Origin of the sequence: Sphingobium sp. B11D3D (assembly GCF_025961755.1) — a bacterium.
In the GTDB taxonomy this organism is placed as follows: Bacteria; Pseudomonadota; Alphaproteobacteria; order Sphingomonadales; family Sphingomonadaceae; genus Sphingobium.
On record NZ_JAOQOG010000001.1, the window covers coordinates 2,667,195 to 2,782,537 of the forward strand.

Here is a 115,343-nt window from a genome sequence, read left to right on the forward strand (position 1 = left end):
TCGACTTCGCTCGATGCGAACGGAGGGGGTGGCATTGACCGAGAGACCATGCACCGTCACCGCCCGCAGTTTCATCTCCACCTCTTCGCCCGCCCGCACGCGATCATAAGCGCGCTGGCCATCCACCTTGATCGCGCTATAGGCGGGCGGGGCCTGCTCGATCGGGCCGGTGAACTGCGCCAGCACCCCCTCAACCTGCGCCAGAGTCGGCCGCACGTCGGAGGTCGCGATTACCGCACCCTCCAGATCGAGCGTGTCGGTCTGCGCGCCGAAGCAAATCGTGAAGTCATAGATCTTGTCGCTGTCCAGCATCCGGCCGGCCAGCTTGGTCGCCTCCCCCACCGCCACGGGCAGCACGCCCGTTGCCAGCGGATCGAGCGTACCGCCATGGCCGACCTTAGCCTTGGGCAGGCCAGCCTCGCGCAGCGCGCGCTTGACGGCGCTCACCGCCTGGGTGGAGCCAAGGCCCAGCGGCTTGTCGAGGATCAGCCAGCCATGCAGCGGCTTGGGCCCGGTGTCAGGCATAGTGTCGGGATCGTTCATCGGCTGCCCATAGCGAGGCATATAGCGCCTGTCAGGCCCCGCTGGCCGCAAGGGCCGGCGCGCGTGCCTTGATCTGTTCATATTGTAGCCATAGGCATGCTTATAGGCGCAAGGGTGGGTTGCGCCCCCGCCCGCCACGCCCAGTCCGGTGCCAATGCAGTTGAGGTCCGTTGATTTACAGCATCCGCTCCGGCTTCCAGCGTCTGACCGGACGGGCCCGGACCCGATTTGGCGAGCGCGCGACGGCGTTTCTCCTCGCATTAGCGGTGGAGGGGCTGATCGTGCTGGCGCTTATCGCCTTTGCTCCCTCCCCTTTCGAAGCCCGCGAAGCGCCCGACAAAAATGTCCTGACATTCGACGTCGCGATCCCGCCCGACCCTGCGCCCGAACCTGAACAGACCGAGCCGGAGCAGGCTGAACCCGAGCCCGTTCCCGAGGAGGCCCAGCCCGAACCAGAACAACAACCCGAACCGGTCCCCGACCCACCGCAGCCGCCCAAGCAGCCCGAGCCAAAGCCGATCGTCACACCGCCGGCGCCGCGCAAGCCCGCCTTCATCGAGATGAAGCCGGACCAGATGGCGGCTGTCGATCTTCGCGCGATCCGCCCGGCCCCCCCCGCCCCGCCGGCCCCCGCCCGCCCAGCAACGCCCATGGGACCACCGAACACCGGACAACCAGCCGATACACCGCTGGTCGACGGCACTGGCCCCAATGGCGAACCGCTCTACGCCGCCAGCTGGTATCGCGAGCCCTATCCCGAGGAATTGCGTGGCTATCTCTCGACCGCGCGCAGCCAGGGCTGGGGCATGATTGCCTGCCGCACGGTTGCCGATTATCGGGTGGCCGATTGCGTGCCGGTGGCAGAATATCCCAACGGATCGGACATCAACCGCGCGATTCTGGCCGCCGCATGGCAGTTCCGCGTGCGCCCGCCCCGTGTCGGTGGCAAGGTACTGGTCGGCCAATGGGTGCGCATCCGAATCTCATACGAGCAGCGTCCTGCCGGTGCCGCGGGCAGGCCGTGATCGACCGGAAATGACTCTGTCAAAAAATCTTGCGGACGCCACCAGCGCCTTGTCTTGCAGCGCGTGAAGCCTCTACAAGGCGCCATTCCTTCCACAATCCAATATAGGCGAGTGATCCATGACCGGCACCCAGCAGACTGCTTCCCAGATCTCCGATGACATTGCCCGCGTTTTTGCCCTGCAAAAGGCGAACCAGTGGAATGTCAAAGCCACCACCGCTGCCGAGCGTCGCCTGAAGCTGACCAAGCTTAAGGACGCGGTCGCGTCCCACGCCGACGAGATCGTCGCGGCGGTGCTGGAAGATACCCGCAAGCCCGAGCCGGAAATCCGCGTGACGGAAGTGCTGAACATCCTCGGCAACATCCAGCTCATTCTCGACAATCTCGATGACTGGATGAAGCCGACCGAAGTCACGCCCTCCAAGGTGGAGACCGACCGCGCCCAGATCATCTATGAAGCGCGCGGCGTCTGCCTGATCCTCGGGCCATGGAACTTTCCGCTCGGCCTCGTCTTCGGCCCGCTTGCCGCTGCCGTCGCGGCCGGCAATTGCTGCATCCTCAAGCTCACCGACCTGTGCCCCGCCACCGAGAAGGTCGCCGCCAAGATCGTGAAGTCGGTCTTCGAGGAGAATGAGGTTGCCGTGTTCGAGGGCGATGTCAGCGTCGCCACCGCACTGCTCGACCTGCCGTTCAATCACATCTTCTTCACCGGCAGCACGCGGGTCGGCAAGATCGTGATGGCCGCCGCCGCCAAGCATCTCGCCAGCGTCACGCTGGAGCTCGGCGGCAAGTCGCCGGTCATCATCGATGAAGGCGCGGACGTCGAGAAGATCGCGGCCGATCTCGCCGGCGCCAAGCAGTTCAACGGCGGCCAGGCCTGCATCTGCCCGGACTATGTGTTCGTGAAAGAAGACCAGAAGGCAAAGCTGGTCGAGGGCTTCAAGGCGAACGTCGAGAAGAACCTCTACGAGAACGGCCAGATCAAGAAGCAGGGCATCGCCCAGGTCGTCAATCAGGCGAATTTCAACCGCGTGAAGGGCCTGTTCGATGATGCCGTGGCGCAGGGCGCCACCGTTGCCGCGGGCGGCGTGCTGGAGGCGGAAGACCGCACCATCCACCCGACCATGCTGACCGACGTCAATCCGCAGATGAAAATTCTCCAAGAAGAGATTTTCGCGCCCATTCTGCCCGTGATGACCTACGACAATCTCGATCAGGCGATCAGTTACATCGAGGAGCGCGACAAACCGCTCGCGCTGTATATCTACAGCAATGACGAAGCCAATGTGCAGAAGATCCTCAACCGCACCTCGTCAGGCGGCGTGACCGTGAACGGCGTCTTCTCGCATTATCTGGAGAACCGCCTGCCCTTCGGCGGCGTCAATGGCAGCGGCATGGGCAGCTATCACGGTTATTTCGGCTTCAAGGCCTTTAGCCACGAGCGCGCGGTGTACATCCACCAGACGGCCGCCTGAAAACGCGACCTGAACATTGGCGCGGAGCGGAGGGGCAGCCCCTCTCCGCTCCCGCATCCCGCGCCGACGGAGGAGCGGGCTTACTTCTTCTTCGGGGGCGGCCCGCTCTCGACAAGCGATTTGAGCGGGTAGCGCGTGCCGGCCACGACAATCGCGCCGAACCGGTCGAGCCGATCGAGGCCCTTGGTCTCGAAGCCGATGGATTGGGCAAAGGGCAGGTCCGGTGCGCCGGTCATCAGCGTCGCCAGATACCATTGCCCGCCACTGGCCTGCACATAAATCTGATCGTCACTGACCGCCTGCCAATCGCGAATGCCGCGCTGGTCGACAAAGGGGATCGACGCTTCCTTGCCGGCGCCCGCTTGCGCGGTCGGCTGGGCAATGACGGGCGCGCCAGCCAGCAGCAGCGCGCTTGCCAGCATCGCTTTTCTGAAATGGGTCATGGCGTGCATCCTTCCGATAATGATGTGAGTCCGGATCATGGCGTTACAATAGCATGACGCGCGTGAAGCGGCGATGAACCGTTCGGCGCTGCATGATATCGCTTCATCGCAACTCTAGAATCGCCGCATCGCATCGCTGAAATGCCGTCGGCACAGCGCGACATAACGATCATTGCCGCCGATCTCCGTCTGCGCGCCTTCCCGCACCGCCTCGCCGCGCTCGTCCACCCGCAGGTTCATCGTCGCCTTGCGCCCGCAGTGGCAGACGGCCTTGAGCTCGACCAACGTATCGGCAATGCCGAGCAGCACCGCCGAGCCAGGGAAGAGCTTGCCCTGAAAATCGGTGCGCAGCCCGTAGCACAGTACGGGAATGCCCAACTCATCAGCCACGCGCGCAAGTTGCCAGACCTGTTCTGGCGAGAGGAACTGCGCCTCATCGACCAGCACGCAGGCAACCGGCCCTTCAAGATGCGCCGCCTGGATGCGCCCGTGCAGATCGGTCACGGCATCGAAGCTGTTGGCGGCAGCGCGCAGGCCAATCCGGCTGCCGATGCTGTCCACTGCTTCATCATCACCCTCCCGCGCTGTCCCCTGCGCCGTCCAGAGCATCGTCGCCATGCCCCGCTCGCGATAATTGAAGTCCGCCTGCAGCAGATTGGTGGACTTCCCCGCATTCATCGAGGCGTAGTAGAAATAGAGCTTGGCCATGCCACAGCTTTGCCTGCGCGGCGCCTTTTCGACAAGCGGGGAGACGCCGCGCAGGCCACGCCCGGCCATGACCGGCCCTTTCGCTTTCTATTCCAACGCCATCGTGCTACACCATGCGGGCTTAACGTCGCCTTTGACGGATATCGGACCGCTTCAGCGTCCCCCTTTGTCCCCATCTAGCCTCACGAAGCCGGGACGCGCGAATGCATCGCGCGTGCCCGATTACCATTTGGGAACAAGGATACCCAATATGACCATCGGAACAGTCAAGTTTTTCAATGCCGACAAGGGCTATGGTTTCATCGCGCCGGAAGACGGCGGCAATGACGCCTTCGTGCACATCTCGGCCGTCGAGCGCGCCGGCATGCACACCCTGCAGAAGGATCAGCGCATTTCCTACGAGCTGGAAAATGACAAGCGCGGCAAGGCTTCGGCCGTGAACCTTCAGGCTGTCTGAAGATAAGGGCTGCCCGACGACCGGGCAGTTTGAAGATACAGGGCCGGGCGGCATCGTCGCCCGGCCTCCTCGCCCAAAGTGGCGAAACGGAGCTGAATTCTACGCATGAAAAAATACAAAGAGCCGGACTTTCAATCACGCATTGCTGCCGCAGCCGATGCCCGCAACGAAGTGATGGCAAAATTGCGCACGCGCGCCCCGGTCGATCCGGAAGTCGCTGCTGCCCGCGCCGCTGCCGCACAGGCACAGGAAGCCGCCCAGCAAGAAAAGCATCGCCTCGCCCGGCTGGCCGCGCAAGAGCGCAAGGCCGCCAAGCAGGCCAAGGCTGAGGAAGCCGCCGCTGCAAAGGCAGCCAAAGAGGCAAAGAAAAAGCCCGAACTTACCGAAGCCGAACGCAAGGCCGCCCGCGACGCGCGCTACCTCGCGCGCAAGAACCGATAAGATGTGGGCCTGCGCGGTTCCGCGCCGCGCAGACTTCACTCACCCCCCTTTCCGCCGGGAGCCGATAATGAGCCGCGAGACGATCAAACCCTTCCTCATCACCAAGGACGATGGCGGCAATTTCCGCCTGACGGTGCGCGAGACGCGCTATAATTCGCAGGGCTATCCGCTGGTCACCTCCACGCTGCAGGACGAGACCTTCACGACGGCCACGCAAGCCCGCGCCTTCGCGCGTGACACGTTCAAGGCAGAGCCGGGGCAATACGCCACCAAGTGACGGCGTCGCCCGGCTCAGCGAGCCGTGGATTGCCTCTCGAACACCGCCCGCTGCGACGCGAAGGCACGCTGGAAGGCGGGCCGCGCCTCGCCGCGTGCGACATAGGCTGAGAGAGCCGGATAGCCCTTCAGCAGATCCGAGCTGCCGAGCCGCCGCAGCACCGTTATCATCATCAGATCGCCCGCGCTGAATGCACCGTCCAGCCACGCGGCCTCGCCGAGCCGCGCGGAGAGGTCATCCAGCCGCGCCCGGATACAGCCTTCCAGCATCGGCAGGCGCGCGTCATACCAATCCTTGTCGCGATCGACATGCCCGGCCGTCTCGCGCTCGAGGATCGGCGGCTCCACCGTGCTGAGCGCGGCAAACATCCACGCAATCGCGCGCGCCCGTCCGTCCATATCGGTCGGCAACAGACCGACATGCCGCTCGGCAATGTGGAAGACGATGGCGCCGGATTCGAACAGAACCAGCCCATCCTCCTCATAAGTCGGGATTTGCCCGAACGGCTGGCGCATGCGGTGCGGCGGCTGCTTCATCGCCGCGAAGGAGACGAGGCTCACAGCGTAGGGCTGCCCCACTTCCTCCAGCGCCCAGCGGACCGGCATGTCGCGCGCTAGGCCACGGCCGCGATCCGGCGAACTCTCAAACGCAGTAATCGTAATGGTCATGGCAATGCCCCCGGACGGACGCATGATGCCCGTGCAAGCGGCGCTCGACAATATCAACCGGATCAGCCCGGCGCGCGAACGATCAACGGATCATCACGCCGGGCTCTCACTCCTCTTCGTCGACGATGTCCTGCGCGACCTTGGGTGAGCGCAGGATCGCATCGATGTGGCTGCCTTCCTCGAAGCTCTCATCGCTGAGGAATTTGAGCTTGGCGGCGAACTTCATCTTCACGCGCTTGGCGACCTCGCGCTGCAGATAGGCGGTGTTGGTGCGCAGTGCCTTGAGCACCACCTCTTCATCCCGCCCCAGCAACGGCTTCACGAAAACTGTCGCATGGCGCAGATCGGGCGACATGCGCACTTCCGTCACCGTCACGACGTGACTGGCGAGCACATCGTCATGCACGTCGCCACGCTGGAGCACGTCCGCCAGCACATGGCGCACCTGCTCCCCCACCCGCAGCAACCGGACGGAAGGTTCCCCCGAACCGCTCATGACTTACCTCCTTCGCGGCGCGCCGGACGTCAGAGCGTCCGTGCGCGTTCCTCGACTTCGAAGAGCTCGAGCGTATCGCCGACCTTGATGTCGTTGGTGTTCTCGAGCACCGCACCGCACTCCATGCCGGCCCGCACTTCGGACACGTCGTCCTTGAAGCGCCGCAGCGAGGCGATGGTGGTTGCCGAGACGATGACATTGTCGCGCGTGAGGCGTGCGTTGACGCCCTTGCGGATGACACCATCCTGCACCAGCAGGCCGGCCGCCTTGTCCTTCTTGCCGGCCGGGAAGACCTGCAGGACCTGTGCGGCACCGATGACCGTCTCGATGCGCTCCGGCGCAAGCTGGCCGGCCATTTCGCGCTTCACTTCCTCGATGAGGTCGTAAATCACGTCATAATAACGCAGCGAGACCTTGTCGCGCTCGGCAAGCTGACGCGCCTTGGCATTGGGACGCACGTTGAAGCCGATCAGCGGCGCACGGCTGGCGGCGGCCAGCGTCACGTCGCTCTCGGTGATCGCGCCCACACCGGAGTGGAGCACGCGCACCTTGATCTCATCCGTGGAGGCGCGGGTGAGCGATCCGATGATCGCTTCCACCGTGCCCTGCACGTCGCCCTTGATGACGACCGGATATTCAATGACCTGCGTGTTGAGCGCCGAGAACATATGCTCGAAGCTCGTCGGGGCCGCTGTGGTGCGCTTGCGCGTCGCCAACTCCTGACGATAGGCCGCGACCTCGCGGGCACGCGCCTCGCTCTCGACCACGCTGAGCTGGTCTCCCGCCATGGGCACGCCGGCAAGGCCAAGCACCTCGACCGGAACCGAAGGCCCTGCTTCCTTCACCTGCTGGCCCTTGTCGTTGACCATGGCGCGGACCTTGCCCGAATGCTCGCCGACGACGAAGATATCGCCGACCTTGAGCGTGCCACGACCCACGAGGATCGTCGCGACCGGACCACGGCCCTTGTCGAGCTGCGCTTCCACGACCGTGCCTTCAGCGGCGCGTTCGGGATTGGCCTTCAACTCCAGCAGTTCGGCCTGCAGCAGGATCTTGTCGATCAGGTCATCAAGGCCGGTGCGCTTGAGCGCGGAGACTTCCACGTCCTGCGTGTCGCCGCCCATATCCTCGACGATGACTTCATGCTCGAGCAGACGCTCGCGCACGCGCTGCGGATTGGCGTCCGGCTTGTCGACCTTGTTGATCGCCACGATCATCGGCACGCCGGCGGCCTTGGTGTGGTTGATCGCCTCGATGGTCTGGGGCATCAGCCCGTCGTCCGCCGCGACCACCAGGATGACGATGTCGGTGACGTTGGCGCCGCGTGCGCGCATCTCGGTGAACGCTTCGTGACCCGGCGTATCGAGGAAGGTGATGATCTCACCACCCTTGGTCTTCACTTGATAGGCGCCGATATGCTGGGTGATGCCGCCCGCTTCGCCCGCCACCACATCGGTGCCGCGCAGGGCATCGAGCAGCGAGGTCTTGCCGTGATCGACATGGCCCATGATCGTGACGACCGGAGGACGCGTGACCAGCGATTCCGCAGCATCGACGTCGCTCGCGGTATCGATCTCGATATCGGAATCAGAGACGCGCTGGATGCGGTGGCCGAATTCCTCGACCAGCAGCTCGGCCGTATCCTGGTCGATCGTCTGGTTGACGGTGACCGCCATGCCCAGCTTAAAGAGCGACTTGACGAGGTCCGCGCCCTTTTCGGCCATACGGTTGGCGAGTTCCTGAACGGTGATCGCCTCCGGCACGATGACATCGCGGGACTGCTTCTCGCGCGGCTGTGACGAGCCGGAGAAGTGCGAACGACGCTCCTTCTCGCGGGCACGGCGCAGCGCGGCGAGGCTGCGCGCGCGGGCGCTGTCATCATCGGCGAGCGCACGGTTGACGGTGAGCTTGCCAGCCTGACGACGATCGTCGCCACCCTTCTTGCGCTCGACCTTGGCCGGTTCCGGACGCTTGATGACCGGCGCGGCCACAGGCGTGAAACGACGGGGCGCGGGACGCTCGGGCGTCGCGCCGGTCGCGGCCTTGGGAGCCTCTTCGGCAGGTGCCGCGGTCTCTGCAGCCGCAGGTGCCGCCGGAGCAGCCTCTTGCGCGGGCGCCTGGGCAGCTTTCGCTTCGGCTTCCTGGCGCTGGCGCTCGGCTTCTTCCTCCGCGCGGCGATTGTCCTCAGCGCGGCGCTTCTCTTCCTCGGTCGCGGCCAGGCGGGCGGCCTCTTCACGGCGGCGCGCATCTTCCAGCGCGGCCATGCGGGCTTCCTCGGCCTCGCGCAGCAGCTTGGCCTGCAGCTCCTGCCGGCTCATCAGGCTATCCGTCGAGGAGGCGCGCGGTGCCGGCGCCGGGGTCGGCGCAGGACGGGCAGCGGGCGGCGGCGGCGGTGCCGGCGGCGCGACGGGCGCGGCCTGCTCGGGCACGGCGCGCGCCGTCTCTGCCTCACCGGGTTTGCCGATGACGCGACGGCGCTTCACCTCAACGACGACCGTATTCTTCCGGCCGTGGCTGAAGCTCTGCTGCACCTGGCCGGCCTCGACCGTCCGCTTGAGACCAAGCGGTTTACGGCCCAGAGTCGGCTTGTCTTCCCTATTGTCACTCATCGACGCAATCTAACCCTTCATCTTCCATCCGGCGCACCCCCGCAGAGGTGACCCGAGTCGTTCGTCCTCACGCCAGAGGCGCGGGATCATCGTCCATATGCCTGACGACTGCCGAACCGGAGCTCGGCGCCGCGTTAGCGCATTCCAGATAGTTTTGCCAGCGACCGAGCAGACCGGACAGGCGGCCTGCCGCAGCAGCGTTTGTCACCGCGATATGGACGACATTGTTTCTGCCCAATGCCATAGATAGGGCGTCGCGGTCCACCGGCAAGCGTGTGCCGGCAAATTCCTCGCCTTCCCGCTCCTCGCCAACCCGCCACGCCTGATCCAGCTTGCGCACCCCGTCATCGCCGGCATCCGCCGCGTGGAGCAGCATGCGGACCTGTCCGCGCCGGGCCGCGACATCGATCTTGTCGAAACCGGTGGCGAGATTGGAAGCCTTGGCCTCCAGCCCCAGCCGCGCCATGAAATCATCGCGCAACGCAACCGCGATCCGCTCGGCCAGATCGTCCGGCACGGTAAGCGGCTCACCCTTAAACGCCCGCGCCAATGCGCCGCGCAGCCGGCCCTTGACCATGGCCTCCTCCAGCGTCGCGCGATCGACACCCAGCCAGGCGCCGCGCCCCGGCGCCCGCGCGCGGACATCCGGCAATACGTCGCCATCGGGCGAAATAGCCAGGCGGATCAGCGCCGCGGGATCGGCGTGGGTGCTGGAGAGAATGCAGCGACGCTCAGACATGGGCACCTCCTGTGAGTTGCCCGTTCAAAATCACTGCACCCGCCTCCCGTTCGTGTCGAGTTCTTCGACTGCCCGCAGGCGGGCGCTCAGGATAAACTTCAGCCGAAAGGCTGAAGTCGAGACACGCGAGCGCAAATCCATTGTGTCTCGACTTCGCTCGACACGAACGGTGAGGTGGCAAGAATGCGCTAGACAACACAGTCCAGCCCCCCGCTTCCGCAGGAGCAGCCGGGCGCGCAGCGATGATTGGAAGCCTCAGCCTCTCATTGGGAGGAATTCGCAGCATCGGCGACCTCCCTTTGCGCGGCTTCCCGCTCGGAAACGAGGATGCCCGCAGCGCCCCAGTTGTCCGCCGACACCTCATCGATGACGACGAACACCTGCTCGGGCCGCTTGCCGAGGCGATCGACCAGCGAGCGCGTGACATCAGCGACCAGAGCCGCCTTCTGTTCGCGCGTCACGCCTTCGATCACCTCGATCTTCACATAGGGCATCAGGCGTTGCCTTCCACTTCATCCTCAGCGGCGCCCTCTGCAGCGGGCTCGTCTTCGAACCAGTGCGCGCGGGCCGCCATGATGATCTCGTTGCCCTGCTCTTCGCTCAGGCCATATTCGGCGAGAATGCCGCCCTTGTCCTCGGAGACTTCGCGGCGGCGACGCGGGTCGTTGCGCTTCTTGGCCACCAGCTCGTCGGTGGCGAGATCGGCGAGATCGTCCAGCGTCTTGATGCCGGCCTTGCCCAGCGTGACCAGCATGGCCTCGGTGAGGTGGGGCATCTCGGCCAGCGCATCGTCAACGCCAAGCCCACGGCGCTCTTCGCGCGCGGCCGCCTCGCGACGGTCCAGCGCTTCCTGCGCGCGGCTTTGCAGCTCCTGCGCCAGCTCGTCGTCAAAGCCCTCAATAGAGGCCAGCTCGTCGATGCTGACATAAGCAACTTCCTCCAGCTCGGTGAAGCCTTCGGCCACCAGCAGCTGCGAGAGCGTCTCGTCCACGTCCAGCTCGTTCTGGAACATCTCGGAGCGCTGCACGAACTCGCGCTGACGCTTCTCGCTCGCGTCCGCCTCGGTCATGATGTCGATGGCCTTGCCGGTGAGCTGGCTGGCAAGACGGACGTTCTGGCCGCGACGACCGATGGCGAGGCTGAGCTGGTCGTCAGGCACCACGACCTCGATGCGCTCTTCTTCCTCGTCGATCACCACGCGGGCGACCTGAGCGGGCTGGAGCGCGTTGACGACGAAGGTCGCCGTGTCCTCGCTCCAGGGAATGATGTCGATCTTCTCGCCCTGCATTTCCTGCACGACAGCCTGCACGCGGCTGCCCTTCATGCCAACGCAGGCGCCGACCGGATCGATGCTGCTATCGCGGCTGATGACGCCGATCTTGGCGCGCGAGCCCGGATCGCGGGCGGCGGCCATGATGGTGATGATGCCGTCGTAAATTTCGGGCACTTCCTGCGCGAACAACTTCTTCATGAAGTCGGGGTGCGCACGGCTGAGGAAGATCTGCGGGCCACGGTTCTCGCGACGTACATTGAGGATCAGCGCACGGACGCGATCGCCGACGCGCACGACTTCGCGCGGGATCTGCTGGTCGCGGCGGATCACACCCTCGGCACGGCCAAGGTTCACGACCACATGGCCGAACTCGACCGACTTGACGACGCCGGTGATGATCTCACCCACGCGATCCTTGAATTCCTCAAACTGGCGCTCGCGCTCGGCATCGCGCACCTTCTGGAAGATCACCTGCTTGGCGCTCTGTGCGTCGATGCGACCGAGGTCGACGGGCGGCAGCGGATCGACGATGAAGTCGCCGATCACGGCATCCTTCTGAAGCTTCTGCGCGGCCTTGAGGTCGACCTGCTTGAAATAGTCCTCGACCACCTCGACCACTTCGACGACGCGCCACAGGCGCAGGTCGCCGGTCTCGGGATCGAGCTTGGCGCGAATGTCGTTCTCGGCGCCGTAGCGCGCCCGCGCGGACCGCTGGATCGCGTCTTCCATCGCCTCGATGACGATGGCCTTGTCGATCATCTTCTCGCTTGCCACCGAATTGGCAATGGCAATCAGCTCGGCCTTGTTGGCGGAAATGGCGTTGGCCATGAGAGTCAGTCTTCCTGTTCCTGGGTGACGATTTCGTCCGCGCCCTCGGTGGAGAGCGGGACAGTAGCAGAAATCAGCGCATCGGTCAGCATCAGCTTGGCGCTGTCGATATTGGCAAAGTCCACGACGATGCGGCCGGCCTTGGGATCATCGACCAGCACCTGCTCGCCCTCGATGCCCGCAAGAATGCCGCGCACCTGCTTGCGGCCATCCTCCATGGGCGTCACGAAATGAACGCGTGCCTCATGCCCGGCCCAGTCGCTGTAGTCCTTGAGGCGGGTGAGCGGCCGGTCGATACCCGGCGAGCTGACCTCCAGACGATAGGCGTCCTCGATGAGCACATCGCCCGCTTCTTCCAGCGCATCGAACTTGTCCGAGATGCGGCGCGAGAGGCTGGCGCAATCATCGATGTTGAGCTGGCGCGTATCGGGCCGTTCAGCCATGATCTGCAGCGTCCGGTCATCGCCCTGGCCGAAGAGCAGCACGCGCACGAGATCGAGCCCCAGAGCCTTCGCCTCCGACGCCACAACCGTCTCGATCCGCGCAATATCGCTCATTCGCACTCCCTATGCCTGCGCCTCGTCCGGACATGGACACGCGACAGGGTTTCGCCGCCGGCCCCTCTCGGCGCCGACCCCAACTTCGCAACGATGTCAGGAAAGCAAGGGCCATATAGGCGGAGTCGCAGTTGAAGGCAAGCTGCATGGATCTGCTCAGCACTCAGATGAGACGCTTTCCCTCGTCAGTCTCTACGCTATCGAAAACCGTGCCTGTTCTGGCCTTCGGCAGAAAAAATCCGCGCCCGACGTCTTTAGAAGAAAGAGGGTCTTCGCGACTGTAAACAACAGAATCCAGCAAATCGAACGATTTAGGTTGGCCGCACGGCCCCACCAGCCCGCTCCACTCAGGTGGAACTGTTCAATTTCGGGTCACAATTGATGGTTAACCGATCATCAACATCTTTGACAGGACTGAAACGGAAAAGATATCTCCAAGACCTCAGGTGGGGTGACCTTTGACAGATGCAAAGCGCCAGATGGGCCCGGATTACCGGACTCCCGTCATGGGCGCACGCATTTCCGGGGCAAAACCTGAAAGTTAATATCTGTGGGAGTTATAGATCATGTTTCACAAGTCTTTCAGGAAAGCCGTACTGCTGTCGGCTGCGACCATTGCCGCGACGGCGATGCTGCCGGCGTCCGCCTCGGCAGCCACCTTCTTGCTGACCAGCGGCGGCAATAGCGATGGCTCCATCGGCAACGTGCGCACCTACACCGGGTCGGACGGCACCAAGCTGGAAGTCACGGCTTACAGCCTCAACGACACGACCCTGTCGAAGGCTGCCGTCGGCGCCTACACGCCTGGCCTCGGTGTCCTCAATGGCCCCAACGACGACTCGCACACGGTCGACAATAACGGCTATACGGACATCCTGGTGTTCCAGTTCGACAAGATGGTCACCGTCGATAAGATCGGCCTCGTGAGCTTCGGCGACACCGACATCAATTATGCTATCGGCAGCACCAACGTGGCCTTCAACAGCACGTTCACGATCGCGAACTATTCCACGTTCACGTCGCTGTTCGGCACCTCGATTTACTCGAGCGGCAACGGTCAGGACCAGAACCGTGATATCAATCCGAACAATCTGTCCGGCAACCTGTTCTACGTGGCTGCCGCCTTCAATGACAGGCAGAGCAACGACAGCTTCAAGGTCAACGGTATCACTTACGCCGTCACGCAGACGTCGGCTCCGGTTCCTGAGCCGGCCACCTGGGGCATGATGATCTGCGGTCTGGCCGTGACCGGCTACGCCATGCGTCGCCGCAAGACCAACGCGACCATCAGCTTCGCCTGATCGTTCAGGAAAAGTCGATATGAGAAAGGGGAGCTTCGGCTCCCCTTTTTTGTCAGCATCTCGGGCGTGGGTGAGGCCCGCCACTCAAGCTGCGTTCTGGCGGGCGGCGCGCGCCAAGCTCTTGTTATAGAACGGTCTACCGCCAAGCCGCTCTTGTCGCTATGGTCGGATATCCCACCCTTCGCCGGAGATCCGCCCCATGAATGTCCGTAAGCTCGGCCTGACCTGTGCCGTCAGCCTCGCCATTGTCGCCTGCGGCAGCGCGTCCGCGCCCGATGAGGTCAAGGCGGCAAGCGGCGCACCGTTCCAGACCACGGAAGTCGCGCAGTTCGCCTCGCCATGGGCCATGGAGTTCCTGCCGGACGGGCACATGCTGGTCACGCAGAAGGAAGGCACGCTGATCCTGCTCGACCCGCAAAGCGGCCGCAAGCAGACGGTGAGCGGCACGCCCAGCGTGAAGAGCGACGATCAGGGGGCGCTCATGGATGTGCGGCTCGCCCCGGATTATGCGACCAGCAAGACGATCTATTTCAGCTTCTCGGAAGCCGCCGAGGGTAAGAAAAGCCGCGTTGCGCTGGCGACTGCGAAGCTGGACCCGACAGCGGCTGCGCTGAGCGATGTGCGGGTGATCTTCCGGGGCGATGATCGCTCGGAGAAGGGCGGCCATTATTCCGGCCGAATCGCCTTCTCGCTGGACAAGACCCATCTCTTCTTCACTGCTGGTGACCGCCAGTTGATGACGCCAGCGCAGGAGCCGGGCACGACGCTCGGCAAGGTCCTGCGCCTCAACCTCGATGGCAGCCCGGCAGCCGGCAATCCGCTCGCGGCCAAGGGCTTCCACCCGGCTGTTTGGTCCTACGGCCACCGCAATCTGCTCGGCATCGCCTTCGATGCCGATGGACGCCTATGGGAAATGGAAATGGGGCCGCGCCATGGCGATGAGATCAACCTGATCAAAGCCGGCCTCAACTATGGCTGGCCCAACGCCTCCATGGGCAACCATTATGACGGCAAGGCGATCCCCGATCATCAGCCGGGCGACGGCTATGAAGCGCCCAAGGTCTTTTGGGTGCCGGCCATCTCGCCCGGCGGGCTGGATTATTACAATGCCGACCTCTTCCCGCAGTGGAAGAACTCGCTGTTCATCACCGGCCTCTCCGGCAAGTCGCTCGACCGCATCGCGCTCGATGGCGAAACCGCGACCAAGGTCGATCACTGGGACATGGGCGCGCGCATCCGCGCGGTACGCGCCGGACCGGACGGCGCGATCTGGCTGCTTGAGGACGGAGAAAATGGCCGCCTCCTCAAGCTGACGCCCGCAGCCTGATCCAGCCGCGCGCCGCTTCGCGCTCGGTCAAGGCGCGCGCGGCCTCGGTCATTGCTCCCGGCCGGCCCACCGCTTATGGGCCGGCGGAACAAAAGACCGACTGGAGAAGAGCGCCTATGTCATTCCGTCCGCACCGCATCGCCCTGGGGGCGGTTTTGGCCCTGGGCGTCGCATCGCCCACGCTCGCCCAGACCGCCCCCGCGACGCCGCCTGCGGCCCCGGCCCCGGCCAAAGTCGATCTCTCCCAATTGCCTTTCACGATCACCGAGGTCGCAACCTTCGATTATCCCTGGTCGATGGCCTTCCTGCCGGACGGCAAGCAGCTGGTGACCCAGAAGCGCGGGGCGATGGTCCTTTTCGATCCCCGCACGGGCGACAAGACGGTGCTGCTGGGCACGCCGACCGTCGTCAGCGAGGGCCAGGCCGCGTTGATGGACGTGGTGCTCGCACCGGACTTCACCGCCAGTCGCCAGATTTATTTCAGCTTTTCCGAACCCGGCGAAGGCAAGGAAACCGGCACCGCGCTGGCTACCGCCACGCTTGATGAAGCAAGCGGCGCGCTCAAGGATGTCAAGATCATCTTCCGCGCGACGCCCAATATGGTGAGCGGCGCCCATTATTCCGGCCGCATCGCCATCGCGCCGGACAAGCGCAGCCTGTTCTTCACCAATGGCGAGCGCGCCAAGTTCGACCCGGCGCAGGACCCCAAGTCGACGCTCGGCAAGGTGCTGCATCTCAATCTGGACGGGACACCCGCCGCGGGAAACCCGCTGGCGGCCAAGGGCTTCCATCCCGCCATCTGGACCTATGGCCAGCGCAATCTGACCGGCCTCGCCTTCGATGCGAATGAGCGTTTGTGGCAGGTGGAAATGGGCCCGCTTGGCGGCGACGAGCTGAACGTCGTCAAGGCCGGCGGGAATTATGGCTGGCCAACCCGCTCCTATGGCGACCATTATGACAAGCGCCCCATCCCGGACCACAGCGCCGATGACGGGTTCGAGAAGCCCAAGCTCTACTGGAACCCTTCGCTCGCGCCGTCCTCGCTGGCTTATTACAATGCCGACCTGTTCGCGGGTTGGAAGAACTCGCTGTTCATCACCGGCCTGTCCGGTCAGGCGCTTGTTCGCATCTCACTTGACGGCGAGACGGCGACCAAGGCCGACCATTGGCGCATGGGCATGCGGTTGCGCAACGTGCGGGTCGGGCCGGATGGCGCGCTCTGGCTGCTCGAAGACAGCCCCAAGGGCCGGATGCTCAAGCTGACGCCGAAAGGCTGAGCGAGTCTGAGGGCGGTCGCTGGCCTAAGCGTCCACCCAGCGGCGCAGCAGATTATGATAGACCCCGGTCATGCGGATCACTTCGGCATGACCCTGCCCCAGCGTGGCGGCCAGTTGCTGGATGCTGCTGTCGAGATCGAACAGGATCTGCCGCTCACCGTCGTCGCGGATCATCGATTGCAGCCAGAAGAAGCTCGCCACCCGGCGGCCGCGCGTCACCGGCTCCACCCGATGCAGGGAGGATGACGGGTAGAGCACGGCATGGCCGGCCGGCAGCTTGACCTGCTGCACGCCGAATTGCGTCTCGACTGTCAGTTCACCGCCATCATAAGCCTCGGGCGGCTCGAGGAAGATCGTCATGGACAGGTCCGAACGGACGCGAAAGCCGGTGCCGGCCTGGATCCGCACGGCATTGTCGACATGCACGCCAAAGGACTGCCCACCCGCATAGCTGTTGAACAGGGGCGGAAAGATCTTGAGCGGCAGCGCTGCGGCAATGAACAAAGGATTGCGGCCCAGCGCGTCGCGGATGATCTCGCCGGCCTGTTGGGCCTGCGGCGCCTCCTCTGGCAACTGAAGGTTGTTCTTGGCCAGCGCCGACTGATGGCCGGAGGTGACGTTGCCATCTACCCACGCGGCGGAATCGATGAGATCACGCACCTTGGCGAGCGTCGGCCCGTCGAGCACCTCTGGAATGGGGATCAGCATGAAGCGCCTTATGCGTTGTCTTGGGATTGAATGACGAAGGGGATTTCCACCACGCCTTTCACGAAAACCGGCTGGCCATCACGCAAGGTGGGCCGCCAGCGCCAGCGCTTGACGGCATCGAGCGCGGCCTTGTCGAGCCGAGTGAAACCGCTGCTGCGTGCGATCCTGATATCGTCCACGCAACCATCGAGGCCCACGGTCAAGGCCAGCAGGACCACGCCCTGCTCCCGCTTGCGGCGGCTCTCAATGGGGTAACGCGGCGCCTTGCCGGCCACCATTTGCGTGCCCAGGTCGCCGCCGTCGGTGACCGAGGGCACTGAGATCGGCGCGGCGGCCGGGCGGAGCTGTGCCGGCGGCCCCGGTGCCAAGACCGGGACGACCGGAATATCCGGCATTGCGGCCACCATCGGCGGATCAATCCGGGGAATGTCGATCTGTGGCCGCGGCACCACCACCTCGGGCGCACGGGGCGGCGGTGGCGGCGCGTCGACGGGCGGCGGAGGCGGCGGCGAAGAGATCAGATTGACCGTGAAGACCTTGGGCGCCTCACCCACCTTGAAACTGGGCCCGAGGCGGGTGACAAGCGCGAACAACCCGGCATGGATCAGGATGACGAGCAGCACGACCAGCGGATTGAACCGCCTGCCCTGCCCATAGCGCCCCTGACTTGCCGAGTGTGAAATGTTCACTGCGGACACCCCTTTTCGCCTGCCGCTATCGACGAACAGGCCCATTCCGTCAATAATGCGAATCAATATTACCAGACGTGCGCCGGATCATTGATGTGGATCAGGGGCGAACCGCTTTGGGTCGGTTCGCCCCTGCCCCCCACACTCAGTAGCTGTAGGTCAGGCTGAACACGGCGGACCGCCCCACCCCCGGCTGCGCCCAGCTGTTGTTCACATTGGTCCGCACGGTGGTGACATAGTCCTCATCCGTCACGTTCTGCACGTTCACCTGCGCCAGCAATCGCTCGGTCACCGGATAGGCCAGCATGATCCGATGCAGCGTATAGGCTGGCACATAATAGACCGGCGTCGCGGTCGGGTTCATCGAGTGGCGACCCTGATAGGTCAGGCCATAGCCCACTTCGAGACCGAACGGGAACTTGTAGGTGGTGAACAGGCTGCCCGAATGCTTAGGCGTTGCCGAGAGCGCCGTGCCGGCCGTCGGATCGGGATTGGCCACCGTGTTGCCGCAGCTCACCGGATTGGCCAGACAGAAGTCGGACACGCCCTGGATCAGCTTGCTATCCAGATACATGTAGTTGGCGAAGATCGACCAGGCTTCGGTGATGTTGCCCGTGGCGCTCAGCGACACGCCGTTCACCCGCGAGCGGCCATCGAGCACCTGATCGGGAATCGTGGGATCGCCCGAGGCCACGCGATACTTGTCGCGCTCATTGCGGAAAACCGCCGCTGCGAGTTGCAGCTTGGCGTCGAACAGATCGGCCTTCACGCCAATTTCGTAATTCTTCGCCGATTCCGGTTCGACGTTGCAGGTGTTGACAGCGCAGCTGCCATCAACCGAACCCTTGGACGGTGTGCGCGAATTGCCGACCGCCACATAGGCGCTGACGTTTGGCATCGGCTTGAACACCGCGCCAACACGCCAGGAGAAGAGATTGTCCTTCGCCTCGAACGGGCCGGTCACCACGCCGGTGGTCACGTTGCGCGTCCGGGTCGAACCCTCGAAGCGCTCATAGCGCACGCCGCCGTTGATCTCGAACATGTCCGAAAGCTTCATGGTGTCAAACAGATAGGCCGCATAGCTGGTCTGCTCGCCGACATTGTAGCCGGTCTGAATGTAGTTTTGGGGACCGGTATAGATGTTGCTGCCATAGACGCGCGCCAGCGTTCCTGCCGGGGCGGCCGGTCCCGTGAGGACGGCGCCGGGGTTGGCGATGTTGGTGAGCGGATAGTAGCTCGGGGCGGCAAAGGGATTGCTGCCGTCGGCGGCACGCAGGATGCTACCATTGTTCAGCGTATAACGCTCCCACAGCAGCGATCCGCCGAGAACGAGCGTGTGCTCGATGCCGCCCGTGGCGAATTCGGCGCTCAGGTCGAGCTGGTTATAGGCGGTTTCGTTGCGGATGTGGCGGGCCGTGCCACGACCACCGGTCGGCAGATAATAGCCTGCCGGGACGACCAGCGTGCTGCTGCCGATCGCGACGGTGCAGGCGCTGCCATCCGGCTGCAGACCGTTCGCCAGGCAGAAGGTGCCCGTGGGCTGGCTGGTAACGGTGTACTGGCTGACATTCTCATAGCGAGTGAGATTGCGCACCTTCACCGTGTCGCTCAGCTCGTGCGAGAAAATCGCCTGCACCGAGTCTGTCACAGACTGCTGCGTGTCCACATTGGCGAAGCCGTAATAAGCGCTCTGGTTGAAGTCGGGCAGATAGCCGCCCTGAGCCGCATAATAACGCAGGCCGTATTGCGGCATGCCCTTGTCGTCGAGATGCTCATATTGCAGCGTCAGGCTGGTCGGGCCATCGATACCGATGGTGACAGCCGGCGCCACACCCCAGCGCTCGTAGAACTCCACGTCCCGGCCGGGCACGTCGTTCTTGTGGTAGACCGCGTTCAGTCGCACGGCGATCATGTCGCTCACGCGCCTGTTGAGATCGACGGTGCCGCGATAATAATTGTCCGTGCCGACGCCGCCCTGAACCGACATCTTGTCGTCCGCCAGCGGCTTCTTGGTCACCAGATTGATCGACCCGCCGACCGAGCCCGCGCCGCTGAACACCGAGTTCGCGCCATTGGCGACCTCGACCTGCTCGATATTATAGGTCTCGTTGCGGTTCATGATTGCACCGCTGCGCACGCCATCGACCGAGATATCGTTGTTGGCCGAATAGCCGCGCAGGTTGATGCGGTCGCCATAGCCGAAACCGCCCTCGCCGGCGCCAAAGGTGATGCCGGGCACGGTGCTCAGCACTTCGCGCAGCGTGAGCAGGTTCTGCTGCTGCAGCGTCTTGGCGCCGATCACCGTCACCGTCTGCGGCGTATCCAGCAGCGGGCGCGTATATTTGGGCGATTCTGCCCGCTCGACCTTGACCTCGGACTCATCGATGGCCGTGTCGGTCACGGTCATCCCGCCCAGACGGCGCCCCTGCTCGCTATCCTGCGCGACAGCCGGCGCGGCAAACGCGACGGCGCTGACGCAGCCAAGCGCGAGAAAGGAAGTGAGATTGGCGGATTTACTCATGCGGCGTTCCCCAGTTGGTGTCATCGATCGCTATTGCGAGTCGGTCGCACCAATTAGGATATTGCGAGTGATTTGCAACACATGATTTGTGGTCAGCGTTGCGATTTACAACTTTTGGGTTCCCGCGACTTCCCTTGCGTGTGCTGAATCGGCAGTCCTTACGCGCGCTTGGTGCCGCAGTTGGGCCGAGCGGCGACTGGTCTGTGATCAGAAACGACGCCGGAGTTGGCAGCCTTGGGTCTGACCCGGCCACCAACTCCGTCCGTGATCTGCAGTCTAATCTAGCGAGGAGCGAGCGCCTGCCCTTCTCGCCTCTTAGGCGTCCGCCAAGGCCCGCTTCGCGTCCGCCTCCAGCGACCGCCCAGCGAGCAGGAACATCACCCCCGCCAACAGCGCCGTCACGACGATGACCAGCATCGAATAGCGCACGGCCACATCACCCAGCGTGGGGTGCAGCACGTCATTCAGATAGCCCACGACCAGCGGGCCGAGCGCCTGCCCAATCAGTGCCGCGCTGAACAGCAGGATGGAGGTTGCGACAGCGCGCATCCTCAGCTTCGCCACGCTCATGACCGCCGCGAACACCGGGCCCTGATGGATCAGCAGAAGGAAAGCCGAGGCCGCATAAGCCGCGAGCCAAACCGCCGTATCCTCGGCGAGCAGGAAGATCAGCTCAGCAGGCGCGGCAAGCAGACAGGTGATCGCCGGCAAGGTCATGCGCCAGTGGCTGGCCTTGCGGCTCAACCGGTCGATCAGCAGACCGCCCAGAACCACGCCGGCCACCCCGAACACACCCCGGATCGGACCGATGGTCGCAGCCACCTCCACCAGCGTGAGGCCGTGGACGCGCGTCAGGAAGGTCGGAGTCCAGACGCTGGCGGCAAAGACATTCAGCCCCATCAGGGTGGCGCCGATGACCAAAAAGACATAGGCACGCTGCTTGGCGAGAAAGGCCATGCTCGCCTTGAAGCTTTCCCTCGCCGCACGCTCGATGCGCTTGGCTTCGGACGCCCCGCGCTCCGGTTCCTTGACCGTCAGGAAGAACAGCACCGCCAGGAACACGCCCGGCATACCGGCCACGACGAACATCGACCGCCAGCCATATTCATGGCCGACCCAGCCCACGATGGGGAAGAAGAGAATCGATGAGATCGAGACCGCCGTGCCGAAGATCGAGAAAGCGAGCGGGCGCCGCTCCGCGCGGAACAGGTCGGAGATGATCGAATTGGACGGGGCAATACCGCACGCCTCGCCCGCACCCATGAGGAAGCGCGCGATGGCCAGTTGCCAGATGTTCGCCACCCAGCCGGTCACCATCGTCATCAGGCTCCAGAAGGCGAAGCCGACGGCAATGATATTGCGCCGGTTGTAGCGATCCGCCGCCCAGGCGATGGGCACGCCGAGGATGGAATAGAACAGCAGAAAGGCGAGCCCGGACACCAGCCCGAGAGCGGTGTCCGAGACATGCATCTCCGACTTAATGGAGGGCAACGCCAGCCCCAGGAGGGAGCGATCGAGATAATTGAAGGCCGAAACCAGTGTGAGGAACCCGAGGCCGTAGACGGCGCTGAAGTTCCAATCCTTCACGCCCCCCTCAGGGCCAGAGCCAGTCGGGGGCGCCGTCGTTTCGGCCATCGCATCTCTCCCAGTTTATAGTCACCCGGTTATGGTCGCCCGCTTTTATAGTCGCGAAGCGCGCGTTTCCTTCGCGGTTATGAATTCGATCAGCGCGGGCTGCCCCGCCTCGATCGCGGCCAGCGCGCGGTGAATGGCCGGCACGATCTCTTCCGGACGCGTGACGCGCTCGCCATGGCCGCCAAGCGCCTTGGCGAAATCAGCATAATGGCCGGAAATATCGGTCGCGCGGAAGCGCTCGGTCGCCACCGGCATCACCGGCAGTTCGATGGCCATCGCCTCATTGTTGAGCAGGATCGACAGGATGGGCAGGCGCTCGCGCACCGCCGTCTCGAAGTCCATGCCGGTAAAGCCGATGGCCGCATCACCCCACACGTTGATGCACAGCTTGTCCGGACAAGCGAGCTTGGCGCCCATGGCGAGGCCAAGGCCATAGCCAAGCTGCGTGGACTTGCCCCAGCCGATATAACTGAGCGGCGTGATCGACTTCCAGTAAGGCGTGAGCTGATCGCGCGGGCTGCCGGCATCATGGGTGATGATGGTGTTGGCAACGTCCACGGTCTTCTGGAGATCCCAGAGCACGCGATAGGGGCTGATCGGCGCATCGTCGCTCTCCAGCAGCGGCAGCCAGTTCGCCAGCCACTCCTTCTCGACCTTGGCGATTTCCGCGGCCACCGGCCCGGCATCGCGCGGCGCTGACACCAGCGCGCGACAGGCTTCCAGCAGCATCCCGAGCGTCAGCTTGGCATCACCGGCCAGCGCCATCTCGCAGGGCACATTCTTGTTGAAGTCAGCCGGATCGAGCGTCGAATGGATGACCCGCTTGCCCTGCGGCATCTTCACGCCGAACGCCGTCTCGCTGAAGCTGCAGCCGATGCCGAAGATGAGGTCCGCCTCATCGAGGAAATGCCGCAATTGGCCCGAAATAGCCGCGCCGCCCGAACCGAGCGCCAGCGGGTGCGTCTCGTCGAACGCGCTCTTGCCCTCAAGGCTTGTGGAAACGGGGATGGCCAACAACTCGGCCAGCGCCTTCAGTTCCTCATAGGCCTCGGCCCAGTGCACGCCCTGCCCGGCGTAGATCACCGGGCGCTTGGCGGCGACCAGCGCCTCGGCTGCTCGCTTCACCGCGTCTGGCTCGGGCGCATAGCGGGTGGTGACAACCGGCTGATAGCTCTCGGGCGCGTCGATTTCTTCGCCCAGCACGTCCCAGGGCATCTCGACCAGCACAGGGCGCAGACGGCCATTGCGCAGCTGCGTGAAGGCGCGGCGCATGATGTTCTGCGTTTCTGCCGCAACCGTGATCGGCTCGGCATGCTTGGTCACATCCCGCATCGAGACGCTGGCATTGAAATTGTCCGGCACGAAGGCGATGCGGCGGGCATAGCCCTGCGGCAGCACCAACACGGGCACGGATTCGGAGTAAGCCTGTGCCACCCCGCCATAGGCATTTTCCGTCCCCGGCCCATGTTGCATGGCGAACACGCCCATGCGCTTGCCCCGCGTCAGGCGGGACAGCGCATCGGCCATGTGAACGCCCGTCCGCTCCTGGCGGACTATGACCGGGCGGATGCCGATTGCGGCGGCATCCTCCAGCACGGCGTTGCGCGGATAACCGAAAATGACGTCTACACCCTCACGCTTGAGGATGTTGGCGATGGCAGCACTGACTTTCATGGGGTAATTTCAATCCTTCCTGGGGCCTTTCGGGCCGATCGGCCTCTCGCCCATGACCGTCGTGCGGATGAGATGCCGACGTTCGTACTTGAAATCATGGACGCCACGATGAAGCAAGAAACGATTGTCCCAGACAATCAATGTGTCCTTCTTCCATTTCACGCGGCAATGATAATGGAGGTGCTGGGCAAGGCTCTGGAGATAGCCGAGCAGCGCTTGGCTCTCGGCCTCCGTCCAGCCGACGAAGCGCTTGAAATAGGCCGTCGTCGCGAACAAGGCCTTGCGGCCAGTCACCGGGTGAACGCGCACCGCCGGGTGGATATTCTCCAGCTCGTCTTCGCTGAACCCGTGCGATTCACGCAGGCGCAGGCGCTTCTCGGGCGGCAGCTTCTCATTGCGCGCCCAGATTTCCTTGCCTGAGTAAACGACCTCAAGGCCGTCGAGCAGTTCCTTCATAGCATCGGAAAGATGCTCATAGACGAGGTAGCCGTTCGAGAAGGCGGTATCGCCACCGAATTTGGGCACTTCCAGCGCGCGCATCACCACGCAGAGCGGCGGCTGCAGCAGGAACGGGCTGTCCGTGTGGAAGTGCTCGAAGGAGGGAACGACGTTCTCCGGCTCATGCGCTTCGCGGCGCACTTCCTGCATATCCTGATGCTCGCCGTAGGTCGGCGCCTGCGGCAGCTCGGTAATCGGGCCGAAGTAGCGCGTGAACGCCTTGTGCTGCTCCGGCGTCAGATCCTGGTCGCGGAACACGATGACCAGAAAATGCTCGAACGCCTTCATCACTTCGGCGAGCGTCTCGTCATCCAGCGGCTCCCGCAGGTCCACACCGCTGATCTCGCAGCCGCACGCGCCGGAGATCGGCTCGACGGTGATCCGCTTGAATTCGGGCATGGGCAAACCCGCCACGATCGTGCCGGTCGCCTGATCGGCGGCCTGCCCCTTGTGAGACACTTGGATGTTCATCTCGAAGCTCCTCTTCCAAGACCCCGGCGCAAGACCGGCCGGGGTCATCATCTATCAGAAATTGCGCTTGATGGTGACAGCCCATTCCCGCGGACGCGCCGGGCGCCCTTGGATGGACTGGGTCGATCCGCGATTGTCGAACAGGCCGTCATAATAGAGCCGGTCGGTGAGGTTGGTGACCTCAAGCGAGAGCTGCCAATCCTCGGCCACATCGCGATACGTGAGGCGCGCATTCACGATCGTGCGCCCTTCCACCTGGTTGAACGGCGCGCGGTTGATCGCCGTCGAGAAATAGGGGCTCTGCGAATTGACGTCGATGCGCGGGGTCAGCGAGCCGGCATCACCCAGTTCGATCTTGTACTGCCCGCCGACGCTCCAGCGCCATTCCTGCACGAAGGGCGCGTCCATATCGAGGGTGATGCCAGCGCTCTGGCCGATGGCGGAAATCGACTTGTAGTCGAAGTCCAGATAGCCGAGCGAGGCATCGATCAGCAGGCCGCGAACCGGGCGCAGCGTCGCCTCGACCTCGAAGCCCTTCACATCCGCCTTGCCGGCGTTGAGCGGCAATGCGCAGGGCGCGGCCGGCACCGTCGGACAGGTCGAGACGCTGACCAGAATGTCGTTATACTTGTTGAGGAAGCCGGAGACGTTCAGGCGCAGCAGCCGGTCGAACAGGTCGCTCTTGAAACCGACTTCATAGGCGGTCAGCGTCTCGGGATCATGCGTCAGCGCCTGCGCCGGGAAGAACGGCCGCGGGTTGGCGCCGCCACTCTTGAAGCCCGTCGCGATCTGCGCATAGGTCATGAAGTCGGGCGTCCAGCGATACTGGATGACACCGCGATAATCGAGACGATCGCCCTTGAACGTCCGCACCAGCCCATCGAGCGGGGCGAGCGACGGCGGCGCATTACCGCCGTAGATGTTCCCCGGATTGCCCTTGCGCGCATATTGGAAGCTCTTGGTAATGTCCGTGTAGCGCAGGCCGCCGATCAGCGTCAGCTTCTCCGTCAGATGCAGTTCGGCATTGGCGAAGGCAGCGATGGTCTGGGATTCGACATGGTCGTTCTGGCGAAATTCCAGCGTGGGAAGCTGGACACGCGAGCCGCCGTCGCTGGTGCCCTCGAAATAATAGCCGCCCACCGTATAGTTCAGCAGCGTACCGATCGCACCGCTGGCGCGCAGTTCCTGGCTGAACTGATTGTGGTTCACGTCATTGGCCGTCAGCGCGATGTTGATCGGCGAGGACTCGGCCGATGTGAACACCGAATTATAGCTACGATAAGCCGTGATCGAGGTGATGCTCAGATCGCCGACATCGATGGTGATGTTGCCTGAGAGGCCCCAGGCATCAAGGGAGTTACGCGCCGGCGCTGCATAAGGCGCCGTGCCATCACGCGGGGCATAGTTGAGGTAATTCTCATAGCTCACGAACGGGCTGGTCGTGAACGTATCCTGCGCGAAATTGCCGTAAGGGGAATAGCTGATGAAGGGCGAGCCGGTGGCCGTACCATAGCGGACGCCGTCGATCACATAAGGGGCGGTCGCGCTCGACCCCGGCCCCGTCAGCGTGCCGACATAGAGCAGTGTGGAGGGCGCGGACTCGCTGTCATCACGGGTGATGTCGCCGATGATCGAAATGTCGACCGCGTCATTAGGCGTCCAGCGCAACGTGCCGCGGCCGGCGACATAGGACTTGCCGCCCTCCGTACCGAGCTTGCAATTGTCGGAAATCGCAAAGGTCCGCACCGGCGAGGCCGGGTGAGTGCAGCGGTAATCGTAGCGCGTGACGTAGCCGTCCTTCTTCACGCCAGCGCCGGAGACGCGCAGGAAAAGCTGATCGGGCACGACCGTCAGGTTCAGGCCGCCGCGCACCTCGGTGCGGTTGAAGCTACCGTAGGTTGCCTGGACATAGCCGCCGCCCGAGCCGTCCGGCTTCTTGGAATAGAGCTTGATCGCGCCGCCGATCGAGTTCTGCCCGGCAAGCGTGCCCTGCGGCCCGCGCAGGATTTCCACCCGGTCGAGGTCCAGCAGATCGAGCATCGAGCCCTGCAGCGTCGAGTAATAGACGTCATCGACATAGAGGCCGACGCCCGGCTCCAGCGCGAACGTCGAATCCGACTGGCCGACGCCGCGAATGAACGCCTGGATCGATGGGCCGTAGGTGGCCGGCGCTTCGGCGAGATTGACGTTGGGTGCCTGTGCGGCAACCTGAGCGATGCTCGTCTGGCTGCGCGCTTCCAGCATGTCGCCAGAGACGGCGGTGATGGCCAGCGGCGCATCCTGCAGACGCTGCGAGCGGAACTGCGCGGTCACCACGATGTCATCGGCATCGGCCTGCTGGGGAGCGCTTTGCTGGGGAGCGGGGGCATCCTGCGCCATGGCGGGTGTCGCCAGGGTTGCGGCGCTTAGCGCCAGTGCGCTCGCGGCCTGCAACAAAAGATTGGCCTTCTTCATCATCACTCTCCTCCAATGTCAGAACGCCCGTGCCTCGGGCTGTTATCGGGCGGGACCATGGCGACGCTCGGCGCGCATGTCAAATTTATTCCATATTGCAGAAGTCTTGTTCCGTATATTGGAATTGACGACTTGACTTGTTGCCGCACCGCCGTAGCTTCCGCCCCAGAAAAACGAGGAGGGATGAATGGCAGAGTTCGATCGACGGCAGCTTCTGGCGGGCGGACTTGCCGCTGGCGGCGCCATGAGCGCGATGACCGGCACCGCAGCGGCGCGCACGATGCGGCCGCCCCCAGCCGCCGCACCCGCGCGACGGATCGCCGTTGAGGAAGCCTGGACGATTGCCGAGCATCAGGACGCGCTGGCCGCCCTTGCCACCGGAACATGGCCCAATCTGGACGCGCAGCTGATTAACCCGCTTGGTTCGCGTGGACCCGATCGCCTCACCCGACGCCTGCGCGACGTGACGGAGCGGCTCGCGGAAATGGACCGCCTCGGTGTCGACATGCAGATCCTTTCGCTCACCTCGCCGGGCGTGCAGATGTTCCGCGCCGATCAGGCCGTCGCCATGGCCGAGCTTGCCAATGATCGCCTAGCCGAAGTGGTCCGCGCTCACCCGAAGCGCTTCGCCGGCCTTGCGTCCTTCGCGCCGCAAGACCCGGGCCGGGCTGCCAAGGAAATGGAGCGCGCCGTCAATAAGCTCGGTTTCAGCGGCTTCATCGTGAACTCGCACACCAATAACGAGTATCTGGACGATCCCAAGTTCATGCCGATCCTGGAGGCCGCCGCCGCGCTCGACCGGCCAATCTACATCCATCCCCGCTGCCCGTCAGACGGCATGGCTGAGCCGTTCCGCGATCATCGCTTGCAATCGGCGATCTGGGGCTATGCTGCCGAAACGGGCACCCATGCCATGCGGCTGATCCTAAGCGGTGTGTTCGACAAGCTGCCCAACCTCAAGATCGTGATTGGCCATATGGGTGAAAACATCCCGTTCCACCTGTGGCGCACGGACCATTGGTTCGAGCGCCGGCGCGATGCCTATGGCAGCAAGCTCAAGCCCTCCGAAGTCATGAAGCGCAACGTGTACATCACTACCAGCGGCGTGGAGCATGGCCCGGCCTTGCGCTACGCGATCGACGTACTGGGTGTAGACCGCGTGCTTTGGGCGATCGACTATCCCTATGAGGAGATGGAGCCCTCCGTCACCTTCATCAACCACGCCCCGCTTGACGGAGAAGAACGCGAGGCGGTCTGCCATCGCAATGCCGCGCAGGTCTTCCACCTCCCGCCAGCCTGATCCCGCCTAACCCTGACGACCCGCCCTGGCCCGCCAGGGCGGGCGTCAGGCCTCGGCGGAGGCGTGGCCGAAGGTAGCGCTGAGCGTGCGCGCTGCCGCCATGACGTCGCTCGCCATGCGCTCGCGGTCCATCGTGCCGAAGCGCTTGGCCGGCATCGTGAGGCCGATCGACCCAATCACCGCATTCCCGCTGCGGAAGACAGCCGCCGCGATGCCCGCGACATCGGCTTCCTGACTGTAGAAGATTGCGCAGCCCCGCTCACGAATGGCGGCCAGTTCCTCCACCAGCACTTCGGGCGGCGGCGTCGGGGCGCCGGTCAAAGGCCCCACCGGGCTCTGCGCCAGCGCCGCCGCCAGATCCTCCGCCTCCAGATGGGCGAGAATGGCACGGCCCAGCGAGCCCCAGGTCAGCGAAAGATCAGTATAGGGCTCCAGCACATGACGCAGCGTGTGCGGCGTGAGGATTCGCTCTGAGACGATGGCGCGGTGATGGGGGGCATCGTAGGTGCAGAATACCGCCGTCTCCTGCCAACCCGTCCATAGGGTGCGGAGGAAAGGCCGCACCGCCGCGACATAATGGCTGCGGCTCAAGATGTTGGCGGACAGCCTGAACAGTTCACGCCCAGCCCGATAGGATGTGCCGTCACCCCGCTCCACCAACCCGCCACGAATCAGCATCTGCAACAGCCGATGCACGCTGCTCGCCGGCATTCCCGTGCCCGCGGCAAGATCCTTGAGCGCGCAATCGCCGTCGCTTTCGCCGATCAGTTTGAGCAGCGCAATCATGCGGGCGCCAGAGCCGCGATCGGTGTTGGTCGATGAATCCATGAAAAAGAAGACGCTCCGCCCCAAACCCCGCGCTGCCGGGGGAGCGTCTTCTACGAAATCTTCAGCGCTGACGCCATTGCCGAGTTCTGCCGCGATCAGGCAGCGGACCTGGCCGCCAGATGCGCGAGCGCAAGCGCGCCCGCCCGCTCGCCGAGCTGTAACGATCCGCCCGTGCCCAGCGCGGCCCAGGCGCGCGGATCGGCAGAGACAGCCCGCCCGGTGACGAACAGCCCGCTCAACTCGCGGGGGCGCAGTGCCGCATCAATGAGTGCACTATCGCTCTTCAGTGGCGCATCCTCAGCGCCCAGCACATGCCCGCCCACGACATGGCGAAGGCGCGCGGCCTGCATGGCACCCGCGACGTCGATCAGAAAGCTCGCTTCGAGTCCAGGCAGGGTCCGCAGGAGCGGCAGGATCTCGCGGATCAATGTCCGCGCCCGCGCCTCCTGCGCGCCCAGTTGCGCGACGCTGGTTGCCCCGTCAACCTGCATGGAAGGCCCGCGCACATAGGCCACGCCCCTGTCCCGACCCGCTGACGTTATCCCATAGAGCACGAGTCGGTCCGGCTGATCGGGCGACAGCACGCCCCGCGCCTTCGCCTCGGCGAGGCGGGCAGGCCATGTCGCTTGTCCGTCCAGCACCGCATCGAACGCGACGCCGCCAATCCGGTAATTCATGGCGATACTGGCGGGCTCGTCCAGCCCGCGCATTGCAGCGCCCGCCCGCATCGCCAGTTCGCCATCGCCGGTGGCGTCGATGACAACGCCGGCCGGGACAGCGAAGCGCCCGGACTTGTTCTCGACCATCGCGCCCCGCACGACGCCCTTTTCCACGATGGGATCGGCCGCCCAACTGGAGAGCAGCAGTTGCACCCCCGCCTCCTGCGCGAGATCGAGCAGCGCATATTTGAGTGCCTCGGCATCGTGAACCAGACCATCGCCGAGAAGGTCCGGCCCGGCATCGCCGTTTCGCTCCAGCCGGCTGACCAACTCGGCCGCGATGCCCTGTTCTGCGGGCGTAAGGGCGATATCGAAGGACAAGGGGCCATTGCCGCCCAGCACCACGTTGCGCTCCACCAACAGCGTGCGCGCCCCGCCCCTCGCCGCCGCCACAGCCGCCGCTACGCCGGACAATCCGCCGCCGCACACCAGCACGTCGACCGCGCGATAGACCGGGGTTCGGCGGCCCGGCAGCATGATCTCACCGCGCGTTGCCCCCGCTGTGCGTTCCATGATCGTCGTGCTCATCCGCTTAATCCCGCACCATATTGTGGATCTTGGCCTTGCTGATATCGATCGCGCCATCGGCCAGGTTCTGGCCCTGCGCGATCAGCAGCGCCTGCAATTCGTCGATGGCGACCTCGCGCAGCGTCACCCCGTCCCGGCAAGCCAGCGCCGCCGCCGTCCCCGCCGCCTGACCGAAGGCCATGCAGTCAGGGATCTGCCGACAGCGCGAATGGGCCTCATAGCTCATCGACACGGTCTTGCCGGCAACCAGAAGATTCTCGAAGCCCTGCGGCATCAGGCAGCCTAAGGGCACGCCGAACACCGACGTGACCATCTTGGCGTTAGCCAGCCGCTCGCGAAAGGCCGCCGTCGTTTCGCTGCCATCCGAGGGGTGACGCACGAAGCCAAGCGTGTCAGGCAGGCGGTGGTAACGCTTGAAGATGTCATCCGCGTGGAAGAGCCCTTCCAATATGTCGTCGCGCGTGAGCGTGTAGTCGCCCAATATCCGCCGGGAATCGCGCACGCCGATCATCGGCGCTGCCTTGATGAGATAGGCCTCCTCGAACCCCGGCACGGTGCGCAGGAACGGCATGAAGGCGCGCACGCCCTGCCGGGCGCGGATCTCCGCATCGGTCAGCTCGTCGGCATCATAAGGGTCGCGGTGCAGCACACGGACGCCGTAGATATAGCCCATCTGCCCGGCCCGGGTGGAAGGCGCGATGCCGAAGTTGGAGAAGTTGTCGAGATAGACGTCGTCCAGCAGAACGCCTGCAGCCTTGGCTGCCTTCACCATCTCGGTGCGACCCTTGCGATCCTGACTGTGGCGATAATCCACCCCGCCGATCTGGAAGAGCATGACCATCGGCTGCGGGTGATTATACTCTTGCATCGGCGCTCCGGCCCGGGCCGCGACGTCGGCATCGCCGGTCGCGTCGATCACCACGTCGGCCAGCACGGCCTGCCGCCCGGCCTTGTTCTCGATGACCACGCCGCGCACAGCGCCATCCTCGACAATCGCATCGGTGACCCAGGTCTGCGACAGCATGCGTACGCCGGCTTCCTCCACCAGTTCGGCGAGGACGAATTTGAGGATTTCGGGGTCGAAAGGCACGGCGAAATGCCCGTCCTCCAGGTCCGGATCGGCACCGCCATTGGCGCGCAGCCGCTCGATCACCTCTTTCATGATCCCGCCGGTGAAGAAGGCTTGGTGATATTCCGTGACGAACGAGCGCGGCCCGGTGCCCCCCAAGGTCGTATCCCGCTCGATCATCAGAACGTCGGCGCCATTGCGGGCTGCGGCGACCGCTGCAGCGACGCCGCCGGCGCCTCCGCCGCAGACCAGCACTGCGGCCCGGTCAACCACCGGCAGCACTTGCGGCTGCTCCTCGATCCACTCCTGCTGGTCCACGGTTGTCATGCGTCACCCCTTGCTGTCGGCCGCCAGGAACTATCTAACTATAATATTCTTTGCAAGCGGCATCGCCGCTTGCGGCTCAAAACATATGACTATATTATTTTTGCATGGAGAAGAGATTCGGGGCTCCCACCGCACGGGAAACCATCACCGAGGCCGCACGGGAGATCCCGGTGGCGCGGCGCACGCAGGTTCTGGTCGTCGGTGCCGGCGCAGGGGGCTACCCCGCTGCCATCCGTGCCGCACGCAATGGCGCTGAAGTGCTGCTGATCGAGCGCAACGCCGTTGTCGGCGGCACCGGGCCCATGTCGTTCGTCACTGAATTCCTCAGTTGCGAGAATATGAGCGGCATTTTGCGCGAGATGCAGCAGCGCCTCGCCGCGCATGATGCCGCAGCCGAGACCTTCCTGCCGGAGTATTTCAATCTCGCTTACGACCCTGAGATGCTCAAGCTGGTGGTGCTCGACATGCTGGTGGAAGCCGGCGTCGATCTCCTGCTCAACACCAATGTCGTCGACGTGATCCGTGAGGGGGATGCGCTCAAGGGCGTCATCATCGAGAACAAATCCGGCCGGCAGGCCATTCTCGCCGATGTGATCATCGACGCCAGCGGGGATGCCGATGTCGCCGCGCGCGCCGGCGTCGCCATGCATCCGCGCGAGGACCCACAACCCATGATGATGTTGTGCCGCATGGGCGGCGTCGACTGGGAACGGATGCAGGCCCATGCCCGCGCGAACCCGGACGATTTCTCCAAGCTGTGGGGTACGCCCGCCAATCCGCTCGATGGTGCCCAATATGTCCACCTGACCGGCTGGAAGTCGCTGGTGGCGCAGGGCAAGGAAGAGGGCGCCCTGCCCGGCACATTCGGCCATCACATCTCGATCTTTGGTGCTACACCGGCCAATCTGCGCCATGGCATCGGCTATCTCTATGCCGTGCAGGTGCTCAATCGCGATCCCACCGACGCCGCCGACCTCACCGGCGCGGAGGTCGAAGGTCGCCGCCGGGCGCGCGATTTCCTGCCGTTCGTCAAGCGCATTCCCGGCATGGAGGACGCCTTCCTGATCGATATGGCGCCGCAGATCGGTGTGCGGGACAGCCGCCGGATTGTCGGCGACTACACGCTCACCCGCGATGACATTTTCGATGGCGCCACCTTTGCGGACGAGATCGCCCTCAAGGTCTATCGCGGCCCGAATGTGAAAGGCTGGGTGCGCCACAAGCCCGATGGCAGCGAGGGCGGCAAGGGCCATGACCTCACCGAAATGCCGATCTCGGTCGTCGTGCTGGGCCTGCCTTATCGCTGCCTGCTCCCGCAAGGCATCGAGAATCTGCTGGTCGCGGGCAAGACCGTCTCATTCGATAATGAGGCCCATCAGCGCGTGCGGTTGATGCCCGAGTGCATCGCCATGGGCGAGGCCGCGGGTGTGGCCGCCGCCGTGGCAGTGCGCGACGGCGTTTCGCCGCGTCAGGTCGATACGGACGCGGTGCGCGCCCTGCTGAGCGAAGGCGGCATGAATCTGGACCGGAGCAAGGTCCGGGTGCAGCAAGTGCGGGAAACCCTCGCTAGCCGGGGCTTGAATGTCCTGATGGATTGAGACCGGCGCCCTCCCCGCGCCCCTTGCCCAAGGCGGGGACGCGGAGCAGGTGAGGTTCGGCGCTTACACGCGAGGAGCGATCAATCCTCGCGGCGATACCCGCCCAGGCCGGGCTTGAAGGACTTTTCGTCCAGAAACTGCGTCATCCCCTTGCGACGCCCACGCTCGGTATCCTGACCCGCCGCCGTCGCCGCCATCGCGCCGAGCATCGCCTCGGACGTGTCCCAATCCAGCCGCTCGACATATTTGAACGCGGACTTGGCGTGGCGCAGGATGGTCGGGTTCTTGGAGAGTAGCTTGCGCGCCAACGCCTCGGTTTCGGCACGCAGATCGGCCAACGGCACCGAGCGGTTGACCAGCCCCATTTCCGCCGCCTTGCGCCCGTCGAACGGATCGCCGGTCATGATATAATAAAGGCTGTCGCGGTGGTTCATCACCTGCGCCACGGCGCGCGTGACGTTGCCCGCCGGGATGATCCCCCAATTGATCTCCGAAAGGCCAAAAGTGGCCTCATCGGCGGCAATCGCCAGATCGCAGGCGACCAGCGGCGTGAATGCCCCGCCGAAGCACCAGCCGTTGACCATCGCAATGGTGGCCTTGGGATAGTGCGTCAGGCGCCGCCACATCCAATCCGTCGCGGCGCGGCGAAAGCGGGCCTGTACAATGGCGGATTCGCCCTCGGTCTCCCGGAAATATTCCTTGAGGTCCATGCCGGCCGAGAAGGCCTCCCCCTCACCGGTCAGCACGACGACGCCGACATCGTCGCGCACCTCCAGCCCATCGAGCACCTGCCACATCTCACGATTGATCGTGGGATTCATCGCATTGCGCTTGGCCGGGCGGTTGAGGGACACCCATGCGATGCCGTCATCCAGCGTGACCTTCACGGCCTCATAGGTGTGTTCACTTGTCATCGATGGATTGTCCTTTCGCTTCCATGGACACGACCAGGCGGGTGAGCAGATCGAGCAATGTCTTGCGCTCTTGCTCCGCCAGCCCGGCCGTGAGTTGCTCTTCCAGCCGCCGCGCATCGGCATTGACCGCTTCGAACCGCGCCTGCCCCTCGGGCGTCAGACTGATGAGCGAGATCCGGCGGTTGAGTTCGCTGGTCTCGCTGGTGATGAGGTTCTTCTCGCGCAATTGGGCGAGTTGCTGGGTGGCGGCCTGCGGCGTGACCCGCTGCACCCGCGCCAGCTCCGCTGCGGAACAGGGGGCGAGGCGTTTGAGGAAAGAGAGGATCGTGAAATCGCTGGTCGTCAGCCCGTGCGCGCGCACTACCTCGTCCAGCTCCAGTTTGCCGGCGGTGTAGCCGCGCTTGAGCAGATAGAGCAGCCGCCGCGGCCTTCCTTCATCGGATCGCGACTGCGCGCTCATGCTCCCCCTCTCCCGCCGACTTCCGGCCGCACAAATTGACAATCTACTTTATATAAAGCTTCTTGATAATTATCCCGCTGACTGTCAACCGGCTTCGCCTTCTCCGCACCGCATGCGAAAGGGCGACACCTGCCGATGCCGCCCTTCAGAAATCCCATCTTGTACTGCGCGGGGAGGCGTCAGCCCCAGACGTCTTCGGCTACGCGCACGACCAGTTCCAGCTTGGCCTTCTCGTGCTCGATGTCCATCATGTTGCCGCCGATGCCGCTGGAGAAGCCGCATTGCGGCGACAGTGCGAGCTGACTGATATCGGCATATTTCGCCGCATCCTCGATCCGCCGCTTGAGTTCGTCGGGGCTTTCCATGGTGCCCCGCTTGGTGGTGACGAGGCCGAGCACCACGGTCTTGCCCTTGGGCAGGAAGCGAAGGGGCTCGAAGCCGCCGGCGCGGTCGGAATCATATTCCAGGAAATAGCCGTCGATGTTCATCTCGTTGAACATGACTTCGGCAACCGGATCATAGCCACCCTCGGCGACCCAGCGCCCGGCGAAATTGCCCCGGCAGACATGCATGCAGACGGCCATATCATCGGGCTTGGTGGCGATCGCCGCGTTGATGAGCTTGGCATAGACGTGCGGCAGCTCGTCCGGATCTTCGCCGATGCTGGTCGGCACCTGCGCGCGCAGGGTCGGATCGCAGAGGTAGGCGAAGTTGGTCTCGTCGATCTGTAGATAGCGGCAGCCGGCATCGATCAGGTCGCCAATCTCCTCGGCGTAGACCGCCGCGAGGTCCGCGTAGAACTCCTCCATCGTGGGATAAGCCTCAGCATCGATGGCATCGCGCCCGCCGCGGAAGTGCATGATCGAGGGCGAGGGAATGGTGATCTTGGGCGTTTCCTTCGTCACCGTCTTGAGGAACTTGAAGTCCTCGACGAAGATCGGCTTGGGGCGGCTGAGCTTGCCGGTGATGCGCACCGTATGCGGCTTGCTCTCGACCGTGCCCTGCTCGTTGCGGAAGGTGGTGCGGTGGCTGGATTGCCAAGGTTCGACATTGGCGAAGCGGAGCAGGAAATCGGTGTGCCAGCTGCCGCGATTATACTCGCCGTCTGTGATTGACTTGAGGCCGACGCCTTCCTGCAGCGCCACGACCTCGCGGATCGCGTCCTGCTGGATGGTCAGCAGCTCCTCCGCACTGAGCTCGCCGGCGGCCTTCTTGTTCCGGGCTTCGATGAGATAGTCCGGGCGGATGAGGCTGCCCACATGGTCGGCTCGGAACGGCGCTGGCTTCATGCAAAACTCTCCCTTGGGCAACAACAGAATGCGGTTTTGATGATCGTCATTTGAGACAATCCCTGCCCCCCGCCAATAGCACGATTCCTTGCAGCAGCCACATTTTTCGTTATCAATGACAACAAAATAAGCTGCCAAAGATAGGAGATTTCATGGTCAGTCCGGCGCAAAGCGTTTCTGCCCCTGCGGAGACGGCGGATATCGACGCCCCCATGATCGAGGCTTCGGCGGGCGAGATCTTCCTGCGGCGGCTGGCAGCCAACGGCATCGAGTATCTGTTCGCCAATGGCGGCACGGACTTTGCGCCGGTGATCGAGGGCTTTGCCCATGCGCAGGTGGCGGACTTCAAGGTGCCCACGCCCATCCTCATCCCGCACGAGACCGCCGCGCTCGGCATGGCGCATGGCTATTATCTGGCGACCGGACGGCCGCAGGCGGTGATGGTCCACACCAATGTGGGCCTGGCCAATTGCGTGATGGGCGTGCTCAACGCGGCCTCCGACCAGGTGCCGATGATCCTCGCCAGCGGCATCACCCCGCATACGGAGCACGGGCCGCTCGGCCACCGCAACTCGCCGATCAACTGGGGCCAGAACATGCGCGACCAGACCGCGATGGTGCGCGAGCCGGTGAAGTGGGACGCCACCCTCGCTCGCCCCGAGCAGATCGCCCCGCTGGTCGACCGCGCGGTGGCCATCGCCACCTCCAGCCCGCGCGGCCCGGTGTATCTGGGCCTGCCGCGCGAGGCGTTGTGTGAGGTGACGACCTATCGCGACAGCAAGCCGCGCAATGCCGCCGCCCGCGCCGCGCCGCATCCCGAGGATCTGGCGGAGGCCGCGCGGCTGCTCGATGCCGCCGAGCGCCCGCTGATCGTCGCCTTCCGGACGGGCGCGCGTGGTGGCGGGTTCGCCGCGCTCACCGCCTTTGCCGAGCGCCACGCGATCCCCGTGGTCGAGTTCTGGCCCTCGCAGCTCTCCATCGACGGCGCCTCGCCCATGCATGGCGGGTTCGACCCCGGCGAGGACCTGGCGGCGGCGGACGTGGTGCTGGTGCTCGATGCCATCGTGCCTTGGCTGCCGCACCGCCACGGCTTTGCCGAGCAGGCGACGGTGATCCAGGCCGGGGCCGATCCGCACCAGCTGGAAGTGCCTCTGCGCGGCTTTGCCACCGATCTGGCACTGACCGGCGAATCCGCCCATATCATCGCCGCGCTGGACGAGGCGATGCGCGCGCTGACCCCGGCGCGGGACCGATCCGCCCGCTTCGCCCGGCTGGCCGAGCGCCACGCCGCGCGGCGCGCGCAGCTGGACAGCGCGGTGCGCGCCGGGCCGCCCATGTCCGCCGCCTTCGTCACCCGCGCGATCGTGGCGCTGATCGGCGCGGAGGGCTGCATCGTCAGCGAACTGGGCGCCAAGCCGGAATTCGTGACCGGGCTGCGCGGCGACCAGTTCTTCCAGAACCCGATTTCCGGCGGGCTCGGCTGGGGGCTGCCCGCCGCGCTGGGCGTGCAGCTGGCGGACCGCGAGCGGCTCGTCGTCGCGACGGTGGGCGATGGCAGCTACATGTTCGCCAATCCGGTCGCCTGCCACCAGATCGCCGAGGCGCACGGCCTGCCGCTGCTCACCATCGTCTATAATAACGGCATCTGGGGCGCGGTGCGCGGATCGACCCTGGGCATCTACCCCCAGGGCCACGCGGCGCGCGCCAATGTGATGCCGATCACATCGCTCGAGCCGCTGCCCGACTTCTGCAAGATCGCGCAGGCCTCACGCGCCTGGACCGCGCGCGTGGCCGACCCGGCCGCGCTCGCCGACACGCTGCGCGAGGCGGCGCGGGTGATCCGGGAGGAGAAGCGTCAGGTGCTGGTGGAGGTTAAGGTGCGGCGGTAGGGCAACTTTATCAACCACAGTCAAAGGCGCAAATGCGGCGTTCGTCGACTAGATAAGAAATGCCAAATCCCTCGAAATTTGACAGTCCGATGTGTACGGAATGTGGTGTTTAGACACCCTCTCGAAATTAATTATACCATCCTCTTGCTTTTTCTGTGCCGTGGGTAATCATACGTCGAGCCACTTAGGAAGCATTTTTTTGGGAGCGTATTATGGCCGACAAAAAGGTTATTTTCGTCGCATTTGCTATCGAAGATGAGCGGCAGAGAGATTTTCTAAAAGGCCAATCTCTTCATCCACGCGCACCATTTGAATTTATAGATATGTCGGTGAAAGAAGCATACGACACCGAGTGGAAAGCAAAAGTACGTACTCGGATTCGTCGCTCCGATGGAGTAATCGTATTGGTTAGCAAGAATTCTTTGACCTCCAGCGGACAAAAGTGGGAGGTTCAGTGTGCTCACGAGGAAGGAAAGCCTATGCGTGGCATTTATGCATACGCAAATGATCGCACTAATTTGGCGGGAGTAGCGACCTACCCTTGGAGCGACAAAAACATCAATGATTTTATAGACTCTCTATGATGAGGTAATCCGGTGCGCAAGGCTCTCATCGTCGGAATAGATTATTACGATAATATTGGTAACCTGAGTGGATGTGTTAACGATGCACATTCAGTGAGAAGCATGCTTGAGCGCCATGCAGATGGCACGGTAAACTTCGCGACGCCTAAGATAATGACAGGAACAAGCGCCTCAGAACGCATAGAAAGATCAGACATTAAGGATGCAGTTAGAGATTTATTTTCTGACGATTCCGAAATCGCTCTCTTCTATTTTGCAGGCCACGGTTACGTTGAGGATACTGGGGGCTTCCTCTGCGGCACGGGATGTAAGTCTGGCGATGATGGCTTCTCGCTTTCTGAACTGATGACATTAGCGGGAAAATCTCCTGCAAAAAACAAGATCGTCATTCTCGACAGCTGCCACAGCGGAATTGCAGGTACGCGGCCTGACCAGCCGGTTTCTGAAGTAAAAGAGGGGATGACTATATTAACTGCTTCCACTGCCGAACAGTACGCTCTGGAGGTAACGGGAGGCGGCGCCGGCGTCTTCACCAGCCTTTTCGTTGATGCACTTGGAGGTGCTGCCGCGAATCTTCTTGGGGACGTAACGCCTGGTAGCGTGTATGCCCATATTGATCAGTCCCTCGGCCCTTGGGCGCAGCGTCCAATGTTCAAAACAAACGTTAAAACGTTTGTTTCGCTGCGTAAGGCGGCAGCGCCAATTCCGCTGGCAGATCTACAGGCGCTAGCAACTTATTTTCCTCGGCCTGATTACGATTTTCCGCTGGACCCAGCTTATGAGCCAGAACGATCTGCAGAACAAAAATCTGATTCAAGCATTCCCGCACCGGATCCCCAGAAGAATGCTATTTTTGCGATCTTACAGCGCTACGTGAAAGTTAACTTGGTGCGGCCGGTAGGCGAGGAGCACATGTGGCACGCCGCCATGAATAGTAAATCTTGTGAACTGACCGTGCTCGGGCAACACTATCAAAGGCTGGTGGCCGAGGGATTGATATAAGACGATGGCCAAGCTCAGCCAAATTGAGGCCATACTTGACGCGCTGATAGATGACCTAGCAGCGATTGAACATGAACGTTGGGCGCATTGGCAGCGGTATATGCATTCGAAGGGCGTGCGACAGGCAGACGGTTCGCTAGTTCTGCCCGCTGATCTGGTGGAGCGTTGGGAACGGCAATCCGAAACGACTTATGTTGATCTTAGTCCGGAAGAAAAAGAGAGCGATCGCGAGCAAGTGGCGCGGTATCTTCCCACGATCGCTGCAGCGTTGAAGCACGTCTGATAGATCGTAGTCGGAGATTGTCGCTCATTAGAGCGATTAAGAGGCCCCTTCTCAAAAACAGCATCGTCTCAACCACTCGCAAAAAACGCGAATCTCCAATGAAGTTGAGACAGAACAGCGCTTTGCCGGAGGCGCCTCGACTTCTCTCGACATGAGCGGGAGGCGAGGTCAGGCGCGGTGGCGTCTCGACTTCTCTCGACACGAACGGGGGCGGGTTCAGGCGTGAGGGCTTTAGCCCCCTCACCCCACCGGCCGGCTCACCACCTGCAGTTCCTGATAGGCCCGTATCCCCAGCACGCCATGCTCGCGGCCATAGCCGGAGTCCTTCATGCCGCCGAAGGGCACGTCTGACTCGTTGAGGCCGTGGCGGTTGATCCAGACGGTGCCGGCCATCAGTTGACCGGCGACGGCGCGGGCGCGGGTTTCGTCCGTGCTCCAGACGGAGGCGCCGAGACCGAAGCGGGTGGCGTTGGCGCGCTGCACGGCTTCATCCTCGCTGGTGAAGCTGAGCACGGGCATGACCGGGCCGAACTGCTCCTCGCAGACCAGGGGCACGCTCTCATCCAGCCCGGCGATGATGGTCGGCTCGATGAAATAGCCCCCCTCGCCGTGCGCGCCGCCCTGCGTCCCTCTGCTCGCGCTCCCGCCCGTCAACAGCTGCGCGCCGGGGCGGGCGACGGCGTCTTCCAGATAGGCCTTCACCTTCTCATATTGCGGCAGGTTCTGGATGGGCCCCATGTCCATGCCGGGGGTGCTGCCGGGGCCGACCTTGAGGGCGCGCACCTTCTCGACCAGCTTTTCGAGGAAGGCATCGCGCACGGGCTCGGCCACATAGACGCGCTTGATGGCCATGCAGATCTGCCCGCAATTGTAGAAGCCGCTGCGGGCGATGCCGGCGGCGGCCTTGTCCAGATCCGCATCGGCCAGCACCAGCGTCGCATCATTGCCGCCCAGCTCCAGCGTGATGCGCTTGAGCGTGGCGGCGGCGCTGGCCATCACCTTCTTGCCGGTGGCGACCGAGCCGGTGAAGCTGATCTTGTCGATCCCCTCATGCGCGGTCATCCAGGCGCCCAGATCATTGCCGCCGGCGAGGACGTTCATCACGCCGGCGGGCAGCACATCGGCCGCGAGCGCGCCCACCGCCAGCGTGGTGAGCGGCGTGTAGGGCGAGGGCTTCAGGATCAGCGTGTTGCCGGTGTAGAGCGCCTGCGCGACCTTGTGCATGGCGAGCGCGATGGGGAAGTTCCACGGCGCGATGGCGCCGACGACGCCCAGGGGATGGTAGCGCAGCTCCACCTTGCCGCGCGCATCATCGCGCAGCACCTCATCGCCGATCTCCAGCGCGGCGAGCTGCTTCATGTGATGCGCGGCGACGGTCAGCTCCATGCGCGCCTGCTCGATGGGCTTGCCATGCTCGCGGGTGAGCAAGGGGGCGAGGCGATCGGCCGCGGCGGCGATGCTGTCGGCGAGAGCGTGGATGCGCGCGCGGCGATCCTCCGGCGTGCGCGCGGCCCAGGCCGGGAAGGCGGCGCGGGCGGCGGCGACGGCGGCATCGAGATCGGCCCGCGAGGCATCCGGGCAGAGCGCGAAGGGGCGGCCGGTGGCGGGATCGATCACCGCGAAGCTGCGCCCCCCGTCCTCGAAAGCGCCCTGAACGAGCTTGCCGCCGATGAGATGTGCGTCCGCACCCGCCACGCTCGCCAGCCGCTCCAGCACTGTTCCCTCGCCCATCCATCATCTCCTGACTCGTTTGCGCGGGAGCATGGATATTGTTGTTTGAATCTACAACCCCGAAATCGTGCCGCGCGAAACGCTCAGGGGTTTTCGGCGAGGTAGCGGCCAAGCATGTCGTGCAGCTTCTGGGCGAAGGCGCGGTCCAGCATCATGGCGCCATCGCTGCGGGTCTCCGGCGCGGGGGCGCTCTCGATGCGGGGCACCTTGCCCAGCGCATCGACATCCTCCACCACCCCGCTCACGCGCTTGAGCTGCTGATCCAGCTGGCCGAGAAACGCCAAGAAATCATCGCTTTGCTTGCGGGTGAAGGGCATCTGCAGCACCTCGTTGAGGCGCAGCGCGAGGGCATAGGTCTGCTCGTGCACGGTCTTGCCATGATCGGTGAGCTGGAGCAGCACCGAGCGGCTGTCCGACGGATTGGCCTGCTTCTCGATGATCCCGCGCTCGACCAGCGAGGAGACGACGCGGCTGGCATAGCTCTTCTCCAGATGCGCATCCGCCGCGACCTGCTTGAAGGAGACCGACCCATAGCTGGCGGTGATGCCGATCACGCGGCATTCCGGCAGCGAGAGCCCCAGGTGGCGGCGATAATATTCCTCGGAAATCCCTTCGGAAAAGCGCGCCACCATATGGAGGCGGAAGGTCATCAGGTTGCGGAAGCTCGGCCGATCCACCGATGCGCCGGCCTTCTTTCTGGCCACAGAACAGGTCCCCCTTGGTTTCGAACGGACCGGTATAAGGGATGCCGCTGCCCACGCACAACAAAAAGGCCTGCGCGGCAAACACGGGCTTGACGCACTTTGTTGTCTATGACAACGATTTGGCAAAGACGACATGAGTCCGCGGGCGCCCCCCACGGATTCCCGGCAGATGACCAAGGAGGGATGCGCCATGCTGTCTGCAGAACAGAATGAAAAGCTGGCCCGCGTCGGCCCCGGCACGCCCATGGGCGAGCTGCTGCGCCGCTACTGGCACCCCATCGCCGGCGAAAGCGAGTTCGAGACGCGCGCCACCAAGCCGGTGCGGATCATGGGCGAGACTCTGGTGCTCTACAAGGATCTCTCCGGCCAGTTCGGCCTGATGGACCGCCACTGCCCCCACCGCCGCGCCGACATGGCCTGCGGCATGGTCGAGCCCGACGGGCTGCGCTGCAGCTATCATGGCTGGATGTTCGACGCGCAGGGCGCCTGCACCGAGCAGCCCTTCGAGGATACCGCCAATCCGCAGGGGCGCTACAAGGACAAGGTGCGGATCAAGGCCTATCCGGTCCGCGCCCATGCCGGGCTGCTGTGGGCCTATATGGGCCCCCTCCCCGCGCCCGAGCTGCCGGACTGGGAGCCCTTCTCGTGGAAGAACGGCTTCCGCCAGATCGTCATCTCCGAGCTGCCGTGCAACTGGCTGCAGGGGCAGGAAAACTCGATGGACCCGATCCACTTCGAGTGGATGCACGCCAATTGGAGCAAGCGCCTGCGCGGCGAGACCGGCCCCTATGGCCCCAAGCACCTCAAGATCGACTTCCGCGAATATGAGTATGGCTTCACCTACAACCGCATCCGCGAGGATACGGACGAGACCAACCCGCTGTGGACCATCGGCCGCGCCTGCCTGTGGCCCAATGCGATGTTCACCGGCGACCATTTCGAGTTCCGCGTGCCCATCGACGATGAGACGATGATGAGCGTCGGCTGGTTCTTCACCCGCGTGCCGCGCGATGCCGAGCCCTATGTGCAGCAATCCATCCCGGTCTGGTTCGGCCCGATCAAGGACGAGCGCGGCGAGTGGATCACCAGCCATGTGATGAACCAGGATTTCGTCGCCTGGATCGGCCAGGGCACCATCTCGGACCGGACGCAGGAAAATCTCGGCCTCAGCGACAAGGGCATCGGCATGATGCGCCGCCAGTTCCTGCGCGACATGGAGAAGATCGGCCGCGGCGAAGACCCCAAGGCGATCATCCGCGACCCCGCGATCAACAAGGCGATCCCCCTGCCGACCATCCACCGCGACGCCGTGATGGAAGGCATGACCGCCGAGGAAATCGAAGCCGGCGGCGCGATGCACCTCAAGCGCTTCATCTTCCAATATGGCCAGCCCGCGCATGTGCTGAAGCTGCAGCAGGAGGCGATGCGCATCAGCCAGGACAATAAGGGCTATGTCGACGCCTGAGGGCGGCCGACGACGCGCGCGCGATCAGCCGACCTCTCTCGGCATCAGACTGGCCCGGCTGGCGTGATCTGGCCGGGCTTTTTGTTGTTTGGGGGGATGCCGCATGGCTGCGAGGTTCGTCCGCTGCGCCCTGGGCTCCTGCCTGCGCAGGAGCACATAGAGAGATTGGCGAGCGTGAAGCTTGGATCTCATCCTCCGTGCTCCTGCGCAGGCAGGAGCTCAGGGCGGCGATAAGCGGAGTAAGCCGAGCGCTCCGTCCGCCCGATATGCAGACCGCGCCCTCCCCGTCCGGCAGCTTCCGCGCCCCTGGCGCCCGTTGAACGGCTGATCTCAAAACGCGGTGGTCCGCTGCGATGAAATGCGCAGGCATCACGCATTGTTAACCCGATCTCGGACAGGAGAGCTTTAAGATCGGATGAATCATGAATTTGCTGGACATCGACACGCTGCAGCTCTGCAGCCTCGTGAATACGAGCGCCTTCGGCATCGTATTTCTGCTGCTTTGGCGTGGTCGAAAAGCGGATGATTATCTGCTGGTCTGGTCGGCAAGCGCGCTTCTCTACGGCGGTGTGATGATCGGCTTTGCCCTGTGGGGTGAGCACGGCATGGGCGCTGCGACGGCGCTGTTGATGATGCTCGCGTTCAGCAACACGGTCTCCGTCATGGGTGTTCGCCGGTTCGAGGGCCGGCCCATGCTCGCGCCGTGGATGGCGCTGCCGGCGCTGGTCATCGGCGTCGCCCATCTTGGGCCGCTGTGGCTGCTGGCCCAAGGCTGGCTCCCGGCAGACTCCCAAATCCCGCGGATCGCCGATGTTCTTGGCCTGACCGCAGCCATGGCGATCAATGGGACAGCCATGATCTCGGGGCCATTGCGCGGGCAGCGGATCGCAGGCGCAGGCCTGCTCGCCTACATCCCCATATTCCTGATTTCGCTGGTGGGCGATCTGGGCGTGCTCTCGGGCGACCACTCGCTGGGCAGCCTGCCGCTGCTCGCAGATCAGGCGTTGCTCGGCATCATCAATCTTGGTTTGCTGGTTCTGCCAATCGATCAGGCGCAGGACGCGCTGCGCGCCGCAGCGCTTCGTGATCCGCTGACCGGCGTGTGGAACAGGGCGGGCCTGGAGGTGCAGAAGCGGCGCCTGCTCGCGCCTGGCGCGGCCGTCGTCGCGATCGATGTCGATCATTTCAAGGCCGTCAACGATCTGCACGGCCATGAGGCAGGCGACGCCGTCTTGCGCGGTATCGCTCAGGAGGCAGGCCGGATCGCACAGGCACAAGACGGCGCTCTCGCACGCATTGGTGGCGACGAATTCATCCTGCTGCTGCCGGCGAGTTGCGAAGGGCAACGCCTGATCGTCGAGGCGCTGATGAACCGATGCCGCGCCGCTGGCGCCGCACCGGGATCATGGAGTGTCAGCATCGGCTTCTCACAGGTGACGGCGGCGGAAACAGCCTTCGAGCCTGCCGTCGTCCGGGCCGACAAGGCGCTGTATCACGCCAAGGCGGAGGGGCGGGATCGCGTCGCAGGATTGGCGGCGTGATCGCCAGCGGGTGACTGATAGCCGGGCACCCGCTGCCGCCACGCGACCCATCATTGGGTGATGCCATCCACCGCGACGCCGTGATGGAGGGGATGACCGCCGAGGAAATCGAAGCCGGCGGTGCGATGCACCTCAAGCGCTTCATCTTCCAATATGGCCAGCCCGCGCATGTGCTGAAGCTGCAGCAGGAGGCGATGCGCATCAGCCAGGACAATAAGGGCTATGTCGACGCCTGAGGGCGGCGGGCGACGCGCGCGCGATCAGCCGACCTCTCTCGGCATCAGACTGGCCCGGCTGGCGTGATCTGGCCGGGCTTTTTGTTGACCCCTAGCCGACATCTAACGGTTCGAAATGACTCTCAAAATGCCTAATCAGTTATTTGGGCCACTTGTCTTTTATAAAATCGCTTACTTGTTGAGGCAACCCATGCCACGCAGCGGTATTTTTTGTAGCATCGACAATGTAGAGCTTATCCCCTGCGTCAAGAGCGGGAACGATATGATCTCTCGCTTGAGCTGCGGTGTAATCAGACCTTACGTACCAAAACGAGTATCCAATTTTAGCCCAGTTTCCGAGTTCTTTTACCCTCTCGATAACTGCATCGTAATTTTGACCCGGTTTCATCAAGTCATAAGATATGTGGAGGTTGTTAGCCATCATGCCAATCCCGGGCGCAGAACAACCTTGCCTGGCCGCGCCGTTTCCCAAACCTGAATTCTCGCAAGCATGCCAAGCTCCCTGAAGTCTGACACATCAAACGTCAACCGGAGATGGCGCTCCACCTCGCTTCGCCAAGTTTGTGGAGGCCGGCGCTCCCCAAGGCGATCTCGCAACGCAATTCCAATGGCAGCAATCAGATCGTGTCCGTTTGTCAGCTGCCAGAGGTCAAAATCAACTCCCATAAAATGTTCCACACGAGAACGCAGTGAAGTCTTGCACTCGTCCGAGCTAAATCTTCCTTGGGAAACATGATCAATCATCGCATTTAAATCTAAAATGTGGCCATTGAAGAACACCTCCAAGTCTACTCGGTCGAGTTTATAGCCTAGTTGATCACGCTGATTCACGTAGCGTAAACATGAAAGCGGCTTGAGACATTGAGCTATATCGGCGACGCAGTTCTTCGCACCTCCACCTTGGCACAGCTTGCCTGCAGTACCCATTTCCTCCAGATATCTTAACATAGCGTCAGAATAACAGACATCCGTGTCAAAATCGTGCGTATTTGATATTAATATATCCTCGTTATCGGCGTGCTTTCCATCAATTCTATCAAAATCAGCGTCAATAAAACCGATACAGTCGTCATTGCCGACATCCTGCTGAAGCTCTATTGTGTCTCGGACATTCGCCTTCCCGAAACAGTTTATGACAGAGCAAGACGGCTCATGAAGAAATTTCTTGAAACGCTTCGCGTCGTTAGCTCCTTCAAGAAGAAGAAATATTCCGCGATGTTTCTGACGCTCCATTCTAATTTGAGCGGCAAAGTCTTTTGGCTTTAGATGCGCCGATATCGACTTCATTGACAATCAACATTCCCAATTTCGACGACCAAATCTTCCCACTCACCAATTAGCTGAGGGGAATGCGTGGCGAGTAACACATCAAACTCGTTTAGTTCAATTATTCTCTTGAGATCAGATATGAACTGCTTCTGCCATGCAACGTGCAAAGATAGCTCTGGCTCGTCTATAAGAATAAGGGAGTTCTTCTTCAACTCAAACAGAAGCTCAAAAAATAGAACAAGCTGATGCTGCTCCCCAGAAGATAACTTCTCAAGAGGCACATCGAATGTTGGACTACGATTTACTATAAATCCGACATCTTTATCGACAACGACATACTTTGGAAAAAATCTTCCGTCTATAAGCTCTTTGAAAAGTAAAATCTTTTCACGAAGGCTAGCCAAAACATCGAGCTTCTTCCTCGTGTCTTCCACATATACACTTAAGACAGCAGCAATTGCGCTGTTCGTTTGCTCTATCGGGGGCAACGCATCTTCGGCTTCAGGATCAAGGATACCCGCTTCGGTCAGCCCGTACCTTAAATTATCCAGCTCAGTAAGCGCTGAGGTCAGTCCCGAAGCCGGCTCTATTTGGCCTTGCTGCAGAACACGTCGAGGAAATGATCTATCAAGCGATTGGGAGATTGCAGCATACGCAGCCAACTCCTTCGCCACTATAGCTTTAAGCGTTTGCGCTTTGCGAGAAATCGCTAGAGTGGAGCTCGAGGGGCGGCGATAGTCATCAGTTTGCAGTACGACTAGGCGTTGCGTCTCAATTAGGTGACAATCTATCTGCGATATCAATGCAGAAAGGTGCTCGGGCGGTGGCGCGCTTAGCGAATTAATTATGTGCTCGGGCAACTGATCCCCGAACGCCTCCACTACTTCCTGCAAAGAATACACTTGGCGCGTAAAGTCGTGGGTCCACAATCGCGGGCCCGACCGAGTGAGAAACGGAAGATGCTGTTCAATCCGGACCAGTCGAGCCGGTAACTCTTCCACCTTCCTAGGCGACCAAACTTCGGTTTGGGTATTGTGCTCCCGTCGCGTTTTGAAAGTGATTCCGAGAGCATCGCTCACCTCCGATTCTGAGGAAGGCGTAGGCTCGACAACTACTCGGCTACCATCGGTAAAGGTAAACACAACCTCAGCGAACTGGGTCGTTGAGAATATCGACCATTGCCTACGAAACAGGGCATTTATTAGTCGAAGGCAGACGGTTTTACCTAAACCGTTAGGGCCGATCAGGGCCGTCACCCGATCAGCGAGATTGAACGGTATTTCGTGATCGAACTCTCCAAAAAGGCCTGCTACTCGAAAGTGCCTGAGTTGCACGTTTTGATCGCCCAAAGAATATACCCCCGCTGCCTGCGTCACTATCTCAACTTTAATATGTGAGCATCCTTAATCCGACTGCGGCTTTGGTGGAAAGGCCCTTTGAGTGCACAGCGGAAATAGCGGCATTAACGTTTCAATCGGCAACTCCGATACCTGGTCTCAAAACATCAGGAGGTTGTGCTAAGTGTGACATGGACCAAAGTAGCCATTGTTACCCCCCTCAAACCTCCAAATTAAACACCTTCCGCGCATTGTCCTCAAAGATCAGCTTCTTGTCGGCGTCGCTCAGGAAGTCGAATTTCTGGATGAAGGGGGCGATGTGGTCCATTTGCTTGCCGGTGGCGGGATCGATGGTGGAGCCGACGCCGGGGCATTCGGAGCCGAACAGGCAGCGCTCGGGACCGACGGTTTCGATGAGCAGGCGCAGGGCGCCCTCGGTGTAGAGCACGGTATCGAAATAGAGCTTGGCCATGCGCTCCGAGAAGAGGTGCTTGGTGCGGCGCGACTGGGATTCGAAGCGGCCGAGCTGGTAGGGGATGGCGCCGCCGCCATGGCTCACCACCACCTTGAGCTGCGGAAAATCATCGAACACCGATGAGGTGCAGAGGTTATAGGTGGCGATCGTCTCTTCATTGATGAAGTGCAGCGAATAAGGCGAGCGCTCGGACTGGGAGCCGGTGGCGTGGATATGCGCGGGCAGATCCAGCTCGCACAGCTTCTCGTAGAGCGGATACCAGTAGCGGTCGCCCAGCGGCGGGGCTTCCTCGGCGCCATTCTCATAGGGGTCCGGGTTGAGCAGGAAGCCCTTGAAGCCCATGGCGACGCAGCGGTCCATCTCCGCAAAGACATTCTCGATGGGCTCGCCCGCCACCTGCGGCAGGCCGGCGACCGGGATGAACATCTCCGGGATGAGCGTGCACTGGCGGTGGATGAGGGTGTTCACCTCCTCGCAGAACCAGTGGACGACGCGCGCGGGCTTGGCCGAGTTCATCATCTGGAACGGGCGCGGCGAGATGAGCTGCATGTCCGTGCCGTGATTGTGCAGCAGCTCGATGTGCCCGTCCGGCCAGGTCTCCTTGTGGTGGGCGGCGGCAATGATCTGCTCGTCCGTCACCTTGACGCTGCCGCGCCCGTGCGAGCCGCGATGCGCGAGCAGGCTCGCCTTATAGGCCCAAAGCTCCACCGGAGCGCTGACGTGACCATGGCAGTCGATGATCATCGGGTGATCCCCTTATTTCTGACGTGTCTGAAGGCTGTGATATTTGAACTGGGCGCGGGCTTCATCGAGGCGCATCCCGGTGCGGCAGGCGGCGCGGATGCTCTCTTCGGCGGCGTGGATTTCCTCGGCGGCGGCGAGGACGGCCTCTTCATGCGCCTGCGGGATGACGATGACGCCGTCGGGGTCGCCGCGCAGGATATCGCCCGGCGCCACGCGCGCGCCGCCGATGTTGACCGGGCAGTTGGTCACTTCCACCTGCACCCGGTCCTTGCCGGTGCGCATCCAGTGGCCCTTGCTGAACACCGGGTAACCGAGCGCGCGGCAGAGCGAGACATCGCGGCTGATCCCGTCGATGACGGTGCCGGCGAGGCCCCGTCGGTGGGCGATTTCGGTCAGGATATCCCCCCAGATGGTGGCATCCTCGCGGCCGCCATTGTCGATGACGACGACATGGCCGGGGGGGACATCATCGATATAATCGCCGACCGTGCCGGGCGGGGTCGAGGCGGGGCCGCAGAGCATGGTGTAGGCGCGGCCGGCCATGCGGAAATCCGGATCGCGGCCGGCGATCTGGTAGCACTGGCCGACGATGCCGAGCCGGTCGAGCGCGTCGCTGAGTGTTGCGGTGTCGAGCGCGGCGGCGCGGGTGACGTTGCGGTCGTCGGTCATTGGGGGTCGCCCTTGAGCATATATTCGTAGTTCGCGCCGAGCACGGTGCTGGCGCTCTCGCCCGTGGCGAGGCGGCGGGTCATCTCGCCTTCGCGGCGGACGATCTCCTCCGCGGCATCGAGCACACGGGCGATGTCGGCCGGCGCGATGAAGACGGCGGCGCTGGAATCGCAGATGACATAGAAGCCAGGTTCGACGGTGAAATCGCCGACCGTCACGGGCACGTCGGTCGCGTCCTCATAGACGCGGTTGCGCGCGGTGCGGGCGGTGTAGCCGCGGCAGAAGACGGGAAAGCCGATCTCGCGGGCCTCATCGACATCGCGGGCCAGCCCTTCGCAGATCACCCCGGCGACGCCCTTATGCTGGGCCCCGCGCGACAGGATGCCGCCCCAGCAGCCGGCATCGATGCCGGTGCGCTGCTCGACCACGATCACATCGTCCGGTCCGCTGGCGTCGATAGCCGCAGCGCCCAGATGCACCGGCGGGCGATCGGCAGGCGCGTTGCCGGCCTTGAGCTTTACGGTGTGGACGCGCCCGGCAATGCGGCGGCCCGGCGAGGCCGAGCGCAGGCCGGTCACGCAGCCGGCGAGGCCCAGCTTGTCCAGCGTGTCCGACACCGCGCAGGCATCCAGCTGGCGCAGCCGCGCGACATGGGGGTCTGTTGCTGTCATCATCCGTCCTTTGAAAACGCGTGGGCTTATTGCCAGGCGACGAAGCCATTGGCGGTGCCGGTGCCGGCCTCCGAGCGGTAGCAGGGCTCATAGCCGACCACGTCGCCGGCCAGATCGGTGTCGAACAGCGCGCCGGCGGCTGCGATCCAGGTCTTGAGCTCGGAGGTGCCGGACTGGAGGTGCTTGTCCTCGATGGCGCAGAGCGTTTCGGCATCGCGGGTGCGCAATGCCTCGAAGAACATGCGGTCGAAATCCTCGTCGATGACGAAATGGCTCATGCCGCCCGAGCCGAACACGGCGACGCGCAGATCCTGCTTCCAGCTGCGGATCGCCTTGCCGACCTCGCGCCCCAGCTCGAAGCAGCGGCGGGCGGTGGGCTGGTTGGGCGGGAAGAAGGTGTTGATGAGGATCGGCAGGTTGGGCACGACCGCGTCGCGCATGATCTGGCGATAGATGAAGCCGAGCGAGTGCGGCGCGCCGCTCGACCAGTGGCCGGCGGGCTCGGGCAGCTTTTTCGAGACGGCGAGATCGAAGCCCTGCGGCACCAGTGATTTGCAGACGTGCATGCCCAGCTCGGGCTGGCAGGGATAATCCCGGCGCTCGGGCGGGCTGTGGCCCCACTCGGCCTCGTGAATGCCCGGCGGCATCCGCGCGGCCTGCTCGGGGGTGGCGGGCTGGTCCCAAATCGTCTCGCCGAGATAGACGGTGATCGCGGGCGTCACATCCTCCAGGAACAGCTCGCGCTGGTCGTTGCCCATGATGACGGCGACATCGATCTTCGCGGCGGCGAACCGGTCGGCCATGTCGCTAATCGCGCTCTGGCAGGCGGCCGAGCGGCGCTCGCGCTCCGGCAGGGTACAGGCCTCGGCGAGATTTTCGCCCGCGCGCAGCGTGACCAGTTCATCGAAGCTGTATTCGGCGCCGCGGAAGGGATGCTGGCGCTTGAGATCGGCCGCGACACGCAGGGTCCATTGCTCGGGCGTGGTCGAGAGGGTCGGCCCGTGCGATGTCCACATTCCCAGCACGATCTCCGCCATGATTCCGCTCCGCTCCCAGATTGTTGCCGCTCGGGCAAATAATTGTAGACTCAGTAAACAATATCGATGCGGTTAGCAACCGATGGCGGGCGCTTTCGACAAGGCTGTTCAGAGAAAGCGCGTCGGCATCATGATGGTGCGCCACATGTGCGCGGAGGGGCTGTCATCGAAGCCAAGCCCTTCCTCCGGCTGGCGGAAATGGCGGCCGATGATGTCCGTAAACTCTTCGATCTCCACGACGACATTGGGGTCGAAGGCGTAGAAATCATTGAGCGTGACGAGCCGCGCGCTCATATACCATTTGTGGTTGCGGGCGCGCTGATAGGCGCGGTCGATATGGGGATCGGGCCGGTAATCGGCGCCGAAGAAGCGGATATAGGCTTCGGGATAGTCATAGCCGACCGATTCATCGGGGTAGAAGCGCACCACCTGATGCTCGCGCACCGCCCAGCTGACTTCGGGATCGACATAAGGCTCGATCAACTGCGCCGCCCAATAGCCATGATCGGCGCGGATGAAGCCGGTGACGGCGATGTCATGCAGCAGGCAGGCGAGCACGATCTTCTCGTCATGCCCGGCATCGCGCGCCAGCTTCGCGCTTTGCAGGACGTGGGCGGACGGACCGAAGCGATGACGGAAGAAATCGACCAAAGTCGGCTTCTCCGGCATCGGCGGCAGGCGCGGGTCCGGCCCCATCAGGAACGGGAGCCGGCGCGGATTGTCGATGGGCGGGCGCGGCAGGCGCGGATCGACATCGCCGGACTGGTAGAGCGTGGACTTGATGATGATCGCGTCCAGCGCCTCGCTCATCTCCTCCTCCAGCGCATCGGCCTGCGCATGGAGGCTGTGCAAATCCGGCGCACTCATAGCGCGGCGGAGGGCTTGGCGGTGGCCGGCGGCGTTGCCATCCCCGCCCCCTCACCCACGCCGGTCTGCGTCGCGGCCCGCAGCCGGTCCCGATAGAGCGGCCGCACGAAGGTGAGCAGGAACGCCGCGAAGAACGCCATGGCGGCGAACAGCGCGAAGCCCCAGACATAATGGCCGTTCACATCGTAGATATAGGCGAGCGTCACCGGGCCGATGGACGAGCCAAGCGCGAAGCAGCCGGTGACGATGGGCAGGACCTTGTCCATGTTGCGTGGGCCGAAGACATGCTTGGCCAGCACCGGCCCCTCGCAGACCAGTCCGCCATGGGCGAGACCCAGCGCGCAGATGAAGATGATCGCGGTTGAGAGGCTGGAGACCTGGAAGGCCAGCAGCACCATCGCGGCGATGAGCAGATACCAGGCGGCGATGCCTTTCACCGAATAGACATCGAAGAACTTGCCGGCGATGAACTTGGAGGCCAAGCCGATGGCCGAGGTGAGCGAGAGCAGCCACGCCGCCGTCTCGCGGGTCAGACCGACTTCCTGCACGAAATAGAGCTGCATGTTCTGGAACAGGCCCTGATCCACGCCCGCGATGATCAGCACGCCGATCATGATGCCCCAGAACATCGGCTTGCGCACCAGTTCGGCATAGCTCATCGGAATGTCCGCCGCGCGCGTGGCCGCCGCCACCTCGGCACTGGGCAGCACGCCCTTGGCATTGGCGGTCTCCGGCAGCAGATCCTCTTCCGTGGGGTTCTGCTTGACGAACAGGACGAGCGGCACCGAGACGGCGAGGATCGACACGCCGATCAGCGCATAGGTCATGCGCCAGCCGATCTCGGGAATGAGCGCGGCAATGACGATGGGAAAGACCACGCCGCCGGCACTCGACCCGACCAGCGCCAGCGCCCCGGCAAAGCCGACATTACGCATGAACCAGCGCGCCACCATCAGCTTGATGCAGAGCAGCACCGCGCCCTGACCGAGGCCGATCAAAAAGCCGGCCAGAAAATAAGTGGCGATGGAGCTGACGTTGAGGAAGGTGAAGAAGCCCAGCGCCTGGATGATGAGCACGGTGAGGAAGACCGGTTTCAACCCGAAGCGCTGCACCGCCGGCCCGATGACGAGAATGGCGACCAGCGCGCCGGTGAGGCCTTTCCACGCATAGATGCCGGTGGCCTCGGCCCGGGTCCAGCCGAACTCCGCGATCACCTCATTATAGAGGAGCGACATGGAGTAGGTCGGGCCGCCAAAGGAGAAGAAGAAGATGATGAATCCGGCAGCCACCACCCACCAGCCGGGATAGTATTTGCCTGTCGCGGGTGTCGTGGCCATCGCCTGTCCTCTCCGTAGCCAGCCTTGCCGATTCATGCTTTTTTTATCGGCTCAGCTTCCCATGCATCCTATCGACCTGTCAACAACTCCGTTGCTTCAAACAACAATATCGGGCGCGGTCACCCGCGGCCCAGAAAGGGCATATTGAGCGGCAATATGGTGCCATCGACGAAGTTCACATGATCGGGCAGATCGGCCATGGCCAGCACCGCGCGCGCCGCGACATCGGCGCTGATCCGGTCGCGCGGATCGCCCTCCTGCATGTTCTGCACCAGATTGGTGCCGACAATGCCAGGGTGGAAGATGGACGAGGCAACGCCATGATCGCGCCCGTCAAGGGCGAGGGAATGGTTCATGCCCGCCAGCGCGAACTTGCTCGCGGCATAGGCAATGGTGTTCGGGCGAGGCACTTGCGCGGACAGGCTGCCGATGTGGATCATCCGGCCTGCCCCCTGCCCCTTCATGATCCGCAGCGCCTCCCGCGCGCACAGGAAAGCGCCGTTGAGATTGGTGTCGATCACCTCAGACCAGCGCGCGAAGGTCAGTTCATCGGTCGGGGTATGATCGGCAATGCCCGCATTGTTGATGAGGATATCGATGCGCCCGAAGCGCGCGAGGCCGGCGGCGAACATCGCCTGCACAGCGGCCTCCTGCGAGACATCGCACTGCACGGCGAGCGCCTGCCCGCCCTGCGCTTCAACCTCCGCCACGAAGGCATCCAGCGGTGCCTTGCGGCGCGCGCCGACGATGAGCGAGGCCCCGGCTGTGGCGAACTCTGCGGCGATGGCCGCGCCGAGACCCGAGCTGGCGCCGGTGACCAGCGCGACCTTGCCCTTGATGTAACTCATGATGCGTCCTTCTCCCTTGCGCGCGGCGGATGCACCGGCCTGCCATCTCCCCTCGTCATTCCCGCGATCGCGGGAATCCAGGTCCACGCCTGCGCCGAGACGCAAGGTCCAAGCTGGATTCCCGCGTTCGCGGGAATGACGAGGGGGCTTCCGGTTGCCGTCACGTTCTGCCTACGCCGCCTAGCCTAAGCAGGCGTCATCGCTCTGGCCATTCAAAAGAGGATCGCGCGGCGAGATCTCAGGCCGGCTCGAACAGCAGCAGGTGGCGACCATCGGGCAGCGGATGCCAATAGGGCTTCACCGCCAGCCCGGTCTTCAGTTCGGCTTCGCTGCAATGGATGACGTTGCTCATCACATTCACGCCTTCCTCCAGCGTGACCATGGCGACGACATAGGGCTCCTTGTCGCGGAACGGCGGGCGAGCGCGGCGGACGATGGTGTAGCTGAAGATCGTGCCGCGCCCGGAGACCTTGCGCCATTCCAGATTGTCGCGGCGGCCGGTGTAGATGCTCGTCGGGCGCGGGTAGAATTGATAGGCGCCGGCCACCCGATCATATTGGATGAGCAGCTTCTTCTCGCGCGTCGCTTCCCAATAGGGGCGCGAAAAGCTGCGCTCCGGCGGCAACGGGCGATCGATATCGAGGAGATCGTTGAGATCGGCCATGCGCCTCAGCCCTCCGACGTGAGGATGAGGGCGGTACTGGTGTTCCAGTTCCGCCCATAGGGAATGCCGCCGATGCCGGTGACGAGCGCATGGCGGCGGTCCTTCACCTGCCGCGCGCCGCCATCGCCGAAAAGCTGCCGGACCGCCTCGACAAGATTGGTGCCGCCACCCGCCAGACCGCATTGCCCGGCGGAAATCTGGCCGCCGCCGGTGTTGAGCGGCAGATCGCCGGAGAAGAGGAAATCGGTCTCGTGGATGAACGCCGCGCCCTGCCCGTGCGCGCAAAAGCCGAGCATTTCCAACTGCATCATGATCGCAATGATGAAGTCATCATAAGGATGGAAGGAGCCCATATCGCGCGGGGTGAGGCCGGCCTGCGCAAAGGCCCGCTCACCCGCCTGGCGGTGGCCGGTGACAGTGGGATCGACGATGGCCGAGGCGGCGCCGAGATTGGTGCGCTCGCCATAGCCGCGCAGCACGGCGCAGCGCGTGAGGCCGCGCTGCTCGGCGCGTTTGCGGCTGGTGACCAGCACCCCGCTGGCGCCATCGCAGGGCATGACGCAATCGAGCAGGCGGATGGGATCGTTGATCATGCGCGACTGCACATAATCATCGACCGTGATCGGCTTGCGCAGCTTCTCGCAGGCCTTGTCGTTGCGCAGGGCGTGCTCGCGCTGGGCCACCGCCAGCCTCCCGAGAGCGCGCTCGTCCAGGCCGAACTTGTCATGATAATAACGGCTCAACATGCCGAAGGCAGCGGGTGCGCCGAGATAGCCATAAGGCGTGGTCCACTCCGCGCCATAGGAGCGCGGGCGGCCGTTATTCTCGGCCACGGCGGTATCGGCGAAAAGGCAGAGGACGGTGGTGCAGAGCCCGGCATCGATAGCGGCGGCGGCGCGCGCCACCGCGCCGACCGGCGAGGAGCCGCCAATGTCGACCGTCTGGCAGAAATCCAGCTCCAGTGCGAGTTGATCGGCCGTGGTCTGCGACCAGAAGATGTTGCCAGCGCCGGTGGACGAGGAGGACAGGATCAGCCCGTCAATCTCGCCCTTCTCGAAGCCGGTCTGCTCCAGAATGCCGTCGAGGATCTCGGCGCCCAGCTCCCAGACATCGACCTCGCTGCGCAGGACGATCTTGGTCTCCGCATAGCCGACAATGGCGTTATCGCGCAGCGCCATGGTTCAGCCTTTCGTCGGGTCGGAGGGCGGCGCGGCGACCTTGTTCTCGCCGCGCTCGACAAAGGCGCGGATGCGGTCGGTGCCCTCGCTGCTGCGGGCCGATCCGCCGATCAGCCCCTCGAAGAACAGCCCGTCGCTGTGGCTCATGTCGCCGATGCGGGGGAGCGCAGCGCACACGGCCCAGTTGGTGTTGGGGGCATTGCTGGCGATGCTGGCCGCCAGTTCCTTCGCCTTGGCCATCGCCTCGCCCTTGGGCACGACATATTGGCAGAGATTGGCGCGCTCGCCCTCGGCGGCGCTCAGCACGCGGCCGGTGAGCATCATGTCGGCCATGCGGGCATAGCCCATCAAGCCCTGAATGCGCACGGCGCCGCCGCCACCCACGAAGATGCCGCGCTTGCCTTCCGGCAGGGCGAAGAAGGTGCTCTCGTCGGCGACGCGGACCTGGCAGGCCGAGGCGATCTCCAGCCCGCCGCCGATGCAGGCGCCCTCCAGCGCGGCGATCCACGGGATCGGCCCGCGCGCCACGAGATCGAGCGGGACCGTCCAGCGGCCGCGCTCCCAGGGCTTGGGCGGATTGGCGCCGCTCATGCGCGAGGCGGCTTCCGCCAGATCCAGCCCGGCCGAAAAATTGCCGCCATGGCCAAAGAGGATGCCCACGCGCGCTTCCGACGCGGCGCGCTCGAACGCCGCATGCAGGCTCGCCATCACTTGCGTGTTCACCGCATTGCGCTTGGCTGCGCGGTTGATACCGACGATGGCGATCTCGCCATCCAGCTCATAGGTCGCCAGCGTCTCGCTCATGGTTCAGTTGCCCTCCGCAGCGGTGATGATGAGGGCATCGACGGCCGTCAGCCCTTCCCCTTGGGGATGCACGAAGACGGGGTTGAGGTCGATCTCCTCGATCTGCGGCATGGTTTCCATCAGGCGGCCGATCAGCGCGGCGGTGTGGGCGACCGCCTGCACATCGACCGGGGGTGATCCCCGGAAGCCCTTGAGCAGCTTGGCGCTGCGCAGCTTCATCAGCTCGACGACGATATCCTCCTGCGCCATGTCGACCGGAAGCAGACGCACATCGCCCAGCGCCTCGACCCAGATGCCGCCGAGGCCGACCAGCACGACCGGCCCCCATTTGGCATCGCGCTTGGCGCCGATCATCAGTTCCAGTCCCATGGGCGCCATTTTCTCGACCAGCACGCCATCCAGCACCAGTCCGGGCTGGGCGCGGGCGACATTGGCGTGGAGATCGTTCCAGGCGCGGCGTAGCTCGTCGGCGTCACGGATGCCCAGGATCACGCCGCCCGCCTCGGTCTTGTGCGCCAGCGCGCCGGCCTGCGCCTTGATGGCGAGCGGGTAGCCGACCTTGGCGGCGGTCGCCTCGGCTTCCTCAAGCGAGGTGGCGAGGCCGCCGGCGGGCACGCGGATGCCCATGGCGGACAGCAGTTGCTTGCCGAGCCATTCGGGCTGTGGGCCGCTACCTAGCGTCGGCAGATCGGCAAAGGGCGTGTGGGTGACCGAGCGCGCCGAGCGCGCCAGTGAGCGGCCATGGCGCGTGACGCGGGACAGCGCCGTCATCGACCGCTCGATGGAGCGGCTGAGGATCAGGCGGTTGGCGCGCACCGAGGCTTCAAAGTCGGCATCCATCTCCGGCGCCGGGAAGGCCATGATCGCCGGGCGATCCTTTCCCTTGAGGCTGTCGATGAACATCGGCCCATAGCCGCGCTGCGAAGCGGCCGTGCCGCTGTTGATGGCAATGAGCACGCTGCCGACATTGCCATCAGCCATCAGCGCATTGGTGCCGAGCGGGATCAGCTCCGGCTGGAAAATCGCCTGCGTGCCGAGATCGAGCGGGTTGCGCGGCGGGATGAAGACGGGGAGTTGCGGCGCCAGTTCGCTGCGGGTCTGCTCAGTGAGCGCGGGCATCTCCATATCCAGCGCCTCGAAATAATCATGCGCGATGGCGCAGAAGCCGCCGGAGAAGGTGAGCACGCCGGGGCCTTTGGTCGGCGCGACCGGATAGCGCGCCAGCAGCTCGATCACATCGACCCACTCCTCCAGCGTCTCGACCAGCACCACGCCGGCGCGATCGAGATGGAGCTGCATGGTGGCATAATCGCCCGCCAGCGCGCCGGTGTGCGACTGGATCGCGGCCTTGCCCTTTTCGCCCCGGCCGGGATGAATGGCGACCAGCGCCTTGCCGGCCGCTTGCGCGCGCCGGGCCGCGGCGAGGAAGGCCTGCGGATCGCGCACTTCCTCGAGATAGAGCGCGATGACCTTGGTCGCCTCATCCTGCGCGAAGAAATCGATGAAGTCTGGGATACCGATGCCGGCCTCGTTTCCGGTGGAGACGGTATAGGCCATTGGCAGATGCCGCGCGGCGAGATTGGTGCTGGCATAGGCCATCAGCCCGCCGCTCTGCGAGACCATGGCAATGGCGGGATTGGGATCGTCCGGTGCCAGCCTGGCGACCTTGCGGGCATTGGCAAAGCCGATGGGCAAGCCCTTGACGAGATTGGTGTAGCCAAGGCAGTTCGGCCCGAGCAGCGCGACATTGCCCTCATAGGCGATGCGGACCAGTTCATCCTGCCCCGCCCGGTTACCCGCCTCGGCAAAGCCCGAGGAAAAGACCGTCACCGCCTTGACGCCGCGCCGCACGCAGGCCTCCAGCGCATCCTTCACACCCGCCGCCGGGAGCGTGAACACCGCCAGATCGACGCCCTCAGGCAGATCGTCGATGCTCTGCGTCACGGGATAGCCGTCAATCTCCCCCTCCGCCCGGCCGACGACATGGACATCGCCATCAAAGGCGTTGAGCTGGAGATTGGCCAGCACCGTCCGCCCCGCCGTCTTGGGCTTGGCCGACACGCCGATGACCGCAATCGAGCGCGGCCGCATGAACAGGGCGACCGCATCGGCTCCCCGCACAGGTTTGATCCGGGGGGAAAGATCGGTCGCAGACATAGGATCACCATTCATGCTGAGGGGGCCATGAAAAAGGGCGCGCGAGCGCGGCCCCCATTATCGAAAAGCCGGACCATGGCCGGGATGCTGCTCCCGGCCACGGACCGAACGGTCAGAAGGCGAAGCGGACGCCAACCTTGTAGGCGCGGCCGATGCGGTCGTAGAAGCCGGCCACCTGCGTGCTGGGGAACGGCGGTTCCTTGTTCAGCAGATTGTTGACCACGGCGTAGAGCTGCACCTTCTTGTCGCCCCGCTGCATGAGCGTGACGTTGCCGGTCCAGTTCAGATACAGCCGCGAGGCGACGTTCATATTGCCCACCGAAATCGGCGAGGCCGCATTATAGTCCGGGTCGCCCGGCTGTACGAGCGTCGCGTCCACAATGCCCTTGTCGATCCAGCGCGCGTTGAGCGTGGTGCCCCACTTCTCCGTCTCGTAGCCCAGGCTGGCATTGAGCTGCCAATGCGGCACGCTGGTCGCGCCGGTGTTGAGGCCGGAGGTGAACCCGCCCAACTGCCCCGCGCGGTCGATGCGGCTGCCGCGCGTCTGGATGATCCCGGCGGCATTATAGGTGGGTGCAACGCCCAGCCCGTCGTCGGAAATCAGGTCAGCGACATAGGTGCCGAACAGGCGCGTCGTGACCCGGCCCGGCCCGGCATTGAAGCGATAGACCATCTCGAAGTCCACGCCGCGCGTTTCCAGCGAGGCAAGGTTGAGCAACTGGACGGTCACGGAGTTGATTTCCGTGCTCGTGCCGGTGCCGGATAGCGAGGTGGTCGCGCAGAAGGCGCCCGGCGTGCCGCCCTGGATCTCGGCATAGCAATTGTCGATGATCTGCTGCGCCGGGAAGCTCGCGATCGCCCCGTCGATCTTGATATTGTAGAAATCGACCGAGGCCGAGAAGCCGGGCAGGAAGGTGGGCGTGAACACCGCACCGACCGTGAAGGTGTTCGCCTTCTCCGGCGCCAGCGTCTCGCTGGGCGCGAAGACCACCGTGTATGACCGCGACACACCGTTGAACGGATTGCGCAGGGTCGACTGGGTGGACGTTACCGAGAACAGCTCCGCCGCATTGGGTGCACGGATATCCCGCGAGCGCGTCGTGCGCAGGCGGACGCCATCGACCACATCCCAGGTCGCGCCGATCTTCCACGTCGTGACGCCGCCCGACACCTCATAATTGGTGTGCCGGATCGCGCCGTTGAGATCGAACGACTTGAAGAAGGGCACATCGCGGGCCAGCGGCACCACGACCTCGGCATAGGCTTCCTTGGTCGTGAACGCGCCTTCATAGGGCTTGGGGTTCGAGAAGTTGTACGCCCCGGCGGCCGCGAGCGAATCCACGACGCTTTCGGCGCTGTCCCGCCGATATTCACCGCCGACCGCGAGCGAGACCGGCCCCGCCCAGGTCGAGAAGGGCTCGCCGCTGATATTGGCGGCGCCCACGAACTGGCTGGTCGTGATCGACTGGAACTGCGTGCCGTTCACATAGTTGATCGCCTCTTGCGACATCGCGCCGGCGCCGAACAGGTTGAGTGGCTGGCAGCCCTGCGCCCGCGCGACGGTGTTGCGGCAGACAATCTGACCATTGGGAAGCTGGATCGCATCCAGCGCCCAGATGAAGTTCTGCTGGATGCGCATGTTGCGGATCTGCGATTCCAGCTTGTTCTGGCCATATTGGACGTAAGCGTCCCAGTTCCACCCGCTGATGTTGCCGTTCAGCCCGCCGACGATGCGATAGGTGCTGTTGAAGTTGACGATCTGGGTGGACGAGAAGTCGGGGTTGGACCGACCCATGACGAAGGACGTGATATTGTTCGCGTCCATGATCGTCGCGACCTGCGCCGGCAGGAAATAGTTATCCCGCTGGATCACCACCGCACGCGGACCGCTGACCGCGGTGTCACGCGGCATCGGGCCGGAATAATCGGACCCGGACCGGCCATAGCTCCCTTCGACGAACATGCCGACGGAGTCGCTCAGCTCATAATTGAGGTTCGCACGCACGACATAACGGTCGATCGGCAGCACCAGCGTATGTCCGAGACGGGGCGGCGTGCCCTGCGAGCTGGACATGTTGTAGGATGAGCCGCCGCTCTCATTGCCATAAGTGAACGTGCCGACCTGACCGGGCGCCGGGAACCAGATGCCGCGCAGGGCATCGACGCCATTGGCCGGGTTCGTATCGGCATTGTTGCCGAGAATGACGCCGCCGATGAGCGAGTTGACGAAGCGCACGCCGCTCTCGAATGAGCGGGAAGGCACGCCGGCCGGACGGTTGGCCGCGAAGGAGACGGATTCCTCGTAGCGACGGCCCCAGGCGCGATCATCGAAGCTGCCGATTCCATCGGACTTCACATATTCGCCGCCGATGGTGAAATGCCCGCGCCCGTCCGCGAAGGGGCTGCCGAATGCGAGGCCCACGCGGCGCTCGAAATTATCGCCTTCTTCGGAAAGACCCAGGGAAAGATCGCCCTTCAGGCCGGTCAGGCGATTGTTCATGATGACGTTGACGACACCGGAAATGGCATCCGACCCATAAGCGGCGGACGCGCCACCGGTGACGACGTCGATCCGGTCGATCAGCACCGTCGGCATCAGGTTGAGGTCAACCTGCCCGGTCGGCACAGTCGGCACATGGCGGCGGCCATCGACCAGCACCAGCGTGCGGATGTTCCCCAGCGCGCGCAGATCGGCAAAGGTCGCGCCGGAAAGGTTGGACGACTGGGTGTTCGTCTGGTTGCTGACGCTCGGGCGGAAGGACGGCACCTCATTGAGATAGTCGCCCACATTGGCCGCGCCGCGCTCGGCGATTGCCTCCGAGGTCACGACGACCAGCGGCGTGGGCGCCTGGAAGCCATCGCGCTTCACGCGCGAACCGGTGATGATGATATCGCGCACCTGCGCATCGTTATCCTGCGCCTGGGGCGCCGCCCCATCCTGCGCGAGCGCCGGGGCAGACCCCAGGGCGACAGCTGTGCAAGCGGCAGCAGACGCGAGCAACCATGTTCGACGAGACATATCCCCTCCTATTTGTTGCCGCAGGTTTGCGCCTGCCGGCCTTTCATTGTGCCCGAGACTAAGCGTCATAAAGGCTGTGTCAACAACAATGATACTATATTATCTTTTGGGGTCGCCGGGTTTTGACAGGTGCGTGGATGACGGCCCAATGCCCCGGAAACCAAGGCTTGCCGGCGGCGCCCTCGATGCAAACCGCGCAGCCATCTGCCCCGATCCGGTGACGACTCAATTGTTGCGCAAATCGATGCTAATGACAACAACATTCTCCAGCCGCTTTATATAAAGCTACTTGATATTATCTGCGAGCGCGCGATGATGGGAAGGAGAAGGAGAGGACAGGCATGTACACGCAAAGCGAGCAGGCTTTTGCCGAAGAGGTCCGCGCATTCGTGCGCGCCGAATGCCCGGCGAATGTACGCGAGAAAGTGACCAACGCGGTCGGCATCACCGCAGCGGAGCGGCTCGCCTGGCACAAGGCGCTGCACGCGCGCGGCTGGGCGGCGCCGCACTGGCCGGTGGAGCATGGCGGCACCGGCTGGAGCCCGGTCCAGACCTATATTTTCTCGGAGACGCTGGCTGAGGAAGGCGCGCCGGACCTCGGCTCCTTCGGCCTCAAGATGCTCGGCCCGACGCTGATGCACTACGGCACGCCGGAGCAGAAGGCCCATTATCTGCCGCGCATCCTCTCCGGCGAGGACATCTGGTGCCAGGGCTTTTCCGAACCGGGCGCCGGGTCCGACCTCGCCTCGCTCAAGACTCGCGCCGTGCGGGACGGCGACCATTGGGTGGTCAACGGGCAGAAGATGTGGACGACCATGGCGCATGAATCGACCATGATGTTCGCGCTTGTCCGCACCGATCCCGATGCGCCCAAGCCGCAAATGGGCATCTCCATGCTGCTCATCGACCTCAAGACGCCGGGCATCGACATCCGCCCGATCATCCTGCTCAACGGCGCCCACACCACCAATGAGGTGTTCTTCGACACTGTGCGGGTGCCCGCCGAAAATCTCGTTGGCGAGCCGCATAAAGGCTGGACCTATTCGCGCGTGGTGCTCGGCAATGAGCGGCTGTCGATCGCGCGGATCGGCCGCAACCGCCGCCAGTTGGCGCGGCTGAAGCAGATCGCGGCCGACCAGGGGCTGGCCGGCGCGCCGCATGTCCGCGCGCGCATCGCCGAAGCCGCCATCGAGCTGGATGCGCTGGAGGCCATGGCCACCGCCATGCTGGACCGCGCCCGGGCCGGGGTCGCCCCGGGGATCGAGGCCAATATGCTCAAGATCAAGGGATCGGAGCTTCAGCAGCGACTGACGCGCCTGCTGGTCGAGGTGGCGGGCCGCAGCGCCGCGCCATTCGCCCCCGACGCCGCCATGGATGCTGGCGATCCGCGCCAGCCTTGGCTCGGCCGCCTGTTCAAGAGCCATTTCGATACGCGCGTCGTCAGCATCTATGGCGGCTCGAACGAAATCCAGCGCAACATCATCGCCAAAACGCTTGGCCTGGGAGCAGCCCGATGAACACGACCGTGATGGACGCCGCACCCGCAAACGGTGCCGAAGAGACGAACATTCGCGACCTGCTGCGCAACTCGCTCGAAACCGTTCTCGCCCGCCACTACAGCTTCGAGCAACGCCGCGATGCGCATGAGAGCCCGGCGCGGGAATCGCGGGCGGCCTGGGTGGCTTATGCCGAGCTTGGCCTGCTCGCCCTCACCCTGCCGGAGGGGCATGGCGGCTTCCCCGGTTCGCTCGGTGACTTGGCCATGGCCGTCGAGACGATGGGCGGCGCGATGGTGCTGGAGCCCTATGCGGCGGTGATGATCGGTGCGCGACTGCTGGCGGCGGCCGGCAGCGAGGACCAGCAGGCGGCATGGCTGCCCGCCATCTGCACCGGCGCGGTGCGCATCGTGCTGGCGCATGAGGAAGCCGATGGCGGCTATGGCCGGCCGATCACCGCCCACGCCACGCCCGATCCGCATGGCTGGCGCCTCTCGGGGCGCAAGATCGCCGTGGCGGGCGGGGATAGCGCAGACCTGTTCATCGTTTCGGCGAACACGGCCGGGGGTGTGGCGCTGTTTCTCGTCCCGGCGGCGGATCTGGCCGTTCGTCCGACCCGCTGCTTCGACTGGACCGGTGCCGCCGACCTCTTGCTGGATGACGTCATCGTGCCCACCGCCGCGCGGATGACCGGCGCCGAGGCGGCGCTGGCCCGCGCGCTCGATGAAGCCACCGCCCTCGCCTGCGCGGATGCCATTGGCGCCTTGCGGGCGGCGAATGCCCTCGCTCGCGAGCATACCCACACCCGCCGGCAATTCGGTCGCCCGCTGGATGCCTTTCAGGTGCTCCAGCATCGGCTGGTCGACATGGCCATCGCGCAGGAGCTTGCCGCGCCGATTGCCGCCGCCGCCGTCGCTGCGTGCGAGGCGGGCGACCCGGCGGCACGCGCCCGCGCGGTCTCGGCGGCGAAAGTGAAGGTCGGCGAGTCGGCCCGCTTCATCGGCGAGCAGTGCGTGCAACTCCATGGCGGCATGGGACTGGTGCAGGAATATCCGGCCGCGCATCTGTTCGCCCGACTAGGGCTGTTCGAGCTCTCCCATGGCGACCGCGACGCCCATCTCGAGCGCTACGCGGCGCTGGCCCTTTAAGCGCTCAGCTTAAACCCTTAGCGGCGGCTCTGGCTCGGCGAGCCGCCGCCGGTGGGGGGCGCGATACCGTTGATGCGGGTGCCGCCACTGATCGAGCCCGTGGCACGCCGGGCAAAGTCGGCGGGATAGGTCAGCGCGGGAGGCCCGGCGGCATCGAGCGCCGCCAGATCCTCGGCCGACAGGGTGATGCGGCTCGCCGCGGCATTCTCGACAAGCTGGTCGGCATCGTTGGCGCCCAGCAGGATCGTCGTGACCCAGGGTTGCGCCTGAAGCCAGGCCAGCGCGATCTGCGCGGGACTGGCGCCGTGGCGCTCCGCGACCTGCAGCACGACGTCCAGCACGCGCTCGGCCTTCTCGTCCAGAATGCGGGCAAGGAACGAGCCACGCCCTTCGGCATCATGATTGCTGGCATCGCCGCGCCGATAGCGGCCGCTCAGCGCCCCGCTCTTGAGCGGCGACCAGGCCGCGATGCCCATGCCATAGGCCTGCGCCAGCGGCACATGCTCGATCTCGATATTCCGCTCCATCAGCGAATATTGCAGCTGCAGGCCAATCACCGGCACCAGATTGCGCCACTGCGCCAGCCAGTGCGCCTCGGCCACTTTCCACGCCGGGATGTTGGAGAGGCCGACATGCAGCACCTTGCCCGCCCGGACCAGATCATCGAGCGCACGCATCGTCTCGTCCATCGGCGTCAGCGGATCGACAATGTGCATCCAGAGCAGGTCGACCCGGTCGGTCTTGAGCTTGCGCAGCGAGGCTTCGACGCTTTGCAGGATGGACTTGCGCCCGCCCCCGCCGGCATTGGGATCGCCATCGCGGACATTCGAGCCGAATTTGGTGGCTATCACCAGCCGGTCGCGCAGGCCGGGCTCGCCGGCGAGATAATCACCGAGGATCGTCTCGGCCTCGCCGCCGCCATAGCTGTTCGCGCAATCGAGGAAGTTGCCGCCAAGGTCGCAATACTGCGCAATGAGGCGCCCGGCAGCGGTGGCGTCCAGACTCCAAGGCTGGGCGCCGCCGAAGTTGAAGGTGCCGAGCGCGTAACGGCTCACCCGCAGGCCGGACCGTCCCAAGGTCACGAAATCGTCAAACATTCCACCCCTTCCCGATTGCTCAAACTATACTACTATATTATCTTTATGGCGTATCGCCGGATGTGAGCCAAGCGGAGACCAAAAGCAACATGAACGATCGTCTGACCGCGCAAAAGCCCATGCTTGACTCGCCCCAGCTTGCCGCCGGCATGCTGATCGACGGGGAGATCGTGGCGGGAGAGGCGTTCATGCCGGTGATCGATCCCGCGACGGGCAATGCCTTTGCGCAGGCACCGGACGCGCAGCGGGACGATCTCGACCGGGCCGTCGCCGCCGCGCGCCGGGCCTTCCCCGGTTGGTCCGCCCGCGATGTGACCGAGCGGCGCGCCGTCATCCACCGGATCGCCGCGCGCCTGCGCGAGGTCGCCGATCCGCTGGGCGCGCTGCTCACCGCAGAACAGGGCAAGCCGTTGCGCGACGCCATTGGCGAGGTGCGCCGCGCGGCCGATCATATCGAGGCGTTGAGCGCCTTCGATGTCGCCGGCGGCGTGCTGCGCGAAGATGCGCGCGAGCGGGTGGAAATCCGCTACCGGCCGCTCGGCGTGGTGGGCGGCATCACGCCGTGGAACGTGCCGGTGATGCTGGCCACCGTGAAGATCGCGCAGGCGCTCTACACCGGCAATTGCATCGTGCTGAAGCCCTCCCCGCTCACGCCGCTCTCCACGCTCGCCATCGGCCAGGCCATTGCCGACATCGTGCCCCCGGGCACGGTGAACATCCTGAGCGGCGGCAATGATCTGGGCGTTTGGCTGACAACGCATCCGGATGTGGACAAGATCAGCTTCACCGGCTCGGTCGCGACCGGCCGGCATGTGATGGCGAGCGCGGCAAGCACCTTCAAGCGCATCACGCTGGAACTGGGCGGCAACGATCCCGCCATTGTCCTGCCCGATGCGGATGTGGAAGCCACTGCCGAGGGCATTGCCCGCAGCGCCTTTGCCAATTGCGGGCAGGTCTGCATGGCGATCAAGCGGGTGTTCGTGCATCGCGCGCTCTACCCGGCGATGGTCGAGGCGCTGGCGCGCCGGGCGGCCGCCATCCGCGTGGGACCGGGCACCGATCCGCAAAGCCAGATGGGGCCGATCCAGAACCGGATGCAGTTCGACAAGGTGCTGGCGCTGCTCGAGGGCGTGCGGGGGACTCCGGGCGCGCAGATCCTCACCGGTGGCGAGCGGTTGCCGGGCCCGGGCTATTTCGTCATGCCGACGGTGGTCGCCGGACTGGATGACGCAGCGCCGCTGGTGCGCGAAGAGCAGTTCGGCCCGGTGCTGCCGGTCCTGGCTTTCGACGAGATCGAGGATGTCATCCGCCGCGCCAACGCCACCGAATTCGGCCTCGGGGCGTCGGTGTGGACGGCGGACACAGACGGCGGCGGCGCGATTGCCCGGCAGCTTGAGGCCGGGATGGTCTGGGTCAACCGGCATGGCGGCAATGGCCGCGACGTGCCCTTCGGTGGCGCCAAGCATTCAGGCTATGGGCGCGAGCAGGGCGTCGCGGGGATGCAATCCTATATGGAAATGCAGGCGGTCACGATTCCGCTTGGGTGAAGAAGCCCGCCGGGACGGAGGTGCTCCGCTCCCGCTCAGCCAAGCCGATCAATGACTGGCGCAGGGGGATGGTCCGGCACTTGTCCGGGATCGGCCTTGTCTCGTCATGTGATCGTCCGGACATGATTGTTGCCTCACCTCGTCATTCCCGCGAACGCGGGAATCCAGTAGCAACGTTGAAATGACGCGCGAAATCGATCCCTAAGTGTATCTGCTGGCGTCGCATCGCAACGGTACGCTCTCTCTGGGCGTCACTTCCAACCTCATCGAAAAGCAGATCAAGAAATGGCGCAGAGCCTGGAAGCTCGATTTGATCGAGCGGGCCAACCCCGATTGGCAGGATCTTGCCGTCACCCTGGGATTGAACTTGCGAGCTTGACTGGATTCCCGCCTTCGCGGGAATGACGCAGGATAGGGAGCAAACGCGCCGCTCAACATAGGGTGACGGCGCATAGTCAGCGATTGGAATGTGTTCAGGCGGCCATTAGCCACCGGTTGCGCATTCTGACCCGCTATCCTGCAGTGCCCTGATCCGCAGCAGATAGGCCGGGGTGACACGCGCCATCAGCAGTGCGGCGACGATCGTCAGGGCGATGAACACGCCAAAGCCGACCAGATAGGTGCCGGTGCGATCGTACAGGTTCGCCAGCACGACCGGCCCGAAGGCCGAGCCCATGGTGTTGAAGCCGGCGAGCACCGGCAGCAGGCGGTTCATGAGACCGGGACCATAGACATGCTTGGCGACGACCGGGCCATCCACGGTCAGCCCGCCATGCGCCACCCCCAGCACGGTGGTGAAGACGAGCGCGGTGAACAGCCCCTGCACCGGCAACGCCAGCAGGATGGCCAGGCCGAGCAGCAGGTTCCAGCCCGCCACGCCCTTCACCGAAAAGCGATCGAACGTCATGCCCGCGACGAACTTGGCGCCGATGCCGATGAGGAAGGTGAGCGACCAGGCCGAGGCCGCGACGGTGCGCGAGAGGCCGATCTCGTTGGTGAGATAATAGATGCTGTGCTGAAAGAGCGCCTGATCGATCAGCGCCGAGAGGAATGTCGCCAGCGCGATCAGCCAGAAGGCGTGCTGGCGCAGCATGGTGCGGAAGCTGATGCCGAGATCGGCCGCGCGCAGCCGGGCGCTGCTGACCTGCTCGCTCGTCCGTACCGCCTCGGGCAGCACGTCCGCCTCGCTGGGGTTGAACCGCACCGACAGCGCCAGCGGAATGGAAATGCAGAAGATGCCGATGCTCAGACAGGCAAAGGCGACGCGCCAGCCATAAAGCGGAATGAGCTGGCTCGTCATCAGCGGGAACAGCACGCCGCCGAAGCTGGTGCCAATGACCGCCACGCCCGTCGCCAGCCCGACATTGCGCATGAACCAGCGCGAAACGAGCAGGCGCAGCGAAATGATCACGGCGCCCTGGCCGATGCCGATCATGAAGCCGACGACATAATAGCTCCACAGCGAGTGGACGAACAGGAAGCCCGCCAGACCGATGGCTTCGGCCGCCATGGCGCCGACCAGCACCAGCTTGAGGCCGATCCGCTCCACCAGCGGGCCGATGATGAAGATCGCCATGATCGCGCCGGTGAGGCTCTTATAGGTGTAGATGAGCGTCGCCTGGGTGAGCGTCCAGCCGAACTCCTTCATGACCTCGGGATAGACGAACGGCATGGTCAGCGGCGCGCCGAAGGCGATGAGGAAGATGAAGAACGCCTTGGCGACCACCCCCCAGCCCGGATAGCGCCAGGTCGCCCGGATGATGGCGATCTTGTCTGTAAGGCTCGCTCGACCTGCCATGCCCTCGCTCCCGTCCTGTCTCTTGCCGCCCTCGCCCGATCAGGCGGCGAGGCCGGGCGCGCCGCGCTGCGCCTGCCCGGTCAGCACGGCGATGGCCGCTTCCGTCCCGCCCGCCCGATAGGGGACGCCCGCGAAGGCCAGCGCGGCTTCCGTCGCGGCGATGGTGCCGAGCACCAGCGCGTCGCTGAAGTCGCCGAGATGGCCGATGCGGAACACCCGGTCATCGAGCTGGCCAAGGCCATTGCCGAGGCTCATGTTGCAGCGCTCCAGCGCCGCCTCGCGCACGGCATCGGCCGAGATGCCTTCCGGCATCCGCACGGCGGTGAGCACAGGCGAATGGGCGGCATCATCGCGGCATTGCGTCTCGAAGCCCCATTGGGCGACCGCCGCGCGCGTCGCCTGCGCCGCCCGCTGGTGACGCGCGAAGACGGCGTCCAGCCCCTCCTCCTGCATCATGGCAATGGCCTCGCGCAGCCCCTGCAGCAGATTGATGGCCGGGGTGTAGGGGAAAAAGCCCCGGGCATTGGCCTCCAGCATCTCGCCCCAATCCCAATAGGAGCGCCTCATCCCGGCCGATTTCGACGCCGCGATGGCCTTTTGCGACAGGGCATTGAAGGAGAGGCCCGGCGGCAGCATCAGCCCCTTTTGCGAGCCGCCGACCGCTACATCCACGCCCCAGGCATCATGCTGATAATCCGCCGACGCCAGCGACGAGACCAGATCGGCCATCAGCAGCGCGGGATGCCCCGCTTCATCGATGGCGCGGCGCACGGCGGCGATGTCTGAGGTCACGCCGGTGGAGGTCTCGTTATGGACCACGCAGACCGCCTTGATGCGATGGGCCTTGTCCGCGCGCAGCCGCTCGCCAATGGCTGCGGCATCGACCGGGCTACGCCAGTCGCCGGGGATCAGCTCGGGCTCCAGGCCGATCTTGCGGGCGAGGCGGCACCAGAGCGTCGCGAACCAGCCGGTCTCGTACATCAGCACCGCATCGCCCGGCGAGAGCGCGTTGACGAGCGCCGCCTCCCACGCGCCGGTGCCCGACGAAGGGTAGATGATGACCGGGCCTTCGGTCTTGAAGATGCCCTTTATCCCGTCCAGCACCTCGACCGTGAGATCACGGAAGTCAGGCCCGCGATGGTTGATGGTCGGGCGCGCAATCGCCTCCATCACCCGTTGCGGCGTGGTCGTTGGACCGGGCAGTTGCAGGAAGTGCGCGCCCGGGCGATGGGAAGAGGTGGCAGACATGAACGGTCCTCAGGCTGGCGCGGCCGCGAGGCGGCGCTTGCGGTCCACCGGCTCGGCGGTCCCCCTGCTCCACACCGCGCGGCGCGCATTGTAGAAATCGAGCCAGTCCTGCTCGGGCGGGAGCAGCGCATAGCCGGCGCGGACATTATGGTAGCAGGCCGGATTATCGACGCCCGGCGGCACCACCCCGTCGTCCCGCAACGCCGTCGCGGCCCATTTGAGCCGCCGGCGGGTGAGCACGATCATCCGATCGCTGGTGCCCAGATGCTCCATGGTGCGGTCCACCACCGGCCCCATGCTCTCGGTGACGGCCTGATCCTGCACCGGGATCGCCTCGATGCCGCTATAGCTCTGCGTCGACTGCGCCTCACGCGAGATCAGATGATCGTTGCGCGGATTGGCATCGATGCGGAAGCGGCCGAGCCAGTCGGTGGTGTTGGGCAGGAAATTGATGGGCGAGGTGGTGCCGGGGATCGGCTTGCCCGCCTTGGTGAGCGTCGTCGCGCCGGTGCGCGGGCCGCCGATGGTGACGAGCATGGCATGATGATCATCCAGCGGCACCCAGGCGCGGGCGCGGATATGGTCGAGCGGTTCGGAGGGCGCCATGGTCCAGAAGGGCAGCGCGAACTGGCCGATGCGGTGATAGAGATTGTCCCCGGCCGGGCGATAGGCGCAATACATGGTGCCGTAATCGGTCTCCAGCGCCTCATATTTCGGCGCAAGATTCTCGCGCATCTGCCGGTAATAATTGATCGAGCCTTCCTCGAACTGATCCGGCGTCGCCGCGCCCAGATGCAGGAAGCCGACATGGCAGGTGTCGATGTCTCCCTCCAAGGCCTGCAGCCAGTTGCACTCGCGCATCATGAAGGTGACGGTGAGCGGCTGGCCCGCCTCTACCTCGTCCCAGTCGAAATGCGGCAGTGCGGGCGGCTCGGCGCGGGTGCCCATATAGACCCAGGCGACGCCGTAGCGCTCGGCCACGGGGAGCGCGCGGATCTTCACCTTGTCCTTATAGTCCGTCTCCGGGGGTTCGCTCGGCATCTCAATGCACTGGCCGGTCCGATCGAACTTCCAGCCATGGTAGACGCAGCGGATGCCGCCCTCCTCATTGCGCCCGTAGAACAGCGATGCGCATCGATGGGCGCAGCGATGATCGACCACGCCCAGCGAGCCATCGGGCGAGCGGAAGGCGAGGAAGTTCTCCCCGAGCAGGCGGAGCCGCAGCGGCGCGCCGCCAGCCTTGACTTCGTCCGGCATGAAAGCGGGGATCCAATATTCCCGCATCAACGCGCCCATGGGGGTGCCGGGGCCGGTCTGGGTCAGCAAGGCATTGTCTTCCGGCGACATTCCGCCCTCCCCCACATCCGAATGAATCAAACTATAATATAGTTATTCTTTTTCATCCGATGCGGCGTGGCTTGTCAAGCAATGCCGGGCGGGGCAGGATTGAAATCATCATATAGAATGACCGATCGCCCGCCCCGCGCGGACGATGCCAACATGAGAAAGCCTGTTCCCTTGGCCGAATCCGACACCGTTTTCAGTTCCGTGCGCAGCCAGTCGCTCGCCTCGCGCATCGTCTCGCAGGTGATCGACGCGCTGTTTGCCGGCCAGTTCAAGCCCGGCCAGTTCCTGGGTACCGAGGCGCAGCTGACCGAGACCTTCCAGACCAGCCGCGTGCCGATCCGCGAGGCGCTGGGCCGGCTGGAGGCGCTGGGCGTCGTGACGATCAAGACCGGCGCGGGCGGCGGGGCCACCATCGCCGAGGGCAAGCCGGACCAGTTCGCGACAGCGCTGGCGGTGCAATTCATGCTCGTCCAGGTGACGGCCGAGGAGATTTTCGATGCCCGCATTGGCATCGAATGCCGCGCCGCAGAGCTGGCTGCCGAGAAGATCACCGACGACCAGATCGAGGCGCTCCGGCTGCTGCTGGAGCGGATCATGGAGCCGGACCTGCCGCGGCGGGAGTCGGTCGATCGCATCCTCGCCTTCCACCGCTTCATCGTGGAGGCTTCGGGCGCGCGCACGCTGGTGACGCTCATGCATGCGCTGGAGCATGCGCTGCTCAACCTGTTCACGGCGCTGGAAGCCTCGCCGCGCAACAGCCGCATCGGCTACAAGTCGCTGCAGGGCATTTTCGACCGGATCGCCGCGCGCGACAGTGAGGGCGCCTTCACGGCGATGCGTCTCCATCTGCTCGATCGGCGCAAGTCGATGCTCTACCGGCTCAAGGAGCTGAGCGACCAGGCGGGGATCGCGACGCCCGCCAGCTAGGCGGCCGACGCCGTCCCGTCAGACGCTCGTCCCGACCAGCCGCCCGATCCCGGCTGTCAGGGCCATGGCGAGCGCGCCCCAGAAGACCACCCGCGCCACCGGCCGCCAGGGCTTGGCGCCGCCAGCGCGCGCGCCGATGCCGCCAAGCAGGCCGAGGAACAGGATCGATCCTGCCGCCTCGCCCACCACCATGCGGTCCATCGGCAGCACGGCGGCCAGCACCAGCGGCAGCGCCGCGCCGGCCGTGAAGGTGGCGGCGGAGGTGAAGGCTGCGACCACCGGGCGCGCCGCTGTCGTCTCGGTAATGTGCAACTCGTCACGCGCATGGGCGCCGAGCGCATCATGGGCCATCATCTGCTCGGCCGCGCGCCGCGCCGTCGCCGGGTCGACGCCGCGCGCGACATAGATGTCGGTGAGTTCCTGCAGCTCGGCCTCGGGCGCGGTGGCCAGTTCCTGCGTCTCGCGCGCGAGGTCGGAGCGCTCGGTGTCGGACTGAGAGCTGACCGAGACATATTCGCCGGCCGCCATGGACATCGCCCCGGCCACCAGACCGGCAGCGCCCGCGACGATCAGCGCCGACCGATCCGCGCCCGAGGCCGCCACGCCGAGGATGAGGCTGGCCGTGGACACAATGCCGTCATTGGCGCCCAGCACCGCCGCGCGCAGCCAGCCGATGCGCGAGACGAGATGATATTCCCGATGCGGCCTCATGGACGATCCCCCTCATATTCAGCGCGACTTTATCAGAACGGGGCCTGCGCGGCGATTGGGGAAATCTGCTCTTGGCCGGAGGGCTGGCGCGATCTTATTCGGTGGCCGGCACGATCATCGCTCTGATGACAGGGGCCTCGCTGCCGCTGATCTGCAGGATGTGGCGCCCGGCCTTGAGGCGGAAATCGACGATCTTGCGGATGCCCGAGCAAGCCGGCCCGTGGCCATGCGTGAGCGAGGGCACGCGGGCGCCGTCGGTCACCATGTCCACCCACGCCGCTGCGCCCAAGGCGACGCGATAGATGCCGTCGCGCGGGGCGTCGAACGCTAGCCTCCCGGCGTAGGTGCCGGGCTTGGCCGCACGCTCGGGCGCGGCAGCGAACGCGACGGATGAGGCAGGCGACAAGGTGAGATCGACGGCCTGGCCGGGCTTGAGCTGAACGGCTGCTTCCGTCGCGCTGGCAACCCGCTCGGCGCTGCGCCAGGCCGCAAATTCAGGCGGCAGAGCCGCATCGTCCGCGCAGGCGGGCGCATCCGCAGCGGGCATCTGAGCGGCGACGGGCATCGGTGCCAGCGCCATTGCGAGAGCCATCATCACACGCATTGTCCGCTTCTCCTCTGGACGGTTGGTTCTTTCGATGTATTTGCACATATACATCGACTCACGATCAAGAAAAGGGGATCCATTGATGAGAGCGACACTGGTGCTGGGCGCCGCAATTCTGGTGACGTCGGGCATGGCCCGCGCGCAGGTGGCGGAGGGCGAGGCCGGCAGTTTCAGCCTCGGGCAGATCATCGTGACGGCGCCCGCCGGACCTGACCGGCTGCTCGGCACGGAGACGCTCGGCCAGCAGGCCATGGTCCGCTTCAACCGCGTGCAGCTCGACGATGCGATCAACCTCCTGCCGGGCGTCTCGGCGGGCAATAGCGGTGGCTCGCGCAACGAGCGGCTGGTGTTCGTGCGCGGGTTCGACCGCTTTCAGGTGCCGCTCTCGATTGACGGGATCCGCGTCTATCTGCCGGCCGACAACCGGCTAGACTTCGGCCGCTTCCTCACGCCGGACATTGCCGAGGTGCAGGTGGCGAAAGCCTATACCTCCGTGCTGGACGGCCCCGGCGCCATGGGCGGCGCGATCAATCTCGTCACGCGCAAGCCCACCAAGGCTTTGGAGGCCGAGGCGCGCGCCACGCTCAATCTCGACCGCGATGCGGATTATGGTGGCTACAGCGTCTTCGCCCTGCTCGGCACGCGGCAGGACCAGTGGTACGCGCAGGCAAGCTATGCCCGCAATTTCACCGATCACTGGACGCTCGCCGGTAGCTTCCACCCGGTCAGCGCGAACGAGGACGGCGGCGCCCGCGACTTCTCCCGCACGTCAGATTGGCGCGTGAATGCCAAGCTGGGCGTCACCCCCAACGCCACCGACGAATATGTGCTGAGCTACACACGGCAGGAAGGCAGCAAGAATGCGCCGCTGCATGTGAGCGACACGAGCAATGTCTCGCTGCGCAACTGGAGCTGGCCCTATTGGACCATCGACACGCTGTCCTTCCTTGCCACCACCGCGCTCAGCAGCCAGGCGACGCTCAAGACGCGGGCCTATTACAGCCGCTTCGATAATCTGCTGCGCTCCTGGGACAATCGCAGCCAGACCAGCCAGACGCTGGGTCGGTCCTTCGACAGCCCTTATGCGGACACGGCCTATGGCGGATCGGCAGAGCTCGGCGTGAACCTGCTGCCCGTCGACCGGCTGACCCTCGCCTTCCATTACCGACATGACGAGCACCGCGAATCCCAGACCAGCCGGCCGGGCCTGCCCGGCAGCATCGCCGAGCCGGTGCAGATCAGTGCCGAGCGCAACTGGAGCATCGCGGTGGAGAACCGCCTCGCCCTGCTGCCCGCCCTGACGCTGACGCTGGGCGCCTCCTATGACTGGCGCGATCTCGACCGCGCGGAGGACTATGGCGTGCCGCAGGGGCAGACCGGCGCCAACCGGCTCTACAGCTTTCCGCTGCGCAACGTCGATGCGCTGAACGCGCAAGGGCGGCTGGACTGGCGCGGCGAGAATGGCAGCGCGGCGCATCTCTCGCTCTCGTCCCGTGGCCGCTTTCCGACCCTGTTCGAGCGGTTCAGCAGCCAGTTCGGCACCGCCGAGCCCAATCCCGGCCTTAACCCGGAACGGGCGACCACGCTGGAGGTCGGCGGCGCGCGTCAGCTGGGGCCGCTCCATGTCAGCGCAGCGCTCTTCCACAGCTGGGTGAGCGACGCGCTGGTTTCGGTCCGCACGCCGGCCAACCTCAATCGCCGGGAGAATTATGGATCGGCGCGTTATTATGGCGGCGAGGTCGCGGTGGATCTGAAGCTGAGCGACCAGATCGAGCTGGGCGGCAATTATTCCTACATCCAGCGGGACTTCACGGTCGGCACGGCGCCGGCGGGCAGCCTGATCCGTCCGTTTCAGCTGACCGATGTGCCGGGCCACAAAGGCTTTGCCTATCTGGGCTGGCGGCCCGTCCCTGCGCTGCGGATCACCCCCAACCTCGATTTTGCCTCGCGCCGCACGACCGTCACGCCCGCCTCCGCCAATGGCCTCGCGCCCATCTATTACAAGACGGGCGGCTATGCGCTGGCCGGACTGACCATCGATTATGCGTTGACGCCACAGGCCACGCTCAGCGTCGGCGGTCGCAATCTCTTCGACCGGGATTATGTGCTGACCGATGGCTTCCCCGAACCGGGCCGCTCGCTGTTCCTCAGCCTGAGCGCGCGCTACTGACCCCCTCAACAATTGATAATACTGTCTTTCTATATGATCTTTCTCCAGATATGCTCTCTCCGAACGATAAGAGCGGAGGAGAGCGCATGGCCGTCCAGAGGAACAACGAGCGGTTTGTGGCCGCGCTGGCGCCCGCGAAGGCGATGGACGTCGTTGTCGTGGGCGGCGGGCCTGCCGGGTGCGTCGCGGCGCTGAGCGCGGCGCGCAATGGTGCGCGGGTGATGCTCATCGAGCGGGTCGGCTATCTGGGCGGGATGATGACCGGGGGCGGCATCGGTGGCATCGGCATCAATGGCTATATCATCGAGAAGGGCATCGGCACGCCGGTGGTGAAGGGCATCTCGCTGGAGATCCTGCACCGCATCCAGTCCATGGGCGGCGCGCCGGAGGGTAGCCCGATTGCGCGGCACCCCACCGACTCCGTGATGATGACCAGCCTGCTCGATGAAATGATGGAAGAAGCCGGGGTCGAAGTGCTGTTCAACACCGTGGTGTTCGACACGCTGGTGGAGGACGGGCGGGTGACGGGCGTCGCCATCGGCAACAAGTCCGGCGGGCAGGTGGTGCTGGCCGACGTGATGATCGACGCCTCCGCCGATGCCGACGTGGCCGCCTGGGCCGGCGCGCCCTTCCACCAGGGCCGCGAGGAGGATGGGCGCCATCATGGCGGATCGATGGACATGCAGATCGGCGGCATCGATGTCGACCGGCTGATCGACTATCTGCGCAACCAGCCGCTGCTGAGCGAAGAAGAGCGCGCCGAGCTGGACCGCGAGCGCTCCGCGCTGATGGGCGGCGGGCGGCCGGTGAACACCTACAAGTCGCTCAAGGGCGAGACGCTCTACGCCGAGCCCATGGCCCAACCGACCGACTGGGACGAGGTGGACCGCATCCGCGCGGCCGGCGGCATTCCCAAGCTGCGCCTCTCTCCGGCAGCCGGCGGCCCGATCCCCGGCAAGGCGACGGCACCCAGGGTGGATGGCAAATATGTCCCCCTCCCCGCCGGGCTGGACCGCGAATGGGTGGAGTATATCAAGGCCGGCAAGGTGCCCTTGCTCTATGGCGCGACCGAGCCGGTCTATCCGCCGCCGCGCTTTGGCAGCATCGGCATCTTCCGCCACGGCAAGATGCGCGACGGGCAGATGATGTCCGGCGTGTACGAGGTCTGGTACGACCACACCAATGAGGAAGAGGTGAGCAAGTCGCTGATCTATCGGCGCAAGCTCAACCGGGTGTATCTCAACTTCCTGCGCGAGCGCATCCCCGGCTTCGAGGAGGCCTATATCGTCATGGAATCCCCCACTGGCGGCGCGCGCGAGGGGCGGCGGATCGTCGGCGACTATATCCTCACCGAGGATGATGTGCTGGCAGGGCGGCGCTTTCCGGACGTGATCGCCAAGGGCGGGCCGCGCGGGCCGGACCTGCATTCGGTGACCGGCCTGTGGGGCGACGGCGTGGCCTCGCCGTTCAAGGCGCCGTATGACATTCCCTATCGCATCCTGCTGCCCAAGGGCGTTGAGGGCCTGCTGGTGGCGGGGCGCTGCGTCTCCGCAACCTTCGCGGCGCTCGGCGCAGTGCGCGATCAGGCGACCTGCATGTCCATGGGCGAGGCGGCGGGTGCAGCGGCCAGCATTGCGGTGCAAGCAGGCGTTACGCCGCGAGAGGTGGACGTGCGCGCGGTACAGCAGTGCCTGCTCGATCAGGGCGCGCTCCTCTACATCGGCGACGAGCAGCCGCTGGAGATTGAGCCGGCGGAATGATCACGCGCGCGGCTATTCCCCGCGTTTGATGAAGTCCGCAGCGCGCTCAGCGACCATGATGACCGGGAGGTTGGTATTGCCGCCGGGCAGGCGCGGGAAGATGGAGGCGTCGACCACTCGCAGCCCGTCTATGCCGTTCACCCGCAGGCGCCCGTCGACGACGGCCTGCGCATCGCTGCCCATGCGGCAGGTGCCGCTCGGGTGATAGGCCGTCGCCGCTGTCTCGCGGATATAGGCCATGACCTCCTCATCCGACAGCAAAGGTCGCTCCGGCCGCCGCATCTGCCCCACCACCTTGGCGAGCGCCGGCTGGCGGATGAGCGCCTCCAGTCCACGATAGCCGCCGAGCATGGCGCGCTGATCTTCGGGATCGCTCATCAGGTTGAAGGCGATGCGCGGATGGGCCAGCGGATCGGGCGAACCGAGCTTCAGCCAGCCCCGGCTCTTCGGGTAATTGAGCGACCACATCGCCCCCATGCGCGGCCCGAACGGCCGGGCCACGCCGGGAAACCAGACCCGCGAGAACATGGAGAGCGGGATCAGCAAGAAATGCATGTCGATCACATCCGGGTCGGCGCCGGTCGCGACATTGGCGGAGGCGGCGAGCGGCGGCGCGCCCATGATGCTCTTGCGCCCCGCCATCCAGCGCAGGAACGATCCGGTCAGCCGGTCGAAGCGCAATTCCCGGTCGAACGCCAGCGCAGGATCGAGATCGAACTCCATGCCGGCACCGGGATGATCCTGCAGATTGGCGCCGACCTCCCCGCTTTCCACGGCGACATCCAGGCCCATCTCCTGCAGATGGGCGCCCGGCCCAATGCCCGAGAGCAGCAGCAGTTGCGGCGAATTGATCGCGCCGCCGGCCAGCAGCACTTCGCGCTCGGCGAGGATTTCTTCCAGCCGCCCGTCGCGTGAGACCTCGATGCCGATTGCCCGCCCATCGCGCAGCAGCACGCGCGTCGCCACGGCGCCGGTGCGCACCTCCAGATTGGGTCGGCCGAGCGCAGGGCGCAGATAGGCCTCCGACGTGTTGGCGCGGCGACCGTTGCGCGTCGTGAAATCCGGCATGCCGAAGCCATCGGTTCGCGGGCCGTTGAAATCCTCCGTGATCGGGTAGCCGAGCGATCGGGCCGCCTCCAGCACATTGGCCATCAGTGGGCTCGGCGCCGGATGCGGCTCGACGCTCAGTGGCCCGCTGCCGCCATGTTCGGGCGTATCGCCGCGCCAGTGTCGCTCCAGCTTGCGGAACCAGGGCAGCACATCATCCCAGCCCCAGTCAGTGAGGCCGGTATCGCGCCAGCCATCATAATCGGCCTTGTGCCCCCGGATCGCCATCATGCCGTTGAGCGAGGAGGTGCCGCCGAGCATCCGTCCGCGCGCGACCGGCAGGCGGCGGCGGTCCAGCTCCGCCTCCGGCTCCGACATGAAGCCCCAGGTGAGCGCCGGATTGGGCCATAGCTTGGAGACCGCCAGCGGCAGGCGCACGTCCAGTCGCCGGTCGCTGCCGCCGGCTTCCAGCAGCAGCACGCGGTTGCGCGGATCTTCGGACAGGCGGGCAGCGAGCACGCAGCCCGCCGAGCCGGCGCCCACGACGATGTAATCGAACCGATCCACGCTCAGACGACTTTCCAGAACCGGAAAATGGAGCCTTCCGGATTGCGCTGGCCGACGCCGACGAAGATCGTGCGGTTCAGCCAGTCATAGGGGCCGGCGGGCGCCTCGAAGCGCGGCGTCATGCGCATATAATAGCTTTGCGGATCGACCTGCTCGCCCGCCAGCAGGGCCTTCACCACCTCCGGCGGGGCGCTGCGCACGCCGGTGCTGCGCTTGAGGATATGGGCGCCGTCGTCCGTCTCCAGCAGATATTGCGATTCGAACCGCCCGCCACCATCGGGGCGCACGAGCGGAAAGTCGCCGCCGCTGCCCTTGACGATCCGGCCCGAGAGTCCTGGGCCGGAGAAGCTGCCCTCGCCGATCAGCACGGCGCCGCGCGTGTAGCCCTGCGCGACTTCGATATGCATGCGCGGACCAAGGCCAATGCGCATTTCCAGAGCGAATTCCAGCCGCATGGTCAGACGATCCTCTCGATGTTGAGGACAGGGCTGCCCTCGGCCTGCTCGGCAACGAACGCCAGCCGCGCCAAATGGGCGACGCCACCATCCTCGGCAGCCTCGAACAGCAAAGCGAGCCGCAGCCCCTCGAAATCCGGCGCGCGGGTGCGATAGCCATTGCCGAAGCAGCGGGCGAAACTGCCATCGCTGAAGGCGACATAATAAGAGGCTTCAACCACCGTGACGCCATCGGCGCGCAGTAGATGCATCTCGCTGCCGCCGACCAGCCGGCCTTCGAGCCCCTCGCCTACGAAGGTGCCGCCGCCGATGGACACATAGCTGCGCTGGCCACCGGTCGCGATCTCGCCGACCGTGACCGGGAAGGCGCGCATGGGCGTCATGCGGAAGGCCGGCGCGAAGCCCGGCGTGGGGGCGCTGTTCGGCTCAGCCATGACCGCGGACCTGATGATCGTGCGCGATCGTCACGGACTTGAGTTCGGTATAGGCTTCCACCCCGGCTCTCCCATTTTCGCGGCCGAAGCCGGATTGCCTGACGCCGCCCGCGGGCATCGCGATGTCGCCGGCGCTGCTGTTCACCCGCACGGTCCCGGCCCGGAGGCGACTGACCATGCCATGCGCCCGCGAGAGGCTGCCCGTCCAGACATAGGCGGAGAGGCCATAGCGGCTCGCATTGGCCAGCGCGGCGATTTCGTCGAGATCGTCGGTGTCGAAGGGGATCGCGCACAGCACGGGACCGAAAATCTCCTCGTCCACCGCCGCCATGCCTGCCTGAACGGAGCCGAGCACCGTCGGCGCGACATAGTAACCCTGCGCCGGCAAGGCGATGTCGCCGCCCGCGCGGCTGGCGCCCTGTGCAAGGGCGCCCTCGACAAAGCCCATAATCCGCGCCCGCTGGGCCTGCGTGATCACCGGCCCGAGCTGGGTCGCGGGATCGAGCGGATCGCCGATCGTCATCGCCGCGCCGATGCGGGCGATCTTCTCCACCAGCGCATCGGCGACGGATCGATGCACGAACAGGCGCGAGCCGGCCGAGCAGGTCTGCCCGCTGTTGAAGAAGATATTCATGGCAATGGCGCGCGCGGCGGCATCGAGATCGGCATCGGCAAAGACGATGACCGGCGATTTGCCGCCCAGCTCCACCGTCACCCGCTTCATCTGCCGCGCGCAGTCGGCCGCGATCTGGGTGCCGGTCGCGGTCGATCCGGTGAAGCTGATCTTGGCGACGCCGGGATGATCGACCAGCGCCGCGCCCACGACCGGACCCAGGCCGGTCACGACATTGAAGAAACCCGGCGGCACGCCGCAGGCCACGGCCAGTTCCGCCAGCTTGAGCGCGGAGAGCGAGGATTGCTCCGCCGGCTTGAGCACCACCGCGCAGCCCGCCGCAATCGCGGGGCCGAGCTTGAACACCGCGCCCATCAGCGGATAATTCCAGGGAATGATGTGGCCGACCACGCCGACCGGTTCGCGCAGCGTATACGCCGTCGTCTCGCCGGGCTGGGAAAGCTCCATGCTCTCCCCGGTGAGCTTGGTCGCCCAGCCGGCGAAATAGCGCAAGGTCGCGGCCGTGCCGGGCACGTCGACCCGCCGGCTGTTGCTGATCGGCTTGCCGGTATCGAGCGTTTCGAGCAGCGCGAAATCCTCGGCATGGCGCTCCACTGCCTGCGCCAGTGCCAGCAGGGCATCCTGCCGCTGGGCTGGCGTCCAGCGCGTGCGCCGGGCCGCGACCATCGCCGATTCGGCCGCCTGCACGGCCTGGTCGATATCCGCCGCAGTGCCCGCACCGACCTCGGTAAAGACCTCGCCGGTCGCGGGGTTTTCCACCGGCAGCCGGTCGCCGGCCGAAGGGGGCGTCCACGCGCCGCCAATGAAATGGCGCGCCTGGGCGGCAAGGGGCAATGGCACTTTCAACGTCATCTCAAATACATGTCCATGATGCGGCTGAGGCCCCTGCTATCAGCGCGCCTGCGGGCAAACTTGTCTCGCGACGCATCTTTCTGACCAGCGCCGCACTGGAGACAAAATCAACAGTGCGGCGGTCTGCTGGACAGGCCCCGATATGGGGTCTAGCGTGCGCAAAGCCGGACCGAGGGCGCAAGACCCCCGGCCAGGATGCGAGAGGAGCCACGGGGATGCACATCTTCACCACAAAGGCATCGAGCCGCGTCGAGCGCAGCCGGCAATGGTGCGCCGTCACGCAGGCGCCCCACATCGAATTTGCGGACGATCGCGAGGCATCGCTGCGCGGCGGCGATTTCGGCGCGCTTCGCTTCTGCATCGTTTCGCTGGGCAGTCACCGGCTTGTCCTGCCCGACATGGCCGACCGGCGATCGCCACCGACCATGAAGCTGCTGTTCCAGGAGGAAGGCGCCGCCCGGATCAGCCAGGGCGGACTCTCCAATGATGTGCAGGCCGGCCAGTGGTGCGCGCTGCGCAAGGACGTGCCCTACACCATCGACGCGCCGGACCAGTGCCGCCAGTTGGCCGTGACGGTGCCGTGCAGCCTGCTCACCGCGCCCCGCTGGAGCCTGGACCGCTGGCGCAAGCCCCGCAGCTTCCTGCGCGGGCCGGCCCAGATCCTTCATGCCAGCGTGAGCGCCTCGGTGATGACCGGCAACACGCTGCGGATGCAGGACCGCGAACTGCTCGGCGACCAGATCGCCCATCTGGTCAACATGACCATCCATGCCGATGACGTGCTGACCATGCCCGACCCGCGCGAAAGCCGGCGACGGGCGATCCTGGAATATGTCGACCGGCATCTGGCCGACGCGGACCTCAGCATCGCGCGCATCGCGCGGGATTTCAGCATGTCGAGCCGCTCGATCCACAAGCTGTTCGAGGGTGAAGCCTATACCATTGCCCGCGCCATCTGGGACCGGCGGCTGGAGCGCTGCCGCGAGGAGATGGTCGACCCGGCCCTCGCCCGCCGGTCGATCACCGAGATCGCCCACCTTTGGGGCTTTAGCGATTCCCAGCATTTCAGCCGGGCTTTCAAACAGCGCTTCGGCCTCACGCCGCGCGATTATCGCAATCTCTTCTCGCTGCACTGAACGGGCCGGAAGGGGGATCGCGATCGCGAGCACGACCAGTCAGGTCCATGCGCTCCCATCCAATCGGCATGTCGCGCTGAGGGTCTATCCCGATAGACCTGCCGCTCGATGCCTGCCGACCGCAGGCCTGCCACCCGGGAACAGATATACGTGACCAGAAGACAGCTCACCGTCGCCCTGATCCTGCTCGCCTCGATCAACGCCTTCGGCTTCCTCGATCGCGTGATGATCGCGCTGATCGCCGAGAAGATCAAAGTCGAGTTCCTGCTCAGCGATCTGCAGATCGGCTTGCTCGGGGGCACGGCCTTCGCGGTGGTGAACGCCTTTGCGAGCGTGCCCATCGCGCGCCTGGCGGAACGCTACAACCGCGCGCGGGTGACCGCGAGCTTCCTGATGCTCGCCTCGGTGTTCACGGCACTGGCGGGCGCGACGGTCAGCTTCTTCCAGCTCTTCCTGTGCCGCTGCGGCATGGCGGCGGGCAATGCCGCGACCGAGGCGCCGCCGCACTCGATGATCTCCGACATGGTGCCGCCGGAAAAGCGCGCCTCGGCCCTGTCGCTCTATATGCTCGGCGTGCCGGTGGCGGCTCTGGTCGGATCGTTCGCCGGCGGCGCCATTGCCGAGCATTTCGGCTGGCGCGACACGTTCATGTTCTTCGGCGTGATGGGCGGGCTGATCGCCCTGCTCTGCTTCTTCTGTCTGCATGAGCCAGAGCGCAGCGTGCCCCCTGCCACTGCCGGATCGGGCAAGCTCGGCACCTGGCAGGTGGTGCGGCTTTTGCTTGGCAACAAGAGCATCCGCTATGTGCTCGCCGGGCTCGCCTTCATCAGCCTTGGCGCCTTCGGCGTGAACACCTTCCTTCCCGCTTTCTTCTCCCGCAATTTCGGGCTGGATGCGGCGCAGGCGGGTCTCGTCTTCGGCGTCGTCTCCGGCATTGCCGCCTTTTTCGGCACGCTGCTCGGCGGCTATGGCAGCGAGCATATGGCCCGGCGCGATGCCCGCTGGCTGCTTGGCTTCCCGGCGCTCGGCACCGTGATCGGCGTACCGATCTTCCTGGCAGGGCTGAGCAGCAACATGCTGTTCATCGCCATTCCGCTGATGCTGGTCGGCTCCTTCTCCTTCTACACCGCGATGGGGCCGGCGATCGCGACGCTGCACGGCTCGCTGGACAGCTTCAGCCGGGCGACCGGATCGGCCGTGTTCCTGCTGATGGTGCATCTGTTCGGTCAGGGACTGGGGCCGCCATCGGTCGGCGTGGTCAGCGACATGGCCTCCAGCTTCATCTATGGCGGGAGCCAGTTCGCCACCCAGTGCGCCGGGGCTGCCGGACAGGTTCAGGGATCGGCCTGCGCGGCCGCCTCAGCCCTGGGCCTGCGCTATGCCATCGGCCTGTTCGCCATCTTCTTCCTGCTCGGCGGGCTGATGCTGTATCTCGCGGCGCGGACCAACCACCGCGCGGCGCAGGCGACCGCCACGGCGCATTGACCGCGCCCTCATTTTGCAACGGAGACCCGCATGAGTCAGGCCACTACCGATCGCGACGCCCAGCTTGCCTTGCTGGAGAGCACCGATCCCCAGCTCGCGGCCAACAAGCGCCTCGTCTGGGACATGTACCGCACCGTGCTGCAGGCAGGCCACGCCGACCGGGCCGCCGAATTCATTGCCGAGGGCTATATCCAGCATAATCCCAATGTCGCCTCCGGCCGCCAGCCGCTGGTCGACTTCATCAAGGGCTCGCGCCCGGTCCGCGAGATCGAGGAGCGGATCATGCTGCCGCTGGTCAACATCATCGCGGAGCGGGACATGGTGATGTGCGTGTTCGAGCGGCCCGAGAAGGATGCCGAGGGGCAGCCTTATGTGACGAGCTGGTTCGATCTGTTCCGCATCGAAAATGGCATGATTGCCGAGCATTGGGACCCGGCGCTCAAGAGCGTGGAGATGCTCAAATTCGACCCCAACAGCAAGCGCACGCCGCCCACCGACTGAGCGGCGAGCGGCTGCGCGCGGGTGGCCTGGGCCGCCCTACACCTCCTTATAGTGGTAAGGCGCGATCACCGGCTCGGGGTAGGATTCATACTGCATCGTCGGCGGCAGATCGGGCTGCAGCCCGTCGATCGAGCGCAGCAGCTGGACGCCGCCGCGATGCCAGCCCTCGTCATATTCGGTATAGATGTTCATATAGCCGTGCAGCTGCGCGATCCGCCACTTGCCGTTCTCGATCTTGTAGCTGTTCTCATAGGTCGCCTCGCCCCAGCGCGCCTCGCGCCCGACGCCGCCGACCATCATGAACGTGCGCCAGCGCGCCTTGGCGGTGCCCGCCGCACAATCGATGTGAACGACCGGCTGCAGCTGCATGTGATTGTACAGCACGCCAGGACCATAAGGCGGCAAGTGGTGGAGATATTCCCGCACTCGTTCCCGCCCGACATAGACGCCGCGCCCGGCCAGCTCGAGCGTGCCATCCTCGGCAAACAGCTTGGCCGCATCGTCCCAGCGGCCCTTGTCGACATAATAGCCATAAGCGCACTGGAGATTGCAGATTTCGACATAATGATCCGCCTTGTCGGCACGGGCGGCGAGCGCCGTCAGATCGGATCGCAAACGCGCCAGTTCCTCGCGCAGGGCTGAGACATCATCGGACATGGGGGTGCTCCTTGGGGTCGGGGGATATTATGGGTTCCACGTCGTCACCCCGGGCTTGACCCGGGGTGACGACGGTGGGTGTGATGGGGTGGCATCCGCTCAAACTTTTGCCAGGCGCGGATCGCGCTCATCCTGGGCCCAGGGCGAGCGCATCCGGTAGGGCACGAAGTGAAACACCGCTTCGACGGCGGAAATGGCATCGTCGCGGATCTTGAAGGCTTCCAGATAGGCGAAGCTGTGGGGCCGCAGGAAAAAGCCGGTGCGCGTCTCGCCATTGGTGAGCTGATAGTCGCGCGTCTGCCCGTCATGATCGATGAAGCCGCCGCAGAGGACCACGCCCTGCTCCTCGTCCACCAGCGGATAGCGCCGCGCGCGGATCCAGTTGTCGAACCGGTAATAGCCGAGCAGGAACTGCTCCTCGCAGCCCATCTTGGCGACCGGTGCCAGATCAGGCTGGGGATTGTGCGTGGTCTGCACGCCATTTTCGCGCCGTTCGCAATCCGCCGTGAAGCGGGTGTGCAGCGTGCCGTCATTCTGCTCCAGCGTGGAGAAATAGCCATCGGCCAGCGAGAGCATCCGTGCCCGTTCGGTGCGGAAGGCGGGCGGGACCGGCTCGGTCAGTTCCGGACGCGGCGCGGGATCGGTGTTGAGGAAGGGAACGCCGCTGTCCGTCGCGCGCGCCACCAGCAGCTCGATCTCGGCGAGCGCGCCGGTTTCCAGCGCCGCGATCCGCAGCACGAACAGCGCCTTGTCGCCGCTCTCCTCCAGCACGCCGAAGCGCGCGGCATTGCTGGTGCGCACGTCCACCACATCCCAGCGATACTCGCCGATGCCGGTCACGGTCTTCCAGGCGCCATCGCCAAAGGGGAATTCGACGCTGTTCTCGGTATAGCGCAACCGGGGCGCGAGGGCTAAGCGCTGGGGATCATTGGCGCCCAGAGACGCGACGGTCTCATCCAGCAATGCCAGCAAAGCGGCTCTGTCCATGCGCAGACATCCTCTCCTGTAATGCCGGTCGGGCTTCCATCCCGCTCGTCCGGTGACGCTCGCCGCCCCTAGCCGATTGTTTGCGCAGGAACTTGCCGGTGCGCGCACCCCGATGCGGCAGGGTTCAAAGATCGATCATCCCGGCAAGCGCCGCATCGGCCCGCCCCTGTTCGACGAACTGCGCGATCAGCCATTCAGCCGCCGGGCCGGGCGGCGTATCCCGGCGCCAGATGCCAGCAAAGCGGTAGGTTCCGCCCGGATGATCGGGCATGGCGAGGCGCACCAGCGTGCCGGCGACGAGATCGCTCTCCACCATGGGCAGCGGCATATTGCCCCAGCCGACGCCCTCGCACAGCAGGGCGTGCTTGGCGCCGAGATCGGCCAGCCGCCAGGTCTTGGGGCTCAGCACCGAATAATCCTGCCCGTCGGTGGCGCGCGAGCGGTCGGTGAGAACGAGCTGGGTATAATCGCGCCCGGCGCCGGGCGCGATCTGCGCCATTTGCCCCAGCGGATGATCGGGCGCGGCGACCGGCACCAGCGGCACCGAGCCGGCCGCGACGCACTCCACCCCATCGGCGCCGATGGCGAGCGGGCCGGAAATGCCGATCATCGCCCGCCCCTCCCGCACCATGGCCAGGACAGCGCCAAGCGCCTCGACATGCAGCCGGAGCTGCACGGTGGGATATTCGCGCGCGAAGGCGCGCAGCACCGCGCCCAGCCGCTCGGCCGGCAGCATGACGTCGACGGCCAGATCCACTTCCGCCTCCAGCCCATCGAGCAGGCCTTTGACGCGGGCGCGCAGCCCATCCACGCCATGGGCGACGGCACGGGCATCGGCGAGCAGCGCCCGGCCGGCAACGGTCAGCTCCGGCTTGCGCGTCCCCTCCCGCTCGAACAGCGTCAGGCCAAGCTGCGCCTCCAGATTGGCGATGCCATAGCTGATGACGGACACGGCGCGATTGAGCCGCCGCCCCGCCGCCGCGAAACTGCCGCTGTCCACCACCGCGAGGAAGATGCGGAGCTGGTCGAGCGTTGGCGTGCCGGGCGCGCTCACTATTCAACTTTCTCGAACATAATGGTCTATTTTATCCCACTGAACAGCAAAGCTCACAAGCCCTAAATCGGTCTCCAACGCCGGACAGAACGTCGGCGACCTTCCCTCTGACAAGGAGACACACGATGATCGACCTTCGCCCCTTCGACAGCCTCGGCGCCGCCAACCATGGCTGGCTGGATGCCCATCACCACTTCTCCTTTGCCGGCTACCATGATCCTGAGCGGGTCCACTTCGGCAGCCTGCGGGTGTGGAACGACGATGCCATCGCGCCGCAGACGGGTTTCCCGCCCCATCCGCACCGCGACATGGAGATCATCACCTATGTCCGCGAGGGCGCGATCACCCATCAGGACAGCCTCGGCAATGTCGGCCGCACGGAAGCGGGCGACGTGCAGGTGATGAGCGCCGGCACTGGCATCCGCCACTCGGAATATAATCTCGAGGATGTAACCACACGGATCTTCCAGATCTGGATCATCCCCACCCGCGAGGGCGAGCCGCCGCAATGGGGCGCCAAGCCTTTCCCCAAGGGCGAGCGCTCGGGCAAGTTCGTCACCCTGGCCTCCGGCCATGCCGAGGATGAGGACGCCCTGCCGATCCGCACCGATGGCCGGGTGCTGGGCGCGACCCTGCGTGCCGGCGAGACGGCGGACTATCCGCTCGGCAAGGACCGCAAGGCCTATCTGGTCCCCGCCACCGGCGCGGTGCAGATCGAGGACGTGCGGGTGAATGCCCGTGACGGCGCCGCGATCAGCGATGTGGAGGTGCTGCGCATCACGGCCATCGAGGACAGCGAAATCGTCCTCGTCGACGTGATCTGACCGCAGGAACGCTGCGCTGCCGAACCCACCGGCCGCGCGGCGTTCGCTCGTCCGCGACGCCGCGCCTCAGTCCGGCATCAGGCCATAGGCGCGGTTCTTGACGACGCTCTCCAGCAACAGCCGCTCGACCGCATCCCGGTCCGCCTGCGCCTCGGCGTCCCGCCGATGGAAGACGAGGCGCCAGTCATGCAGGGGAAAGAGCCGCACGATCCTGCCCCGCATATCCGGCGGAATCATGGCGGCAGGAAGGTTGGCGACCGCCTGACCGCGCGCCACCATGGCGATGATCACATCGAAAAACTGCACCCGCGCCACGATGTTGGTGGGCTGCACGCCAAAGGATGTCAGCTTGCGGCGCAGGCGCTGCTCCGCCCCGTCATCCCGCCCGGACGGCAAGGCGAAGGGCAAGCGCGCCACCTCTTCCGGTGAAAGCGGCACCTCGCGGCCGGCGGCCAGTTTGCGGTTGCCGAAGATGCCGCCCGACACCCGCCCCAGCGACCGCATCGCTTCCGCCACGGGCTCATCGGCAGGCTGGTGGATCAGCACGAAGTCATAGGTGCCACTGCTGGCCGCGAGCGTGGATTCATGGCTCGGAATGCGAGTATCGAACTCCAGAACGATGTGGGGATGGGCCGCCAGAAACCTGTCCAGCCTTGGCCGCACATAATGATCGGCGAGGCCTTGCCCCAGCAGAATGCGAAAGCGCGCGATCTCGCGCGGGCCGGGCCTGCGCAGACGGTGTGCCGCCAGTTGATCGGCCGCGCTGGAAAATATCCTCAAGTCGGCGAGGAAGCGCTCGCCCTCCGGCGTGAGTTCGGGGCGCCGCCCCGCGCTGCGGGCCATCAGCGCGACCCCGAGCTGCGCTTCCAGCGCCTTGAACTGGCTGCTCACCGACGCCTGGGAAATGCCCAGCAATTCGGCGCTGCCGGCAAAACTGCGTGTCTCGGCAAGCGTCTCGAAGATCACCAGCTGGCGCAGGGTAAATGGCAGGCTTTGCAGGGCACTCATCATTCAGCCATAACCTGTGCGTTATAAATGCCATTGCCCGTACATCTGTTGCCTCGCCCGTTCAATCGCTGCCACATGAGCGAAAGTCAGACGGAGACCCAAGTTGACCGACCTTGATGTGACTCGCCGCAGCGTGCTCGGCCAATCTTTGGGCGTCATCGGCGCCGGCATGGTGGGGGCCAGTTCGACGGCGCGGGCCGCGCGGCCTAAGAAGGCACCGGGCAATCGGCGCAAGCAGCCGAACATCCTGTTCATCATGGCCGACGACATGGGCTATGCCGACCTCTCCTGCTACGGCCGGCGGGACTATGAAACCCCGGCGATCGACAGCCTCGCGGCCGACGGGATGCGCTTCCTGCAAGGCTATGCCAATTCCGCCGTTTGCTCGGCGACGCGCACGGGCCTTATCACCGGGCGTTATCAGAACCGCCTGCCCATCGGCCTGGAGGAGCCGCTCGCTCAGCGCCCTGTCGGCCTGCCGCCCGAGCATCCTACTCTCCCGTCGCTGCTGCGGGCGGTTGGTTATGGGACAACCCTGATCGGCAAATGGCATCTGGGCGCCCTGCCCAAATATGGCCCGCTCAAGAGCGGCTATGACCATTTCTGGGGCTTCCGGGGTGGCGGCGTGGACTATTTCACGCATAAATATGCCGGGCGTCACGACCTGTGGGACGATGACCGCGAGGTCTTCGAGAAGGGCTATCTCACCGATCTTCTGGCCGAGCGTGCGCTGGAGACGATCAGCACCGCAGCCCAGGGTGACAAGCCCTTTTTCATCTCCCTGCACGTCAACGCGCCGCACTGGCCCTGGGAGGGGCCGGGCGACGAGGCCGAGGCCATCAGGCTGGATGCCGATGGCAAGCCGACGGCGCTGATGCATTATGACGGCGGCTCGCAGCGCATCTATGCGCAGATGGTGACGCGGCTGGACATGCAGGTCGGGCGCATCCTGCAGCGGCTGGACGACCTTGGCATCGCGGACGATACCATCGTGATCTTCACCAGCGACAATGGCGGCGAGCGCTTCTCCGACACCTGGCCGTTCACGGGTCGCAAGACCGAGTTGCTGGAAGGTGGCCTTCGCATCCCCGCGATCGTACGCTGGCCGGCCTATGTGCCCGCCGGGGTGACCAGCGATCAGGTGATGATGTCCATGGACTGGCTGCCGACCCTGCTCGCGGCAGCGGGCGGCGCGCCGGACCCGGCCTATCCCAGCGACGGCATCAATCTGCTGCCTTACCTCGCCGACCCTTCCAGCAAGAGCGAGCGGACCTTGTGCTGGCGCTACAAGAATCTGGACCAGCAGGCCTGCCGCATGGGCGACTGGAAGTATCTGAAGATCCTCCAGAACAGCTTCCTCTTCAACGTGGTCGACGATCCGATGGAGCGCGCGAACCTGAAGGACCGGATGCCGGAGAAAATGGCGCAGGTGAAGGCGGCCTATGACGCATGGGACAGCCAGATGCTGCCGCTCGACCCGGATTCATCAACCCATGGCTTCACCGGCAAGGATCTGGCCGATCACTTCGGCGCCAAGATGGAGAATAGCGTCAAGCCGCGCTGACGGGCGTGGCGGGGTAGGCAGGCTCGGGTGTCCTGCGGCCCCGTCCGCTCAGGGTGCCCAGCCCTGCCCGGCCTCATAAGGCAGGCGCGTGAAGATCAGCTCGACCTCGCGCACCTTGCCGCCCCGCATGCCCAGCATCTCGCCGCTGAGCAGCGACATCGGCCCTCGCAGTTTGGCGGGGCAGGTGCGACCATAGCCCGGAATGTCGTTGCATTCGGTCCGCCCGTAGAAGCGCAGGGAAAACACGCCGAACAGCACCTGCTGTTCCTCATCCACCACCAGAGTGCGGCGCGGCTCGACCTTATCGAGCGTGTCGAACAGATGCGCTTCCACCTGCGCCTGACAGCTCATGCTGCCGAAATGCGGCAGCGGTTTGCCGGGGATGGGCGTGATGGGATAGGCCAGTTGCGGATTGCCGCTCATCGGCATCCGGTTTTCGATCCGCTGGCAATCCGGCGCGAAATGATCGCCTTTGTTGCGCAGCATATTATCGAAGTTCCGGTCGGCCAGTGCGATCATTTCGGCGCGGGACAGGCGCTCGCGCTTGGGCACGATGGTGCGCAGGCCTGCTCTGACCTCCGTCGGCATGGAGGGATGCTGCGGCGCGAATGACCGGCCGATCACCGTCTCGGCTTCCGCGATCCGCCCGGCGACGATCTTGAGGCGCGTGGCATAGCCGACAGTCTTGCCGGCCTCCTTCACTTCCCCCAGCACCGCGACTTGCCCGGCGGACACATCGGCGGCCCGTGCCTGGTAGCTGCTATAGCCATCCGTCGTCTGCCAGAGCCCCTCGCCCGGCGCCACCGGCGCGCCATTCTCGGTGGCGCGAAAGTCCGGTGCGAGATCGAGACCGGCGGGGGTCCCCTGCTCGACGGCGGCAAGATAGCGGTCCACATGCGCATAGAGGCAGGCGCGGTCGCATGGCGGCGCGGCCTCCCGTGCCAGCGTCGGCAAGCCGGGGAAGAGCAGCAGCGCGAGGGCGATAGCACGCCGTGCAAAGCGGATCATCCGTCAGTCCTTTCCGTCGCGCAGATCGCCCTGCCAGCCGCTGTCGGCCTCATAAGGCGCGAATTTGAAGATCGCCTCGACCTCGTGAATCTTGCCGCCGCGCACGCCGAGGATTTCCGCATTGAGCAGCGAGACCGGCCGGCGGGGCTTGTCATGGCAGATCGTGCCATAGCCGGGGATCTCGTTGCACCGGCCGTTCTTGTACCAGCGCATGACATAGACGCCGAAGACGAGCTGCTTCTCCTCATCGAGCAGGAGGAAGCGGCGGGGCTCGACCGCGTCGAGCTGGTCGAAGAGGTGCAGGCTGATCTGCTGGCCGCAGCCCATGCTGCCGAAATGCGGCTTGGGCACGCCGGGGATCGTGCCGATGGGATAGTTGAGTTCCGCATTGCCGCTCATCGCCATGCGGTTCTCGATCCGCTGGCAATCCTCCGCATAAAGGGAGCCGTCGGCCGCGAGCAGCGCGTCGAAATTGGCATTGGCCGTCTCGATCATCTGCTGGCGGGTCAGCCGCTCGGCGGGGGGAACGATATTGGCGAACGACGCGCGCGGCGCCTGCTCGATCGATGATCCCGGCACCCGCCCGCGCCCGAGAATCGTCTCCACCTCAGTGATCTTGCGATCCGCCACCTTGAGGCGCAGCGCGATGGTGACCTTGCCCTCCCCTTCCAGCACCTCGCCGATATAGCCGACGGTGCCGCTCACCGGATCGGCGAGGTCGATGCGATAGGTGCCAAGGCCGGTCGCCGTCTGCCACAGGCCCGCGCCCAGAGGGACCTCCTGCGCATCCTCCGTCGCGCGATATTGCGCTGCCACCGGCGCCCGAGCGGGCGCGCGCGCGACCATGGCGGCCAGATACTGGTCCATGATCTCGGTGAGGCAGGTGCGGTCACAGGCCGCCGGGGCGGCAGGTCCGGCAGCCATCGCCGGGGCGGCGAGCAGGAGCGCGGCCATCGCGGCCAGCCCCCGGATGGGACGCGCGATCATGACTGCACGGGACGCGGGCGGGGCCGGATGCGGGTGATCTTGCCGCATGGAATCTCGTAGAGCAGCACGCCGCGCAACCGCCAGTCATCGCCCGCCTTCAAGGGCCGTGAGCCAAAGTCCGGCCAGTCGCTGGTGGCCTGAAAATGCGCTTCCAGATCGACCGTCGCGCCCTGCGGTTGCACCTCGATGGCGTGCGGGGTCACATGCTCCTGCAGCCCACGGGCATCGACGTCGCGATAGAAAGCGATGATGGCATCGCGCCCCTTGAGATCGGGCCACTTCCCGCCTTTCACGAGGACGACATCGGCGTCGTAATAGCTGGTGAAGCAGGCATAATCGCGCGCATTGAAACAGAGGAAATAGCGCTCGAAATCGGCCTTGGTCATGCCGGGCGACGGGCAATTTTCGGCCGCCACAGCCGGTTGGGCGAGCGATCCGAGCATGGCAAGCATGAGCGCTTTGCCGACGGCTGACCTGAACCGCATCCCTGTAACCTCCCCCTCATGACGCACATCCGCATGCAGCGGATAAATCGTGATACGTCGTTGTAGTTTATTCCGTCCTGCAGGGCCGCCTTGTCAAGCGAAATGCCCGGTGAGCGAAACCGCCCTTGTGACCTTCTGACGGAGGCTGGCGGGCCAATGATCGTTCCACTCCAGTGGCTTGGGTCGCGATCGGACAAGCTGCCGGAACGATCCCTTGACCCTGCTCAGAATAGGAACATAATAGGAACATATGAGACTCGCCCCTGCCCTTTTGTGCGATCACGCGATGCCGGATGCCCCCTCCCGAAAGGCGTTCGGCATCGCCGCGATCGATACGCTGCTGGGCGGCGGGCTGGCGCGCGGGCGGGTGCATGAAGTCTATGCCGCAGAGGTGGACGATGTCGCCGCAGCGGCGGGTTTCGTCGTCTCGCTGGCGACGGGTCTGAGCGAGGCCGAGGGCAAAGTGCTGTGGCTCCGCGAGAGACAGGCGAGCCAAAAAGGCGGCGTGGCGCAGGGCCATGGCTGGGCCGAACTGGGCGGCGCCCCCGGCCTGGGGCTGATCGGCACCGTCAGGGACAGCATGGACCTGCTGCGCGCGGCCGTGGATGCCTTGCGCTGCTCTGGCTTGAGCGCAGTCGTGGTGGAAGGCTGGGGCTCGATGCCTGCACTGGACCTGACCGCCAGCCGCCGCCTGACTCTGGCGGCAGAGAAATCCGGCGTGACATTGCTGCTGCTGCGCCCGGACGCGCCGCCCGTGCCCAGCGCGGCACAGACCCGCTGGCAGGTGGCCGCCGCACCTTCGCTCGCGCTGCCGGGCAATGCGCCCGGACTGCCGACCTTCGATGTGACCTTGCTGCGCCAGCGTTCCGGCCCTTGCGGCCTTTCCTGGCGGCTGGAGTGGGACCGTGACCGACGCTTGTTCCGTGAAGCGGCGCTATCTGGCGCTGTGGTTTCCGCTCCTGCCCACAGAAAGGCTGCGGATTCAACAGGGGATCGAGAGCGCGGGGACCGGCGGGCAGCCTGACGGGCCGCTGGTCCTCGTCGCCAAGATCAAGGGTGCATTGCGGCTGTGCGCCGTCGATGCGCAGGCCCGCGCACTCGGTATCTCACCCGGCCAGACGCTGGCCGATGCCCGCGCGCTGCAGCCCGACCTCATCGTGGCCGACATGGACGAAGAGGCCGACCGTCACTGGCTGCAGCGGCTGGCCCGGCATTGCATCGCCTGGTCACCGCATGTCACCCTCGCCCCGCCCGATGGGATAACGCTGGATATTGCGGGAAGCGACCATCTGTTCGGCGGCGAGGCAGGCCTGGCCGCGCAGGCCGAGGATGCCTTCGCCGCGATTGGCATGAGCGTGCGCATGGCCACAGCCTCTACCGCGCAGGGCGCGCAGGCGCTGGCCCGTCATGCCCGCCTGCCCGTCACCAGCGAGCGGGAGGCGCTGCGGGCACTGCCCGTGCTGGCGCTGGGGCTGGACGAGGAGGCGACGCTCGCCTTGCGCCGGGCCGGACTGAAGACCATCGGCGATCTGGCGTCACGGGCCGCCGCCAGCATCGCCGCGCGATTCGGGGCGGACGCGGTGACTGCCTTGCGCCGCCTGCTGGGCGAGGAACAGGCGCCGATCGATCCGCTCGCACAGCCCGAGCCACTCCATTTCGAGCGCCGTTTTGCCGAGCCGGTTGCCTTGCAGGCCAGCATCGCCGGCTGTTTTCTCGATCTGCTGCGCGAGGCGGCCCGGACACTCGATGAGCGCGGACTGGGTGGCCGGCGCTTTGTCCTGACATTGTTCCGCAGCGATGGGGCGCGCCATCGGCTGGCGATCGAGACCGGTCTGCCCACGCGCGATCCGGCGCCGGTGTTGCGCCTGTTCGACGAGCGCATCGGGACGCTGGCCGATCCGCTCGACCCCGGCTTTGGCTATGACCGCATCACCTTGTTCCTACCCGTCACCGAGCCGCTCGGCACCAGCCAGCCGGCTCTGGATGGCAGCGAGCAGGATGCCGGCGCGCTGGCCGATCTGATCGACCGGTTGAGCACCCGCCTGGGGCCGGCCAGCCTGTGTCGCCTTGAGCCGCAGGACAGCCATATTCCCGAACAGGCGCAGCTTGCCTTGCCGGCGATCCATGCCCGCGCCCCCCTTCCATGGCCCACGCCGCCGGTGGGCGAGCCGCCCTTGCGGCCGCTGTTCCTGTTCGATCCGCCGCAGCCGGTGGAGGTGATCGCGCAAGTGCCGGACGGCCCGCCGCATCGCTTCCGCTGGAAACGCAGGCTGCACGAGGTGCGGCTCTACGAAGGCCCCGAGCGGATCGCCTCCGAATGGTGGCGGCGCAAGGGCGGCGAAGCCCCCGGCAAGGCAGGGCTGACGCGGGACTATTACCGGATCGAGGACGTGCGCGGGCGACGCTACTGGATCTTCCGCCACGGGCTTTATGATGAAAAGCCCGATCCGAACTGGTATCTCCACGGGCTGTTCGCATGAGCGACCCGCCCCCTTTCGCAGAGCTGGTCGCGGCCACCAATTACAGCTTCCTGCGCGGCGCTTCGCATCCCGCGCATATGGTGGCGCAGGCCCATCATCTGGGCATGGCCGGGCTGGGCATTGCGGATCGCAACACGGTGGCAGGCGTCGTGCGCGCGCATGTGGCCTGGCGGGAGATCGGCGGGCCTGCCACCGGTTTTCGCCTTGCTGTCGGCGCGCGGCTGGTCTTTGCGGATGGGACGCCGGATATCGTCGCCTATCCTGCCACCCGCCATGGCTGGGGACGGCTGACACGACTGCTGACGCTGGGTAACCGCCGCGCGGAAAAAGGTGATTGCACGCTCAATCTGCCGGATCTGCTCGATCATGCCGACGACCTGTTGCTGATCGCCACCGGGCGTGACCGGAGCCTGTTGGAGCGGCTGACGGAGGCGCGTCCCGGCGCGGTGTGGCTGGCGGCGACCATGCAGCGCAGCGGCGCGGATGCGCGACGACTGGCGCAAGCCCAGGCTCTCGGCGCGGCTTGCGGCGTGCCTCTGCTTGCCACGTGCGACGCGCTCTACGATCATCCCGACGCGCGACCGCTGCACGATATCCTGACCTGCATTCGCGAAGGCACGACCATCGCTGCGGCGGGCCGCCGCCTGCTGGCCAACGCCGAACGCCATCTCAAGCCCCCTGCCGAAATCGCCCGCCTGTTCCGCACCTGTCCGCAAGCCGTGACGGCCAGCACGGACATCCTCTCGCGCATCGCCTTCACGCTCGATGACCTGCGCTATGAATATCCGCACGAACCGGTGCCCGAAGGCTGGCAACCGCAGGCCTGGCTGGAACATCTGGTGCAGGAGGGTGGCCGCGAATATTTCCCCGATGGCCTGCCCGAAAAATACCAAGCGGTGCTGGATGAGGAATATGCGCTGATCCGCAAGCGGAACTACGCTTATTACTTCCTCACCGTGCACGATATCGTGCGCCATGCCCGCAGCCTCGAGCAGCCGATCCTGTGCCAGGGCCGGGGCAGCGCGGCCAATTCGCTGGTCTGCTATTTCCTCGGCATCACCCCGATCGATCCGGTGCGGGAGAAGCTGCTGTTCTCGCGCTTCCTCTCGGAAGAGCGCCATGAACCGCCCGATATCGACGTGGATTTCGAGCATGAGCGCCGCGAGGAAATCATGCAGTATATCTATGCCCGCTATGGCCGCGAGCGGGCCGGCATTGCCGCCACGGTGATCCATTACCGTCCGCGCAGCGCGATCCGCGAAGTGGGCAAGGCGCTGGGCCTGACCGAGGACGTAACCGCGCGGATCGCCTCGACCATCTGGGGCTCGCCCGGCGGCAGCCGGGTGCCCTCCCCGCGGATCGAGGAGGCAGGATTTGATCCTGACAATCCCGAAGTCGGCCGGCTGCGCACGCTGGTTGAGCGCCTGCTCGAATATCCCCGCCATCTCTCGCAGCATGTCGGCGGATTCGTGCTGACCGAGAGCCGGCTCGACGAACTGGTGCCCATTCACAATGGCGCCATGCCCGATCGCACCTTCATCGAATGGGACAAGGACGATATCGACGCGCTCGGCCTGATGAAGGTGGATGTGCTGGCGCTCGGGATGTTGACCTGCATCCGCAAGAGCTTCGACCTGCTGCGCACGCATGGCCTCGCGGACCTGACCCTGGCCACGGTGCCGCGCGAGGACAAGGCGACCTACGCCATGCTCCAGCGCGGCGACAGCATCGGCACCTTTCAGGTCGAAAGTCGCGCGCAGATCGCCATGCTGCCGCGGATGAGGCCCAAGGAGCTGTACGATCTGGTCATTCAGGTGGCGATCGTCCGTCCCGGGCCGATCCAGGGCGGCATGGTCCATCCCTATTTGCGCCGCCGCAACAAGGAGGAGGCCGTGGTCTTCCCCAGCCCTGCCCCGCCGAACGATCCCAACGAGCTGCGCGAGGTGTTGGGCAAGACATTGGGCGTGCCGCTGTTCCAGGAACAGGCGATGAAGCTGGCCATCGTCGCGGCCAAGTTCACGCCGCCCCAGGCCGATGGGTTGCGGCGCGCCATGGCGACCTTTCGCCATCACGGGACGGTGCATAATTACCAGAGCCTGCTGGTCGAAGGCATGGTGGCGCGCGGCTATGAGCGGGACTTTGCCGAACGCTGCTATCAACAGATCGAGGGCTTTGGCGAATATGGCTTTCCCGAAAGCCATGCGCAGGCCTTCGGATGGCTCGCTTATGTCTCATCATGGCTGAAATGCCGCCACCCGGCTGCGTTCACCTGCGCCCTGCTCAACAGCCAGCCGATGGGCTTTTATGCGCCCGCGCAACTGGTGCGCGATGCGCAGGAGCATGGCGTGGAGGTCCGTGCGGTCGACGTGAATGCCAGCGAGTGGGATAGCACGCTGGAAGGGCACGCTGGCAGTGCGCTGGCGCTGCGGCTGGGATTTTCACGCATCGACGGCTTCCGGCAGGGATGGGCCGACACGATCGCACAGGCCCGGCAGGACGGCGCGTTCGTTTCTATCGAAGATCTCGCCCGGCGGGCCAGCCTGCCTCCCCCGGCCTTGCGCAAGCTGGCCGATGCCGATGCTTTTGGCGCGCTGGCGGAGTCGCGCCGCGATGCCTTGTGGGAGGTGCGCCGCACGCCGCCCACCCAGCTGCCGCTGTTCGCCTTTGCCGATGCGCCGGAACTCGGCCGCGAAGCCGATCCGCGCCTGCCCGCCATGCCGCTCTCCGAGGAAGTGGTGGCCGATTACCAGACCGCGCGCCTGTCATTGAAGGGGCATCCGATGCAGTTTCTGCGCGCTGCGCTGACCCGCGAAGGCGTGCGATCCTGCGCGGCCGCCAATGCACTGCCCGATGGCCGCAGGGCGCGCGTCGCCGGCGTGGTCCTCACCCGGCAGCGGCCCGGCAAGGGCAATGCCGTGTTCATCACGATCGAGGACGAAACGGGGATCGTCAACGCGCTGCTCTGGGCGCGCGATCTCGACAAGCAGCGCCGCGCCGTGATGGCCGCGCGCCTGATGCTGATCGAGGGCGAAATCCAGAAGAGCAAGGAAGGCGTGGTCCACCTGATGGTCCGGCGGGTGATCGATCGCACGGCCATGCTCGATGACCTCGCCGATCATCCCCCCATGGCCCCGCAAACCGCGCGCGGCGACGAAATCCGCAACCCGCAGCGCCCCCGCCTCAATGACCATCCCCGCAATGTCAGGATTCTGCCGAAATCACGCGACTTCCACTGAGGCCCGTCTAGGGCATGTGTGTGTGTGTGTGTGTGTGTGTGTGTGTGAAGTCCTGGAGGCCCGAGCCGGAATCGAACCGGCGTATACGGATTTGCAGTCCGCTGCGTCACCACTCCGCCATCGGGCCTCGGGGGTGGTCGAGGGAGCGCGGCTAGCTCAATTCATTCGGCAACGCAACTTGCTTTGCGCCATGACGGACGGGACAGGTGCGCAGACTGCGTAGGGGCATTAAAAAACTTTTCACTGTGCGGTGCAAAAAAGCTAGAGAGGCTGGCAAAGCCAATTACTGTATTGCTCATACAATACAGCCATGTCATCAGGGAGCTTATGACCGAGCAGACTTTCAAGGCGATGCGCCGTGCGATGGTGGAAAGCCAGTTGCGCACCAGCGACGTCAACGATCCTGTGATCCTCGAAGCGATCCTCGCCGAACCGCGCGAACTTTATGTGCCGCAGGAGCGGCGCAGCGCAGCCTATATCGATCGGGCCGTGCCGCTGGCCAATGGCCGTGCGCTCAACCCGCCGCTCGCCACCGCGCGCCTGCTGGTCGAAGCCGCCCCGCGCGCGGGCGAGAAGGTGCTGCTGGTCGGCGCGGCGACCGGCTATGCGGCGGCGCTGCTGGCGCGGCTTGGCTGCATTGTGGTGGCGATCGAGGACGATGACGCGCTGTTCGCCCACGCCAAGGCCGCGCTGGCCGGTCACGCCGGCGTCACGCTGCAGCAGGGACCGCTGTCCGCCGGCTTCGCGCAAGGCGCGCCTTATGATCTGCTGTTCGTCGATGGTGCCATCGAGGAGCTGGACGAGGCGCTCATTGCGCAATTGCGCATCGGTGGCCGCGCGGTGTTCGCCCGGCTGGAGCGCGGCGTGACGCGCCTGTGCATTGGCACGCGCACCACCGGCGGCTTTGGCGCACGCGCCTTCGTGGACTGGGAGGCCGTGCCCCTGCCCGGTTTCGCCCGGCCCAAGACCTTCACATTCTGACCCGGAAGCCTCGACCGCTTATGCTCATCCGCCGGACCAAGCCCCTCGCGATGCTCGCCGCTCTGCTGAGCACCAGCACCCTCCCCGCCCAGGCCGAGACGCTGCAGGAAGCGCTGGCCGCGGCCTATCGCGACAATCCGACGCTGACCGCGGCGCGGGCGGGCCAGCGGGCGACGGACGAGAATTTCAACATCCAGAAGGCCAATGGCCTGCCGGACGTGGGCGTCTCCTCCACCTATAACGAGTTCGCCCATGAGCGCCCGCTCAATCCGCTGGCGCCCTCCCGCTCGCTCACGACGCTGCTGAGCGTGAGCGTGCCGGTCTATTCCGGCGGCCGGGTGCGCAATGCGCTGGCTGGCGCCCGCGAGCGGATCGAGGCCGGGCAATATGATCTGCGCGCCACGGAGCTCTCCATCTTCTCGCAGGTGGTGGCGGCCTATATGGACGTGATCCGCGCGGAGTCCGTCGTAGGCCTCAGCCGCAACAATGTGCAGGTGCTCGAGGTCAATCTGCGGGCGACCAACAATCGCTTCCAGGTCGGCGATCTCACCCGCACGGACGTCGCCCAGTCCGAGTCGCGCCTTTCGCTGGCCCGCGCGGACATGCAGACGGCCGAAGCCTCGCTGATCGAGGCGCGCGAGCGCTATATCCAGCTGGTCGGCCACGAGCCGGTCGACCTGCAGACCCCGCCGCAATTGCCCGGCCTGCCCGCGACGCCCGACGAAGCCGTCGATGTCGCCATGGCCCAGAATCCCGATCTGCTGGCGGCCCGCAACATCCGCGAAGCCGCGGCCTATGACGTGCGCGTCGCCAAGGGCCAGCGGCTGCCGACGGTCTCTGCCTTCGCCAGCGGCCAGCATTATACCGATCTCGCCTCCCGCGGCGGCGCCAACGAGGCGCAGGACAGCGGCCAGGTGATCGTCGGCGCCCGCCTTTCCATGCCGCTCTATCAGGGCGGCCGGCCCGGGGCGCAGGTCCGCCAAAGCCAGGCCTATCAGCAGCAGGCAATGGAAACCGAGACCGCCGTCGAGCGCAGCGTGATCGCGCAGACCCGCTCGCTCTATTCGAGCTGGCAGGCGAGCAATGAAGTGATCGCCTCCAATCGCGTGGCGGTGGATGCCAGTGGCCTCTCGCTGCGCGGCGTGCGCGCCGAAAACAGCGTGGGCACCCGCACCATCCTCGATATCCTGAACGCTGAGCAGGAAAGCTTCATCGCCAGCGTCCAGCTCGTGACGGCAGAGCGCAATGCCTATGTCGCGGCGTTCTCGCTGCTGGCCGCGATGGGCCGGATCAACCCGACGGACTTCGGCATCGCACCCGAGCAGGTGATCAACCCCGCCGACAACTTCCAGCGCGTGAAGGGCAAGTGGTTCGACTGGGACGATGACGCCAAGCCGGCTCCCATTTCGTCCCGCACGGTTGACTCTGCCGCCCAAAACGCGACAGTAAACGCTTCAGACACCAACTGAGCGCAGGAACCATGATGGGGGCGATGCAGAACGAGCCGTCGATGGAGGAAATTCTCTCTTCCATCAAACGGATCATCGCCGAGGAGGACGGCCTTTCCGCGACACCGCGCGTGCCGCGCCGGGCCGCCATGGCGAACGTGAGCGCCAGCCTGGATGACCAGATTCTGGAGCTGACGGACGCGCTGCCCGGCGACAATGCCGACGGGGCCGAGAGCGACGACTCGCATGAGGAGCCGATGATGAGCGCCCCCGCCAAGCCCGCCCCGGCCCCTGTGGAGCAGAAAGCCGAGCCGAAGAGCGCCGAGTCTAAAAGCAAAGCCGCCGCCAAGCCGCGCGCCGCTGTGGCGTCCGCCGATGGCGCACCGGCTGTTTCCGCGCCGGCCTCCACGCTCGTCTCGGACGAGAAGGCCCGCGCCGCCCGCGATTCGCTGGTCAATCTGTCCCGCCTGCTCATCAGCCCGGAAGACAGCCAGCCCAATACGGTCGAGGGCCTCGTCCGCGAGATGCTGCGCCCCATGCTCAAGGAATGGCTGGACGAGAACCTGCCCGGCATGGTCGAAGCGATGGTGAAGCGCGAGATCGACCGGATCACCGGCCGAGTATGATGGCCGGGCCGCGGCCCTCCATCGCAGCGGTTCGGCAGATTTGAGCGCGACAGTTCCGGCTCGCAACATCAGATAAGCATCTGAGCGTCACCGGACGAATGCATTCCCTTTCGGATGGAACGACCAGTGCTCCTGCGAAGGCAGGAGCCCAGGGCGCATCAGACCGCCCTTCCCCGCCCTGGACTCCCGCTTTCGCGGGAGAACAACGTATGCGAGGTGGCGCAACGCCGCCCTCCTCTCCCCCCGCGCACCCACTGGCGCGGCGCGGCAAGACTGATTAAGGCCCCAGCCATGACGAACACGCCCATCACCGAGCTTGCAAAGACCTTCGATCCCGCCGCGATCGAGGCGAAATGGTATCCGCATTGGGAGCAGACCGGCCAGTTCCGCCCGGCCCGCCCGGATGCGCAGCCCTTCACCATCGTCAATCCGCCGCCGAACGTCACCGGCAGCCTGCACATCGGCCACGCGCTCGACAACACGCTGCAGGACATCGTGATCCGTTACGAGCGGCTGCGCGGTAAGGATGCGCTGTGGGTGGTCGGCACCGACCATGCCGGCATCGCCACGCAGATGGTGGTCGAGCGGCAGATGAACGCGAAGGGCGAGAAGCGCACCGATTATACCCGCGAGGGCTTTGTCGAGAAGGTGTGGGAATGGAAGCATGAGAGCGGCGGGACGATCACCGGCCAGCTCCGGCGCCTGGGCTGCTCGATGGACTGGAGCCGCGAGCAATTCACCATGGACCCGCATTTCACTCGCGCCGTGGTGAAGGTGTTCGTCGATCTCTACAATCAGGGCTTGCTCTATCGCGACAAAAGGCTGGTGAACTGGGACCCGGGCCTCAAGACCGCGATCAGCGACCTTGAGGTCGAGACGCGCGAGGTGAAGGGCGGATTCTGGCACTTCAAATATCCGCTTGCCGATGGCGTGCGCCTCGATGGGCCCGGCGTTGAGGGCCAGGACTATATCGAGGTGGCGACCACCCGCCCCGAGACGATGCTGGCGGATATGGCCGTGGCGGTGAACCCGGATGATGCGCGCTACCAGTCCGTCATCGGCAAGCATGTCATCCTGCCGATCACCGGTCGGCGCGTCCCTATCGTCGCCGACGAGCATGCCGATCCGGAACTGGGCTCGGGCGCGGTGAAGATCACGCCCGGCCATGATTTCAACGACTTCGAGGTCGGCAAGCGCGCCGGCATCGCGCCCGCGCAGATGCTCAACATGCTCGATGCGCACGCGAATATCGTCCAGACGGCCGACGGCCTCGTCCCCGCCGACTTCATCGGGCTGGAGCGCTTCGAGGCGCGCAAGCTGGTGGTGGAGCAGCTGAAGGCGCTGGGCCTCCTCATCCCCCATGTCACCCGCGACAAGGAGGGCAACGAGACCGAGCACGACGCCGAACCGCGCACGATCCAGACGCCCTATGGCGACCGCTCCGGCGTGGTCATCGAGCCGTGGCTCACCGACCAATGGTATGTCGATGCCGCGACGCTGGCCAAGCCCGCCATCGAGGCGGTGCGCTCGGGCGCCATCGAGATCGTCCCGAAGAGCTGGGAGAAGACCTACTTTAACTGGATGGAGAACATCCAGCCTTGGTGCGTGAGCCGGCAGTTGTGGTGGGGGCACCGGATTCCGGCTTGGTTTGACGAGGATGGCAATGTCTTCGTCGCCGAGACCGAGGAAGAGGCGCAGGCCAAGGCCGGCAATCGCAAACTGACCCGCGATGAAGATGTGCTCGACACGTGGTTCTCCTCCGCGCTGTGGCCGTTCGCGACGCTGGGTTGGCCGGAAGGAACCCCCTCTCCCCTTGAGGGAGAGGGAGGAGCGCCTTCAGGCGCGGAGGGAGAGGGGTCCGCCGCGAACGCGGCGGCTAACGCCGCCGACCCCTCTCCCAACCCTCTCCCTCAAGGGGAGAGGGCTTCGTCCCTTCTCGCCAAACACTACCCCAACGACCTCCTCATCTCCGGCTTCGACATCCTTTTCTTCTGGGATGCGCGCATGGCGATGCAGGGCATTCATTTCATGAAGGAGGTGCCGTGGAAGCGGCTGTACCTCCATGGCCTGGTGCGCGCGGCGGATGGGCAGAAAATGTCCAAGTCCAAGGGCAATGTGGTCGATCCGCTCGGGCTCATCGACCAATATGGCGCCGATGCGCTGCGCTTCTTCATGGCGGCCATGGAGAGCCAGGGCCGCGACGTGAAGATGGATGAGAAGCGCGTCGAGGGCTATCGCAACTTCGCCACCAAGCTGTGGAACGCGGTGCGCTTCGCCCAATCCAACGGCATCGGCGCGAGCGAGAGCATTGCCGCACCCGCCGCCACGCTGGCGGTCAACAAGTGGATCATCGGCGAAGTCGTCAGCACCGTCGCCGAGCTGGACAAGGCGCTGGCGGACCTGCGCTTCGATGCTGCCGCCAATGCCATCTACCATTTCGTGTGGGATCAGTTCTGCGATTGGTATCTGGAGCTGATCAAAGGCAATATCGACGCGGAAACCAAGGCCGTCGCCGGCTGGGTGATCGACCAGATCCTCGTCATGCTCCACCCGTTCATGCCGTTCATCACCGAGGAGCTGTGGCATGCGCAGGGCACGCGGCCCTATGACCTGATCGTGGCGCAATGGCCGGCACCTGCCGCGCAGGTGGATGCGCAGGCCAGCGCGGAGATCGACTGGCTGATCCGCATGGTGAGCGAAATCCGCACCGCCCGCGCCGAACTGGGCGTGCCGCCGGGCGCCAAGCTCACGGCCATCGTGAACGAGGCCAATCCGCAGACGCGCGGCCGTGTCGAGCGGCTCACCCCCGCCCTCTCTCGCCTCGCGCGCATCGAGACCTGGCAGTTCGATGACGAGGCGAGCGGCGGCGCGGCACAGGTGGTCGTGGACGAAGCGACCGTCGTCCTCCCGCTCGAAGGCGTCATCGACATCGAGGCCGAACGCGCTCGGTTGACAAAGTCCCTTCATGCCGCGCAGAAGGAGGCCAAGTCGCTCGAGGGGCGCCTCGCCAACCCGGCATTTGTCGAGAAGGCCAAGCCCGAAGCGGTCGAGAAGGCGCGTGCCGACCATGCCGAGAAAGTCGCGGAATTCCAGCGTCTGGAGGCTGCTCTGACGCGTCTTGGATAAGGACGTGGGCACAAAGCGATGAGCGAGACTCCATCATGGGACGATTCGGGGGAGCGGCGCCCAGCCGCAGACCCCGAGGCGGAGGCGCTGGTCGAGGATAGTGGCCTCGTGCCCGGTCCGCGGCACATCCGTGGCGGGCGGGATCTGACGAGCGGGCCGATTTTCGGCACGCTGGTGCTCTTCACCCTGCCGACGCTCGCTTCCAACATCCTCCACACGCTCAACGGCTCGATCAACTCGATCTGGGTTGCGCATTTCCTGGGCGAAGCGGCACTCGCCGCCACCGCAAATGCGAACATCATCATGTTCCTGATGTTCTCGCTGATCTTCGGCTTCGGCATGGCGGCCAATGTGGTCGTCGGCCAGGCCTTCGGGCGCGGCGACCTGCGGGCCGCGCGCCACGCTTTCGGCTCGGCGATCGGCTTCTGCCTCGGCATGGCGTTCGTCATCGCCATTGGAGGCTTCCTGTGGTCGGACCGCATCCTCGCCTTGCTCTCCACGCCGCCGGAGGTCTTCCGCCTTGCCCGCGCCTATCTGCACTTCGTCTTCCTCGGCCTGCCCGGTGCGATGATGTTCGTGATGCTGATGATGGGCCTGCGCGGCAGCGGCGATTCCATGACGCCCTTGTGGTTCATGATCCTCACGGTCTTGCTGGATATCCTGCTCAACCCGGTGTTCATCCTCGGCCTTGGCCCGGCGCCGGAAATGGGGATCGCCGGCTCGGCCTTCGCCACCGCCGTCGCCAATTACGGCGGGCTCTCGGCGATGATCGCCTATATCTACTGGCGCGACCTGCCGCTGCGGTTGCGCGGGGCTGAGTGGGGCTATCTCAAGCCCGACTGGGCGCTGCTGCGCATCGTCGCCGGGCGCGGCGTGCCGATGGGGCTTCAGATGGTGATCTTCTCGCTCTCCACGCTGGTCGTCATCGGCTTCGTCAACCGCGAGGGCACGACCACCGTCGCAGCCTTCGCCGCAGCCCAACAATTGTGGAACTACATCCAGATGCCGGCCATGGCGGTCGGCGGCGCGGTTTCCGCCATTGCCGCCCAGAATATCGGCGCGGGCAAGTGGGACCGGGTGGAGCGCACCACGCTGGTTGCCGTGGGCGTCAATCTGGCGATGACCGGCAGCCTCATCATGCTCGTCATGCTGTTCACGCGGCCCATCCTCGCCCTGTTCCTGGAAGGCGGCGGCGATGCCATCGAGATCGGCCGCCACATGATGAACATCGTCAACTGGAGCTTCCTGCTGTTCAGCGTGACCACGGTCATGTTCGGCACGATGCGCGCCAACGGCGTAGTGCTGGCGCCGCTGTTCATCCTCACCTTCTCGCTGTTCCTGGTGCGGATCGGCTTCTACTTTGCCAGCTATCCCTATCTCGGCGCGGATGGGCTGTGGTGGAGCTTCAACGCCTCCGCGGCCGTCTCCTTGATGCTCGGCTGGGCCTATTATCGCTGGGCGCGCTGGCGGGAGGCGAGCCTGGGGATGCCGGGCAGCGCGCCGGTTCACAGCGCAGGGTGAGGGCAACGATATGATGCGCGTTCTGGTCACCGGCGGCGCAGGCGGCATCGGCCTCGCCATCGCCCGGCGCTTCCATGCCGAGGGGCATCGCGTGCTGATCGGCGATGTGGACCGGGACGCCATCGACAAGGCCCTTGCCGCGCACCCCGGCATGGCCGGCGCGCGGTGCGATGTGTCACAGGTCGCCGAGATCGACAGCCTGTTTGAAGCTGTCTCCGCGCATCTGGGCGGGCTGGACGTGCTGGTGAACAATGTCGGCATCGGCGGACCCACGGCACCGGCGGACGAGTTGCCCAGCGCGGACTGGCGCGCGGTGATGGACATCAACCTCACCGGCACGTTCGAGGTCACCCAGCGGGCCATTCCGTTGCTCAAGGCCAGCGCCGGGACGATCATCACCCTGTCCTCCGCCGCCGGGCGCTATGGCTATCCCAACCGCATTGCCTATGCGACGAGCAAGTGGGGCCTCATTGGCTTCACCAAGACACTCGCGATGGAACTCGGGCCGTTCGACGTGACGGCCAACGCCATCCTGCCCGGCGCAGTCGGCGGCGAGCGGTTCGACCGGGTGATCGCGGGTCGTGCGACCGTCAGCGGGCGCAGCGTGGCGGAGGAAACCGCGCTCGGCCTTGCATCGCAATCGCTCAAGCGCATCGTGCCGCCCGAACATGTCGCCGATCTGGCGCTGTTCCTCACGACGCCGGCCGGGCGCTCCATCTCCGGCGCGGCGCTGCCCATCGACTGCGATCTCCAGCACGGCTGAGCGCCAAATCCACCTCGGCTCCCATTGCGGCCAAACACCGGTCCACCTACATATTGGCAAGGTCTTTTCCGGGTTTTTCCTCAGGGAGTTGAAGACGTTGAATATGATGAAGACGGCCATGCTGCTGGCAGCGCTCACCGCGCTGTTCATGGCTCTGGGTTATATGTTCGGCGGCACAGGCGGCGCGATGATCGCGCTGCTGGTCGCGGCGGGCATGAACCTGTTCACATATTGGAATGCGGACAAGATCGTCCTGCGCATGCACAATGCGCGTGAGGTCGACATGGCTTCCGCGCCGGATTTCTACGGCATGGTGCGCGATCTCGCCCGCAATGCCGGCCTGCCGATGCCGCGCGTCTATATCGTGGAGGATCCTAGCCCCAATGCTTTCGCGACGGGCCGCAATCCGCAGAATGCCGCCGTGGCGGCCACGACCGGCCTGCTGCACATGCTGGACCGCGATGAAGTCGCCGCCGTGATGGCGCATGAGCTCGGCCATGTCCGCAATCGCGATACGCTGGTGATGACCATGGTCGCGACCATTGCCGGCGCTATCTCGATGATCGCCAATTTCGCGCTGTTTTTCCGGGGCGGCAATGGCAATGGCGGCAACCCGCTCGCGGCGATCCTCGCCGTGCTGGTCGCGCCCTTTGCGGCGATGATCGTGCAGATGGCGATCAGCCGCACGCGCGAATATGGCGCGGACAAGGCCGGTGCGGAGATCAGTGGCAATCCCCATGCGCTGGCGTCTGCCCTTGCCAAGATCGCCGGCGCGGCGCAGCGCCGCCCAACGCAGGCGGTGGCGCAGAACCCGGCAGCGGCGCAGCTCTACATCGTGCCGACCAGCGTCTCCGAGCTGTTCTCGACCCACCCCAAGACCGAGAAGCGGATCGCCGCGCTGCAGGCCATGGGGCCGGGCAGCAGCGCGCGCCCGGCGGCCGTCCGTCGTGGGCGCTCGGCGCTGGACCCGCTCGCGCGTGACTGAACCCCTGCGCCATGCGCCCGACGCCGCCGTGCTGGAGCGCCTGGCGCGTCAGGCCATTGCGGCAATGCCGGCGCTGTTTCGGCAGCATCTCGATGGCATTGCGATCCAGATCGAGGAGTTCGCCGAGCAGGATGTGCTCGATGAGCTGGGCATCGAAGACCCCTGGGAGCTGACCGGGCTTTATCAGGGCCATGCCTTGACCGAGCAGAGCATCTGGTCATCCGGCGATCTGCCGCCGATCATCCGCCTCTACCGCCGCCCGCTGCTGGAAGAATGGGTGGATAGCGGCGTCGCGCTGGATGCGCTGATCGCCCATGTGATCGTTCACGAGGTGGGCCACCATTTCGGCTTTTCTGACGATGATATGCACGCGATCGAGCAAAGCGTCACGCCGGAGTCGGAGCCTGCCATTCCGAAGCGGGGAGCGTAAGGACGAAGCTGGCACCGCCCTGCGGGCGCGTCCGGGCCACCAGCGTCCCGCCATGCGCTTCGGCAATGGAGCGCCCGACGGCAAGGCCAAGACCGACGCCAGCGGTTTCGCGGCTACGGGAGGTTTCGACGCGGAAGAATGGCTCGAACAGCCTTTCCTGCAGGGCCGGAGGGAAGCCAGGGCCATCATCCGCAACGGTGAGAACGATCTCGCCATGCGCCTCCACGATCGTGATGAAGCCGCCGCCCGCATAGCGCTGGGCATTGGCGACCAGGTTGCCGATGAGGCGCTGAATCGCGAGACGGTCCCCCCATATCCAGGCGGCCGCAGGCGCTTCCGCCAGAACCAGCGCGGGGCCGGTGGTGCTGCGATCCACCACATCGCGCGCGACGGCTGCGATATTCACCAGCCCGGTCTCGAGCTGCCCCGTTCCCTTGGCATAAGCCAGAATGCTGGCAATCAGAGCCGCCAGTTCGGCTAAATCCTTCTCGGCGTCGGCGCGGATATCCTTGGGCAATCTGGCGACGCGAAACTCCAGGCGGGCCAACGGGCTTGCCATGTCATGCGCGATCGCCGCGAGCATCATGGTGCGGCTTTCCACCAGATCCGCGAACCGATCCCGCATGGCCGCTATGGTGGTCGCCAGCTGGGCAATCTCGGGCGGGCCATCCACGAAAATGGGGCTACGCTTGCCCTCGACATAAGCCTGGTCGGCTTGTTGGGCGAGCCGGTGGAGTGGCGCTACGATCCCGCGTCCCATCAGCGCAGCGCCAATCCCAAGAACGATCGCAACGACAATCGTGACGAGAAGCACAGTGCGATGCCAGGCCGTGAACACCGGCTGCGGCGCACTGCGGACGATCTGCCACCCCCCGGTATCGTCCCGCACGGCGGCGGAGAACGATCCGAACAACGCGCTCGGCGCGGGCGCGGCCCGATGTCCTCCTGCAGGCCCGGCTGCGATTTCGCTTGCCAGCCTGACGTGCGACGGCGGGAGGTTCATGATGCTGGCCAGCTGCGCCTCGTAGCGCTCGTTCCGCTGCTCGTCCGCACGCGGCGTGAACGAGGCAGCGGTCTCGCGCGGCATGAGGCCCGAATCCCTCTCCAATGTCGGACGCCCGGCGAGGGTAGCCGCTAGCTCGATGAGCTGCACAGGCGCTGCCCGTGGGGGCGGGCCGATGAAAGTGGTGAGGAAATTGGCCATCGTCGAGAGCAGCAACGCCCCGAAGAGGAGAACGCCAAGCTGCCGGGAAATGCTCCAGCGTGCAAGACCAGATAGGCGCACGGTCACGACCGCCGCACGAGCAGATAGCCTTCGCCCCGGACCGTGCGGATCAGCTCCGACGCATCGTGCTCCGCAAGCTTCGCGCGCAGGCGGGAGATGCCGACATCGACGGCCCGGTCATAGAACTCGGCATCCGCCCCGTGGACATCAAACATCAGCGTATCGCGGCTGACCACCCGCCCCGGTCGCCTGAGCAGGGCGAGGAGCAGCCGATATTCGTTGGTCGTCAGTTCAACAGTTGTGCCGTCGGGCGAAACCAGTCCATAGCTTGCGGGCAGGGCCACCCAGCCATCAAACCGGATCGCCTGGACCTCCTCTTCTTCCGGCCCGCGTCCCGCAGTCCTGCGACGCAGCACCGCACGCACGCGGGCAAGCAGTTCCCGGGGATTGACCGGCTTTGCGATATAGTCGTCCGCACCCAGTTCCAGTCCAAGAATTCTGTCGACATCGGAGGCCATGGCGGAGAGCATCAGGATGGCTGGCCGATCGGCCTTCCCCGCGATGTCCTTGAGGACAGAAAGACCATCCTCGACAGGCATCATCACGTCGAGGATGATGGCATCCGGTCGGTCAGTGCCCAGCAACAGTCGCAGTTCAGCACCGCTTCCCACAGCGCTGACCCGCAGCTCATGCGCCTCGAGATATTCACAGATCAGCGTGCGCAGCTCAGCGTCATCGTCAAGCACGACCACATGCTTGCGCTCGCCGGAGTCATTCATCGATCACGTTCCCCGTGCGCTTCAGAACCCGGAATCTCCCACCGGCGGGTCAGGTTGCAATGCCGATGGTCGCGGTCGCTGCATAGCCGTTACTCGTATCCCCGGTCATGGCGAGAGTCATCACTGCCATCTGCGCCGACGAATTGTCGCCGAACACATTGTCGTTGGCAATCGACGCACTGTTATAGGCCGATCGGCTACTTGCGTAGGTCGACGTTGCATAGACTTCCGCGCATTGCGTCGCCGGGAGGGCAAATTGCGAAATCAGCACGGCATACCGCCCGCTGGTTGCATTGGACAAACTGGAAAACACTTCAAAATGGATGTGCGGATAGCGTCCGTTGTAACAGCCGGGGAAGATGGTGGTGAATGTCACCTGCCCATTGGCATCCGAAACCTGAATGCCGCGCAGATAGCTTTCCGCCGGAAGATCATACAGGGAATAATCGCCGCTGCGATCACAATGCCACATGTACACGGCGTAACCTGCAAGGGGCGCGCAGCTGTTATTGGCATTCACCAGGGTGATGGTCACATCCATGCGAATCCCGGTCGCCACTGTGGTTGACGACCCCGCAAAGCTTGAGCGGATGTCCTGCCGAACTGCGCCTGTATAGGTCAGCACGTTGGAGGTCACCCCCGAAGAGGTGTTGGTCCCGTCGGCGGGATAAGGCCCGTTGGTCTCGGTTGCCGGGACCGTGCAGGTGCCCGACGATGTGGGGGTCGGCGTGGGCGTGGGCGTCGGAGTCGGTGTTGGCGTCGGCGTGGCGATCGTGGTCGTGCTTGCCGCGCCGCTGCTGCTGCTGTCACTGCCGCAACCGACCAGCAGCGCCGTGCTGCCCGCGCCGCCGAGCCACAGCAACGCGCGCCGTCGACCGACCTCAAGCTTACGGATGGCGACCAGATCGTGGGCGAGCCCGTGATCGTGATTGTTGTCTTGCCGCGCCAATTCCGGCGCCTGGTCCTTGTCAATCATGCAGCAGCTCCTGGGAGTGGAAGTGCCGCGCTACCCCAGAAGCAATTCAGCCGGATTTCGGTATATTACGAAATATTTCAGCGCAGGCCGCGCCGCCCGCTCAGCGGCCCTGATTGCGCCAGCGGTTGATCGTGCGCTCGAGGATTTCCTCCTCGCCGCCGGTCTGGCGCCACAGGTCGGAGAAGACCGGGTCCGCCGATGCCGGGCGGCGGGCGGCTTCGAGATCATCGAAGGCGACGCGGATCGGCACGGTGACGCCCTCGCCGCAGACGATGCACTCGCGGTTGCGCAGGGCCGGGATCGAATCGAGAAAGCCGCGCGAGCCCTCCGGCATCGCTGCCTTCACGAACTGCTGATCGCGCTCGTTGTTGAGGCGCATGGCGATCAGCGTGCCGCATTGCGAGAGCACGCCCTCGGCAAGATCGGACGGGCGCTGCGTGATCAGCCCCAGCGACACGCCATATTTGCGCCCTTCCTTGGCGATCCGCTCGAGGATCTTGCGCACGCTCTGCCCGGCCTCGATGTTGCTGGAGGGGATGTAGCGATGGGCTTCCTCGCAGACGAGCAGGATCGGCTTCTGCTCCTCGTCGCGCGCCCAGATGGCGAAATCGAAGATCAGCCGCGCCAGCACGGAGACGACGACATGGGTGATCTCGGACGGCATGGCCGAGGTATCGACAATGGAAATCGGCTTGCCCATCGCCGGCAGGCGGAACAGCTTGGCGAGGAAATTCTGCATCGAATCCGCCACCAGCATGCCGGAAAACATGAAGCTGAAGCGCGGGTCCGCCTTGATCTCGTCCAGCCGGGTGCGCAGGCGCAGATAGGGCAGCGAGTTAGTGCTCTTGTCGAGCTTGCCCATCTCATTGGCGAGGATCGCCGCGAGATCGGAGAGCAGATAGGGCACCGGAGAATCGACCGTCAGCCGCCCGATGCCTTCCGCCAACCGGCTGCGGCCGCGCGCGGCGAGCAGGCACTTGGCGAGAATATCGCAATCCTGCGCGCGCTCGGGGCCCTTGGAAGTGACGAGCACTTCGCAATGCTCCTCGAAGTTCATCAGCCAATAGGGCAGTTCGAGATTGCTGGTATCGTAGACCGCGCCATTGCCGGCGAAGGCGGCGCCATATTCGCCATGCGGATCGATCATCACGATATGGCCCTGCGGCGCCATGTCGCAGATGCGGTGCAGGATGAGCGCGGCGGAAGTGGACTTGCCGGTACCGGTGGAGCCGAGCAACGCGAAATGCTTGCCGAGCAGCGCATCGACCAGCAGCGAGGCGCGGGTGTTCGCGGTGGGGTACACCGTGCCGATCTCGATCCGCGCCTGATCATGGGCGGAATAGATTTCCAGCATATCCGGGCTGGAGACGGGATAGATGGGCGTGCCGGGCACCGGGAAGCGCGTGACGCCACGGCGGAAGCGGAAGATGCGCCCGGTCAGTTGCTCCTGATCGCCCTCCCCCACAAAGTCGATATCGGCGAGGATGTGCGTCGCGGAGCGGGAATCGAGCGCCAGCGTGCGCACCGTCGCGACGATCCAGCAGGCGCCGACCCGCATCTTGAGCTGGCTGCCGACCTGCCCGCCCATGGCGATGCTGGGGTCGCTCTCCCCGGCCAGTCGCTCCATGGCGGCGATGTCGAGCAGGATCTTGGCCGAGCCGCCGGATATCGCGGAGATGACGCCGATCTCGATATCCGAGAAATGCGGCCGCACGCCGGGCTGCGCCACGGCATCGACCGGCACCGGCTGGCCATCCAGATCCCTGCCAGAAAAATAGTTCACCGCGTCGCTCCCACCTGTGGCCAGGATGCAGGGCGTATCGAATATGCGTAAACAAATGCCTGCGCCGTGGGCGCCGCTTGGGCTCAGCGCATTTTCACGCGACCCGCGACGAAGCCGGCGAACATGCCCATAGCGAGCGCCGAGAAGACGGCGACCAGACCATAAGCCACGCCATGCTCCTGCGCGAAGACGCCGATGTCGCGCTCAAAGCCGGTCTTGTGGACCTCGATCTCGCGCACCGCGGCGGCGAGCACGCGGCCATTCTGCACCAGAAACGTCTCGGCGGTGTAGGTGCCGGTGACCACCCGGGCGGAGAGCGGCAGGCGCGCGCGGTACAGCACGCCATCGGTGATCTCGACCGCCTTGGGCGCCTCCAGATACAGCCCGCTGCGCGCGCGCAGATCATTGAGGCCGCTGGCGAACCGGCCGATCTCCTCGGTATCGCTGAAGGACGCGGGCGAGAGCTGCAGCTTGCTCAGCCCCAGCTCGTAGATCGCGGCCGTACGTTCATCGACGATCTGGTCGATGGGGCGCGAGGACGCCACGGCATAGAAGCTCGGCGCCGAGCGGAAGGCGATGCTGTCGGCATTGACCCACATGCCGGCGAGCTTGCGCTTCTCGCGCACGGTGATCGCCTGGCTCGGGCCCTTGAGCACGACGATGATGTCGACCGGCTCCTCCGGTACGCGCCCACCGGGATAGAGGATCGCGCCGAACAGCAGCAATTCCGCGCCGGTGAAGCTGAACTGGATCTCGACGGTGCGTTGAGAGACATCCGGCACCAGCTGCGGCGCGGCCCGCTGCGCG

The 115,343-nt window shown here is 65.0% G+C and carries 102 protein-coding genes and 1 tRNA gene (2 of these 103 cut by a window edge); 40 read left to right on the forward strand and 63 right to left on the reverse strand.

The features are described 5' to 3' along the window. Nucleotides 1–501: the 5' portion of a tRNA pseudouridine(55) synthase TruB gene (gene truB / locus M2334_RS12620; RefSeq protein ID WP_264606086.1), read on the reverse strand. It extends 498 nt beyond the left edge of the window; the window shows 501 of its 999 coding nt (coding positions 1–501); it begins with the start codon at nt 499–501; its stop codon lies beyond the left edge, outside the window. Nucleotides 502–713: 212 nt separating this feature from the next. Between truB and M2334_RS12625 the strand changes: the two genes are divergently transcribed. Together M2334_RS12625 and M2334_RS12630 are read left to right on the forward strand one after the other, a co-directional pair. After that, nucleotides 714–1,568, forward strand: coding sequence for a hypothetical protein (locus tag M2334_RS12625; protein WP_264594907.1), 855 nt, complete (start codon nt 714–716; stop codon nt 1,566–1,568). Between the two features lie 118 nt (nt 1,569–1,686). Then, nucleotides 1,687–3,042 carry an aldehyde dehydrogenase family protein gene (locus M2334_RS12630; protein WP_264594908.1) on the forward strand — a complete coding sequence of 452 codons (1,356 nt, stop codon included), beginning with the start codon at nt 1,687–1,689 and terminating at the stop codon, nt 3,040–3,042. An 80-nt stretch (nt 3,043–3,122) separates the two neighbouring features. Here M2334_RS12630 and M2334_RS12635 read toward each other — a convergent pair whose 3' ends face one another. Beyond that, the gene (locus tag M2334_RS12635) at nt 3,123–3,485 is read right to left on the reverse strand and encodes a DUF6491 family protein (protein WP_264594909.1); all 363 of its coding nucleotides are present in this window, start codon (nt 3,483–3,485) and stop codon (nt 3,123–3,125) included. A gap of 114 nt (nt 3,486–3,599) precedes the next feature. After that, entirely contained in the window at nt 3,600–4,193 is a 594-nt protein-coding gene (locus M2334_RS12640) for a thymidine kinase (protein WP_264606087.1), read from the reverse strand. 250 nt (nt 4,194–4,443) lie between these two features. Between M2334_RS12640 and M2334_RS12645 the strand changes: the two genes are divergently transcribed. The 3 genes from M2334_RS12645 to M2334_RS12655 all read left to right on the forward strand — a co-directional run bounded on the left by M2334_RS12645 (nt 4,444) and on the right by M2334_RS12655 (nt 5,368). Continuing rightward, on the forward strand, nt 4,444–4,650 hold the full coding sequence (locus M2334_RS12645; protein WP_181558994.1) for a cold-shock protein: 207 nt from the start codon (nt 4,444–4,446) through the stop codon (nt 4,648–4,650). Between the two features lie 105 nt (nt 4,651–4,755). Further along, a complete protein-coding gene (locus tag M2334_RS12650) occupies nt 4,756–5,091 on the forward strand; it encodes a DUF6481 family protein (protein WP_181558993.1) in 336 nt (111 codons plus the stop codon). 67 nt (nt 5,092–5,158) lie between these two features. Beyond that, a complete protein-coding gene (locus tag M2334_RS12655) occupies nt 5,159–5,368 on the forward strand; it encodes a hypothetical protein (RefSeq protein ID WP_181558992.1) in 210 nt (69 codons plus the stop codon). Nucleotides 5,369–5,382: 14 nt separating this feature from the next. Here M2334_RS12655 and M2334_RS12660 read toward each other — a convergent pair whose 3' ends face one another. The 7 genes from M2334_RS12660 to rimP all read right to left on the reverse strand — a co-directional run bounded on the left by M2334_RS12660 (nt 5,383) and on the right by rimP (nt 12,538). Continuing rightward, the gene (locus M2334_RS12660) at nt 5,383–6,036 is read right to left on the reverse strand and encodes a glutathione S-transferase family protein (RefSeq protein WP_264574693.1); all 654 of its coding nucleotides are present in this window, start codon (nt 6,034–6,036) and stop codon (nt 5,383–5,385) included. A 106-nt stretch (nt 6,037–6,142) separates the two neighbouring features. Continuing rightward, nucleotides 6,143–6,532, reverse strand: a complete 390-nt coding sequence (rbfA, locus tag M2334_RS12665) for a 30S ribosome-binding factor RbfA (protein ID WP_264574692.1) — start codon at nt 6,530–6,532, stop codon at nt 6,143–6,145. A 29-nt stretch (nt 6,533–6,561) separates the two neighbouring features. Then, a complete protein-coding gene (gene infB / locus M2334_RS12670; protein ID WP_264594912.1) occupies nt 6,562–9,141 on the reverse strand; it encodes a translation initiation factor IF-2 in 2,580 nt (859 codons plus the stop codon). A gap of 67 nt (nt 9,142–9,208) precedes the next feature. Then, a complete protein-coding gene (locus tag M2334_RS12675; protein ID WP_264605601.1) occupies nt 9,209–9,880 on the reverse strand; it encodes a DUF448 domain-containing protein in 672 nt (223 codons plus the stop codon). Between the two features lie 263 nt (nt 9,881–10,143). Then, a complete protein-coding gene (locus M2334_RS12680) occupies nt 10,144–10,374 on the reverse strand; it encodes a tautomerase family protein (protein WP_181558987.1) in 231 nt (76 codons plus the stop codon). After that, nucleotides 10,374–11,981: a transcription termination factor NusA gene (gene nusA, locus M2334_RS12685; protein ID WP_264594913.1), complete on the reverse strand. Its 1,608-nt coding sequence runs from the start codon at nt 11,979–11,981 to the stop codon at nt 10,374–10,376. Before nusA ends, M2334_RS12680 begins: the two co-directional genes overlap by 1 nt. A gap of 5 nt (nt 11,982–11,986) precedes the next feature. Then, nucleotides 11,987–12,538 carry a ribosome maturation protein RimP gene (rimP, locus tag M2334_RS12690; protein ID WP_181558985.1) on the reverse strand — a complete coding sequence of 184 codons (552 nt, stop codon included), beginning with the start codon at nt 12,536–12,538 and terminating at the stop codon, nt 11,987–11,989. Between the two features lie 566 nt (nt 12,539–13,104). Between rimP and M2334_RS12695 the strand changes: the two genes are divergently transcribed. The 3 genes from M2334_RS12695 (at nt 13,105) to M2334_RS12705 (ending at nt 16,443) form a co-directional block, all read left to right on the forward strand. Next, complete coding sequence (locus M2334_RS12695; protein ID WP_181558984.1) at nt 13,105–13,839, forward strand: PEPxxWA-CTERM sorting domain-containing protein; 735 nt, start codon at nt 13,105–13,107, stop codon at nt 13,837–13,839. 199 nt (nt 13,840–14,038) lie between these two features. Then, nucleotides 14,039–15,166: a PQQ-dependent sugar dehydrogenase gene (locus M2334_RS12700; RefSeq protein WP_264594914.1), complete on the forward strand. Its 1,128-nt coding sequence runs from the start codon at nt 14,039–14,041 to the stop codon at nt 15,164–15,166. Nucleotides 15,167–15,282: 116 nt separating this feature from the next. Then, complete coding sequence (locus M2334_RS12705) at nt 15,283–16,443, forward strand: PQQ-dependent sugar dehydrogenase (protein WP_264594915.1); 1,161 nt, start codon at nt 15,283–15,285, stop codon at nt 16,441–16,443. A 24-nt stretch (nt 16,444–16,467) separates the two neighbouring features. Here the strand turns inward: M2334_RS12705 and M2334_RS12710 are convergent, their stop codons facing one another. The 7 genes from M2334_RS12710 to M2334_RS12740 form a co-directional block, all read right to left on the reverse strand. Continuing rightward, nucleotides 16,468–17,151, reverse strand: coding sequence for a Fe2+-dependent dioxygenase (locus M2334_RS12710; protein WP_264594916.1), 684 nt, complete (start codon nt 17,149–17,151; stop codon nt 16,468–16,470). A gap of 8 nt (nt 17,152–17,159) precedes the next feature. Then, nucleotides 17,160–17,885 (reverse strand): energy transducer TonB, encoded by a 726-nt coding sequence (locus M2334_RS12715; RefSeq protein WP_264605602.1) that lies wholly within the window; start codon nt 17,883–17,885, stop codon nt 17,160–17,162. A 100-nt stretch (nt 17,886–17,985) separates the two neighbouring features. After that, nucleotides 17,986–20,361 (reverse strand): TonB-dependent receptor, encoded by a 2,376-nt coding sequence (locus M2334_RS12720; RefSeq protein ID WP_264594918.1) that lies wholly within the window; start codon nt 20,359–20,361, stop codon nt 17,986–17,988. 315 nt (nt 20,362–20,676) lie between these two features. Then, on the reverse strand, nt 20,677–21,996 hold the full coding sequence (locus M2334_RS12725; protein ID WP_264576322.1) for a spinster family MFS transporter: 1,320 nt from the start codon (nt 21,994–21,996) through the stop codon (nt 20,677–20,679). Nucleotides 21,997–22,041: 45 nt separating this feature from the next. Beyond that, the gene (locus tag M2334_RS12730) at nt 22,042–23,670 is read right to left on the reverse strand and encodes a thiamine pyrophosphate-requiring protein (RefSeq protein ID WP_264576323.1); all 1,629 of its coding nucleotides are present in this window, start codon (nt 23,668–23,670) and stop codon (nt 22,042–22,044) included. A 9-nt stretch (nt 23,671–23,679) separates the two neighbouring features. Then, a complete protein-coding gene (locus M2334_RS12735) occupies nt 23,680–24,639 on the reverse strand; it encodes a TauD/TfdA dioxygenase family protein (protein ID WP_181558976.1) in 960 nt (319 codons plus the stop codon). A gap of 54 nt (nt 24,640–24,693) precedes the next feature. After that, nucleotides 24,694–27,093 carry a TonB-dependent receptor gene (locus M2334_RS12740; protein WP_264605603.1) on the reverse strand — a complete coding sequence of 800 codons (2,400 nt, stop codon included), beginning with the start codon at nt 27,091–27,093 and terminating at the stop codon, nt 24,694–24,696. Nucleotides 27,094–27,280: 187 nt separating this feature from the next. On the opposite strand from M2334_RS12740, the gene M2334_RS12745 reads away from it, so the two are divergent. Further along, nucleotides 27,281–28,393 carry an amidohydrolase family protein gene (locus M2334_RS12745; RefSeq protein ID WP_264576325.1) on the forward strand — a complete coding sequence of 371 codons (1,113 nt, stop codon included), beginning with the start codon at nt 27,281–27,283 and terminating at the stop codon, nt 28,391–28,393. A 45-nt stretch (nt 28,394–28,438) separates the two neighbouring features. Here the strand turns inward: M2334_RS12745 and M2334_RS12750 are convergent, their stop codons facing one another. From M2334_RS12750 to M2334_RS12760, 3 genes are all read right to left on the reverse strand, one after another. Further along, nucleotides 28,439–29,221: an IclR family transcriptional regulator gene (locus M2334_RS12750; protein ID WP_264594920.1), complete on the reverse strand. Its 783-nt coding sequence runs from the start codon at nt 29,219–29,221 to the stop codon at nt 28,439–28,441. Between the two features lie 95 nt (nt 29,222–29,316). Continuing rightward, nucleotides 29,317–30,468, reverse strand: coding sequence for an FAD-dependent oxidoreductase (locus M2334_RS12755; RefSeq protein WP_264605604.1), 1,152 nt, complete (start codon nt 30,466–30,468; stop codon nt 29,317–29,319). 4 nt (nt 30,469–30,472) lie between these two features. Then, complete coding sequence (locus M2334_RS12760; RefSeq protein ID WP_264605605.1) at nt 30,473–31,864, reverse strand: FAD-dependent oxidoreductase; 1,392 nt, start codon at nt 31,862–31,864, stop codon at nt 30,473–30,475. A 104-nt stretch (nt 31,865–31,968) separates the two neighbouring features. Between M2334_RS12760 and M2334_RS12765 the strand changes: the two genes are divergently transcribed. Further along, complete coding sequence (locus M2334_RS12765; protein ID WP_264594923.1) at nt 31,969–33,462, forward strand: FAD-dependent oxidoreductase; 1,494 nt, start codon at nt 31,969–31,971, stop codon at nt 33,460–33,462. A gap of 80 nt (nt 33,463–33,542) precedes the next feature. On the opposite strand, the gene M2334_RS12770 is transcribed toward M2334_RS12765, so the two are convergent. The 3 genes from M2334_RS12770 to M2334_RS12780 form a co-directional block, all read right to left on the reverse strand. After that, nucleotides 33,543–34,376, reverse strand: coding sequence for a p-hydroxycinnamoyl CoA hydratase/lyase (locus M2334_RS12770; RefSeq protein ID WP_264594924.1), 834 nt, complete (start codon nt 34,374–34,376; stop codon nt 33,543–33,545). Then, a complete protein-coding gene (locus M2334_RS12775; protein ID WP_264569702.1) occupies nt 34,366–34,836 on the reverse strand; it encodes a MarR family winged helix-turn-helix transcriptional regulator in 471 nt (156 codons plus the stop codon). The genes M2334_RS12770 and M2334_RS12775 overlap by 11 nt, the downstream gene beginning before the upstream one ends. Before the next feature lie 179 nt (nt 34,837–35,015). Beyond that, the gene (locus M2334_RS12780) at nt 35,016–36,125 is read right to left on the reverse strand and encodes a 5-methyltetrahydropteroyltriglutamate--homocysteine S-methyltransferase (RefSeq protein WP_264605606.1); all 1,110 of its coding nucleotides are present in this window, start codon (nt 36,123–36,125) and stop codon (nt 35,016–35,018) included. 152 nt (nt 36,126–36,277) lie between these two features. Here M2334_RS12780 and M2334_RS12785 point away from each other — a divergent pair, with 152 nt between their 5' ends. The 4 genes from M2334_RS12785 to M2334_RS12800 all read left to right on the forward strand — a co-directional run bounded on the left by M2334_RS12785 (nt 36,278) and on the right by M2334_RS12800 (nt 39,883). Further along, nucleotides 36,278–38,014, forward strand: a complete 1,737-nt coding sequence (locus M2334_RS12785; RefSeq protein ID WP_264605607.1) for a thiamine pyrophosphate-requiring protein — start codon at nt 36,278–36,280, stop codon at nt 38,012–38,014. 212 nt (nt 38,015–38,226) lie between these two features. Then, entirely contained in the window at nt 38,227–38,598 is a 372-nt protein-coding gene (locus M2334_RS12790; protein ID WP_264605608.1) for a TIR domain-containing protein, read from the forward strand. A 12-nt stretch (nt 38,599–38,610) separates the two neighbouring features. Further along, nucleotides 38,611–39,600, forward strand: a complete 990-nt coding sequence (locus M2334_RS12795) for a caspase family protein (RefSeq protein WP_264605609.1) — start codon at nt 38,611–38,613, stop codon at nt 39,598–39,600. Nucleotides 39,601–39,604: 4 nt separating this feature from the next. After that, nucleotides 39,605–39,883 (forward strand): hypothetical protein, encoded by a 279-nt coding sequence (locus M2334_RS12800; RefSeq protein ID WP_264605610.1) that lies wholly within the window; start codon nt 39,605–39,607, stop codon nt 39,881–39,883. 240 nt (nt 39,884–40,123) lie between these two features. On the opposite strand, the gene M2334_RS12805 is transcribed toward M2334_RS12800, so the two are convergent. Beyond that, nucleotides 40,124–41,614: an aldehyde dehydrogenase family protein gene (locus M2334_RS12805; protein ID WP_264605611.1), complete on the reverse strand. Its 1,491-nt coding sequence runs from the start codon at nt 41,612–41,614 to the stop codon at nt 40,124–40,126. Nucleotides 41,615–41,697: 83 nt separating this feature from the next. Further along, on the reverse strand, nt 41,698–42,318 hold the full coding sequence (locus M2334_RS12810; RefSeq protein WP_181558965.1) for a MarR family winged helix-turn-helix transcriptional regulator: 621 nt from the start codon (nt 42,316–42,318) through the stop codon (nt 41,698–41,700). Between the two features lie 190 nt (nt 42,319–42,508). On the opposite strand from M2334_RS12810, the gene M2334_RS12815 reads away from it, so the two are divergent. From M2334_RS12815 to M2334_RS12825, 3 genes are all read left to right on the forward strand, one after another. Then, nucleotides 42,509–43,783 (forward strand): aromatic ring-hydroxylating dioxygenase subunit alpha, encoded by a 1,275-nt coding sequence (locus M2334_RS12815; protein ID WP_264605612.1) that lies wholly within the window; start codon nt 42,509–42,511, stop codon nt 43,781–43,783. A gap of 422 nt (nt 43,784–44,205) precedes the next feature. Beyond that, complete coding sequence (locus M2334_RS12820) at nt 44,206–45,324, forward strand: sensor domain-containing diguanylate cyclase (RefSeq protein WP_264605613.1); 1,119 nt, start codon at nt 44,206–44,208, stop codon at nt 45,322–45,324. 53 nt (nt 45,325–45,377) lie between these two features. After that, nucleotides 45,378–45,560, forward strand: coding sequence for a hypothetical protein (locus tag M2334_RS12825; protein WP_264605614.1), 183 nt, complete (start codon nt 45,378–45,380; stop codon nt 45,558–45,560). A gap of 139 nt (nt 45,561–45,699) precedes the next feature. On the opposite strand, the gene M2334_RS12830 is transcribed toward M2334_RS12825, so the two are convergent. The 15 genes from M2334_RS12830 to M2334_RS12900 all read right to left on the reverse strand — a co-directional run bounded on the left by M2334_RS12830 (nt 45,700) and on the right by M2334_RS12900 (nt 62,636). After that, nucleotides 45,700–45,981 carry a hypothetical protein gene (locus M2334_RS12830; RefSeq protein ID WP_264605615.1) on the reverse strand — a complete coding sequence of 94 codons (282 nt, stop codon included), beginning with the start codon at nt 45,979–45,981 and terminating at the stop codon, nt 45,700–45,702. Beyond that, complete coding sequence (locus tag M2334_RS12835) at nt 45,981–46,847, reverse strand: DUF4435 domain-containing protein (RefSeq protein ID WP_264605616.1); 867 nt, start codon at nt 46,845–46,847, stop codon at nt 45,981–45,983. Before M2334_RS12835 ends, M2334_RS12830 begins: the two co-directional genes overlap by 1 nt. Continuing rightward, on the reverse strand, nt 46,844–47,731 hold the full coding sequence (locus M2334_RS12840) for an AAA family ATPase (RefSeq protein WP_264605617.1): 888 nt from the start codon (nt 47,729–47,731) through the stop codon (nt 46,844–46,846). Before M2334_RS12840 ends, M2334_RS12835 begins: the two co-directional genes overlap by 4 nt. A 655-nt stretch (nt 47,732–48,386) precedes the next feature. Beyond that, nucleotides 48,387–49,385 carry an amidohydrolase family protein gene (locus tag M2334_RS12845; protein ID WP_181558959.1) on the reverse strand — a complete coding sequence of 333 codons (999 nt, stop codon included), beginning with the start codon at nt 49,383–49,385 and terminating at the stop codon, nt 48,387–48,389. A 12-nt stretch (nt 49,386–49,397) separates the two neighbouring features. Then, complete coding sequence (locus M2334_RS12850; protein ID WP_264569692.1) at nt 49,398–50,054, reverse strand: RraA family protein; 657 nt, start codon at nt 50,052–50,054, stop codon at nt 49,398–49,400. Next, on the reverse strand, nt 50,051–50,725 hold the full coding sequence (locus tag M2334_RS12855; protein ID WP_264605618.1) for an RraA family protein: 675 nt from the start codon (nt 50,723–50,725) through the stop codon (nt 50,051–50,053). The genes M2334_RS12850 and M2334_RS12855 overlap by 4 nt, the downstream gene beginning before the upstream one ends. A 26-nt stretch (nt 50,726–50,751) precedes the next feature. Beyond that, on the reverse strand, nt 50,752–51,762 hold the full coding sequence (locus tag M2334_RS12860; RefSeq protein WP_264576343.1) for a protocatechuate 3,4-dioxygenase: 1,011 nt from the start codon (nt 51,760–51,762) through the stop codon (nt 50,752–50,754). A 108-nt stretch (nt 51,763–51,870) separates the two neighbouring features. Next, nucleotides 51,871–52,629 carry an HD domain-containing protein gene (locus tag M2334_RS12865; RefSeq protein ID WP_264584513.1) on the reverse strand — a complete coding sequence of 253 codons (759 nt, stop codon included), beginning with the start codon at nt 52,627–52,629 and terminating at the stop codon, nt 51,871–51,873. After that, nucleotides 52,626–53,966 (reverse strand): MFS transporter, encoded by a 1,341-nt coding sequence (locus M2334_RS12870; protein ID WP_264605619.1) that lies wholly within the window; start codon nt 53,964–53,966, stop codon nt 52,626–52,628. Before M2334_RS12870 ends, M2334_RS12865 begins: the two co-directional genes overlap by 4 nt. Nucleotides 53,967–54,085: 119 nt before the next feature. After that, nucleotides 54,086–54,814 carry an SDR family oxidoreductase gene (locus M2334_RS12875; protein ID WP_264605620.1) on the reverse strand — a complete coding sequence of 243 codons (729 nt, stop codon included), beginning with the start codon at nt 54,812–54,814 and terminating at the stop codon, nt 54,086–54,088. Between the two features lie 238 nt (nt 54,815–55,052). Next, nucleotides 55,053–55,478: a Zn-ribbon domain-containing OB-fold protein gene (locus M2334_RS12880; RefSeq protein ID WP_264605621.1), complete on the reverse strand. Its 426-nt coding sequence runs from the start codon at nt 55,476–55,478 to the stop codon at nt 55,053–55,055. A gap of 5 nt (nt 55,479–55,483) precedes the next feature. Next, entirely contained in the window at nt 55,484–56,656 is a 1,173-nt protein-coding gene (locus M2334_RS12885; protein WP_264605622.1) for a thiolase family protein, read from the reverse strand. A 3-nt stretch (nt 56,657–56,659) separates the two neighbouring features. Continuing rightward, nucleotides 56,660–57,460 carry a crotonase/enoyl-CoA hydratase family protein gene (locus M2334_RS12890; RefSeq protein WP_264605623.1) on the reverse strand — a complete coding sequence of 267 codons (801 nt, stop codon included), beginning with the start codon at nt 57,458–57,460 and terminating at the stop codon, nt 56,660–56,662. Between the two features lie 3 nt (nt 57,461–57,463). After that, nucleotides 57,464–59,617, reverse strand: coding sequence for an acetate--CoA ligase family protein (locus tag M2334_RS12895; protein ID WP_264605624.1), 2,154 nt, complete (start codon nt 59,615–59,617; stop codon nt 57,464–57,466). A gap of 112 nt (nt 59,618–59,729) precedes the next feature. Further along, nucleotides 59,730–62,636 (reverse strand): TonB-dependent receptor domain-containing protein, encoded by a 2,907-nt coding sequence (locus M2334_RS12900; protein WP_264605625.1) that lies wholly within the window; start codon nt 62,634–62,636, stop codon nt 59,730–59,732. A 341-nt stretch (nt 62,637–62,977) separates the two neighbouring features. Here M2334_RS12900 and M2334_RS12905 point away from each other — a divergent pair, with 341 nt between their 5' ends. Together M2334_RS12905 and M2334_RS12910 are read left to right on the forward strand one after the other, a co-directional pair. Then, the gene (locus M2334_RS12905; RefSeq protein WP_264605626.1) at nt 62,978–64,153 is read left to right on the forward strand and encodes an acyl-CoA dehydrogenase family protein; all 1,176 of its coding nucleotides are present in this window, start codon (nt 62,978–62,980) and stop codon (nt 64,151–64,153) included. Further along, nucleotides 64,150–65,280 (forward strand): acyl-CoA dehydrogenase family protein, encoded by a 1,131-nt coding sequence (locus M2334_RS12910; protein ID WP_264605627.1) that lies wholly within the window; start codon nt 64,150–64,152, stop codon nt 65,278–65,280. The genes M2334_RS12905 and M2334_RS12910 overlap by 4 nt, the downstream gene beginning before the upstream one ends. Before the next feature lie 17 nt (nt 65,281–65,297). Here M2334_RS12910 and M2334_RS12915 read toward each other — a convergent pair whose 3' ends face one another. After that, on the reverse strand, nt 65,298–66,377 hold the full coding sequence (locus M2334_RS12915) for an aldo/keto reductase (RefSeq protein ID WP_264605628.1): 1,080 nt from the start codon (nt 66,375–66,377) through the stop codon (nt 65,298–65,300). A gap of 89 nt (nt 66,378–66,466) precedes the next feature. Here M2334_RS12915 and M2334_RS12920 point away from each other — a divergent pair, with 89 nt between their 5' ends. Together M2334_RS12920 and M2334_RS12925 are read left to right on the forward strand one after the other, a co-directional pair. Beyond that, complete coding sequence (locus M2334_RS12920; protein WP_264605629.1) at nt 66,467–67,924, forward strand: aldehyde dehydrogenase family protein; 1,458 nt, start codon at nt 66,467–66,469, stop codon at nt 67,922–67,924. Between the two features lie 205 nt (nt 67,925–68,129). Next, the gene (locus M2334_RS12925; RefSeq protein WP_264605630.1) at nt 68,130–68,303 is read left to right on the forward strand and encodes a hypothetical protein; all 174 of its coding nucleotides are present in this window, start codon (nt 68,130–68,132) and stop codon (nt 68,301–68,303) included. Nucleotides 68,304–68,408: 105 nt separating this feature from the next. Here M2334_RS12925 and M2334_RS12930 read toward each other — a convergent pair whose 3' ends face one another. From M2334_RS12930 to M2334_RS12940, 3 genes are read right to left on the reverse strand one after another with little or no spacing between them, the layout of a single operon-like run. After that, nucleotides 68,409–69,722 carry an MFS transporter gene (locus M2334_RS12930; RefSeq protein WP_264605631.1) on the reverse strand — a complete coding sequence of 438 codons (1,314 nt, stop codon included), beginning with the start codon at nt 69,720–69,722 and terminating at the stop codon, nt 68,409–68,411. A gap of 39 nt (nt 69,723–69,761) precedes the next feature. Further along, the gene (locus M2334_RS12935) at nt 69,762–70,970 is read right to left on the reverse strand and encodes a pyridoxal-phosphate-dependent aminotransferase family protein (RefSeq protein ID WP_264605632.1); all 1,209 of its coding nucleotides are present in this window, start codon (nt 70,968–70,970) and stop codon (nt 69,762–69,764) included. A 9-nt stretch (nt 70,971–70,979) separates the two neighbouring features. Then, nucleotides 70,980–72,317, reverse strand: a complete 1,338-nt coding sequence (locus M2334_RS12940; protein WP_264594951.1) for a Rieske 2Fe-2S domain-containing protein — start codon at nt 72,315–72,317, stop codon at nt 70,980–70,982. Nucleotides 72,318–72,470: 153 nt separating this feature from the next. On the opposite strand from M2334_RS12940, the gene M2334_RS12945 reads away from it, so the two are divergent. Beyond that, the gene (locus M2334_RS12945; protein ID WP_264574647.1) at nt 72,471–73,244 is read left to right on the forward strand and encodes a FadR/GntR family transcriptional regulator; all 774 of its coding nucleotides are present in this window, start codon (nt 72,471–72,473) and stop codon (nt 73,242–73,244) included. A gap of 18 nt (nt 73,245–73,262) precedes the next feature. Here M2334_RS12945 and M2334_RS12950 read toward each other — a convergent pair whose 3' ends face one another. Both M2334_RS12950 and M2334_RS12955 read right to left on the reverse strand, forming a co-directional pair. Further along, nucleotides 73,263–73,955: a VIT family protein gene (locus M2334_RS12950; RefSeq protein WP_264605633.1), complete on the reverse strand. Its 693-nt coding sequence runs from the start codon at nt 73,953–73,955 to the stop codon at nt 73,263–73,265. 94 nt (nt 73,956–74,049) lie between these two features. Further along, complete coding sequence (locus M2334_RS12955; RefSeq protein ID WP_264605634.1) at nt 74,050–74,559, reverse strand: homogentisate 1,2-dioxygenase; 510 nt, start codon at nt 74,557–74,559, stop codon at nt 74,050–74,052. An 85-nt stretch (nt 74,560–74,644) separates the two neighbouring features. On the opposite strand from M2334_RS12955, the gene M2334_RS12960 reads away from it, so the two are divergent. Next, entirely contained in the window at nt 74,645–76,732 is a 2,088-nt protein-coding gene (locus M2334_RS12960) for a TonB-dependent receptor plug domain-containing protein (RefSeq protein ID WP_264605635.1), read from the forward strand. A gap of 86 nt (nt 76,733–76,818) precedes the next feature. Further along, entirely contained in the window at nt 76,819–78,492 is a 1,674-nt protein-coding gene (locus M2334_RS12965) for an FAD-dependent oxidoreductase (RefSeq protein WP_264605636.1), read from the forward strand. A gap of 12 nt (nt 78,493–78,504) precedes the next feature. Here M2334_RS12965 and M2334_RS12970 read toward each other — a convergent pair whose 3' ends face one another. Genes M2334_RS12970 through M2334_RS12985 form a run of 4 tightly spaced genes read right to left on the reverse strand, consistent with a single transcriptional unit; the run spans nt 78,505 to nt 82,481 of the window. Then, entirely contained in the window at nt 78,505–80,106 is a 1,602-nt protein-coding gene (locus tag M2334_RS12970; RefSeq protein WP_264605637.1) for a GMC family oxidoreductase, read from the reverse strand. Between the two features lie 2 nt (nt 80,107–80,108). Beyond that, a complete protein-coding gene (locus M2334_RS12975; RefSeq protein WP_264569668.1) occupies nt 80,109–80,561 on the reverse strand; it encodes a DUF3237 domain-containing protein in 453 nt (150 codons plus the stop codon). Between the two features lie 2 nt (nt 80,562–80,563). Beyond that, nucleotides 80,564–80,995, reverse strand: coding sequence for a DUF3237 domain-containing protein (locus M2334_RS12980; RefSeq protein WP_264584493.1), 432 nt, complete (start codon nt 80,993–80,995; stop codon nt 80,564–80,566). Further along, complete coding sequence (locus M2334_RS12985; protein ID WP_264605638.1) at nt 80,988–82,481, reverse strand: aldehyde dehydrogenase family protein; 1,494 nt, start codon at nt 82,479–82,481, stop codon at nt 80,988–80,990. The genes M2334_RS12980 and M2334_RS12985 overlap by 8 nt, the downstream gene beginning before the upstream one ends. 215 nt (nt 82,482–82,696) lie before the next feature. On the opposite strand from M2334_RS12985, the gene M2334_RS12990 reads away from it, so the two are divergent. From M2334_RS12990 to M2334_RS13000, 3 genes are all read left to right on the forward strand, one after another. After that, the gene (locus M2334_RS12990; RefSeq protein ID WP_264605639.1) at nt 82,697–83,617 is read left to right on the forward strand and encodes a helix-turn-helix domain-containing protein; all 921 of its coding nucleotides are present in this window, start codon (nt 82,697–82,699) and stop codon (nt 83,615–83,617) included. Between the two features lie 150 nt (nt 83,618–83,767). Then, nucleotides 83,768–85,102 carry an MFS transporter gene (locus M2334_RS12995; RefSeq protein ID WP_264605640.1) on the forward strand — a complete coding sequence of 445 codons (1,335 nt, stop codon included), beginning with the start codon at nt 83,768–83,770 and terminating at the stop codon, nt 85,100–85,102. 30 nt (nt 85,103–85,132) lie between these two features. After that, nucleotides 85,133–85,603 (forward strand): nuclear transport factor 2 family protein, encoded by a 471-nt coding sequence (locus M2334_RS13000; RefSeq protein ID WP_264605641.1) that lies wholly within the window; start codon nt 85,133–85,135, stop codon nt 85,601–85,603. 36 nt (nt 85,604–85,639) lie between these two features. On the opposite strand, the gene M2334_RS13005 is transcribed toward M2334_RS13000, so the two are convergent. The 3 genes from M2334_RS13005 to M2334_RS13015 all read right to left on the reverse strand — a co-directional run bounded on the left by M2334_RS13005 (nt 85,640) and on the right by M2334_RS13015 (nt 88,301). Then, nucleotides 85,640–86,260: a nuclear transport factor 2 family protein gene (locus tag M2334_RS13005; protein WP_181558933.1), complete on the reverse strand. Its 621-nt coding sequence runs from the start codon at nt 86,258–86,260 to the stop codon at nt 85,640–85,642. 99 nt (nt 86,261–86,359) lie between these two features. Then, the gene (locus M2334_RS13010; protein WP_264605642.1) at nt 86,360–87,247 is read right to left on the reverse strand and encodes a hypothetical protein; all 888 of its coding nucleotides are present in this window, start codon (nt 87,245–87,247) and stop codon (nt 86,360–86,362) included. A gap of 124 nt (nt 87,248–87,371) precedes the next feature. Next, nucleotides 87,372–88,301, reverse strand: a complete 930-nt coding sequence (locus M2334_RS13015) for a LysR family transcriptional regulator (protein ID WP_264574637.1) — start codon at nt 88,299–88,301, stop codon at nt 87,372–87,374. Between the two features lie 125 nt (nt 88,302–88,426). On the opposite strand from M2334_RS13015, the gene M2334_RS13020 reads away from it, so the two are divergent. Next, complete coding sequence (locus M2334_RS13020; RefSeq protein WP_264605643.1) at nt 88,427–89,125, forward strand: pirin family protein; 699 nt, start codon at nt 88,427–88,429, stop codon at nt 89,123–89,125. A gap of 66 nt (nt 89,126–89,191) precedes the next feature. Here M2334_RS13020 and M2334_RS13025 read toward each other — a convergent pair whose 3' ends face one another. Beyond that, the gene (locus M2334_RS13025; protein ID WP_264605644.1) at nt 89,192–90,136 is read right to left on the reverse strand and encodes a LysR family transcriptional regulator; all 945 of its coding nucleotides are present in this window, start codon (nt 90,134–90,136) and stop codon (nt 89,192–89,194) included. A 100-nt stretch (nt 90,137–90,236) separates the two neighbouring features. Here M2334_RS13025 and M2334_RS13030 point away from each other — a divergent pair, with 100 nt between their 5' ends. Then, a complete protein-coding gene (locus M2334_RS13030) occupies nt 90,237–91,697 on the forward strand; it encodes a sulfatase (protein ID WP_264605645.1) in 1,461 nt (486 codons plus the stop codon). Nucleotides 91,698–91,745: 48 nt separating this feature from the next. Here M2334_RS13030 and M2334_RS13035 read toward each other — a convergent pair whose 3' ends face one another. The 3 genes from M2334_RS13035 to M2334_RS13045 are packed head-to-tail and all read right to left on the reverse strand — an operon-like array spanning nt 91,746 to nt 94,177. Continuing rightward, complete coding sequence (locus tag M2334_RS13035; protein WP_264605646.1) at nt 91,746–92,705, reverse strand: hypothetical protein; 960 nt, start codon at nt 92,703–92,705, stop codon at nt 91,746–91,748. A 3-nt stretch (nt 92,706–92,708) separates the two neighbouring features. Continuing rightward, a complete protein-coding gene (locus M2334_RS13040; RefSeq protein ID WP_264605647.1) occupies nt 92,709–93,692 on the reverse strand; it encodes a hypothetical protein in 984 nt (327 codons plus the stop codon). Beyond that, entirely contained in the window at nt 93,689–94,177 is a 489-nt protein-coding gene (locus tag M2334_RS13045; protein ID WP_264605648.1) for a nuclear transport factor 2 family protein, read from the reverse strand. Before M2334_RS13045 ends, M2334_RS13040 begins: the two co-directional genes overlap by 4 nt. A 250-nt stretch (nt 94,178–94,427) precedes the next feature. Between M2334_RS13045 and M2334_RS13050 the strand changes: the two genes are divergently transcribed. The 3 genes from M2334_RS13050 to M2334_RS13060 are packed head-to-tail and all read left to right on the forward strand — an operon-like array spanning nt 94,428 to nt 99,893. Beyond that, nucleotides 94,428–95,201: an ImuA family protein gene (locus M2334_RS13050; RefSeq protein WP_264605649.1), complete on the forward strand. Its 774-nt coding sequence runs from the start codon at nt 94,428–94,430 to the stop codon at nt 95,199–95,201. Continuing rightward, nucleotides 95,083–96,657 carry a Y-family DNA polymerase gene (locus tag M2334_RS13055; RefSeq protein WP_264605650.1) on the forward strand — a complete coding sequence of 525 codons (1,575 nt, stop codon included), beginning with the start codon at nt 95,083–95,085 and terminating at the stop codon, nt 96,655–96,657. The genes M2334_RS13050 and M2334_RS13055 overlap by 119 nt, the downstream gene beginning before the upstream one ends. After that, nucleotides 96,654–99,893, forward strand: a complete 3,240-nt coding sequence (locus tag M2334_RS13060) for an error-prone DNA polymerase (RefSeq protein ID WP_264605651.1) — start codon at nt 96,654–96,656, stop codon at nt 99,891–99,893. The genes M2334_RS13055 and M2334_RS13060 overlap by 4 nt, the downstream gene beginning before the upstream one ends. A gap of 53 nt (nt 99,894–99,946) precedes the next feature. On the opposite strand, the gene M2334_RS13065 is transcribed toward M2334_RS13060, so the two are convergent. Continuing rightward, a tRNA-Cys gene (locus M2334_RS13065) sits at nt 99,947–100,020 on the reverse strand. 200 nt (nt 100,021–100,220) lie between these two features. Here M2334_RS13065 and M2334_RS13070 point away from each other — a divergent pair. The 8 genes from M2334_RS13070 to M2334_RS13105 all read left to right on the forward strand — a co-directional run bounded on the left by M2334_RS13070 (nt 100,221) and on the right by M2334_RS13105 (nt 109,773). Continuing rightward, nucleotides 100,221–100,874: a protein-L-isoaspartate O-methyltransferase family protein gene (locus M2334_RS13070; RefSeq protein WP_264594969.1), complete on the forward strand. Its 654-nt coding sequence runs from the start codon at nt 100,221–100,223 to the stop codon at nt 100,872–100,874. 50 nt (nt 100,875–100,924) lie between these two features. Further along, nucleotides 100,925–102,343: a TolC family outer membrane protein gene (locus tag M2334_RS13075; RefSeq protein ID WP_264605652.1), complete on the forward strand. Its 1,419-nt coding sequence runs from the start codon at nt 100,925–100,927 to the stop codon at nt 102,341–102,343. 23 nt (nt 102,344–102,366) lie between these two features. Next, nucleotides 102,367–102,948, forward strand: a complete 582-nt coding sequence (locus M2334_RS13080; protein WP_264586729.1) for a DUF2497 domain-containing protein — start codon at nt 102,367–102,369, stop codon at nt 102,946–102,948. A 291-nt stretch (nt 102,949–103,239) separates the two neighbouring features. Continuing rightward, entirely contained in the window at nt 103,240–106,074 is a 2,835-nt protein-coding gene (locus M2334_RS13085; protein ID WP_264605653.1) for a valine--tRNA ligase, read from the forward strand. Nucleotides 106,075–106,092: 18 nt separating this feature from the next. Next, nucleotides 106,093–107,595: an MATE family efflux transporter gene (locus M2334_RS13090; RefSeq protein ID WP_264605654.1), complete on the forward strand. Its 1,503-nt coding sequence runs from the start codon at nt 106,093–106,095 to the stop codon at nt 107,593–107,595. A 10-nt stretch (nt 107,596–107,605) separates the two neighbouring features. Continuing rightward, the gene (locus M2334_RS13095; RefSeq protein ID WP_264605655.1) at nt 107,606–108,358 is read left to right on the forward strand and encodes an SDR family oxidoreductase; all 753 of its coding nucleotides are present in this window, start codon (nt 107,606–107,608) and stop codon (nt 108,356–108,358) included. A 97-nt stretch (nt 108,359–108,455) separates the two neighbouring features. After that, nucleotides 108,456–109,343: a zinc metalloprotease HtpX gene (htpX, locus tag M2334_RS13100; RefSeq protein ID WP_264584473.1), complete on the forward strand. Its 888-nt coding sequence runs from the start codon at nt 108,456–108,458 to the stop codon at nt 109,341–109,343. After that, nucleotides 109,336–109,773 carry a metallopeptidase family protein gene (locus M2334_RS13105; protein ID WP_319801348.1) on the forward strand — a complete coding sequence of 146 codons (438 nt, stop codon included), beginning with the start codon at nt 109,336–109,338 and terminating at the stop codon, nt 109,771–109,773. The genes htpX and M2334_RS13105 overlap by 8 nt, the downstream gene beginning before the upstream one ends. On the opposite strand, the gene M2334_RS13110 is transcribed toward M2334_RS13105, so the two are convergent. From M2334_RS13110 to M2334_RS13130, 5 genes are all read right to left on the reverse strand, one after another. Next, on the reverse strand, nt 109,730–111,064 hold the full coding sequence (locus M2334_RS13110) for a sensor histidine kinase (RefSeq protein ID WP_264594976.1): 1,335 nt from the start codon (nt 111,062–111,064) through the stop codon (nt 109,730–109,732). The two genes, M2334_RS13105 and M2334_RS13110, sit on opposite strands and share 44 nt — an antisense overlap. After that, nucleotides 111,061–111,777: a response regulator transcription factor gene (locus M2334_RS13115; protein WP_264605656.1), complete on the reverse strand. Its 717-nt coding sequence runs from the start codon at nt 111,775–111,777 to the stop codon at nt 111,061–111,063. Before M2334_RS13115 ends, M2334_RS13110 begins: the two co-directional genes overlap by 4 nt. A gap of 49 nt (nt 111,778–111,826) precedes the next feature. After that, entirely contained in the window at nt 111,827–112,753 is a 927-nt protein-coding gene (locus tag M2334_RS13120) for an intradiol ring-cleavage dioxygenase (RefSeq protein ID WP_264594978.1), read from the reverse strand. Between the two features lie 100 nt (nt 112,754–112,853). After that, nucleotides 112,854–114,380 (reverse strand): ATP-binding protein, encoded by a 1,527-nt coding sequence (locus M2334_RS13125; protein WP_181561331.1) that lies wholly within the window; start codon nt 114,378–114,380, stop codon nt 112,854–112,856. Nucleotides 114,381–114,619: 239 nt separating this feature from the next. After that, nucleotides 114,620–115,343 carry the 3' portion of a TIGR02186 family protein gene (locus tag M2334_RS13130; protein WP_413716447.1) on the reverse strand. 62 nt of this gene lie beyond the right edge of the window, so 724 of the gene's 786 nt are visible here — the last part of the coding sequence; its start codon lies beyond the right edge, outside the window; the stop codon is at nt 114,620–114,622.

Coding starts and splice junctions, on each gene's coding strand:
- M2334_RS12630 (WP_264594908.1), top strand. CDS start 1,687: ATGACCGGCACCCAGCAGACTGCTTCCCAGATCTCCGATGACATTGCC.
- M2334_RS12635 (WP_264594909.1), bottom strand. CDS start 3,485: ATGACCCATTTCAGAAAAGCGATGCTGGCAAGCGCGCTGCTGCTGGCT.
- M2334_RS12640 (WP_264606087.1), bottom strand. CDS start 4,193: ATGGCCAAGCTCTATTTCTACTACGCCTCGATGAATGCGGGGAAGTCC.
- M2334_RS12645 (WP_181558994.1), top strand. CDS start 4,444: ATGACCATCGGAACAGTCAAGTTTTTCAATGCCGACAAGGGCTATGGT.
- M2334_RS12650 (WP_181558993.1), top strand. CDS start 4,756: ATGAAAAAATACAAAGAGCCGGACTTTCAATCACGCATTGCTGCCGCA.
- M2334_RS12655 (WP_181558992.1), top strand. CDS start 5,159: ATGAGCCGCGAGACGATCAAACCCTTCCTCATCACCAAGGACGATGGC.
- M2334_RS12660 (WP_264574693.1), bottom strand. CDS start 6,036: ATGACCATTACGATTACTGCGTTTGAGAGTTCGCCGGATCGCGGCCGT.
- rbfA (WP_264574692.1), bottom strand. CDS start 6,532: ATGAGCGGTTCGGGGGAACCTTCCGTCCGGTTGCTGCGGGTGGGGGAG.
- infB (WP_264594912.1), bottom strand. CDS start 9,141: ATGAGTGACAATAGGGAAGACAAGCCGACTCTGGGCCGTAAACCGCTT.
- M2334_RS12675 (WP_264605601.1), bottom strand. CDS start 9,880: ATGTCTGAGCGTCGCTGCATTCTCTCCAGCACCCACGCCGATCCCGCG.
- M2334_RS12680 (WP_181558987.1), bottom strand. CDS start 10,374: ATGCCCTATGTGAAGATCGAGGTGATCGAAGGCGTGACGCGCGAACAG.
- nusA (WP_264594913.1), bottom strand. CDS start 11,981: ATGGCCAACGCCATTTCCGCCAACAAGGCCGAGCTGATTGCCATTGCC.
- rimP (WP_181558985.1), bottom strand. CDS start 12,538: ATGAGCGATATTGCGCGGATCGAGACGGTTGTGGCGTCGGAGGCGAAG.
- M2334_RS12695 (WP_181558984.1), top strand. CDS start 13,105: ATGTTTCACAAGTCTTTCAGGAAAGCCGTACTGCTGTCGGCTGCGACC.
- M2334_RS12700 (WP_264594914.1), top strand. CDS start 14,039: ATGAATGTCCGTAAGCTCGGCCTGACCTGTGCCGTCAGCCTCGCCATT.
- M2334_RS12705 (WP_264594915.1), top strand. CDS start 15,283: ATGTCATTCCGTCCGCACCGCATCGCCCTGGGGGCGGTTTTGGCCCTG.
- M2334_RS12710 (WP_264594916.1), bottom strand. CDS start 17,151: ATGCTGATCCCCATTCCAGAGGTGCTCGACGGGCCGACGCTCGCCAAG.
- M2334_RS12715 (WP_264605602.1), bottom strand. CDS start 17,885: ATGGGCCTGTTCGTCGATAGCGGCAGGCGAAAAGGGGTGTCCGCAGTG.
- M2334_RS12720 (WP_264594918.1), bottom strand. CDS start 20,361: ATGAGTAAATCCGCCAATCTCACTTCCTTTCTCGCGCTTGGCTGCGTC.
- M2334_RS12725 (WP_264576322.1), bottom strand. CDS start 21,996: ATGGCCGAAACGACGGCGCCCCCGACTGGCTCTGGCCCTGAGGGGGGC.
- M2334_RS12730 (WP_264576323.1), bottom strand. CDS start 23,670: ATGAAAGTCAGTGCTGCCATCGCCAACATCCTCAAGCGTGAGGGTGTA.
- M2334_RS12735 (WP_181558976.1), bottom strand. CDS start 24,639: ATGAACATCCAAGTGTCTCACAAGGGGCAGGCCGCCGATCAGGCGACC.
- M2334_RS12740 (WP_264605603.1), bottom strand. CDS start 27,093: ATGAAGAAGGCCAATCTTTTGTTGCAGGCCGCGAGCGCACTGGCGCTA.
- M2334_RS12745 (WP_264576325.1), top strand. CDS start 27,281: ATGGCAGAGTTCGATCGACGGCAGCTTCTGGCGGGCGGACTTGCCGCT.
- M2334_RS12750 (WP_264594920.1), bottom strand. CDS start 29,221: ATGGATTCATCGACCAACACCGATCGCGGCTCTGGCGCCCGCATGATT.
- M2334_RS12755 (WP_264605604.1), bottom strand. CDS start 30,468: ATGAGCACGACGATCATGGAACGCACAGCGGGGGCAACGCGCGGTGAG.
- M2334_RS12760 (WP_264605605.1), bottom strand. CDS start 31,864: ATGACAACCGTGGACCAGCAGGAGTGGATCGAGGAGCAGCCGCAAGTG.
- M2334_RS12765 (WP_264594923.1), top strand. CDS start 31,969: ATGGAGAAGAGATTCGGGGCTCCCACCGCACGGGAAACCATCACCGAG.
- M2334_RS12770 (WP_264594924.1), bottom strand. CDS start 34,376: ATGACAAGTGAACACACCTATGAGGCCGTGAAGGTCACGCTGGATGAC.
- M2334_RS12775 (WP_264569702.1), bottom strand. CDS start 34,836: ATGAGCGCGCAGTCGCGATCCGATGAAGGAAGGCCGCGGCGGCTGCTC.
- M2334_RS12780 (WP_264605606.1), bottom strand. CDS start 36,125: ATGAAGCCAGCGCCGTTCCGAGCCGACCATGTGGGCAGCCTCATCCGC.
- M2334_RS12785 (WP_264605607.1), top strand. CDS start 36,278: ATGGTCAGTCCGGCGCAAAGCGTTTCTGCCCCTGCGGAGACGGCGGAT.
- M2334_RS12790 (WP_264605608.1), top strand. CDS start 38,227: ATGGCCGACAAAAAGGTTATTTTCGTCGCATTTGCTATCGAAGATGAG.
- M2334_RS12800 (WP_264605610.1), top strand. CDS start 39,605: ATGGCCAAGCTCAGCCAAATTGAGGCCATACTTGACGCGCTGATAGAT.
- M2334_RS12805 (WP_264605611.1), bottom strand. CDS start 41,614: ATGGGCGAGGGAACAGTGCTGGAGCGGCTGGCGAGCGTGGCGGGTGCG.
- M2334_RS12815 (WP_264605612.1), top strand. CDS start 42,509: ATGCTGTCTGCAGAACAGAATGAAAAGCTGGCCCGCGTCGGCCCCGGC.
- M2334_RS12820 (WP_264605613.1), top strand. CDS start 44,206: ATGAATTTGCTGGACATCGACACGCTGCAGCTCTGCAGCCTCGTGAAT.
- M2334_RS12830 (WP_264605615.1), bottom strand. CDS start 45,981: ATGGCTAACAACCTCCACATATCTTATGACTTGATGAAACCGGGTCAA.
- M2334_RS12835 (WP_264605616.1), bottom strand. CDS start 46,847: ATGAAGTCGATATCGGCGCATCTAAAGCCAAAAGACTTTGCCGCTCAA.
- M2334_RS12845 (WP_181558959.1), bottom strand. CDS start 49,385: ATGATCATCGACTGCCATGGTCACGTCAGCGCTCCGGTGGAGCTTTGG.
- M2334_RS12850 (WP_264569692.1), bottom strand. CDS start 50,054: ATGACCGACGACCGCAACGTCACCCGCGCCGCCGCGCTCGACACCGCA.
- M2334_RS12855 (WP_264605618.1), bottom strand. CDS start 50,725: ATGACAGCAACAGACCCCCATGTCGCGCGGCTGCGCCAGCTGGATGCC.
- M2334_RS12860 (WP_264576343.1), bottom strand. CDS start 51,762: ATGGCGGAGATCGTGCTGGGAATGTGGACATCGCACGGGCCGACCCTC.
- M2334_RS12865 (WP_264584513.1), bottom strand. CDS start 52,629: ATGAGTGCGCCGGATTTGCACAGCCTCCATGCGCAGGCCGATGCGCTG.
- M2334_RS12870 (WP_264605619.1), bottom strand. CDS start 53,966: ATGGCCACGACACCCGCGACAGGCAAATACTATCCCGGCTGGTGGGTG.
- M2334_RS12875 (WP_264605620.1), bottom strand. CDS start 54,814: ATGAGTTACATCAAGGGCAAGGTCGCGCTGGTCACCGGCGCCAGCTCG.
- M2334_RS12880 (WP_264605621.1), bottom strand. CDS start 55,478: ATGGCCGATCTCAACGATCTCCTCGATATCGATCGCCCGTTGCCGCCG.
- M2334_RS12885 (WP_264605622.1), bottom strand. CDS start 56,656: ATGGCGCTGCGCGATAACGCCATTGTCGGCTATGCGGAGACCAAGATC.
- M2334_RS12890 (WP_264605623.1), bottom strand. CDS start 57,460: ATGAGCGAGACGCTGGCGACCTATGAGCTGGATGGCGAGATCGCCATC.
- M2334_RS12895 (WP_264605624.1), bottom strand. CDS start 59,617: ATGTCTGCGACCGATCTTTCCCCCCGGATCAAACCTGTGCGGGGAGCC.
- M2334_RS12900 (WP_264605625.1), bottom strand. CDS start 62,636: ATGTCTCGTCGAACATGGTTGCTCGCGTCTGCTGCCGCTTGCACAGCT.
- M2334_RS12905 (WP_264605626.1), top strand. CDS start 62,978: ATGTACACGCAAAGCGAGCAGGCTTTTGCCGAAGAGGTCCGCGCATTC.
- M2334_RS12910 (WP_264605627.1), top strand. CDS start 64,150: ATGAACACGACCGTGATGGACGCCGCACCCGCAAACGGTGCCGAAGAG.
- M2334_RS12915 (WP_264605628.1), bottom strand. CDS start 66,377: ATGTTTGACGATTTCGTGACCTTGGGACGGTCCGGCCTGCGGGTGAGC.
- M2334_RS12920 (WP_264605629.1), top strand. CDS start 66,467: ATGAACGATCGTCTGACCGCGCAAAAGCCCATGCTTGACTCGCCCCAG.
- M2334_RS12930 (WP_264605631.1), bottom strand. CDS start 69,722: ATGGCAGGTCGAGCGAGCCTTACAGACAAGATCGCCATCATCCGGGCG.
- M2334_RS12935 (WP_264605632.1), bottom strand. CDS start 70,970: ATGTCTGCCACCTCTTCCCATCGCCCGGGCGCGCACTTCCTGCAACTG.
- M2334_RS12940 (WP_264594951.1), bottom strand. CDS start 72,317: ATGTCGCCGGAAGACAATGCCTTGCTGACCCAGACCGGCCCCGGCACC.
- M2334_RS12945 (WP_264574647.1), top strand. CDS start 72,471: ATGAGAAAGCCTGTTCCCTTGGCCGAATCCGACACCGTTTTCAGTTCC.
- M2334_RS12950 (WP_264605633.1), bottom strand. CDS start 73,955: ATGAGGCCGCATCGGGAATATCATCTCGTCTCGCGCATCGGCTGGCTG.
- M2334_RS12955 (WP_264605634.1), bottom strand. CDS start 74,559: ATGCGTGTGATGATGGCTCTCGCAATGGCGCTGGCACCGATGCCCGTC.
- M2334_RS12960 (WP_264605635.1), top strand. CDS start 74,645: ATGAGAGCGACACTGGTGCTGGGCGCCGCAATTCTGGTGACGTCGGGC.
- M2334_RS12965 (WP_264605636.1), top strand. CDS start 76,819: ATGGCCGTCCAGAGGAACAACGAGCGGTTTGTGGCCGCGCTGGCGCCC.
- M2334_RS12975 (WP_264569668.1), bottom strand. CDS start 80,561: ATGCGGCTGGAATTCGCTCTGGAAATGCGCATTGGCCTTGGTCCGCGC.
- M2334_RS12980 (WP_264584493.1), bottom strand. CDS start 80,995: ATGGCTGAGCCGAACAGCGCCCCCACGCCGGGCTTCGCGCCGGCCTTC.
- M2334_RS12985 (WP_264605638.1), bottom strand. CDS start 82,481: ATGACGTTGAAAGTGCCATTGCCCCTTGCCGCCCAGGCGCGCCATTTC.
- M2334_RS12990 (WP_264605639.1), top strand. CDS start 82,697: ATGCACATCTTCACCACAAAGGCATCGAGCCGCGTCGAGCGCAGCCGG.
- M2334_RS13000 (WP_264605641.1), top strand. CDS start 85,133: ATGAGTCAGGCCACTACCGATCGCGACGCCCAGCTTGCCTTGCTGGAG.
- M2334_RS13005 (WP_181558933.1), bottom strand. CDS start 86,260: ATGTCCGATGATGTCTCAGCCCTGCGCGAGGAACTGGCGCGTTTGCGA.
- M2334_RS13010 (WP_264605642.1), bottom strand. CDS start 87,247: ATGGACAGAGCCGCTTTGCTGGCATTGCTGGATGAGACCGTCGCGTCT.
- M2334_RS13020 (WP_264605643.1), top strand. CDS start 88,427: ATGATCGACCTTCGCCCCTTCGACAGCCTCGGCGCCGCCAACCATGGC.
- M2334_RS13025 (WP_264605644.1), bottom strand. CDS start 90,136: ATGATGAGTGCCCTGCAAAGCCTGCCATTTACCCTGCGCCAGCTGGTG.
- M2334_RS13035 (WP_264605646.1), bottom strand. CDS start 92,705: ATGATCCGCTTTGCACGGCGTGCTATCGCCCTCGCGCTGCTGCTCTTC.
- M2334_RS13040 (WP_264605647.1), bottom strand. CDS start 93,692: ATGATCGCGCGTCCCATCCGGGGGCTGGCCGCGATGGCCGCGCTCCTG.
- M2334_RS13045 (WP_264605648.1), bottom strand. CDS start 94,177: ATGCGGTTCAGGTCAGCCGTCGGCAAAGCGCTCATGCTTGCCATGCTC.
- M2334_RS13050 (WP_264605649.1), top strand. CDS start 94,428: ATGAGACTCGCCCCTGCCCTTTTGTGCGATCACGCGATGCCGGATGCC.
- M2334_RS13060 (WP_264605651.1), top strand. CDS start 96,654: ATGAGCGACCCGCCCCCTTTCGCAGAGCTGGTCGCGGCCACCAATTAC.
- M2334_RS13070 (WP_264594969.1), top strand. CDS start 100,221: ATGACCGAGCAGACTTTCAAGGCGATGCGCCGTGCGATGGTGGAAAGC.
- M2334_RS13075 (WP_264605652.1), top strand. CDS start 100,925: ATGCTCGCCGCTCTGCTGAGCACCAGCACCCTCCCCGCCCAGGCCGAG.
- M2334_RS13080 (WP_264586729.1), top strand. CDS start 102,367: ATGCAGAACGAGCCGTCGATGGAGGAAATTCTCTCTTCCATCAAACGG.
- M2334_RS13085 (WP_264605653.1), top strand. CDS start 103,240: ATGACGAACACGCCCATCACCGAGCTTGCAAAGACCTTCGATCCCGCC.
- M2334_RS13090 (WP_264605654.1), top strand. CDS start 106,093: ATGAGCGAGACTCCATCATGGGACGATTCGGGGGAGCGGCGCCCAGCC.
- M2334_RS13095 (WP_264605655.1), top strand. CDS start 107,606: ATGATGCGCGTTCTGGTCACCGGCGGCGCAGGCGGCATCGGCCTCGCC.
- M2334_RS13115 (WP_264605656.1), bottom strand. CDS start 111,777: ATGAATGACTCCGGCGAGCGCAAGCATGTGGTCGTGCTTGACGATGAC.
- M2334_RS13120 (WP_264594978.1), bottom strand. CDS start 112,753: ATGATTGACAAGGACCAGGCGCCGGAATTGGCGCGGCAAGACAACAAT.
- M2334_RS13125 (WP_181561331.1), bottom strand. CDS start 114,380: ATGGAGCGACTGGCCGGGGAGAGCGACCCCAGCATCGCCATGGGCGGG.